Source organism: Amycolatopsis xylanica (genome assembly GCF_900107045.1).
GTDB lineage: Bacteria > Actinomycetota > Actinomycetes > Mycobacteriales > Pseudonocardiaceae > Amycolatopsis > Amycolatopsis xylanica.
On sequence record NZ_FNON01000004.1, the window covers coordinates 572,714 to 685,042 of the forward strand.

At 68.3% G+C, this 112,329-nt stretch carries 117 protein-coding genes and 1 tRNA gene (2 of these 118 only partly in view); 47 read left to right on the top strand and 71 right to left on the bottom strand.

The features are described 5' to 3' along the window. Both BLV57_RS21505 and BLV57_RS21510 read right to left on the bottom strand, forming a co-directional pair. Window positions 1-750, bottom strand: partial view of a DmpA family aminopeptidase gene (locus tag BLV57_RS21505; RefSeq protein WP_091291422.1) — the 5' portion only. The gene continues 348 nt to the left of window position 1, outside the view; only the first 750 of its 1,098 coding nucleotides appear in the window; the start codon lies at window positions 748-750; its stop codon lies off the left edge, out of view. After that, window positions 747-1,349, bottom strand: a complete 603-nt coding sequence (locus BLV57_RS21510; RefSeq protein WP_091291980.1) for a TetR/AcrR family transcriptional regulator — start codon at window positions 1,347-1,349, stop codon at window positions 747-749. Before BLV57_RS21510 ends, BLV57_RS21505 begins: the two co-directional genes overlap by 4 nt. Window positions 1,350-1,457: 108 nt before the next feature. Between BLV57_RS21510 and BLV57_RS21515 the strand changes: the two genes are divergently transcribed. Beyond that, window positions 1,458-2,819 carry an APC family permease gene (locus tag BLV57_RS21515; protein WP_091291424.1) on the top strand — a complete coding sequence of 454 codons (1,362 nt, stop codon included), beginning with the start codon at window positions 1,458-1,460 and terminating at the stop codon, window positions 2,817-2,819. Between the two features lie 414 nt (window positions 2,820-3,233). Here BLV57_RS21515 and BLV57_RS21520 read toward each other — a convergent pair whose 3' ends face one another. After that, window positions 3,234-3,650 carry a hypothetical protein gene (locus BLV57_RS21520; RefSeq protein WP_143047112.1) on the bottom strand — a complete coding sequence of 139 codons (417 nt, stop codon included), beginning with the start codon at window positions 3,648-3,650 and terminating at the stop codon, window positions 3,234-3,236. A 5-nt stretch (window positions 3,651-3,655) separates the two neighbouring features. Beyond that, the gene (locus BLV57_RS21525) at window positions 3,656-8,083 is read right to left on the bottom strand and encodes a DUF6531 domain-containing protein (RefSeq protein WP_245757443.1); all 4,428 of its coding nucleotides are present in this window, start codon (window positions 8,081-8,083) and stop codon (window positions 3,656-3,658) included. A gap of 112 nt (window positions 8,084-8,195) precedes the next feature. Here BLV57_RS21525 and BLV57_RS21530 point away from each other — a divergent pair, with 112 nt between their 5' ends. From BLV57_RS21530 to BLV57_RS21550, 5 genes are all read left to right on the top strand, one after another. Beyond that, window positions 8,196-9,200, top strand: coding sequence for a magnesium transporter CorA family protein (locus BLV57_RS21530; RefSeq protein WP_245757444.1), 1,005 nt, complete (start codon window positions 8,196-8,198; stop codon window positions 9,198-9,200). A gap of 83 nt (window positions 9,201-9,283) precedes the next feature. Next, on the top strand, window positions 9,284-9,643 hold the full coding sequence (locus BLV57_RS21535; protein WP_176968738.1) for an STAS domain-containing protein: 360 nt from the start codon (window positions 9,284-9,286) through the stop codon (window positions 9,641-9,643). 1 nt (window position 9,644) lies between these two features. Then, window positions 9,645-10,535, top strand: a complete 891-nt coding sequence (locus BLV57_RS21540) for an alpha/beta fold hydrolase (protein WP_091291433.1) — start codon at window positions 9,645-9,647, stop codon at window positions 10,533-10,535. 64 nt (window positions 10,536-10,599) lie between these two features. Then, window positions 10,600-11,334, top strand: coding sequence for a DUF72 domain-containing protein (locus BLV57_RS21545; protein ID WP_218134866.1), 735 nt, complete (start codon window positions 10,600-10,602; stop codon window positions 11,332-11,334). A gap of 57 nt (window positions 11,335-11,391) precedes the next feature. Further along, window positions 11,392-11,898 (top strand): DUF4383 domain-containing protein, encoded by a 507-nt coding sequence (locus BLV57_RS21550; RefSeq protein WP_091291436.1) that lies wholly within the window; start codon window positions 11,392-11,394, stop codon window positions 11,896-11,898. Between the two features lie 164 nt (window positions 11,899-12,062). On the opposite strand, the gene BLV57_RS21555 is transcribed toward BLV57_RS21550, so the two are convergent. Beyond that, window positions 12,063-14,234: a TerD family protein gene (locus BLV57_RS21555; protein ID WP_091291439.1), complete on the bottom strand. Its 2,172-nt coding sequence runs from the start codon at window positions 14,232-14,234 to the stop codon at window positions 12,063-12,065. A gap of 104 nt (window positions 14,235-14,338) precedes the next feature. Here BLV57_RS21555 and BLV57_RS21560 point away from each other — a divergent pair, with 104 nt between their 5' ends. The 3 genes from BLV57_RS21560 (at window position 14,339) to BLV57_RS21570 (ending at window position 16,420) form a co-directional block, all read left to right on the top strand. Further along, complete coding sequence (locus BLV57_RS21560; protein WP_091291441.1) at window positions 14,339-15,283, top strand: MarR family transcriptional regulator; 945 nt, start codon at window positions 14,339-14,341, stop codon at window positions 15,281-15,283. Between the two features lie 99 nt (window positions 15,284-15,382). Continuing rightward, window positions 15,383-15,589, top strand: coding sequence for a hypothetical protein (locus tag BLV57_RS21565; RefSeq protein WP_091291443.1), 207 nt, complete (start codon window positions 15,383-15,385; stop codon window positions 15,587-15,589). 6 nt (window positions 15,590-15,595) lie between these two features. Then, window positions 15,596-16,420 carry a hypothetical protein gene (locus BLV57_RS21570; RefSeq protein ID WP_143047113.1) on the top strand — a complete coding sequence of 275 codons (825 nt, stop codon included), beginning with the start codon at window positions 15,596-15,598 and terminating at the stop codon, window positions 16,418-16,420. Window positions 16,421-16,440: 20 nt separating this feature from the next. On the opposite strand, the gene BLV57_RS21575 is transcribed toward BLV57_RS21570, so the two are convergent. Further along, window positions 16,441-16,815: an ArsR/SmtB family transcription factor gene (locus BLV57_RS21575; protein WP_091291984.1), complete on the bottom strand. Its 375-nt coding sequence runs from the start codon at window positions 16,813-16,815 to the stop codon at window positions 16,441-16,443. A gap of 179 nt (window positions 16,816-16,994) precedes the next feature. Between BLV57_RS21575 and BLV57_RS21580 the strand changes: the two genes are divergently transcribed. Continuing rightward, complete coding sequence (locus BLV57_RS21580; RefSeq protein ID WP_091291447.1) at window positions 16,995-17,660, top strand: CBS domain-containing protein; 666 nt, start codon at window positions 16,995-16,997, stop codon at window positions 17,658-17,660. 23 nt (window positions 17,661-17,683) lie between these two features. Then, entirely contained in the window at window positions 17,684-18,016 is a 333-nt protein-coding gene (locus BLV57_RS21585) for a hypothetical protein (RefSeq protein WP_091291449.1), read from the top strand. A 69-nt stretch (window positions 18,017-18,085) separates the two neighbouring features. Here the strand turns inward: BLV57_RS21585 and BLV57_RS21590 are convergent. Further along, window positions 18,086-18,158, bottom strand: a tRNA-Asn gene (locus tag BLV57_RS21590). Between the two features lie 128 nt (window positions 18,159-18,286). Between BLV57_RS21590 and BLV57_RS21595 the strand changes: the two genes are divergently transcribed. Then, window positions 18,287-18,478, top strand: a complete 192-nt coding sequence (locus BLV57_RS21595) for a hypothetical protein (RefSeq protein WP_091291452.1) — start codon at window positions 18,287-18,289, stop codon at window positions 18,476-18,478. Window positions 18,479-18,514: 36 nt separating this feature from the next. On the opposite strand, the gene BLV57_RS21600 is transcribed toward BLV57_RS21595, so the two are convergent. The 3 genes from BLV57_RS21600 to dnaG are packed head-to-tail and all read right to left on the bottom strand — an operon-like array spanning window position 18,515 to window position 21,718. Then, window positions 18,515-19,264 (bottom strand): trans-aconitate 2-methyltransferase, encoded by a 750-nt coding sequence (locus tag BLV57_RS21600; RefSeq protein ID WP_091291454.1) that lies wholly within the window; start codon window positions 19,262-19,264, stop codon window positions 18,515-18,517. Window positions 19,265-19,310: 46 nt separating this feature from the next. Then, window positions 19,311-19,823, bottom strand: a complete 513-nt coding sequence (locus tag BLV57_RS21605) for a hypothetical protein (RefSeq protein ID WP_091291456.1) — start codon at window positions 19,821-19,823, stop codon at window positions 19,311-19,313. A gap of 2 nt (window positions 19,824-19,825) precedes the next feature. Then, on the bottom strand, window positions 19,826-21,718 hold the full coding sequence (gene dnaG / locus BLV57_RS21610; protein ID WP_091291458.1) for a DNA primase: 1,893 nt from the start codon (window positions 21,716-21,718) through the stop codon (window positions 19,826-19,828). Between the two features lie 50 nt (window positions 21,719-21,768). Between dnaG and BLV57_RS21615 the strand changes: the two genes are divergently transcribed. Then, window positions 21,769-22,704, top strand: coding sequence for a sigma-70 family RNA polymerase sigma factor (locus BLV57_RS21615; RefSeq protein ID WP_091291459.1), 936 nt, complete (start codon window positions 21,769-21,771; stop codon window positions 22,702-22,704). Here BLV57_RS21615 and BLV57_RS21620 read toward each other — a convergent pair. Beyond that, window positions 22,676-23,449: a hypothetical protein gene (locus BLV57_RS21620; RefSeq protein WP_091291461.1), complete on the bottom strand. Its 774-nt coding sequence runs from the start codon at window positions 23,447-23,449 to the stop codon at window positions 22,676-22,678. The two genes, BLV57_RS21615 and BLV57_RS21620, sit on opposite strands and share 29 nt — an antisense overlap. Window positions 23,450-23,530: 81 nt before the next feature. Then, complete coding sequence (locus BLV57_RS21625) at window positions 23,531-24,097, bottom strand: carboxymuconolactone decarboxylase family protein (RefSeq protein ID WP_091291462.1); 567 nt, start codon at window positions 24,095-24,097, stop codon at window positions 23,531-23,533. Window positions 24,098-24,165: 68 nt separating this feature from the next. On the opposite strand from BLV57_RS21625, the gene BLV57_RS21630 reads away from it, so the two are divergent. Next, window positions 24,166-25,035, top strand: coding sequence for a hypothetical protein (locus BLV57_RS21630; protein WP_091291464.1), 870 nt, complete (start codon window positions 24,166-24,168; stop codon window positions 25,033-25,035). Window positions 25,036-25,105: 70 nt separating this feature from the next. Here the strand turns inward: BLV57_RS21630 and BLV57_RS21635 are convergent, their stop codons facing one another. The 12 genes from BLV57_RS21635 to BLV57_RS21690 all read right to left on the bottom strand — a co-directional run bounded on the left by BLV57_RS21635 (window position 25,106) and on the right by BLV57_RS21690 (window position 37,860). Beyond that, window positions 25,106-26,797: a glycosyl transferase gene (locus BLV57_RS21635; protein WP_245757468.1), complete on the bottom strand. Its 1,692-nt coding sequence runs from the start codon at window positions 26,795-26,797 to the stop codon at window positions 25,106-25,108. 157 nt (window positions 26,798-26,954) lie between these two features. Next, window positions 26,955-28,019, bottom strand: a complete 1,065-nt coding sequence (locus BLV57_RS21640) for a serpin family protein (RefSeq protein WP_091291465.1) — start codon at window positions 28,017-28,019, stop codon at window positions 26,955-26,957. Between the two features lie 10 nt (window positions 28,020-28,029). Then, window positions 28,030-29,289 carry a deoxyguanosinetriphosphate triphosphohydrolase gene (locus BLV57_RS21645; RefSeq protein ID WP_091291467.1) on the bottom strand — a complete coding sequence of 420 codons (1,260 nt, stop codon included), beginning with the start codon at window positions 29,287-29,289 and terminating at the stop codon, window positions 28,030-28,032. Between the two features lie 18 nt (window positions 29,290-29,307). Next, window positions 29,308-29,949: a YdcF family protein gene (locus tag BLV57_RS21650; RefSeq protein ID WP_091291469.1), complete on the bottom strand. Its 642-nt coding sequence runs from the start codon at window positions 29,947-29,949 to the stop codon at window positions 29,308-29,310. A 30-nt stretch (window positions 29,950-29,979) separates the two neighbouring features. Continuing rightward, window positions 29,980-30,585: a response regulator transcription factor gene (locus BLV57_RS21655; protein WP_091291470.1), complete on the bottom strand. Its 606-nt coding sequence runs from the start codon at window positions 30,583-30,585 to the stop codon at window positions 29,980-29,982. Further along, the gene (locus BLV57_RS21660) at window positions 30,582-31,733 is read right to left on the bottom strand and encodes a sensor histidine kinase (RefSeq protein ID WP_245757445.1); all 1,152 of its coding nucleotides are present in this window, start codon (window positions 31,731-31,733) and stop codon (window positions 30,582-30,584) included. Before BLV57_RS21660 ends, BLV57_RS21655 begins: the two co-directional genes overlap by 4 nt. Window positions 31,734-31,746: 13 nt before the next feature. Continuing rightward, complete coding sequence (locus tag BLV57_RS21665; protein ID WP_091291472.1) at window positions 31,747-32,484, bottom strand: ABC transporter permease; 738 nt, start codon at window positions 32,482-32,484, stop codon at window positions 31,747-31,749. Next, window positions 32,481-33,416, bottom strand: coding sequence for an ABC transporter ATP-binding protein (locus BLV57_RS21670; RefSeq protein ID WP_176968739.1), 936 nt, complete (start codon window positions 33,414-33,416; stop codon window positions 32,481-32,483). The genes BLV57_RS21665 and BLV57_RS21670 overlap by 4 nt, the downstream gene beginning before the upstream one ends. A 129-nt stretch (window positions 33,417-33,545) precedes the next feature. Beyond that, entirely contained in the window at window positions 33,546-34,934 is a 1,389-nt protein-coding gene (locus BLV57_RS21675; protein ID WP_091291475.1) for a glycine--tRNA ligase, read from the bottom strand. Window positions 34,935-35,003: 69 nt separating this feature from the next. Then, entirely contained in the window at window positions 35,004-35,585 is a 582-nt protein-coding gene (locus tag BLV57_RS21680) for a class F sortase (RefSeq protein WP_245757446.1), read from the bottom strand. Window positions 35,586-36,088: 503 nt separating this feature from the next. Next, window positions 36,089-36,769, bottom strand: a complete 681-nt coding sequence (locus tag BLV57_RS21685; protein WP_091291479.1) for a class F sortase — start codon at window positions 36,767-36,769, stop codon at window positions 36,089-36,091. Next, window positions 36,769-37,860 (bottom strand): LPXTG cell wall anchor domain-containing protein, encoded by a 1,092-nt coding sequence (locus tag BLV57_RS21690; protein ID WP_091291481.1) that lies wholly within the window; start codon window positions 37,858-37,860, stop codon window positions 36,769-36,771. Before BLV57_RS21690 ends, BLV57_RS21685 begins: the two co-directional genes overlap by 1 nt. Before the next feature lie 234 nt (window positions 37,861-38,094). On the opposite strand from BLV57_RS21690, the gene BLV57_RS21695 reads away from it, so the two are divergent. Beyond that, a complete protein-coding gene (locus BLV57_RS21695; RefSeq protein ID WP_091291482.1) occupies window positions 38,095-38,478 on the top strand; it encodes an ArsR/SmtB family transcription factor in 384 nt (127 codons plus the stop codon). A gap of 2 nt (window positions 38,479-38,480) precedes the next feature. After that, window positions 38,481-38,894, top strand: a complete 414-nt coding sequence (locus BLV57_RS21700) for a Fur family transcriptional regulator (protein ID WP_091291484.1) — start codon at window positions 38,481-38,483, stop codon at window positions 38,892-38,894. A 58-nt stretch (window positions 38,895-38,952) separates the two neighbouring features. On the opposite strand, the gene BLV57_RS21705 is transcribed toward BLV57_RS21700, so the two are convergent. Genes BLV57_RS21705 through BLV57_RS21715 form a run of 3 tightly spaced genes read right to left on the bottom strand, consistent with a single transcriptional unit; the run spans window position 38,953 to window position 40,958 of the window. Next, window positions 38,953-39,657, bottom strand: a complete 705-nt coding sequence (locus tag BLV57_RS21705) for a TIGR03943 family putative permease subunit (RefSeq protein WP_091291485.1) — start codon at window positions 39,655-39,657, stop codon at window positions 38,953-38,955. Further along, window positions 39,654-40,676 carry a permease gene (locus BLV57_RS21710; protein WP_091291487.1) on the bottom strand — a complete coding sequence of 341 codons (1,023 nt, stop codon included), beginning with the start codon at window positions 40,674-40,676 and terminating at the stop codon, window positions 39,654-39,656. The genes BLV57_RS21705 and BLV57_RS21710 overlap by 4 nt, the downstream gene beginning before the upstream one ends. A 39-nt stretch (window positions 40,677-40,715) precedes the next feature. Continuing rightward, on the bottom strand, window positions 40,716-40,958 hold the full coding sequence (locus tag BLV57_RS21715; protein ID WP_143047114.1) for a hypothetical protein: 243 nt from the start codon (window positions 40,956-40,958) through the stop codon (window positions 40,716-40,718). 61 nt (window positions 40,959-41,019) lie between these two features. On the opposite strand from BLV57_RS21715, the gene BLV57_RS21720 reads away from it, so the two are divergent. Continuing rightward, entirely contained in the window at window positions 41,020-41,601 is a 582-nt protein-coding gene (locus tag BLV57_RS21720) for a TetR/AcrR family transcriptional regulator (RefSeq protein ID WP_091291490.1), read from the top strand. A 4-nt stretch (window positions 41,602-41,605) separates the two neighbouring features. Here BLV57_RS21720 and BLV57_RS21725 read toward each other — a convergent pair whose 3' ends face one another. The 23 genes from BLV57_RS21725 to BLV57_RS21835 form a co-directional block, all read right to left on the bottom strand. Next, window positions 41,606-42,022 carry a hypothetical protein gene (locus BLV57_RS21725; protein ID WP_091291491.1) on the bottom strand — a complete coding sequence of 139 codons (417 nt, stop codon included), beginning with the start codon at window positions 42,020-42,022 and terminating at the stop codon, window positions 41,606-41,608. Further along, window positions 42,019-42,846 carry an isoprenyl transferase gene (locus BLV57_RS21730; protein WP_091291494.1) on the bottom strand — a complete coding sequence of 276 codons (828 nt, stop codon included), beginning with the start codon at window positions 42,844-42,846 and terminating at the stop codon, window positions 42,019-42,021. Before BLV57_RS21730 ends, BLV57_RS21725 begins: the two co-directional genes overlap by 4 nt. Window positions 42,847-42,887: 41 nt before the next feature. Further along, window positions 42,888-43,637, bottom strand: coding sequence for a DNA repair protein RecO (recO, locus tag BLV57_RS21735; protein WP_091291495.1), 750 nt, complete (start codon window positions 43,635-43,637; stop codon window positions 42,888-42,890). Window positions 43,638-43,668: 31 nt separating this feature from the next. Next, window positions 43,669-44,025: a CD225/dispanin family protein gene (locus tag BLV57_RS21740; RefSeq protein ID WP_091291497.1), complete on the bottom strand. Its 357-nt coding sequence runs from the start codon at window positions 44,023-44,025 to the stop codon at window positions 43,669-43,671. Window positions 44,026-44,028: 3 nt separating this feature from the next. Beyond that, window positions 44,029-44,493, bottom strand: coding sequence for a CD225/dispanin family protein (locus BLV57_RS21745; protein WP_091291498.1), 465 nt, complete (start codon window positions 44,491-44,493; stop codon window positions 44,029-44,031). A gap of 95 nt (window positions 44,494-44,588) precedes the next feature. Then, the gene (locus BLV57_RS21750; RefSeq protein WP_091291500.1) at window positions 44,589-45,038 is read right to left on the bottom strand and encodes a DUF2752 domain-containing protein; all 450 of its coding nucleotides are present in this window, start codon (window positions 45,036-45,038) and stop codon (window positions 44,589-44,591) included. Next, entirely contained in the window at window positions 45,035-45,343 is a 309-nt protein-coding gene (locus BLV57_RS21755) for a CD225/dispanin family protein (protein ID WP_091291501.1), read from the bottom strand. The genes BLV57_RS21750 and BLV57_RS21755 overlap by 4 nt, the downstream gene beginning before the upstream one ends. Before the next feature lie 2 nt (window positions 45,344-45,345). Continuing rightward, window positions 45,346-46,242 (bottom strand): GTPase Era, encoded by an 897-nt coding sequence (gene era, locus BLV57_RS21760; protein ID WP_091291503.1) that lies wholly within the window; start codon window positions 46,240-46,242, stop codon window positions 45,346-45,348. Continuing rightward, the gene (locus BLV57_RS21765) at window positions 46,242-46,568 is read right to left on the bottom strand and encodes a cytidine deaminase (protein ID WP_091291505.1); all 327 of its coding nucleotides are present in this window, start codon (window positions 46,566-46,568) and stop codon (window positions 46,242-46,244) included. The genes era and BLV57_RS21765 overlap by 1 nt, the downstream gene beginning before the upstream one ends. Continuing rightward, window positions 46,561-47,874: a hemolysin family protein gene (locus BLV57_RS21770; RefSeq protein WP_091291507.1), complete on the bottom strand. Its 1,314-nt coding sequence runs from the start codon at window positions 47,872-47,874 to the stop codon at window positions 46,561-46,563. The genes BLV57_RS21765 and BLV57_RS21770 overlap by 8 nt, the downstream gene beginning before the upstream one ends. A gap of 2 nt (window positions 47,875-47,876) precedes the next feature. Next, window positions 47,877-48,434 carry an rRNA maturation RNase YbeY gene (gene ybeY, locus BLV57_RS21775; protein ID WP_091291509.1) on the bottom strand — a complete coding sequence of 186 codons (558 nt, stop codon included), beginning with the start codon at window positions 48,432-48,434 and terminating at the stop codon, window positions 47,877-47,879. Then, complete coding sequence (locus BLV57_RS21780; RefSeq protein ID WP_091291511.1) at window positions 48,431-49,480, bottom strand: PhoH family protein; 1,050 nt, start codon at window positions 49,478-49,480, stop codon at window positions 48,431-48,433. Before BLV57_RS21780 ends, ybeY begins: the two co-directional genes overlap by 4 nt. Before the next feature lie 103 nt (window positions 49,481-49,583). Then, window positions 49,584-49,934, bottom strand: coding sequence for a histidine triad nucleotide-binding protein (locus tag BLV57_RS21785; RefSeq protein ID WP_176968740.1), 351 nt, complete (start codon window positions 49,932-49,934; stop codon window positions 49,584-49,586). A gap of 626 nt (window positions 49,935-50,560) precedes the next feature. Beyond that, on the bottom strand, window positions 50,561-51,313 hold the full coding sequence (locus BLV57_RS21790) for a 16S rRNA (uracil(1498)-N(3))-methyltransferase (RefSeq protein WP_091291515.1): 753 nt from the start codon (window positions 51,311-51,313) through the stop codon (window positions 50,561-50,563). Next, entirely contained in the window at window positions 51,313-52,479 is a 1,167-nt protein-coding gene (gene dnaJ / locus BLV57_RS21795; RefSeq protein WP_091291517.1) for a molecular chaperone DnaJ, read from the bottom strand. Before dnaJ ends, BLV57_RS21790 begins: the two co-directional genes overlap by 1 nt. Before the next feature lie 26 nt (window positions 52,480-52,505). Next, entirely contained in the window at window positions 52,506-53,531 is a 1,026-nt protein-coding gene (gene hrcA / locus BLV57_RS21800) for a heat-inducible transcriptional repressor HrcA (RefSeq protein ID WP_091291519.1), read from the bottom strand. 124 nt (window positions 53,532-53,655) lie between these two features. Next, the gene (locus BLV57_RS21805; RefSeq protein WP_218134854.1) at window positions 53,656-56,526 is read right to left on the bottom strand and encodes a glycoside hydrolase family 2 TIM barrel-domain containing protein; all 2,871 of its coding nucleotides are present in this window, start codon (window positions 56,524-56,526) and stop codon (window positions 53,656-53,658) included. Between the two features lie 255 nt (window positions 56,527-56,781). Next, window positions 56,782-58,518: a DUF8189 domain-containing protein gene (locus BLV57_RS21810; RefSeq protein ID WP_091291521.1), complete on the bottom strand. Its 1,737-nt coding sequence runs from the start codon at window positions 58,516-58,518 to the stop codon at window positions 56,782-56,784. A 14-nt stretch (window positions 58,519-58,532) separates the two neighbouring features. Next, window positions 58,533-58,715, bottom strand: a complete 183-nt coding sequence (locus BLV57_RS21815) for a ferredoxin (RefSeq protein WP_091291523.1) — start codon at window positions 58,713-58,715, stop codon at window positions 58,533-58,535. Beyond that, the gene (locus tag BLV57_RS21820) at window positions 58,712-59,920 is read right to left on the bottom strand and encodes a cytochrome P450 (protein ID WP_091291524.1); all 1,209 of its coding nucleotides are present in this window, start codon (window positions 59,918-59,920) and stop codon (window positions 58,712-58,714) included. Before BLV57_RS21820 ends, BLV57_RS21815 begins: the two co-directional genes overlap by 4 nt. Window positions 59,921-60,150: 230 nt before the next feature. Continuing rightward, window positions 60,151-61,350: a cytochrome P450 gene (locus BLV57_RS21825; RefSeq protein ID WP_091291526.1), complete on the bottom strand. Its 1,200-nt coding sequence runs from the start codon at window positions 61,348-61,350 to the stop codon at window positions 60,151-60,153. A gap of 120 nt (window positions 61,351-61,470) precedes the next feature. Continuing rightward, window positions 61,471-62,967, bottom strand: coding sequence for a CoA-acylating methylmalonate-semialdehyde dehydrogenase (locus BLV57_RS21830; RefSeq protein WP_091291527.1), 1,497 nt, complete (start codon window positions 62,965-62,967; stop codon window positions 61,471-61,473). Beyond that, window positions 62,964-64,262, bottom strand: coding sequence for an aspartate aminotransferase family protein (locus BLV57_RS21835; protein WP_091291529.1), 1,299 nt, complete (start codon window positions 64,260-64,262; stop codon window positions 62,964-62,966). Before BLV57_RS21835 ends, BLV57_RS21830 begins: the two co-directional genes overlap by 4 nt. Before the next feature lie 83 nt (window positions 64,263-64,345). Between BLV57_RS21835 and BLV57_RS21840 the strand changes: the two genes are divergently transcribed. Both BLV57_RS21840 and BLV57_RS21845 read left to right on the top strand, forming a co-directional pair. After that, window positions 64,346-65,953: a PucR family transcriptional regulator gene (locus BLV57_RS21840; RefSeq protein WP_091291530.1), complete on the top strand. Its 1,608-nt coding sequence runs from the start codon at window positions 64,346-64,348 to the stop codon at window positions 65,951-65,953. Window positions 65,954-66,010: 57 nt separating this feature from the next. Then, on the top strand, window positions 66,011-66,388 hold the full coding sequence (locus BLV57_RS21845) for an SSI family serine proteinase inhibitor (RefSeq protein WP_091291532.1): 378 nt from the start codon (window positions 66,011-66,013) through the stop codon (window positions 66,386-66,388). Between the two features lie 51 nt (window positions 66,389-66,439). Here the strand turns inward: BLV57_RS21845 and BLV57_RS21850 are convergent, their stop codons facing one another. The 4 genes from BLV57_RS21850 to BLV57_RS21860 form a co-directional block, all read right to left on the bottom strand. Further along, window positions 66,440-67,630 carry a DUF4153 domain-containing protein gene (locus BLV57_RS21850; protein ID WP_091291992.1) on the bottom strand — a complete coding sequence of 397 codons (1,191 nt, stop codon included), beginning with the start codon at window positions 67,628-67,630 and terminating at the stop codon, window positions 66,440-66,442. Next, window positions 67,591-67,986, bottom strand: coding sequence for a hypothetical protein (locus tag BLV57_RS43365; protein WP_176968698.1), 396 nt, complete (start codon window positions 67,984-67,986; stop codon window positions 67,591-67,593). Before BLV57_RS43365 ends, BLV57_RS21850 begins: the two co-directional genes overlap by 40 nt. Before the next feature lie 462 nt (window positions 67,987-68,448). Continuing rightward, the gene (locus BLV57_RS21855; protein ID WP_091291533.1) at window positions 68,449-69,456 is read right to left on the bottom strand and encodes a HAMP domain-containing sensor histidine kinase; all 1,008 of its coding nucleotides are present in this window, start codon (window positions 69,454-69,456) and stop codon (window positions 68,449-68,451) included. Continuing rightward, a complete protein-coding gene (locus BLV57_RS21860) occupies window positions 69,453-70,112 on the bottom strand; it encodes a response regulator (RefSeq protein ID WP_425426023.1) in 660 nt (219 codons plus the stop codon). The genes BLV57_RS21855 and BLV57_RS21860 overlap by 4 nt, the downstream gene beginning before the upstream one ends. A 172-nt stretch (window positions 70,113-70,284) precedes the next feature. Here BLV57_RS21860 and BLV57_RS21865 point away from each other — a divergent pair, with 172 nt between their 5' ends. Then, window positions 70,285-71,244 (top strand): alpha/beta fold hydrolase, encoded by a 960-nt coding sequence (locus BLV57_RS21865; RefSeq protein ID WP_091291537.1) that lies wholly within the window; start codon window positions 70,285-70,287, stop codon window positions 71,242-71,244. A gap of 48 nt (window positions 71,245-71,292) precedes the next feature. On the opposite strand, the gene BLV57_RS43370 is transcribed toward BLV57_RS21865, so the two are convergent. Further along, entirely contained in the window at window positions 71,293-71,430 is a 138-nt protein-coding gene (locus BLV57_RS43370; RefSeq protein WP_176968741.1) for a hypothetical protein, read from the bottom strand. Window positions 71,431-71,646: 216 nt separating this feature from the next. Next, entirely contained in the window at window positions 71,647-71,868 is a 222-nt protein-coding gene (locus BLV57_RS21870) for a hypothetical protein (RefSeq protein ID WP_143047115.1), read from the bottom strand. Between the two features lie 143 nt (window positions 71,869-72,011). On the opposite strand from BLV57_RS21870, the gene BLV57_RS21875 reads away from it, so the two are divergent. The 7 genes from BLV57_RS21875 (at window position 72,012) to BLV57_RS21905 (ending at window position 78,483) form a co-directional block, all read left to right on the top strand. Then, on the top strand, window positions 72,012-72,239 hold the full coding sequence (locus BLV57_RS21875) for a hypothetical protein (RefSeq protein WP_091291541.1): 228 nt from the start codon (window positions 72,012-72,014) through the stop codon (window positions 72,237-72,239). Beyond that, window positions 72,224-72,748 (top strand): DUF6879 family protein, encoded by a 525-nt coding sequence (locus tag BLV57_RS21880; protein WP_091291543.1) that lies wholly within the window; start codon window positions 72,224-72,226, stop codon window positions 72,746-72,748. Before BLV57_RS21875 ends, BLV57_RS21880 begins: the two co-directional genes overlap by 16 nt. Continuing rightward, a complete protein-coding gene (locus tag BLV57_RS21885; RefSeq protein WP_091291546.1) occupies window positions 72,745-73,572 on the top strand; it encodes a helix-turn-helix domain-containing protein in 828 nt (275 codons plus the stop codon). Before BLV57_RS21880 ends, BLV57_RS21885 begins: the two co-directional genes overlap by 4 nt. A 178-nt stretch (window positions 73,573-73,750) precedes the next feature. Then, window positions 73,751-75,295 carry an NCS1 family nucleobase:cation symporter-1 gene (locus tag BLV57_RS21890; RefSeq protein ID WP_091291548.1) on the top strand — a complete coding sequence of 515 codons (1,545 nt, stop codon included), beginning with the start codon at window positions 73,751-73,753 and terminating at the stop codon, window positions 75,293-75,295. Further along, the gene (locus BLV57_RS21895; RefSeq protein ID WP_091291550.1) at window positions 75,246-76,088 is read left to right on the top strand and encodes a nitrilase-related carbon-nitrogen hydrolase; all 843 of its coding nucleotides are present in this window, start codon (window positions 75,246-75,248) and stop codon (window positions 76,086-76,088) included. The genes BLV57_RS21890 and BLV57_RS21895 overlap by 50 nt, the downstream gene beginning before the upstream one ends. A 3-nt stretch (window positions 76,089-76,091) precedes the next feature. Next, window positions 76,092-77,477, top strand: coding sequence for a dihydropyrimidinase (gene hydA, locus BLV57_RS21900; protein ID WP_091291552.1), 1,386 nt, complete (start codon window positions 76,092-76,094; stop codon window positions 77,475-77,477). Window positions 77,478-77,487: 10 nt separating this feature from the next. Then, window positions 77,488-78,483 (top strand): TIGR03842 family LLM class F420-dependent oxidoreductase, encoded by a 996-nt coding sequence (locus BLV57_RS21905; protein WP_091291554.1) that lies wholly within the window; start codon window positions 77,488-77,490, stop codon window positions 78,481-78,483. A gap of 59 nt (window positions 78,484-78,542) precedes the next feature. On the opposite strand, the gene BLV57_RS21910 is transcribed toward BLV57_RS21905, so the two are convergent. After that, window positions 78,543-79,685 carry an ROK family transcriptional regulator gene (locus BLV57_RS21910; RefSeq protein WP_091291556.1) on the bottom strand — a complete coding sequence of 381 codons (1,143 nt, stop codon included), beginning with the start codon at window positions 79,683-79,685 and terminating at the stop codon, window positions 78,543-78,545. Window positions 79,686-79,830: 145 nt separating this feature from the next. Between BLV57_RS21910 and BLV57_RS21915 the strand changes: the two genes are divergently transcribed. Continuing rightward, complete coding sequence (locus BLV57_RS21915; RefSeq protein WP_091291558.1) at window positions 79,831-80,652, top strand: glycoside hydrolase family 16 protein; 822 nt, start codon at window positions 79,831-79,833, stop codon at window positions 80,650-80,652. Window positions 80,653-80,694: 42 nt separating this feature from the next. Here BLV57_RS21915 and BLV57_RS21920 read toward each other — a convergent pair whose 3' ends face one another. Then, window positions 80,695-83,592 (bottom strand): AfsR/SARP family transcriptional regulator, encoded by a 2,898-nt coding sequence (locus BLV57_RS21920; protein WP_176968742.1) that lies wholly within the window; start codon window positions 83,590-83,592, stop codon window positions 80,695-80,697. A gap of 89 nt (window positions 83,593-83,681) precedes the next feature. Here BLV57_RS21920 and BLV57_RS21925 point away from each other — a divergent pair, with 89 nt between their 5' ends. Genes BLV57_RS21925 through BLV57_RS21945 form a run of 5 tightly spaced genes read left to right on the top strand, consistent with a single transcriptional unit; the run spans window position 83,682 to window position 91,652 of the window. Then, window positions 83,682-84,044: a hypothetical protein gene (locus BLV57_RS21925; protein ID WP_091291562.1), complete on the top strand. Its 363-nt coding sequence runs from the start codon at window positions 83,682-83,684 to the stop codon at window positions 84,042-84,044. A gap of 3 nt (window positions 84,045-84,047) precedes the next feature. After that, window positions 84,048-84,407, top strand: a complete 360-nt coding sequence (locus tag BLV57_RS21930; RefSeq protein WP_091291564.1) for a hypothetical protein — start codon at window positions 84,048-84,050, stop codon at window positions 84,405-84,407. Window positions 84,408-84,410: 3 nt separating this feature from the next. After that, window positions 84,411-84,911 (top strand): DUF2690 domain-containing protein, encoded by a 501-nt coding sequence (locus tag BLV57_RS21935; RefSeq protein WP_091291566.1) that lies wholly within the window; start codon window positions 84,411-84,413, stop codon window positions 84,909-84,911. Window positions 84,912-84,928: 17 nt separating this feature from the next. Continuing rightward, window positions 84,929-87,853, top strand: coding sequence for a carbohydrate-binding protein (locus BLV57_RS21940; RefSeq protein WP_091291568.1), 2,925 nt, complete (start codon window positions 84,929-84,931; stop codon window positions 87,851-87,853). Window positions 87,854-87,881: 28 nt separating this feature from the next. Beyond that, window positions 87,882-91,652 carry an SGNH/GDSL hydrolase family protein gene (locus BLV57_RS21945; protein ID WP_176968743.1) on the top strand — a complete coding sequence of 1,257 codons (3,771 nt, stop codon included), beginning with the start codon at window positions 87,882-87,884 and terminating at the stop codon, window positions 91,650-91,652. Between the two features lie 61 nt (window positions 91,653-91,713). Here the strand turns inward: BLV57_RS21945 and BLV57_RS21950 are convergent, their stop codons facing one another. From BLV57_RS21950 to BLV57_RS21965, 4 genes are read right to left on the bottom strand one after another with little or no spacing between them, the layout of a single operon-like run. Further along, complete coding sequence (locus BLV57_RS21950) at window positions 91,714-92,943, bottom strand: serine hydrolase domain-containing protein (RefSeq protein WP_091291572.1); 1,230 nt, start codon at window positions 92,941-92,943, stop codon at window positions 91,714-91,716. Between the two features lie 10 nt (window positions 92,944-92,953). Then, window positions 92,954-93,760, bottom strand: a complete 807-nt coding sequence (locus BLV57_RS21955; RefSeq protein WP_091291573.1) for a siderophore-interacting protein — start codon at window positions 93,758-93,760, stop codon at window positions 92,954-92,956. Window positions 93,761-93,795: 35 nt separating this feature from the next. Further along, window positions 93,796-94,128, bottom strand: a complete 333-nt coding sequence (locus BLV57_RS21960; protein ID WP_176968744.1) for a hypothetical protein — start codon at window positions 94,126-94,128, stop codon at window positions 93,796-93,798. Further along, on the bottom strand, window positions 94,125-94,523 hold the full coding sequence (locus BLV57_RS21965; RefSeq protein ID WP_091291575.1) for an SgcJ/EcaC family oxidoreductase: 399 nt from the start codon (window positions 94,521-94,523) through the stop codon (window positions 94,125-94,127). The genes BLV57_RS21960 and BLV57_RS21965 overlap by 4 nt, the downstream gene beginning before the upstream one ends. A 118-nt stretch (window positions 94,524-94,641) precedes the next feature. Here BLV57_RS21965 and BLV57_RS21970 point away from each other — a divergent pair, with 118 nt between their 5' ends. Next, the gene (locus tag BLV57_RS21970; protein ID WP_245757449.1) at window positions 94,642-95,349 is read left to right on the top strand and encodes a TetR/AcrR family transcriptional regulator; all 708 of its coding nucleotides are present in this window, start codon (window positions 94,642-94,644) and stop codon (window positions 95,347-95,349) included. Here BLV57_RS21970 and hemW read toward each other — a convergent pair. The 3 genes from hemW to BLV57_RS21985 form a co-directional block, all read right to left on the bottom strand. Continuing rightward, window positions 95,311-96,525 (bottom strand): radical SAM family heme chaperone HemW, encoded by a 1,215-nt coding sequence (gene hemW / locus BLV57_RS21975; protein WP_091291578.1) that lies wholly within the window; start codon window positions 96,523-96,525, stop codon window positions 95,311-95,313. The two genes, BLV57_RS21970 and hemW, sit on opposite strands and share 39 nt — an antisense overlap. Before the next feature lie 390 nt (window positions 96,526-96,915). Continuing rightward, a complete protein-coding gene (locus BLV57_RS21980; RefSeq protein WP_091291580.1) occupies window positions 96,916-97,272 on the bottom strand; it encodes a hypothetical protein in 357 nt (118 codons plus the stop codon). Window positions 97,273-97,347: 75 nt separating this feature from the next. After that, entirely contained in the window at window positions 97,348-97,761 is a 414-nt protein-coding gene (locus BLV57_RS21985) for a VOC family protein (RefSeq protein ID WP_091291581.1), read from the bottom strand. A gap of 94 nt (window positions 97,762-97,855) precedes the next feature. Here BLV57_RS21985 and BLV57_RS21990 point away from each other — a divergent pair, with 94 nt between their 5' ends. Next, a complete protein-coding gene (locus BLV57_RS21990) occupies window positions 97,856-98,410 on the top strand; it encodes a TetR/AcrR family transcriptional regulator (protein ID WP_091291583.1) in 555 nt (184 codons plus the stop codon). Here the strand turns inward: BLV57_RS21990 and BLV57_RS21995 are convergent. After that, window positions 98,407-99,207: an alpha/beta fold hydrolase gene (locus BLV57_RS21995; RefSeq protein WP_091291585.1), complete on the bottom strand. Its 801-nt coding sequence runs from the start codon at window positions 99,205-99,207 to the stop codon at window positions 98,407-98,409. The genes BLV57_RS21990 and BLV57_RS21995 overlap by 4 nt on opposite strands. A gap of 170 nt (window positions 99,208-99,377) precedes the next feature. Between BLV57_RS21995 and BLV57_RS22000 the strand changes: the two genes are divergently transcribed. The 9 genes from BLV57_RS22000 to BLV57_RS22035 all read left to right on the top strand — a co-directional run bounded on the left by BLV57_RS22000 (window position 99,378) and on the right by BLV57_RS22035 (window position 107,357). Next, window positions 99,378-99,686, top strand: a complete 309-nt coding sequence (locus tag BLV57_RS22000; protein WP_091291586.1) for a hypothetical protein — start codon at window positions 99,378-99,380, stop codon at window positions 99,684-99,686. Window positions 99,687-99,736: 50 nt separating this feature from the next. Next, window positions 99,737-101,551 (top strand): tetratricopeptide repeat protein, encoded by a 1,815-nt coding sequence (locus BLV57_RS22005; RefSeq protein WP_342741214.1) that lies wholly within the window; start codon window positions 99,737-99,739, stop codon window positions 101,549-101,551. 127 nt (window positions 101,552-101,678) lie between these two features. Next, entirely contained in the window at window positions 101,679-101,813 is a 135-nt protein-coding gene (locus BLV57_RS44410) for a putative leader peptide (RefSeq protein ID WP_425426016.1), read from the top strand. An 86-nt stretch (window positions 101,814-101,899) separates the two neighbouring features. Further along, entirely contained in the window at window positions 101,900-103,582 is a 1,683-nt protein-coding gene (locus BLV57_RS22010) for a nitrite/sulfite reductase (protein WP_091291590.1), read from the top strand. After that, the gene (locus BLV57_RS43985) at window positions 103,579-103,728 is read left to right on the top strand and encodes an Insertion element protein (RefSeq protein WP_091291592.1); all 150 of its coding nucleotides are present in this window, start codon (window positions 103,579-103,581) and stop codon (window positions 103,726-103,728) included. The genes BLV57_RS22010 and BLV57_RS43985 overlap by 4 nt, the downstream gene beginning before the upstream one ends. Next, complete coding sequence (locus BLV57_RS22020; protein WP_091291594.1) at window positions 103,725-104,420, top strand: phosphoadenylyl-sulfate reductase; 696 nt, start codon at window positions 103,725-103,727, stop codon at window positions 104,418-104,420. The genes BLV57_RS43985 and BLV57_RS22020 overlap by 4 nt, the downstream gene beginning before the upstream one ends. An 11-nt stretch (window positions 104,421-104,431) precedes the next feature. After that, a complete protein-coding gene (gene cysD / locus BLV57_RS22025) occupies window positions 104,432-105,352 on the top strand; it encodes a sulfate adenylyltransferase subunit CysD (protein WP_091291596.1) in 921 nt (306 codons plus the stop codon). After that, window positions 105,352-106,614, top strand: coding sequence for a sulfate adenylyltransferase subunit 1 (locus BLV57_RS22030; protein ID WP_091291598.1), 1,263 nt, complete (start codon window positions 105,352-105,354; stop codon window positions 106,612-106,614). The genes cysD and BLV57_RS22030 overlap by 1 nt, the downstream gene beginning before the upstream one ends. Then, window positions 106,611-107,357 (top strand): sirohydrochlorin chelatase, encoded by a 747-nt coding sequence (locus BLV57_RS22035; protein WP_091291600.1) that lies wholly within the window; start codon window positions 106,611-106,613, stop codon window positions 107,355-107,357. Before BLV57_RS22030 ends, BLV57_RS22035 begins: the two co-directional genes overlap by 4 nt. On the opposite strand, the gene BLV57_RS22040 is transcribed toward BLV57_RS22035, so the two are convergent. Both BLV57_RS22040 and BLV57_RS22045 read right to left on the bottom strand, forming a co-directional pair. Continuing rightward, window positions 107,290-108,600 carry an alpha/beta hydrolase family protein gene (locus tag BLV57_RS22040; RefSeq protein ID WP_091291602.1) on the bottom strand — a complete coding sequence of 437 codons (1,311 nt, stop codon included), beginning with the start codon at window positions 108,598-108,600 and terminating at the stop codon, window positions 107,290-107,292. The two genes, BLV57_RS22035 and BLV57_RS22040, sit on opposite strands and share 68 nt — an antisense overlap. Before the next feature lie 114 nt (window positions 108,601-108,714). Beyond that, window positions 108,715-109,272, bottom strand: a complete 558-nt coding sequence (locus BLV57_RS22045; protein ID WP_091291604.1) for a winged helix-turn-helix domain-containing protein — start codon at window positions 109,270-109,272, stop codon at window positions 108,715-108,717. A gap of 241 nt (window positions 109,273-109,513) precedes the next feature. Between BLV57_RS22045 and BLV57_RS22050 the strand changes: the two genes are divergently transcribed. Next, a complete protein-coding gene (locus BLV57_RS22050) occupies window positions 109,514-110,140 on the top strand; it encodes a cyclase (protein ID WP_091291606.1) in 627 nt (208 codons plus the stop codon). A gap of 75 nt (window positions 110,141-110,215) precedes the next feature. After that, on the top strand, window positions 110,216-110,989 hold the full coding sequence (locus tag BLV57_RS22055) for an enoyl-CoA hydratase family protein (RefSeq protein WP_091291607.1): 774 nt from the start codon (window positions 110,216-110,218) through the stop codon (window positions 110,987-110,989). A 230-nt stretch (window positions 110,990-111,219) separates the two neighbouring features. Here BLV57_RS22055 and BLV57_RS22060 read toward each other — a convergent pair whose 3' ends face one another. Genes BLV57_RS22060 through BLV57_RS22070 form a run of 3 tightly spaced genes read right to left on the bottom strand, consistent with a single transcriptional unit; the run spans window position 111,220 to window position 112,225 of the window. Continuing rightward, window positions 111,220-111,579, bottom strand: a complete 360-nt coding sequence (locus BLV57_RS22060) for a barstar family protein (RefSeq protein WP_091291609.1) — start codon at window positions 111,577-111,579, stop codon at window positions 111,220-111,222. Beyond that, entirely contained in the window at window positions 111,576-112,025 is a 450-nt protein-coding gene (locus tag BLV57_RS22065) for a guanyl-specific ribonuclease (protein ID WP_091291611.1), read from the bottom strand. The genes BLV57_RS22060 and BLV57_RS22065 overlap by 4 nt, the downstream gene beginning before the upstream one ends. A gap of 11 nt (window positions 112,026-112,036) precedes the next feature. Further along, window positions 112,037-112,225: a hypothetical protein gene (locus BLV57_RS22070; RefSeq protein ID WP_091291612.1), complete on the bottom strand. Its 189-nt coding sequence runs from the start codon at window positions 112,223-112,225 to the stop codon at window positions 112,037-112,039. A 57-nt stretch (window positions 112,226-112,282) separates the two neighbouring features. Between BLV57_RS22070 and BLV57_RS22075 the strand changes: the two genes are divergently transcribed. Continuing rightward, window positions 112,283-112,329 carry the beginning of a zinc-binding dehydrogenase gene (locus tag BLV57_RS22075; protein WP_091291614.1) on the top strand. 919 nt of this gene lie beyond the right edge of the window, so the window shows 47 of its 966 coding nt (coding positions 1-47); the start codon lies at window positions 112,283-112,285; the stop codon falls past the right edge of the window.

Below are 112,329 nucleotides of genomic sequence, written 5' to 3' on the forward strand. Positions count from 1 at the left end.
GGTGGCCAGCACCACGATCACGGAACCGGCACCCGCCTGCGCCACGGCCCACTCCTCGAGCGGGTTGTCGTCGGCCAGCAACGCTCCGACGGGGCTTCCCGCGATGGTCAGCTCACGCCGTGACCCGAAGTTGGCCTGGACGAACGCGCCGACCGTGTACTCCTGCGGGCCGTGGGACACCAGCCGTGACGCGGTGCCGCTGCCGCCTTTGAAGCCGTAGCAGTTCATTCCCGTGCCGCCGCCGACCGAGCCCTCCTCGATGGCGCCGGTGGCGGCCGCCTCGATCGCGGCCATCGCGTGCGCCGGCTGGACTGTCGGGGCGTTGATGTCGTTGAGATATCCGTCCCAGGTCTCCGCGATCACCGGCAGCAGCCATTCGTGCGCACCATCCGGTTTGTTCGCCGCGACCCAGTCGATCACGCCGCGGTGGCACGGGCCGACCGCGTGCGTGTTGGTGATCAGCACCGGCAGGCTCAGCGCACCGGTCTCGGTGAGCCAGGTCGTTCCGGTCATCTCGCCGTTGCCGTTCAACGAGTACCAGCCCGCCGCGCACGGGTGCGCCACCGTCTCATGTGGACGGGGCAGGATCGCGGTCACGCCGGTGCGGACGGACTCGCCGGAGACGAGCGTGGTGTAGCCGACCGCGACACCGGGCACGTCGGTGATCGCGTTGAGCGGCCCCGGCCTGCCGGGCAGATCCACGCCGAGCGAACGGAAGCGCGGCTTGCCCGCGGGGGTCTTCAGCGTCATGGGAGCTCACATCCGGTCACGGCCGTCGCGTAGGCGATGATCTGCCGTTTCGCTTCGGCGGGTTCGTAGGTGGACACGGCCATCGTCATGTACAGGCCGTATCCGTCTTCCAGCGTCACGAGGTTGCGGGCGATGGTGAGCGCGTCGCCGGCGAGGCGAAACGCCCCCGTTGCCGCGCCGGCCTCGAGGATGCCGACGTAGATGGCCACCTGCCGTTGGTAGAGCTCGATGTACCTCGCCGCGTAGGCGGGGTCCTTGCGGGCGAACGCGCCCAGTTCGTAGAGCAGGAAGGCCAGCTCGTCGCCGGGGCCGTCCGGCAAGCCGCTGTCGATCATCGCGAGCAGCCTCCGGCGCGGGTCCGGCTCGTCGCTGACCGCTTCCTCACGCGCCGTGCAGAACCGGCCGATCGCTTCCCGCTGCACCTCCTGCAGCAGGGCGGGCAGCGTGGGGAAGTAGTAGAGCACCGAGCCGGAGGACAGCCCCGCGCGCTCGGCGACGTCGCCGAGCCGCAGGTCCACCAGGCCGCGCTCGACCACCGCGCGCCGCGCTGCCTCCACCAGTTGCGTGCGGCGAGCCTCTTGCCGCTTGGGACGTGCCATGGTCACGATTCTGTCGAACGATCTTCGAAAAACCAAATCAACTCTTGACTGGGCTTCGATGTAGTTCTTTGATACATCTTCAAAGAATGCTAGCACCGGAGGTGTGCTATGACCGAGCCAGCCACCGTCGCCGCGCCCCGCTTGCGGCGCGGCCTGAAAGTCCTCGGCGCCCTGCTCATCACGCTGTCGGCGATCAGCCCGGCGTCCTCGGTCTTCATCATCGCGCCAGGGGTGGTCGCACAGGCCGGGACCGGCGCGATCTGGAGTTTCCTCGCCGCGGGCGTGGTCGGCGTGTTCATGGCGTTCGTCTACGCCGAACTGGCCTCGGCCTACCCGGTGGCCGGTGGTGAGTACGCGATCGTCGGCCGGGTACTCGGCAGGCTGCCGGGTTTCCTGGTGATGGGCCTGATCCTGGTCACCCAGGTGATCATCGTCGCGGTGATCGCGCTCGGCGTGGGCATCTACCTGTCGGCGGTGTTCCCCGGACTGAACGGCCCGGTGGTGGCCGCGGTGACCGTCGTGGTGGCGGCGGCGTTCGGCGTGCTGGACATCAAGCTCAACGCCTGGGTGACCGGTGTCTTCCTGGCGATCGAGATCCTCGCGCTGCTGATCGTGGCCGCACTCGGTTTCCTGAACGTGGAACGGCCGTTGTTCGCCGAACCCGTCGCGGGCAGCCCACCGGCGGCGGTGGGCATCGGCGTGATCGGCGCGGCCATCGCGATCGCGATCTTCGCCTACAACGGCTACGGATCCGCGGTCGTGCTCGGCGAGGAGACCGCGGACGCCTCACGCGGGATCGCCCGCGCGATCCTGTGGGCACTGGTGATCACGGTCGTCGCCGAGATCGTCCCGGTGGCCGCCGTCCTGCTCGGCGCGCCCTCGCTGGACGGCCTGTTCAGCGCGCCGAACATGATGGAGTACTTCATCACCGAACGCGCGGGCTCCGCACTGAACACGGTGATCAGTCTCGTGGTGGCGCTGGCGATCATCAACGCGGTCCTCGCGATCCTGTTGCTGACCGCGCGCCTGTTCTTCAGCACCGCACGGGATTCCGTATGGCCCAAGCCCATCAGCCGCGCACTCGGCACGATCCACCCGAAGTTCCACACGCCGTGGGTGGCCACACTGGTGGTCGGCGCGCTGTCGGCCGTCGTGTGCTTTGTGGACTTGAACCTGCTGCTGGTGGTGACCGGTTCGTCGTTGATCGTCGTCTACGCGGCGCTGTGCGTGGCCGCGCTCGCCGGCCGTCGCAACGGGACCACGACGCACGCGCAGTACCGGATGCCGTGGTTCCCGGTGGCCCCGGTGCTCGCGCTGGTGGCGTTGGCGTTCGTCACGGTCCAGACCGCGCGGGATCCGGCCGTGGGGCGGCCGAGCCTCTACGTGACACTCGGCATCCTGGTGGTCTCCGCGGTCGGCTACGTCCAGCGCCGCAAACACTGGGTGCTGCGTGGCCCGGAGGACGAGTAGCGACTGCCCGGGCGCCGGGGTCGTGAGTGTTGCGGCCGGTTCTGGCCGACCCGTATTTGGTCACCTACGGCGGAATCCGCGGAGCTGCCTGGTGCGAGGGGAAGGTTTGCTGCGTTAGATGCAGCAAACCTTCCCCTCGCACACCCGATCACACCTCACGAGCCGAAATACGTCCCACGATGCACCTTTTGCCGGTTTCGCTGGCGAAACAAGGGTGGCCCTTGTCACGCTGGAGGTGACAAGGGCCGCCCTTGTCACCTCCAGCACAAACTCCGGCAGCCTGGCCCTCGCCGTGCATGCTACGAACGGGACTTTTGTCACCGTGAGCGCTACAAAAGCCCCGTTCGTGCGGATCCCGACGAGCACGACCCGCGCAGATCACCAAATACGGCCGGTTCTAACCGGCGAAAACACTCACGACCCCCAGTCGGTGGACACGGTGATCGACACACCGGAACTCGACGTGAAGGTGGCCACGTCTCCGTTGACGGTGGTTTCCACGAATGGGTTGGACTCGGTCAGGAAAGCAACCCAGACGAGTTCCCGCTCGGCGTCAAGCCGCCCGAAAAAGCCCTCCGAGCCGTGCGAACCCTCACCGCGCACGAGAAACCCGCCGGGGATCGGGGTCTCGTTCGTGATGTCGACGTCCGACACCCAGCCGGGGTCGTCGGCGAGCATCTCCGCCAAGTCGAACTCGTCGCCGAGCTCGAATCCCCCCGGCGCCTCCGGGTTCACGTCCAGTTCGCGGGATACTCCGGAGGCATGGTGGATCGCGTCCTCGATCGGCAGCTTTCCCTCGCGCCACAACGCCACAATCGGCGAATTCGCCATGTCCGTCACCTTCTCCGTCGCCTCCTGCCGCCACCACACCCCGGCGCTTCCGGCGTCGGCCGTTCACTGAGCCCGTTGTCCGGCACGGGTACCCCGTCGAGCCGGTTCCGCGGGCTGCGCATGCGCTCCCGGAACTTGTCCGCCCACGTCTTCCCGGTCGTGGAGTCGGGGTGCACCGCGTTCGGATCGACCCGGGTGATCGCGACCGGGCGGCCGACCTCTCTCGCCGCGTCCAGCCTGCGGTTGTCGTAGCTCACGAGCTGCCCGTCCACCTCGATCACGTGCAGCGGTGACCGTTCCCAGTCCCAGCCGCCGTTGCGCATGATATCGGCGTACTCGTTCTGGGTGATCGTGCGCTGCGAGAAGTTGATGTCAGCCGGATCGGCCCATTCGATGTCACCGGACTCGGTCAGCCCGAGCGCGTCGGTCCAGCCGATCGGATTGTGCACATAGGCGTGTGGAGAGGGGCCACCGGGCAGTCCGAGCGGGTCGCCGCTGCTGTACCGACCCGCCGCCGGGTCGTAGTAGCGGTGGTAGTTGTAGTGGAGCCCGGTTTCCTGGTCGTGGTATTGGCCGGGGAATCGCAGCGGGGTATATGCCCGGTTGGTCAGTGCTCCGACGGCTTCGCCCCAGAGCGTGGCCTCCTGCCGCCAGGTCAGTTCCCCGCGAGCGTCGACCAGCTCGGTCGGTGTGCCGACGATGTCGGTCACGATGGCGTAGAACTGCCGGTCCACCCACTCCTGGTCGGCAGGCGCTCGCTCGACCTGGGTGAGCGGGCGGAAGCTCGCCGGATCGAATTCCCAGGTCGTGGCCTGACCGGACGAGTGCGTCTGCTCGGCAAGCACGGCACCGTCCCAGGCGAAATCGACCTGCTCGGCGACCGAGCCGTCCGGGGCGAAGCGCTGCTTGGCGATCCGCCTGCCCAGCGGGTCGTACCGATACCGCCACCTGGCCCGGTCGGGCGTGATCACCGCGACCAGCCGGTCGTCGGCATCCCACTCGTAGTGCCAGGTGTCCGGCTTGCGCGACAGTCTCTTCTTCTGCCGCACCACCATCCGGCCCTGTGCGTCGTGCTGATAGTGGATGTCCCCGGCCCGGCGGATCAGCGTGCCGCCGTACTCGAGGGAATCCTGGCCCGGCACCGACGGCCGCGTCGCTTGCGTGAGGTTGCCGGCGGCGTCGTAGGCATAGCGCTCCTGCCAGCCGCCGCCCTCGACGGCGAGCACCCGACCGGCCGGGTCGAGGTCGAAACGGCGGGTGCCACCGAGTTGGTCCTCGATCGCGGCCACGTGATCGTCGGCGCGGTAGTGATACCGCCGTTGCTGGATTTGACGGGCCTGTGCGGCAGAGTCACCGCTGACCGCGCTGACCGTTTGCGCGACGAGCCGGTGGTTCTCGTCCCATGCCTGCGCCAGCATCGTGCCGGTGTCGAGCAGCCGCTCGACCTCACGGCCCGCCGGGTCGTAGCCGAAGAACAGCGTGCGGCCGCCGGTTTCCAGGCTGGACGGCTTACCGTTGGCGGCATAGCCCCAGCGGCTCTCGGCCCCGGTGGGAGTGCGGCGCAGGACACGACGCCCCAGAGCGTCATAGGTGGAGGACACGGTTCGCCCGTTGACCGTTTCCGCCAGCACCTGCCCCAGCGCGTCCCGCTGATACCGCAGTTCGGCGTCGGCGTTACGAGCGTGAATCAACCGTCCCGCGGCGTCGTAGCCGATGGTGGTGACAGCGTCCCCGCATCGTCGTTCCACGATGGCGCCCATCACATCGCGGACGAACCGCGTGCTCTGTCCCGCTCCGTTGACCCGCTCGATCAACCGGCCGGCGGCGTCATAGGCGTAGGTGACTGCCCGGCCGTTGAAGTCGGTCTCCCGCACCAGGTTCCCGGCGTCGTCGTAGTCGTACTGCCAACGCAGGCCTTGGGCATTGGTCACCGAAACCAGCCGGAGGGTGGCGTCATAGCCGAATTCGAGTCGCGTACCGTCCGGGCCGGTCTCCGCCGAGGGCAGGTTGAAGTGCGTGGTTTCAGTTCGCGTGACCTGGCCGTGTGCGCCGATGTGTTCGACCCCGTTGCCTTCGGCGTCGTACCGCCACCGCTCCGCGCTCCCGTCCGGGCGGGTGCGGGAGACCAGCTTGCCCTCGACGGTCCAGGTGAACCGGGTAGTGCCGCCCAGCGGATCGGTGATCGCGGAGACCCGGCCGAACTGGTCACACTCATAGCGAGTGGTCGCGCCTGCCGCGTCGGTGATCGCGACGGGGATGCCCGCGTCGTTCGTCTCGATGCGCCGGACACCGCCCAGCGCGTCGGTCACCGCGACCCGGTGTCCACGGTCGTTGTAGCGGTACCGGGTGGTCGCACCCGCCGGATCGGTGGCCGCGACCAGATTGCCGCGATCGTCGAACTCCTGCCGCCACACCGCGCCGTTCGGGTCGATGAAGGTGGTCAACCGGCCGGAATCGTCGTATTCGGCGAGCACCTGAACACCGTCAGGACGGGTCGTGGTGACCAGGTTCCCGACTTCGTCGTACAGGAACCGCGTCGTCTGGCCGAGCGGATCGGTGCGCGAGAGCAGGCGGTCGTGCTCGTCCCATTCGCAGGTCGTGGTGTGGCCGAGCGCGTTGGTCTCAGCCACGATCTGACGCGCCGCATTAAGCTGGAATGTCGTGGTGTGGCCGAGTGCGTCGGTGAATCGGGTGGTCAGGTTCTCGTAGGTGAAAGTCCCGTTGAGGAAGCCGCCCGAGCCCAGGTTGGCCACACATCGGCCCTGCGCGTCGTAGAGATACCGGTACCACTCGCCGCCCCGGTCGGTCCACTGGGTGATCCGCCCAGCCAGGTCATAGGTGAACTTCAGCGACTGGCCCGACGAGTTGACCACCTCGGTCAACCGGTCCTCGTGGCCGTAGGTGTACTGGACGACAGTGACGGCGGCATCGCGCATCCGCAGTTCGGTGACGCGTCCGCCCGCGGTGTCGACCTCGAGGTGGTAACCACCGGAATGCCGCACGGCGGTGAGCATCCCCGCCTCGTCGTGGTCGAACTCGATGCTGTTCCCGTTGCGGTCCACGATCGCGGACAACGGGCTTTCGCTCGCACCGGTCACGAAATGCAGCGTGTGCCCGTTGTCCCGCCTCCGGATCGCAAAGCCGGTGTCAGTCCGCCACAGCGGCCACCGGGGCCCGGCCACAGGCATGACCTCGCCGCTGACCGGCGGATCGGGATAGACCAGCAGCATCCCGTCCTCAGCGACGAACACCACGCCCTGTTCGTCGAACTCGAGCCTTTGGTCCACGGTGGACGCCCACGAGCGGCCGAACAGCCTGCCGGCGCGGTACGAGGAAACGTGGGTTCGCCGCAGCACCAGCGGAAGCACACCGGGCAGTTCGATGTCGATGTGCCCGAGCACCATTTCGCCGGTGACCACGTCGATCGGGTCGTTCTCGCACCGGCGCTCGGTCTCGGGGGTCTTGGTGTCGTCGGGATCCTTCGGCCGGTTCGTCCCGGTCTTGTCCTTGGCCGACGAAGGTGACGTGTCGCCACTGTGCGTCGACGACGGCCCTGTCTCGTCCGGCGTATGCGAGGCCGACGGGCTCGTGTCCCCCTTGGGGACGTCCGGGCCGTCGGTCTTCTTCGCGGCCTTCGCCGCGCTGGGGCTAGTACCGCCGCCCTTGCCGAGCTTCTTGCCCAGCTTCGAAAGCTTCTCGATGATCTCACCGAGCTTGTCGATGATCTTCCTGAGCTTCGGAGCCACATTGCCGATCGTCTTGACCAGCTTGCGGATCAGATCAGAGACCTTACTGATCGCCTTCGTGATCGCTGTGGTCGCTTGAACCGCCACCAGCGGGGTCGCGAAGCCGAGAGTGCAGGCCTCTTCGAGCGCCCAGCTGATGAGCTTGCCGACCAGTTCGGCGACCAGGTCACGCACGGTCTCCCGCACCATGGCCACGACCTGGCCCATCACCATCACTCCGGTCGACACCCCGTCGGCCAGTGTGGCAGCGCCCTGTATCGCGTCAACCTGCTCCGCGACCTCGCCGCGGTAGGCGTCTCCTGCCTGCCCAGACCACCCCGCGGTGCCGTTCTTCGCCTCGTTGCCGAAGTCCCCGGCGATCGAATTGACCTCTTTGGCCACATTCGCCCAGGTATCCGAATACGACTGGATGACGGGAGGATCGCCGGCAAGCCAGTCCAGCGCCTCCTTGAGCGGCTGCACATGCTCGATCAGCCAAGAAACCCCATACTGCGCCAACGTCCCGATCGGGTCGATCGCCAGCGACAGCACCTCCAGGCCCATCCCCAGCGCGCCGAGCCCACCCTCGACCCACGAGCCGTCCTTGACCCCGCTCGCCAAATCGACCGCCGACTCGGCGATACCGATCCCGGTGACCGCCGTCGTCTGCGACTTGGCCTGTGCGACCAGTGGATTCCCATCCGGCACCCGCAACCCCCTTCGACCCCGATACGACGTCACCCGACCCTAAACGGTTCCGGCGGTGCTCCTGGATCGCTCTCAGCCGATCTAGCTGGACTATGTCGTGGCGAAGCCGTGCATGGGAACCGCGTCGGCGGGGAACCCGGACACCATGTCCCGTACCCGGCTCTACCGTGATGGCGTCCTGGAAGCCGAAGACTTCCCGGTCGACGAGGTCTCCAAGCGGCTCGACGATCCGGCGGCGGTGGTGTGGCTGGACCTGTGCGACCCCACCGAAGACGACTTCGCCACCATCGCCGACGAACTCAGCCTGCACCGGCTGGCGGTGGAAGACGCGCTGCACGCGCGGCAACGGCCCAAGCTCGACCGCTATGAAAAGCACTCCTTCCTCAACACCTACGCCGTCCGCTTCGACTCCGGGCCGGGCCAACTCGACGTCACGGAGATCTCGGCCTTCATCACCGAGAACGCGCTGGTGACCGTCCACAAGAGCGGGCAGTTCGACATCGACGCCCTGACGCGCCGCTGGGACGAAGCGGACAACCTGGCCAAGGCAGGCGTCGGCTTCCTCGTGCACGGCTTGCTGGACTACGTGGTGGACGGTCAGTTCGAGGCGGTTCAGGCGCTCGACGAACAGCTCGAGGAACTCGAGGACCTCGTGTTCGACGACAGCGCCGACCACGCCGAGGTGCAGCAACGGTCGTCCCGGCTGCGCAAGAGCCTGGTGGCGCTGCGGCGGGTCGTGCTGCCGATGCGGGAAGTGGTCGACACGCTCATGCGCCGCGGCCTCCGGATCGTCGACGACGAGCTGGCGCCGTACTTCGAGGATGTCCGCGACCACGTCCGGCACGCCTCGGAATGGACGGATTCGCTGCGGGAACTGGTCGCCACCATCCGCGAGACCCAGCTCAACATCCAGGGAAACCGGCTCAACATCATCATGAAGAAGGTCACCAGCTGGGCGGCGATCATCGCGGTCCCCACCGCGATAACGGGCTTCTACGGCCAGAACGTGCCGTATCCCGGCTTCGAGCAGTCCTGGGGTTTCTGGGTGTCGACAGTCGCCATCATCGCGGTGTCCGCAGGGCTCTACACGATCTTCAAGCGCCGCGACTGGCTTTGACACGGGCCGCCGATTGAGATCCGCGCATCGTGGGTAGCCGATGGCCAGACCACGACCGGAAAGGGACCGCCATGGACTTCACGATGACCAAGACCGAACAGGCCGGTATCGAGGTCCTCACCGTCATCGGTGACATCGACGCGCTCAGCGTCACCGAGTTCGCCGAGATCGTGTCCGCGGCGGTGGAGTCCACATGCGACCGTCCCGTGAAAGCTTTCGTACTGGACATGAACTCGGTGTCGTTCTGTTCCGTCGGCGGGCTGGACGTCCTCCTCACCGCTCAGCGCAAGGCACGATCGGCCGGCGTGCACATGGCCGTCACCGCGGGAACGCCGGTGATGGACCGGGTTCTCACGCTGGCCGACCCGGCACGCACAGTGGCCGCGTACTCCGACCGGGAGCACGCGGTACGCCAGTGCGCCTTGACGACCTCCATGGTCTGACATGTTCGACGGCTTCACACTCGACCGGGTGGACCTCGGCGACGTGACCTTGCGCGTACGACACGGCGGTTCCGGGCCGCCACTCCTGCTGCTGCACGGACATCCGCGCACGCACACCACCTGGCATCGCGTCGCGCCGCTGCTCGCGGACCGCTTCACCGTGATCTGCCCGGATACGCGCGGCTATGGCGAATCGACCAAACCACCGACCACCGCCGACCACACCCCGTACAGCAAACGCGTGATGGCCAACGACTGCGTCGAGCTGCTGCGGCGACTCGGCCACGAGCGCTTCTTCGCCGCAGGGCACGACCGCGGCGCCTGCGTCGCCACCCGCCTCGCGCTCGACCACCCGGACGCCGTCCAAGCCGTCGCGATCTTGGACTCCATCCCCATCGGCGAGACGCTCGCCCGCTGCGACGCGGAGTTCGCGCGCGCCTGGTACCACTGGTTTTTCTTCGCCCAGCCCGACAAACCGGAACGGGTGATCACCGCCGATCCGGACAGCTGGTACAACGTCGGCACCCGCAACACCCCGGAACGACTCGGCGAAGACAACTTCGCCGACTTCCACCGCGCGATCCACGATCCCGCCACCGTCAAGGCGATGCTCGAGGACTACCGCGCCGGCCTCGGCGTCGACCGTGCGCACGACGACGCCGACAAAGCCGCCGGACACCGGATCACCTGCCCGACCCTGGTGCTCTGGTCCAGCCGGGACGACCTCGAAGACCTCCACGGCGACGTGCTCGCCATCTGGCGGGACTGGGCCGTCGACCTGCGCGGGCACGCGATCGACTCCGGGCATCACATGGCCGAGGAGAACCCCGGGGCATTGGCCGCCGCGCTGGCGAAGTTCTTCGGGGAGGCGAAGGTCGCCGGGGCTGGGTGAGGAACCTCGATGTTTCCACGCCTGCCCGGCCGGTTACCCGGGGCAGGTGAGTCACGATGTCAGGATCGGCACGTCCGGCTGGGCGTACCCCGAATGGCGGGGCGGGTTCTATCCGAAAGGCCTTGCCCAGAAACGAGAACTCGAATACCTGGCCGGTCAGGTGAACTCCATCGAGCTCAACGGCACCTTCTACTCACTTCGGCGCCCGTCCGACTATCGCTCATGGCACTCCCGGACACCGGACGACTTCGTCTTCGCGGCGAAAGGCCCCATGCTCGTCACCCACCGCAAAAGACTGGTCGACACCGAATCCGCGTTGAAAACCTTCTTCGACTCCGGACCACTTGAGCTGGGAACGAAACTCGGGCCGATCTTATGGCAGCTGCCACCCTCCTTGCCGTTCGATCCCGGTGTGTTCGAAGCGTTCCTGTCAACGCTCACACAATGGCCGCACCGTAATGCCATCGAACCGAGGCACGCCAGCTTCCGGAACTCGGATTTCTTCGCGCTGCTGCGGAAATACGGCGTCGCTTCCGTGATCGCGGACACCGCCGGGCGGTTTCCGCGCTTCGACGAGCAGACCGCCGACTTCGCCTACGTGCGACTGCACGGCCACGAAGAGCTCTACGCGAGCGACTATTCCGACGAACTGCTGGACGTGTGGGCCCGGACGATCCGCGGTTGGAGCGGGGATGTCTACGTCTACTTCGACAACACCATGCGCGGCGCCGCACCACGCAACGCGCTGTCGCTGTCACGTCGGCTCGGGCTCAACGTCCCACTCCACCATGGCGTTTAGCACCGGCGCACCCGGGTAAGCCTGGTAATTCGCCCACCACCGTGAAAGGCGCCGATCATGGCCGAACCACACCATCCGCAAGCAGGACAGCAGCCTTCCGGTATCACGCCCGGTGGAGCCTCGCGGACCCCGGCTCAGTTGTCCGCCGGTGTCGTAGGCGTCGTGTTCCTGCTGGTCGGCATCGGCGGATTCATCCCGGGTCTCACCACCGACTACGACCAGCTCAGCTTCGCCGGGCACGACTCGATGGCGATGCTGCTCGGGCTGTTCATGGTCTCGGTGCTGCACAACATCGTGCATCTGCTGTTCGGGATCATCGGGCTCGCGCTGGCACGAACTCCGCGCTCCGCACGGAACTACCTGGTCGCCGGCGGGGTGATCTACCTGGTGTTGTGGATCTACGGCCTGGTCGTCGACCACGACTCGGCGGCGAACTTCGTGCCGGTCAACACCGCCGACAACTGGCTGCACCTGGGCCTGGGGGTCGCGATGATCGCACTCGGCGTGGCCACCGCGGGCACCACCCGAAAGCTGGGGCCCGCGGCTCCGGACAGCCGCCGGTGACCACGACCGCGGACTCGCCACCGCACTGCCGAAGGTCCGGAAAACGCAGCGGCCCGCCGGATTTCCGGCGGGCCGCTGAGCGAGGAGAGGGAGGGAACTAGTATCCGGTACAAGGTTCAGAAGGAAGTGCCCTCATTGCCTCGCGTCGCAGAATACCGAGATGATCACCGCGGGATCAACTGGTTTAGCCGGTCCAGCGTGATCGCGGTCGAGCCGGCGGGCAGCCCGTCCGGCCGGTCGAGTCCCAGGTAGGTCACCGGCTCGGCGAGCTCCTCCCCCGGCTGCCACGGCGTCACCGCGGCGGCCTTGGCACGCGAGAGGTCGACCAGATAGGCCACCGTCAGGTAGCGGCGCTGCAGGATCGACCGCGCCAGCAGGCCCGCGCTCACCTGGTTGTACTCGACCCGGTTGAATCTCGGTGTGCCCGACAGGTACAGGTGCAGCCAGGTCGCCGACCATACGCCCGCCTCGTCACGCAGGAACGCGACCGGCAGCGCGACGCGACCGCTCCCCCGCATCTCGGAGCGGGTGCGGACCGTGCGCGGCTCGAACGGCGCGCCTCGCTGGGCCCGGCCGCGGATCATCCACCCGAACATCGACTCCGCCACGTCGTTGAAGCCCTCCCCCGAGTAGACGTTGACCTGCGGCACGACGCATCGCGCGCGGATCTTCCGCAGCGACACGTCGATGAACTCGGTCGCGCCGTCGGCGGCCTCGGTGATGTCACCGGAGTAGACGACGCCGTCGAAGTGGTGGTTCGTCCACGACACGTGCCCGTCGTACTCGAAGTTTTCGTCGAGCAGCAGCGTCGACAGGTCGAAGTCGGTGCGTTCGGCACGCTGACGCCAGTACGTGAAGAACCGCAGCACGTCGTCGTTCCCGAGGTCGAGGCGGACACGCGAGCCACGAGGGAGCACAGCGAAACCGTCCTCGGAAGCCTTACCCGACAAGGGAAGCGCCACGTCGAGCACGGCCGGGTCGACGACAAGCCGCCCGTAGGCAGGCATCCGCGCGGTCAGTTCGGTGTCGATGATCTCGTTGACCCGCTCGACGACGTCCCCGGTCACCGGCATGCGCGCGTCCACCGCGACCCAGGCGCGACGGGCACGGTTGGTGAACACGCGTGCTGGGTCCACAGTGGACCGGTTCAGCAAGTGCTCACGTACCGAGCACAGCACCCGGCCGGAAACCGAACCGATGACGGACTCCAGCGCGTCGAGCACAGTGTCCACTTCGGACGGTGTGGCCGTGCGCAGCAACCGGTCCAGCGAGCGCACCAGCAGGCCCGGTGCGTCGGTGAGGATCCTGGCGGTCTTGCCGACGTCACCCGAGCGCATCGCCTCCTCGGCACGCCCCGCGAGTGTCCGCACGGTCCGCTCTCCGCGCGCGACGGCGAACACGTCGGCCGCGTGCGGGAACCGCGGGTACTCGTGCGGGTGCAGTCCCTCGCCGAGACGCTTCCACGCGCCCGCGAACCGCGCGACGTCACCGAGCTTGGCGCGGTGGCCGTCGACGACCTGGTCGAGCGCGCCGAGCAGCGCACGCCGCTCGCGGCGGGTGAAACTGCGGAACCTGGTCGGCGTCGCCAGCGTGACGTCACCGCCGGAAAGCCGGCAGGCCAGGCGAAGCACGTCGGTCACGGTGTCCACCGGGATCAGCGCGCGGGCCTCGGCCAGCCGGACGCTGTTGACCACGGCGCGGTTCTCCCGCACCGGGATCTGCTCCGGCTGCGCTTCGTCGACGCACGCCAGCGCGAGCTCGGCGAGCAGTTCGAGGTCCGCCTCGCCGAGCGGCGTCGGGCTGGCGGCGAGTTCACGGTAGAGCGCGCTCGTCTCCTCGGCGAGGGTCGCACCCAGGTGCAGGACGGTGACCCGGTCCTTCACCGAGCCGATCAGCTCGTCGTGGGCGGCCAGCAATTCGGCGTATGTGTGCTGGTAGCGGCCATACGCGGGCAGGTCGAGCAGGTTCAGCCACCCGCCGGTCAGCGCCGGAAGCCGCACCTTACGGCCGCGCCGAGGCGCGACGAGTGCCTCGTGCAGGCAGCGTGCCCAGAACTCGACGGTGTCCGGGACGCCTTCGGGGAAACGCAGGAAGTACGAGTTGTGGGTGACGTCGTCGCCGACCATGGCCCGCGCCGCGCCGACGACCCGCTCGGCCACCGCCATGGCCGCGCCAGGCTCCAGGCCGGACAAGTGTTCCAGCAGCTCGCGACTCGCCTTGAACCCGGCGCCGACGAGCACGGCGTCCATCTGCCGCGCGACGGGAGCACCGTCGCCCGGCGCGGCCTCGGCGCGCGGGACCCGCGCGGTCCTGCGAATGATCGTCTGGTGGAGCACGAGACCATCCTGTCGTCGACTGTGGACTGTGGGCAACCGCGTTTTCACGCCCACTAAGGGAAAGCCCTGATGATCTCGGGCGCGGATTCACTTACCGTGCTGGCATGATCCGACGCCTTTTGCTCACCGCGCTCGGCGCGGCCGCGCTGCTGCTGGTGCCGTGGACGGTCTACCTGGCCCGCACGCTGCCCGCGGGCCATGACACCGGGCAGTGGCGGTCGGCCTGGGTGGGCTTCGACATCGCATTGCTCTGCTGCTTCACCGTCGCGGCCTGGTTGGGCCTGCGACGGCGGCGCGCCGCCGTTCCGATGCTGGCCGCCACGGCCGCGCTGCTCTGCTGCGACGCCTGGTTCGACGTGGTGCTCGACTGGTCCGCACCGGACCGCATGGTCAGCGTCGCCATGGCGGTGCTCGTCGAGATTCCGCTCGCGATCGTGCTCGCCTGGCGAGCCAGGCAGCTGCTCACCGGAGGAATGCCGAGCCGGGGGATGACCGTGCGGGACATCGAGCTGCACAACGACCCCTCCTACCAGCGGCTCACGCGCGAATTGGGCACACTCGGCACCGCCACGCCCGGCACGCTGGCGACCGCGCTCGGGCACTCACGCGACGAGGTGAACGCGCGGCTGCGGCGCCTCGCCGAAGGTGGCTACGTACGGCAGGGCTCGGACGGTCAGTGGCGGACCGTGGGCCAATCGCTCCGCCTGCCCGTGCTCGCCGAGGTCGACGAGCCGGACCGGCCGGCGGTCGCGGCCTACTTGGCGGCGAAGTACGAAGGCGAACTGCGGCTGCTCGGCTGGGCCGCCGAGCACCGTGACGAATTCGGGCCGTGGGGTCAGGGTGAACGCGCGGTCACCCATCTCACCGCCGCGGAGCTGGCGGGCTTCACCGCCGAGTACAACGAACTGCTCACCCGCTACTGCCTGCTGCGCGACCGGCCATCGGCGAACACGCGGGAAATCGCGATCCGGTTCTACGCCTTCCCGTTCCCCGCGAACATGTCGGCTCGAGCCGATCGTTCACTCTCCTACGCCGGCGACGACCGGTAAAACCTCGCCCGGATGTGCGCATCCTCGCATACCTAAAGACTTGCAAACTTCTTTAACTGCGGAGACTATAGAGAGGTCACCCTGGGAGAGGCGAGGACGATGAGCGAGTTCGTGACGGCGCTGCAAGGCCGCATCCAAGGGGCGCAGGAGAAGCTGGCCGCCGCGCGGGAAGCCGAGCACGACTACGAGATCTACCTGCACATCGCCCGGATCAAGGACCTGCTCGACACGGCCGAGCGAGTGGGCGTCGACACCTCGGGCTGGATCGACCCGGCGGAGCTGGCCACCGCGGAAAGCCGGGGATAGCGGGCGATGCCGATGCCACCCTCACCCGCGGGCGCCGGTGCACCGCGGGTGGCGATCGTGTCCGACGGCAGCGCGGTGCCCACCGGGACGGACCTGAACGAGGCGCTGCGTGACCAAGCCGAGTTGCTCAATGACCTCACGCGGGTACGCGCCGAGCCCGTCGTCCTCCACGCCGACAACACCACCGCTCTGGCCGCCAGCATCCGGGCGCTGCCCGCGAACGTCGGCGCGGTCATGCTCACCCACATGGACTCGACGCGAGCCCGCGAGGTCGCGGCGGAGTCACGCGAGCGGGGTGCGCGTCCGCTGCTGACCGAGGACGACGTCACCGCCATCTCCCTCGCCGGGGTCACGCTGAGCACGCTGGCGAAGGCCGGGCGCCGAGCCCGCGGCCACCGCGTGGTCCTCGCGGGCGCGCGCGAGCTGCCGGGCCTGATCGCGCTGCTCATGGCTGGCGGGGTCGACGACATCACGACCTGGAATTCCCCGGACGCCGCCACCTTTCCCTTGGCCACCATCGCCGCGGGCGCCGACCTTGTGATCGACCTCGCCGGGGCGCTGCCCTCCCGCCCTGGCGGGAGCCTCGACGGGATGACGGTGATCACCCGCGACGACGTGGACGAGGCACCTCACGTGGCGGCCGGGCTCCTCGTGGCCGCGGCGAGCACACCCGGGCTGACCTTGGACGTCGAGATCTTCCATGCCTGCGCCCAAGTCCTGCGGGCCACCTCCCCTTCCGAGCGGCACACGCGGCCGCTCAGCGGCGCTGAGCTGACCCGGCGCATCGCCGACGCCGCGACCTACGCCTTTCACACCCGGCTCTCCCGGTGACCAGCCTGCTCGACGGCTGATCACTCGTGCCGCGTGGAACCCCGATCACCGCGAGCCGGAGCCGACGCGGCGGGTGTGCGCAGATCCTCGAGCAGCTCCACCTGCCCGGACAGCACCCCGGTCAAGATCCGGCGTGCCACCGCCAGCAGCTCCGCCACCTCGGGACTGGTCAGCGCGTAGAACACGTTCGAGCCCTCTTTGCGGGTGGTCACCAGCCCCGCCCGGCGCAGCACGGCGAGCTGCTGGGACAGGTTCGCCGCCTCGATCCCGACCTCCGGCAGCATCTCCCCGACCGCGTGCTCGCGCTGACTGAGCAGCTCCAGCACCCGGATCCGCGCGGGATGACCCAGCGTTTTGAAGAACTCCGCCTTCAGCTGGTACAGCGGCCTGCTCACCGGCACCCACCTCCCCGTGCGTGCCCCTGGACCGTCATCGTCATACCAGCGATCCTCCCCTACTCCCGCGGAACAAGCTCGCGAGACACGTAGTCGCAAGGTTCGGCAGTTGCTAAGCTTAGCAACTGCCGAACCTTGCGACACCCTGCCGTGGACCTGCAGCGCCGTGGGAGGTACCGATGGACGAGCCGACCGTCGCCGAGCTCACGGACCCACGCGTGATCACGCTCGAGCTCGAAACACCCTTCAAACATGTCGTCGGCCTGATGATCGCCCACGACCGCGGCGCGCTGCCCGTCATCGACCCGGCGGGCCATCCACTCGGCGTCGTCACCGAAACCGACGTGCTCCCCAAGCTCGAGTTCCACGCCGGCGCCGAGCACCCACCCCTGCTCTCGGGCTCGCACTACCGCGCGCGCTGGCACAAAGCACGGGCACTCACCGCGGGCGATGTCATGACCAAGCCCGCGATCACGACCACTCCCGACACCCCGCTCAGCACCGCGGTCGCCATCCTGAGCACCAGGCAGGTCAGCCAGCTCTGTGTCCTCGACTACCGCGGCACGCTCATCGGCCTGCTGAACCGCCAGGACACGCTCCGCCAGCTACTCCGCCACGACGAAACCATCCGCACCGACGTCGAGCACATCCTGGCCACCACGATCCCGGGCGCGCACGCCGTCACCATCGGCGTCACCGACGGAATCGTCACCCTCGAGGGAACATTCCCCTTGCGCAGCAACGCCGACCACGCCGTCCACCTCGCACACCACATCCCCGGCGTCGTCGCCGTTCGCGACCACCTCCGCTACGACGCCGACGACCTCATGATCACCGGCTTCTGAGACGCGCCCCAACCGGGATTCGCGTGACGAATTCAAGGACGAACGACTACCTGGCCGAGGCCAGGCTCCAGCACCAGAAGGCCGTAGAGGAGCACGCCCGCATAGCGGCGCTGCTCCGGCGCCAGGTCACCGCGTTGGAACGACAGCGAGCGACACTGCGCGAACAAGCTGTCCGGCTGGGACTGGACGTCACGCGGTTCACCAGCACGCCGCTCGACACCGGCACCAGTGCGCATCGCCTCGCGGCCTGCGGCGAGTGGACATGCGAGATGCTGAGCGAGAGCGCATACCTTCGCGGCCAACGACAACTCTTCGACGACCCAGCGCGAACACCGCGCCACTGGCAGCCCGAATGAGACATGGGCACCCACGCCCCTGAAAACGAAGAAGCCCAGGCCGATGACCTGGGCTTTCGCTTACGATTGCTCCCCCGCTTGGACTCGAACCAAGAACCCTCCGGTTAACAGCCGAATGCTCTGCCAGTTGAGCTACAGGGGATCGCTCGACCGGTCGGATCTCTCCGACCAACGAGAGAAACCTTAGCGCACAGCCCCGGGCTCAAAAACAGCACCCCCCCGGAAGGCGACGACATGGTGGCGGGGATTAGTGGACACTGGAGAGCGCTGGTGGCGATCGAGCGTGAGGGCGTGGCGTGGATGAAGAGGTTCCTGCTGGGTGTGGCCGCGGGGTACGTGCTGGGAGCCAAGGCCGGGCGGGGGCGGTACGACCAGATCATGCGGAGCTACCGCAAGGTCGTCGACCATCCGCTGGTGCAGGGCGCCGCCGGGGTCATCCGCGCGAAGCTGGGTGAGCGCTAGACACGCGGCTGTTAACCGGAGGGTTCTTGGTTCGAGTCACGACCCAGAGGTGCGGGCGACCGCGAAGATGCGGCGGAACTCGAACCAGGTCGTGCCGTCGGAACGGGGCGGGTAGGCGAGGTTCAAGCGCTGGGCGAGGTCGGCGCGGAAGGTCGCCCACTCGTCCGCGGACAGTGCCGCCTTGACCGGCCTCAACGCCGTGCCGGTGATCCACTCCAGCACCGCGTCGGGGCCGGTCAGGCGCTGGATGTACGTGGTCTCCCAGGCGTCGACCGCGCAGCCCTCGGCCGCCAGCAGCTCGGCGTAGTCCTGGGCGGTGTCCACGGCGGACTCGTCGCGCAGCTCCAGCTGCCAGGTGGCGGCCACCTCGCGGGCGAGTACGTGGGAGGGGGCGTTGAAGTTGCCGGGGACCTGGAAGGCGAGCCAGGCGCCCGCCGGGAGCTCGTCGGTCCAGCGGCGCAGGAGCGAGCGGTGTTCGGGGACCCACTGGAGCACCGCGTTGGAGATGACCACGTCCGTGTCGGGCTCCGGCGCCCAGTCCTGGACCGGCAGTTCGCGGGCGTCGATGCCGGCCTCGCGGGCCGCCTTCACCATTTCGGGTGAGTTGTCGGAGGCTTCGAGGGTGGCGTTGGGCCAGCGCTCGGCCAGTGACGCGGTGAGGTTGCCGGGGCCGCAGCCCAGGTCGACCACTCGGCGGGGGTCCTCGGCGCCGATGCGGGCCACGAGATCGTGGAACGGGCGGGCGCGCAGGTCGGCGTAGTCGAGGTATTTGGCCGGGTCCCACATGAGCGCCTCCCGTAGCAGTACGACTGTACTGAGTACGAGCGTACTGCTAGGCGCCCGGGTTGGCCAGCTTTCCGGCGGCTTCAGCCGCGATGTCCGCGACCAGCGCGGGGTCGGTGCCGGGGTCCGGCCGCACCTGGAGCACGACGCCGTCCTGGCCGGGGAGCTTGCGCTGGACGAACCAGGCGCCGCCACCAGGCAATTCCTGGCGGTGCCGGGCCCGGATGGAGCCGGTGACGCGCTGGTGCACCATGCGCGGGACCGAACCGGGCGACGACAGCTTGAACGTCACGGGCTTGAGGTCGGCCAGCACGACCGCTGCGCCCGCCTTGCCGGTCTCTTCGGCCTCGGTCAGCGTGAACACGCCGTCGGCCCACGCGGCCTTGGCGATCATGTGCCAGCCGACGCGACGGGGGCCGGGTATCCACAGGCCCAGTGGCGTGACCAGGAGGAAGCCGCCGCTGTCGACCTTGGCGCTGTCGAGCACGTGCTCGCCGGGGGCCAGCTCGCCGTCGAACCCGTCGGGCACCCGGTTCCCCAGCAGGAACTTCAGCCAGCGCATCGCTAGTCCAATCCGCCGATCGCCTGCGACTTCAGCGCCTTGCGATATTGCTCCAGCGCCACCAGGTCGCCGAAGAGCGCGCGGTAGTCGTCCGGGGCCTCGACCGGCGAGAGCCTCGTCAGCTTCGACTTGATCTCGGCGATCTGGCGCCCGACCAGGTTCTCCTGGACGGCCGCGAGCACGCCGCTGATGTAGCGGGTGTCGGCCTCGCCCTTGGCGCGCAACGGCTCGACCGCGAGCGCGCTCATCAGGGTGCGGACCTTCCCTTGTGGACAGTGGGCGGCCGCCGCGTCGATCAGCGCCGGGCCCGCGAGGCCGGACGAGACGCCGCCCGCGGCCAGCACCGCCTTGTGCACCAGCACGTACGCGGGGTGCGTGAACGCGTCTTCCGGCAGCGCGTCGTACTCGGGGCCGGCGATCGCGGGCTCCTGCAGCGCGGCCTTCAGCGCCTCGCGCTGCGCGACCAGCCGGGGGTCGCCGGGTGCGGGCAACGGGATGTCGCCCGCTTCGCCGTTGCCGTTGGACGACGGGGCCGCGACGCGGCGGGCGGCCTGCTTGTCGGTCGCGCCCGCGCTGCCGCGCACACGGCTGACCACCTGAGCGGGGTCCGGCCAGCCGACCCACCAGGAGAGCTTCGTCGCGTAACCGTCACGCGCGGCGCGGTCCTTGATCCTGGCGACCAGCGGGACGGTCTTCTGCAGCGCCGCGACCTGGCCGTCGACCGAGTCGAGGTCGAAGGTCTTGAGCATGCTCTTGATCGCGAACTCGAACAGCGGGATCCGGCGCGCGACCAGATCGCGGACCGCCGCCTCGCCCTTGGCAAGGCGCAGATCGCAGGGGTCCATGCCGTCGGGGGCCACGGCGACGTAGGTCTGCCCGGCGAACGTCTGGTCGCCCTCGAACGCCTTCAGCGCGGCCTTCTGGCCCGCCTCGTCGCCGTCGAACGTGAAAATGATCTCACCGCGGAAGGCGTCGTCGTCCATCAGCAGGCGCCGCAGCACCTTCATGTGGTCCTCGCCGAACGCGGTGCCCGACGACGCGACGGCCGTCGGCACGCCGGAGACGTGCATGGCCATCACGTCGGTGTAGCCCTCCACCACGACCACCTGGTGGCGCTTGGAGATCTCGCGCTTGGCCAGGTCCAGCCCGAACAGCACCTGCGACTTCTTGTAGATCGGGCTCTCGCTGGTGTTGAGGTACTTCGCCTCGATGCGGTCGTCGTCGAACAGCCGCCGCGCGCCGAAGCCGACCACGTCGTTGCCGACGTCGCGGATCGGCCAGACCAGCCTGCGGTGGAACCGGTCGATCGGCCCCCGCTGGCCCTCCTTGGCCAGCCCTGCCGTGAGCAGCTCCTTGACCTCGAAACCCTTGTTCAGCAGGTGTTTCGTCAGCTTGTCCCAGCCGGACGGCGCGAACCCGCAGCCGAACGTCTGCGCCGCCGCCCCGTCGAAACCACGCTGCGTGAGGAACTCGCGCGCGGTCTGCGCCTCGGGCGTCTGCAGCTGCGCGGCGTAGAACTCCTGCGCGTGCTTGTGCGCCTCGACCATGCGGGTGCGGGTGCCGCGGTCACGCTGGACCGACCCGCCGCCGCCCTCGTAGGTCAGCCGCAGGCCGACGCGGTCCGCGAGCCGCTCCACCGACTCGACGAACGACGTGTGCTCCATCTGCATGATGAACTTGATGACGTCGCCGCCCTCACCACAGCCGAAGCAGTGGAAGGTGCCGTGAGTGGGACGCACGTTGAACGACGGGGTCTTCTCGTCGTGGAACGGGCACAGTCCCTTGAGGCTGCCGCCACCCGCTCGACGCAGGAGCAGGTACTCCCCCACCACCTCGTCGATCCGGTTGCGGTCGCGCACCTCGGCGATATCGCTTTCCCGAATCCGTCCTGCCACGCCCCCACTCTAGTTCGGACGGCTCGGGAGCCTTGCGGCACACTCGGCCTATGAGCGCGCTGGACGTACTGGCCGAGGAATTCGCCACCCACCGGTCCCATCTGGTGGCGGTGGCCTACCGGCTCACGGGCACGGTCAGCGACGCCGAGGACGCGGTCCAGGAGTCGTGGCTGCGCATCGCGGGCCTGTCGGCCGCCCAGCGTGACGCCATCCTCGACCGCCGCGCCTGGCTGACCACGGTGGTCGGCCGGATCTGCCTCGACCGGCTCCGCTCGGCGGCCGTGCGCCGTGAGCAATACATCGGGCAGTGGCTGCCGGAGCCGATCGTCACCCCGATCGGCAACGCGCCCTCGCCCGATCCGCTGGAGGCCGCGGTGCTCGACGACGGCATCCGGCTGGCGGCGATGGTCGTGCTCGACAAGCTCACCCCCGAGCAGCGCGTCGCGTTCGTGCTGCACGACGCGTTCTCGGTGCCGTTCGGCGAGATCGGCGAGATCCTCGGCTGCAGTGCCGCGGCGGCGCGCCAGCACGGGTCACGCGGGCGCCGCGCGCTCGCCGACGCCGACCCGCCGCCCCGCGTCACGCTCCCCGAGCAGCAGGCGATCCTCGAGAAGTTCACGGTCGCGCTGCTCAGCGGCGACATCCGCGCGGTGGCCGAGGTGCTGCACCCGGACGTGGTGCTCATCGGCGACTCGAACGGCAAGGCCCGCACCACCCGCCAGATCATGGTCGGCGCCGACAAGGTCGTGCGGTTCTTCCTGGGCCTGCTGCGGAAGTACCAGCCCGGCGCGTTCGACGGGAGCGCGCCGGTGCTGGTCAACGGCGACCTGGGCTTCTACATCCCGGCGGTGCCCGAACCCCAGGACGGGTTCCCGCCGGTCGACGCGCACGTCGACGCCGTCAGCATCCGCGACGGCAAGATCGTCGCGATCTACGACATCGCCAACCCGGACAAGCTCACCCGTCTGACGAATCCCGTTTCTTAGCCGACCGGACCGCCAGCGCGAGCAGGACGAGCGCGCACCCGGCGAAGTAGGCGAGCGCGGCGGGCTGGCTGAGCGGCGAGTCCGACAGCACCTGGGCGTTGCCGCCGTTGCGGCCCGCGCTGGCGCCGCCGTCGCCGCTGAGGAACTTCTTGGCGACGTTGAACGGCAGCCAGCGGTGGATGCCGATGCCGGCCTCCGGGATGGCCGCGACGGCGTCCTCGGCGATGAGCACGTACACGATCAGCAGCGCGACCCCGGCGCTGTGCTGCAGGAACAGCCCGCCAGCCACCCCGATGACGGCGGCGAACGCGAACACCGGGCCGGTGCCCGCGACCATGAGCCAGTCGGCGGAGCTGTCGAGCGCGAGCCCGTCCGGCGCGACGACGTAGCCCGCGCCCCACGCCCCGAACGCCGCGAGTTCGCCGACGCAGAACGCGAACGCGGCCACGACCAGCGTCTTCGCCAGCAGGATCGGCGTGCGGCGCGGCACCGCGAGGTAGGACGTGTAGAGCGTGCCGACGCGGAACTCGGTGGTCACCGAGAGCGCGGAAAGCACCATGATGACGGCCAGCGCGAACGGATAGCCGAACTGCGTGCTCGCGACGGTCGGCACGAACGTGCCTTCGACGTGGTTGCCGACGATGAGCATGCCGAAGCCGATCATGACGGCCAGCACGAGCGCGGCGCACGACCACGCCGAGCGGGTGCTGAAGAGTTTGACGCGTTCGGCGGCGATGAGTGCCATGGATTCCCCTCCTTGTGGTGAGGGGAATCCTTCGCGGTTCCGGCGCCGCGCACGTCAGCCTGAGGCTCGAAAACCGGTCTCCTACCTGAGGGGGACCTCGCAGGCAGCGCCCGAGGTGAAGCCCTGGTCGGTGATCTCCAGCGCGCTGTTCATCCGCCCGCGCGAGTTCTCGAGCGAGATCAGGTAGGTCAGCTCGATGACGCCCTTGCGGCCGAATTCGGCCTCCAGCTCGGCGACCTGCTCGTCGGTCACGGTCACCGGGGTGGCGGTCATGGCGTCGGCGTACGCGATCGCGAGGCGCTCGGCGTGGCTGAACGCGGGCGAGGTGGCGTAGTCGTCGATCTTCTTGAGCCGCTCGATGTCGAGACCGTCGTGCAGCTGCAGCATCGTCCCGAAGTCGACGCACCACGAGCACCCGAGCTGGGTCGCGGTCCGGTAAACGGCGAGTTCACGCACGCTCAGCGGTAACGTCTTCGCCGATTTTTCGACCATCATCTCGTGCATCGCCGAAGTCCGCAGCAGACCCGGGTGGTGCGCGGTGAGCGTGAGCGGCTCCGGCACGGCGCCGAAGCGCTTGCGTGCGTAGCGGTAGACGAGTTTGAGCAACGGTCCGGCATCGGCGTACTTGATCGCGGTCAGGCGGGGCATATTTCTCCTCCTTGGCTCGTTCGAAATCCAGACGAGACAGCGCCTTGGTGTGTGACGGGGAGGTCGGCATGGATCCGATACTGGTCGGCGCGCTGATCTGGCTGCTCGACCGGCTCGCGGGCCGCGGCGTCGACTGGCTCTTCGACAACGCCGTCGGCCGGGGCCGCAACGCGCTGGCCGCGCCGCAGGTCAAGCGGCACGACCTCACCGCGCCGGGCGCGCAGGCCACCAGCGACGTCGACTTCACCGTGCGGCATCACCTGGCGCAGACGAGGTCGCCGGTGATCCTCACGTTCCAGAAGTTCAGCGACAAGTCCACCGGCATCACCCTGCCGATGGTGCTCGGCGACACCGCGCACGTGACGCTGCCGCGCAACCACTACTTCGTCACCGCGCTGATCATCGACCTGCCCAAGAACTCGGGCGACCTGCCGACGCTGCGCGGGCTCGGCTGGGCTCAGCCGTTCGTGGCCGACAACCACACGGCCAAGATCACCATCGCCACCCAGCAGCCGACGGACGCGCTGATCACGAAGATCGGCTTGAAGCAGGCGGACGGCAGCGTCCCGTTCCGCCTGCCCACCGTGTCCGCGGAGCAGGCCCTGCAGAATTGGCTCGCCAAATCGGATATCAAGAAGCGCTATCCGCTGCTCGGTCAGAAGCCCACCGTCGACCCCAAGTTCAAGAAGTTCTTCGAGAGTCTCGACATACAACCGCAGCCGTCCAAGCCGCTCTTCCCGCGCGTGCCGCCGTCGAAGGCCACCCCGGTGGACTGGAAGAAGATCAAGCTGAACATGTGCCGCGCGCAGGCCTGGGTGGGCACCGGGCGCTGCGGGTTCCTGGCGCACAAGGACAACCTCTGCAAGATCCACCGCGACCAGATCCGGAACGGCGCCACCGTCCTCGACCATGCGACCGGCAAACGCATCGTCCTCTGACAAGAACGGGATAAAGCGGGCTTTATATCGGGGAAAAGCGTCCCGATATAAAGCCCGCTTTATCCCGTTCTCAGGGGGTGAGGTCGCGGGTGTCCCAGATCCAGACGCCGTTCACGAACTGACCCTGCCGGTTCAGCAGCAAGTCCACAGTGGACCGGAAGGCGAACTCGTTCTGCCGCGGGATCAACACCAGCACGTCGGCGTTCCAGTACTTCAGGTCGTCGACGGCCTGCGCCCGCATGGTGTCGTCGATCGGCGGCGCGGACCCGGTCTGCTTGATCTGGTCGAGCAGGATCGACGTCGGCCGCTGGATCGCGCCGTAGCGGCCGCGTTTGTCGTCCGGGCCGTTCGGGCCGACGAAGTAGCCCTCCGGCATGGCGAACCCGAGTTTGGCGTCCATCTGCCAGTGCAGCGGCTCCGACTCGCCGCCGCTCGGCAGCGGGACCGTGACGACCGTTCCGCCCGACACATAGGACTTCCAGGTCCCGTCGGCGAAGAACTGCGGCGTCGGCGGCCGGTCCTTCACGATCAGTTTCGTCGGGGCGATCGGCAGCAGGACCGCGAGGATCGCGCCGATCCAGAGCAGCCGCAACGGCACCTCCCGGGTGCCGGGGCCGAGTGCGAACACGCGGTGCGTCGCGACCGCGAGCAGGGCGCCGATCAGGGGCACGCAGCCCATGGCGAACCGGGATTCCAGCACCGATTCCAGCAGCGGCAGCTCGTTGAACCACTTCCACGGGCCTGCGATGCCGGTCTCCTCGTGCGCCACGATGATCTGCACACCCATGGAAAGCCAGGCCATCGCGTACATCGCGATCGCCATCGAGCGGGCGAAGCGGTCGCGCCAGAGCCAAATGGTCAAGACCACCATGAACACGATCAGCGGCCAGCCGAAGAAGGCGTTCTCCTCGGTGCGGTTCATCGAGACGTCGGCGGCGGCCTTCGCGTCGCCCGCGATCGACTGGGTCGCGAAGCGGGTGAACGCCGCCGTGTCGTTGCCGACTGGGCCGTGCTCGATGGCCTGGTAGCTCTCGGGCCCGAAGAACTGCCACCACAGCGGGAAAGCGGTGATCACCAGCGCCACCGCCGCGCCGACGCCGCAGCCGGTCGCGAACGGGCGGATCATCACCAGGATCTCGCGCGGCTTGGACAGCGCGTACGCGAGGCCGAAGATCAGGAACGTCACGCCCGTGATGAGCAGCGGCTCTTCGCCGAGGAAGATCTGGTACGCCGTCAGGAGACCGAGCACCACGCCGTTGCGCACCGGCCGGAGCCCCTGCGCGAGCTGGATCAGCTTCAGCACGATGAACGGCAGCAGGAACCACGCGACGAAGTTCGGGTGCGCGTTGCCGTGCGAGACCATCGAAGGCGCGAAGCCGCAGAACGCGCCGCCGATCGCCGCCGCGGCCCGCAAGGGCACCAGGTGCCGCGAGAACACCCAGTACCAGGCCGCCGCGGAGCCGGCGAGCCCGCCGGTCAGCGCGATCGCCCAGGTCACCGTCGGGCCGAAGAGCAGCGTGATCGGCGTCAGCGGGATGCCGAGGCCGAGCATGGCCGTGTTGGCCATCATGTTCACGCTGAGCGGGTAGTTCTGCAGGTTCGACGACAACGGGTTGTCGAGGTTCACCACATTGCGCGCGGTGACGTCGAAGAACCACTCCCACAGGTTCTGGTCGGACGCGCTGTTCCAGAGGTAGCCGCTGGTGAAGTTCAGCCACTGGCCGCTGTAGAGGATGAACGCGAACAGCAGGTAGCCCAGCATGATCGCGACGTCCGCGCGCCGCCATTTCCGGCCGGGTGCTTCGGCGACCTCGATGACCTCGGGCTCCTCGTCGAAGTCGAAGGGCTCGGCCGGGTCCAGGCTGATGTCCGAGAAGCTGTGACGGTCACCGGTTGGGGTGTCACCCACTTGGACTTCCTCAGGGCTCGACGACGCGGGTGAAAAAGTAGACCACACCCGTTTCGGCGTGCCGCACCAGCAGCAGGAAAGGCCGGTCGACCACGACCTCCACCGGATCGTCGGTGATCATCGCGGTCAGCCGCATGGTGGCCGCGGTCGCCGCCGCGCCCTCGAGCCCCTGCTCGTCGATCCGCAGCACCGACTGATGCAGCACCTCGGCGACGTGCAAATCCTTGCTGGGACTCAACGGGGTGAAATCCGCGCTGGGCGTGAACACGGTCCGCACACCGAGCGCTTTCAGCGTCGCGGTCAGCGGGCTGCGGACGTCGATCGCGAACTTGGGCAGCGACAGGCGCACCATCTTGGACTCGGCCGCGGCCAGCAGCCTGCCGAGCCGGGTCCCGTCGAGGTCGCATTCGGCCTCGCCGAGGTCGCCGTCGGGCAGCAGGACGACCGCCTCGACACCGCCGCCCGCCGGCAGCGTGACGATCTGCCAGCCGTCGCGAGAGCCGTAGCCGAGCGTCTCCTCCTGCCAGAGCGTCGGCACCTCGCGGGTCTCGTCGTGCACGTGGAACGGCGCGAGCGCGGTGTTGCGGTCGACGAACGGCTTCTGCCAGGCCGTCTTGAGATACAGGGCGTTGACCAGCGCGGCGACCGTGTCCGGCGCGATCGTGCCCTGCTGCAGCAGCTCGGGGATCAGGCCGCGTGTCGTCTTCGCGACGTCGGCGTTGATGACCTCCCGCGCGCCTTCGGGGTCGCTCACGAACGGCGCCGACGCGACCCGCCCGCCCGGCCAGTCCGCCAGCGAGAAGTCCTCGTTCAGCGGTAGCTGGTCCCAAGCCCAGAGCGTGTTCGACACGGCGATCTCCGCGGCGCGCAGGTCGGTCGCCTTGTGCAACAGGTCCGGCTCGGAGCCGATGGTCAGCGTGTCCAGCTCGTCCGCCGCGCGCCCCCGCACCGACTGCCTGAGCAGGCCCAGCGCGCTCGCGATCGAGAACGGCGAAAAGCAGGCGTTGCCGCCCGACGGCGCGAGCGCCCGGTGCAGCGTCCAGCAGAAGCGCAAATGCTCGTCCGAGGAAGCCATGCCCTCGAACCTACCCGTGACGGCCGGTGTGCCACGAGTACCAAGCCTGGGCCTGGGCGTCCGTCAGCGACGCGACCTGGTCGATGACCACCCGCAGCCGCGCGTTGTCGTCGGGCGCGGCCTCCCAGGCGGGCTCGAAGATCGGGTCGAGTGCCTCGGGCGCGCGGCTGGTCAGCAGCGTGACCAGCTCGATGACCATCTGCCGCTGCCCGTCCTGCATCGCCAGCCGCCGCTTGTCACTCATCACGTACCGCAGCGCGAGCGCCTTGAGCAGCGCGACCTCGGCCGCGACCTGCTCCGGCACCGCGAGGTCCGCCGCGTACCTGGCCAGCGGGCCGTCGCCGTGCTTCGCGCGCGTCCCGGTCACCGCGGCCGACGCGAACCGCCCGACGAGCTCACTGGTCAGCCGCTTCAGCGCGAGCTGCCCGGCGAGCGAGCCGTGCCGCTCCGACGCGAACGCCGCGACCACGGGCAGGTCGAGCAGCTCACGCGCCGCGCTCTCCAAAGTGGACACCGACTGGCTCGAGAAATGCCTGGCCGCGGCCTCCGCGATCGCCGAGCGCTCCTCCTTGTCGGCGAGCACGCGCAGCGAGATCCGCCCGGCGAGCACACCGTCCTCGACGTCGTGCACCGAGTACGCGACGTCGTCCGCCCAGTCCATGATCTGCGCCTCGAGGCTCCGCGCCCGGTCCGGCGCGCCCTCGCGCAGCCAGGTGAACGCCGCCAGATCGTCGGCGTAGACGCCGTACTTCGGGTTGCCCGGCTCCTTGGGCCACGGATATTTCGTGGTCGCGTCCAGGCAGGCGCGGGTGAGGTTGAGCCCGGCGGCGCCGACCTTGGGCTCCAGCCTGGTCAGGATGCGCAACGTCTGCGCGTTGCCCTCGAACCCGCCGCACGGCCGCCCGACCTCGTTCAGCGCGCGCTCGCCGTTGTGCCCGAACGGCGGGTGCCCGATGTCGTGCGCGAGGCCGGCGGTGTCGACCAGATCGGGGTCGGCGCCCAGCTCCTCGGCGATGCCACGGCCGATCTGCGCGACCTCCAGCGAGTGCGTCAGCCGGGTGCGCGGCACGCCGCTGACCTCGGCGCCCTCCCCCGGCCCGACCACCTGGGTCTTGCCGGCCAGCCGCCGCAGCGCGGCCGAATGCAGCACGCGCGCGCGGTCACGGGAGAACGGGCTGCGCCCATCGGAGCGCGAGCCGGGCAGCGCGGAGCCCTTCGGGGCCTCATCCAGCCATCTGGCCCGGTCGTGCGCGGTGTAGACGTCTTCCACAACGCCAGCCTAAGTCACTCAGCCGACGTCAGTTCCTCCGAAATCCGTCGCGGGCGTCTTGGTCAGCCGGTAGAACAGCAGCGCGCGCGTCTCACGCCAGATGTAGCGGAACTGGATCTCGCGGGTCTGCACGATCGGCCCGGAGTGCACGGGCGAGGTCCACGCCTCCAGCCCGGCGTCCTCGGCCATGGCCCGCGCGCGCAGGCCGTGCCACGGGTCGCTGACCAGCACCGCGGTCTTGAGGCCGAGCCGGTGCACCTCGTTGGCGACCGCTTGGAGGCTGCGCAGGGTGTCGCTGCCTTCGCCGACGGCGAGCATCGCGTTCGCCGGGACGCCGTTGCGCTTCAGCCACAGCGCGCCCGCGTCGGCCTCGGTGAAGTTGTCGCCGGACTTCTTGCCGCCGGTGGTCACGATGGTCGTCGCGACGCCCTCTTCGTAAAGCCGCTTGGCCTTCGCGAGCCTGGCCTCGAAGATCGCCGACGGCTTGCCGTTGTACTGGGCGGCGCCGAGCACGACGATCACGTCGGCCCGCGTCCGGTCGTCCACCCGCGCGACCTGCCACACCCGGACCACGGTCCCGCCGAGCACCAGCAACGCGATGAGCACCGATCCGAACAGCGCGCGGCGCACCCAGGCACCTCGCGTCACACCCGTACTCACCCGCTCAGTCTCCCAGAGCGATTCTCCGGGCTATAACCACCCACGGTCCTCGGCGAGCCGCACCGCCTCGGCCCGCGTGCGCGCGCCCGTCTTGCCGATCGCCGAAGACAGGTGATTGCGCACTGTCCCTTCGGAAAGGTGCAGCGCCTTGGCGACATCCGAGACCGTGCTGCCGTCCTTGACGATGCGCAGGACGTCGTGCTCGCGCGCGGTCAGCGGGCTCGCGCCGGTCGCCAGCGATTCGGCCGCGAGCGCCGGGTCGACCACCCGGAGTCCACTGTGGACACGACGGACGGCGTCGACCAACTGCTCCGGCGGCGAGTCCTTGACGACGAACCCCGCGGCGCCCGCGGCCATCGCCCGTGCGAGATACCCGGGCCTGCCGAAGGTGGTGCAGATGATGATCCGGCAGCCGGGCACCAGCTTGTGCAGCTCGGCGGCGGCCTCGAGACCGTCCTTTCCGGGCATCTGGACGTCCAGCAGCGCGACGTCCGGGGCTTGCTCGCGCGCCGAGGTCACCGCGTCGTCGCCGGTGCCGACCTGGGCCACCACCTCGATGTCCGGCTCCAGGTCCAGCACGGTCGCCAGCGCGCCGCGCACCATCGCCTGGTCGTCGGCCAGCAGCACCCTGATCACGACGGCACCTCGGCCCGTACCACGAATCCTCCTCCGGGACGGCTGCCCGCCCGTACCGTGCCGCCGACCTGCGCCAGCCGCTCCTCCAGGCCCCGAAGCCCGTTGCCCGGTGCGATGTCCTGCGCGTGCGCGCCGTCGTCGGCGATCTCCAGCCAGGTCCGGCCGAGCCGCACGGTCACGTGCCGCGCCCCGGAGTGACGCACCACGTTGGTCACCGCCTCCCGCAGAACGTAGCCGAACGTCCGCTGCAGGTCCGGCTGGACGTCGTCGACGGCGTGCGGCAGGTCGGCGTCGATTTCGGCGGCACGCAGCGCGACGCGGGCGCCCGCCAGCTCGGCCGAGAGCGAAACCTCGCGATAGTCCGAGACGGTCAGCCTGACGTCCGAAAGCGCGCTGCGGGCGAGCCCTTCGACCTCGTGGATCTCGGTGATCGCCTTGGCCGGATCGGCGGAACTCTCGAGTATCCGCCGGGCCAGCCCCGCCTTGACGGTGATCGTGGTGAGGCTGTGCCCGAGGATGTCGTGCAGGTCGCGGGCGACCCGCTCGCGTTCGTTCGCGACCGCGAGGTCGGCGATGTCCTCGTTCGCCTTGCGCAGGCTCCGGATCGCGCGGATCAGGCGGCCGAACATGAACATCGCGCCGGTCACCGAGGCGACGGTGGTCAGATCACCGAGCTTGTCGTAGTTCTTGCCGACAAGGATCACGGCGAGCGCCGCTAGCAGGCTGCCGACGTCGAGGATGAGCGCCGGGCCGATCGGCAGCGCGAACCCGACGATCCCCAGCGCGTAGATCAGCTGGTAGATCGCGTCGATCCCCCACATCCAGATCAGGCACCAGCCGAGCGCCACCATCCCCGTGCAGAAGAAGATCCTGGCTGGCAGGCCGAACCTGATCATGAACAGCGGGAAGCTCAGGTAGCACGCGCTGTAGACGAACAGCACGGCGAACATGAGCGCCTTCACCCACACAGGTGCATCGGCGGCCGAGATGTTCCGGACGCCGGGGATCACCATCGGCAGCACGAAGGCCGTGCCCAAGATCAGCCAGCGGACGGGGAACCGCTCCGGACGGCTCGGCCCGGCGGACCTGGAGAGGTCGTCGCGCCACCAGAACCCCTTCGCCCAAACCGAGTCTTCGACTTCCGCCACGACTGCCTCTCCCCTAAACCCGTGCTCCGTCTTTACGGTATCGCCTGATCACGAGCGCCCCGAGCACCACGGTCCACGCGCCGATCATCAGCAGCGCGCCGCCCACCGAACCGTCGGCCCCCGCGCCCGCGGCGTGATAGCCCAGCTGGACCGCGCCGTAGCTCGGCAGGAACTGCGCGATGTCGTGCAGCCACGAGACGGTCTGCACCGGGATCCACAGGCCGCCGAGGAAGCCCATGCCCATCGTGATCAGCATGTTGACCGGCTGCATCGAGTCCACGGTGCCGAACTGGCCGAGCAGCAGCCCGAGGAAGACGAACGGGATCATCGTCGCCCACGCCACCGCGATCAGCGCTGCCCACTTCGCGAGGTCGAAGTCGACGTCCTGGTTCAGCCAGGCGACCACGGGCACGAGGATCATCGCGGGCAGGCCGACCAGCAACGCCGAGAGGGCCTTGCCGCTGAGGTAGCCGATACCCGAGAGCGGGGTCAGCCGGAGCTGGCGTTGCCAGCCGGTCGACCGTTCGTAGGCGAGCTTCGTCGCGTTGGACATCGCGGCGCCGAACCCGCCGAACACCATCATGTTGACCATCAGCACGATCACCACGGCGGCGTGGTCCTTGTTGTCCTTGCTGACGAAGACGTTGCTCTGCAACAGGAACATCAGGATCGGGAAGGCCACGGCGAAGAACACGAACCGCGGCGAGCGGAACATCCTGGTGATTTCGGAACGCAGGTAGGCGACGCTCATCGGTTGTCCTCTTCGGAAGTCAGGGAAAGGAAAGCGCCTTCGAGGCCGACCGCGGTGACCTCGATGTCGCGTGCGTCAGGGAAACGCGCGAGCAGCGCGCGCAGCGTGGCGTCGGAATCGTTGCTGGACAAGGAAACACGGTCCGCGCGGAGTTCGTAGCCGGTGATCGCGGGCAGCGCCGCGATCACCGGCTCGGTGGCGGAGGGCACGACCGCCCGGACCGTCCGACCCCCTTGCAGCGCACGGACCTCGGCGACCGAACCATCAGCCACGATCTTGCCGCCGCGCATCAAGACCACGCGGTCGGCGAACTCCTCCGCCTCTTCGAGATAGTGCGTCGCGAAGAGCACTGTGCGGCCGGAGTCGGTGTACGTGTACATGGACTTCCAGAACTCGCGTCTGGTTCCCACATCCATCGCCGCGGTCGGTTCGTCGAGCACGAGCAGGTCCGGATCACTGACGAGCGCGACCGCGTACCGGACACGCTGCTTCTGCCCGCCGGAAAGCTTGTTGGCCCGCCGACCTGCGATGTCTTCGATACCGGCGCTGCGCAGCGCGGCGTCGACCGGCATCGGCTTCCGGTGCAGCGATGCGATCATCGTCACGGTCTCGCGCACGGTCAGATCGTCCAGCAGCGCGCCGCCCTGCAGCATGGCGCCGATCGCGCCCTGCGCGACGGCCTCGTCCGGCGTCGCCCCGAACACGGTCACGCTGCCGCTGTCGGGCTTGGTGAGCCCGAGGATCATGTCCACTGTGGTCGACTTGCCAGCGCCGTTCGGCCCGAGCAGCGCGACGACCTCGCCGGGCGCGATGGTCAGGTCCACCCCGTCGACCGCGTGCACGTCGCCGTAGTGCTTACGCAGGCCGCGCAGGTGCACCGCGGCCCCCGCCGCCACCCCCGCGTCCCCATGCCTGGTCTGTGTTTTCTCCATGACCAGAACCTTGCCGCCCGGCGCGGCCCGGTTCCCGGATCACCTGTCACGACCTCCCCCTGACAGATGTCACGGGCATGAAAAAGCGGGCTTTATCCCGCTGTGGGATAAAGCCCGCTTTATCGCGTTCTAGCAGCCGATCAGGCGACTGGCCAGGTAGGACTCGAGCTTGTCGATCGCGACCCGCTCCTGAGCCATGGTGTCGCGCTCGCGCACGGTCACCGCGTGGTCGTCGAGCGAGTCGAAGTCCACGGTGACGCAGAACGGCGTGCCGATCTCTTCCTGACGGCGGTACCGCTTGCCGATCGAGCCCGCGTCGTCGAAGTCGACGGCCCAGTGCTTGCGCAGCATGGCCGAGACGTCCTTCGCCTTGGGCGAGAGGTCGGCGTTGCGGGACAACGGCAGCACGGCCACCTTGTACGGCGCGAGCCGGTAGTCGAGCTTCAGCACGACGCGCTTGTCGACGCCGCCCTTGGCGTTGGGCACCTCGTCCTCGTGGTACGCGTCGACCAGGAACGCCATCATCGAGCGGCCGACACCGGCGGCGGGCTCGATCACGAACGGCCGGTAGCGCTGGCCGCTCGCCTGGTCGAAGTACGACAGGTCCACACCCGAGTGGTTCGAGTGCGTGGTCAGGTCGAAGTCGGTGCGGTTGGCGATGCCTTCCAGCTCGCCCCACTCCTGGCCAGCGTTGAACGCGAACCGGTACTCGATGTCGACGGTCCGCTTCGCGTAGTGCGAGAGCTTTTCCTTCGGGTGCTCGAAGTGGCGCAGGTTCTCGGGCTTGATGCCCAGCTCCTTGTACCACTCGGTCCGAGTGTCGATCCAGTACTGGTGCCAGGTCTCGTCCTCGCCCGGCTCGACGAAGAACTCCATCTCCATCTGCTCGAACTCACGCGTGCGGAAGATGAAGTTGCCCGGCGTGATCTCGTTCCGGAACGACTTGCCGATCTGGCCGATGCCGAACGGCGGCTTCTTGCGCGAAGTCGTCTGCACGTTCAGGAAGTTGATGAAGATGCCCTGCGCGGTCTCCGGCCGGAGGTAGTGCAGGCCTTCCTCGGTCTCGACCGGGCCCAGGTGCGTCTTCAGCATCATGTTGAAGTCACGCGGCGCGGTGTACTGGCCACGGGTGCCACAGTTCGGGCACGGCACCTCGGACAGGTCGTCCTCCAGCACCTCCTTGCCCGTGCGCGCGGCGTAGTCCTCGGCCAGCTGGTCGGCGCGGAAGCGCTTGTGGCACGAAAGGCACTCAATCAGCGGGTCGGTGAAGACGTTCACGTGGCCGGACGCGACCCACACCTGGCGCGGCAGGATGACCGACGAGTCCAGGCCGACGACGTCGTCGCGGCCCTGCACCATCGTCTTCCACCACTGGCGCTTGATGTTGTCCTTGAGCTCGACCCCGAGTGGTCCGTAGTCCCACGCCGACCGGGTGCCGCCGTAGATCTCTCCGCACGGGAAGACGAAGCCACGGCGCTTGCACAGGCTGACAACGGTCTCAATGGTATTGGCGGGCACTCCACGCTCCGAAGCATGCGGGGACGGTTAGAAGGTACAAGCGTACAGACCCGTAGCCAGCGACTTATGTCAAGGGCGGCCAACCAGCGAAGCCGTCACGATCCGGTTGTCCTCGTACCCGGTGCTCCCCCCGACGTATTCGCCCCCACAGGTCACCAGCACCAGCCGATGCGGCCCATCCGGCGAGAAGAACTCCTCCGCACGCTGGGCCAGCTTGTCCTTGTGCACGGTCTCGACGGCATCGATCTTGTACGTCCACTTGCCCCCGGCGTCATCCGAGACGCTGACGTCCTGCCCGGCCTTGATCCGCCACAGCTCGTCGAACGGGCCCTTCTTGCCCTTCCAGTTCACGTGCCCGGAGAAGAGCGCGGCCCCCTTGCCTGCCCCGACCTTCGCGCCCCACCAAGCGGCCTCGTCCAGGCCCTCGGGAATCGGCAGCGTGCCATCGTCCTTGAGCTCCTGGTGCACGAGCTTGGCGACACCCCCGCCGGGCAGCATCACGACGCCGGGATCCTTCCCGACATCCACGGGCTGGTCGGCTTGCCCTTGCCCGGCCTGGCTGGCCGGCGCCGCCTTTTGCTCGGGCGCGCTGCTCCCGCACCCGCTGACCAGCACCGCGACGGCCGCGACGGCGACCAAGAACCCCTTCAAGTGTTGCTCCCTAGCTCGACATCCGTTCTCGCCGGATGTCACCGCTTGAGAGCAGCGTTCGGTTGCATCGGATTTCCAAGAGGGTCGTGTGCCGACCTTGGACGCGCGGTGAAGTGAGGGGGCCGCTGGGTGCGTTGTAAGCACTCGGGGGCACCCTCGCTGCGCGATCAGGCTCAGCCGAGCCATGGGAGACCCGTGGTCGTGAGTGTTGCGGGCGGTTCTAGCGGACCGGTACTTGGCTACCTGTCGCCCGAGTGCCGGTGCGAGTGGAAGGTTTGCTCCGTTGGGTGCAGAAATTCTTCCACTCGCGTGGCTCGTCCACCGTGGCACGTGACAAGGGGCGCCCTTGTCACGCTCTGGGTGACAAGGGCCGCCCTTGTCACCCAGACCGCGGCCGGGTGAGCGGGAAACGCCCCGTCCGTGCGCGCCAGCCAAGGCCACGTCACGGGTAGGTCGTCGAATACCGGTTCGCTCTAATCGCCCGCAACGCTCACGACCCAGCGCTAGGGCCGGGAGACGAGTTCCGCGGTCACGACCCGGTTGTCCCGGTACCCCTGAGTCCCGCCGACATAGTCCCCACCGCAGGTGACGAGCACGAGCCGATGCGGCCCCGTCTGCCCGAAGAGAGCACGGGCCTGCTTCGGGAGATCGTTCTTGTGCAGCGTGACCACGCTGGTCACCCGGTAGACCCACTTCCCGCCCGCGGTGTCCATGACAGTCACGTCCTGCCCGTTCGACATGCCCCAGAGCACGTCGAACGGCCCCTTCTTGCCTGCCCAGTTCACATGCCCGGAGAGGAGAGCGGCGCCCTTGTCGGCCCCGAGCTTCGCGCCCCACCAGGCGGCCTCGTCGAGCCCCTGCGGAATCGGCAGCACGGCCTTCTTGGTCACCTCGACCCGCACCAGCTTCGCGGTCCCGCCGCCGGGCAGCATGACCGTGCCCGGCTTCTGCCCGGGCGCGGCATCGACACTCGCCGCGACCTTGGAGGCCACGGTCGGATCAGGCGTCGGGACCGGCTCCGCCGACGGCTCGATGGACGCGATCGGCTCGCTCGCCTTGGGCGCGGCTTCGGGCTGAAGCACGAGCACACCGGTGGTGAGCACACCCACGGCGAGCAGGCCGAGCCCCGCCGCCAGCCACTTCTTACGCGGCTGGGGCGCGGTCTCGTCGTGCGGTTCGTTCATCAGTGATCGTGACGGCGGCGGCGCACCACGAGCGCGGCGCCACCGGCGAGCAGCGCACCGGCGCCGAGCAGGGTGAAGCCGAGCGGCGAGGTGCCGCTGTCCCCGGGCGCGGCCGGAGCGGCGTACCCGGCGGGAACGGCGGTCGGCACGACCTCGGGCTCGAAGTCGCTGGGCAGGGAGCAGCTCACGCCACCGAGCACGTACCGGGTCGTGAAGTCCCTGATCTTCGTCTGGTCGGTCTTGACGAAGTGCGTCACGATCTTGACTTCCCAGCCGGCCGCGGCGTTGATGTCGCCCCCAAGCCACTTCGGCTGTTTGATGAGGTCCTCGAACTTGGTCAGCTTCGAGATCGTGATGTCCGACGTGGTCAGCTTCGAATCGACATCGGCGTCCTGCACGTCCTTCGACGCGCCGAAGCTCAGCCCCTTCACTTCCAGCGGCTTGTCCGTCGGCATGAGCTGAGACTTCAGCTCGCCGTCCTCACGAATCAGGATCTTGTCCGCGGTGGTCGAGCCGGTCTGCTTGTCCTTGCTCTCACACTCGACACTGCTCTTCGCGCCCTGGATGACGAGAACGGTGTTGTCGACCGTTTTCTTGCCCTGGATGGCGAAATCGCTCAGCGCGAAGTTGCCCTCGGTCGAAGCGAGCGGAACTTGGGTGTCCTTCAACTCGGTCGTGCCCGAGTACTTGGTGCTCGCGATGTCAGCCGGGAAGGGGCTGTTCGCGGCGCTGTCGAAGGTGCCGAGGTTGAGCTGGTAGTTGGTACCCAGCTTCTTGTCCATCTCTTCTTTGGTCTTGAAGACGTGGTTTTCGTCGTTCCCTACGTCCAAGGACTCCTGCGGCAGCGTCTGCCGATCCGTGCCGAGGTTGTTCGTGCCCGCCTCGGTCGGCGACAGCGCCACCTCGCCCGCGTAGGCGATGGCGTCCGACTCAGCGGGTGGCACGGCCGAGGTGTCCGTCTGGATGCCGGCGATGTTCGCGTACGACACCGGCCCGGTGGCCTTCTCGGTCTCCTGCGCGCTGGCGATGGGCGCGGCGACCAAGAGCGAGCAAGCCGTCACCGTGGCGAGTTTCGTGGCGAAACGAGTCATGTCTTCCCTCTGTCCGAGCGGCCCCAAGGCACAGCGATCCGCAACTACTTTGCACTGTCTGCGATCACCTAGGCAGTGTTACACCAAAATGGTGGTCAACTCACTCGATCGGAGTAGTACGAAGGTCGGCGCACTGCCGAGTAACCGCCCCCTGACCGAGGGAACACTAGGATGGGGAACGCGGTTGTTGACTATGACTGCGAAAATCATGTCTAACAAGGCTGGAGTGACGACATGGGCACGGTGAGTTCGGGCGCGGCCCCGGCGGGACTGCCCGGCGAGGCTGAAGTGCATTCCCCCGCACGTCAGACGTCGTCACAGGGCCCCACGACCTCGGCGAAGACGCTGTCGGACGCGGGTGATTTGCTGCGCGCGCTGGCCGCGCCGGTGCGGATCGCGATCGTTCTGCAGCTGCGTGACGAGGACCGGTGTGTCCACGAGCTGGTCGACGCGCTCGACGTCGCGCAGCCGCTGATCAGCCAGCACCTGCGCGTGCTCAAGACGGCGGGCGTGGTCGAGGGTGAGCGCCGCGGCCGCGAGGTCGTCTACCGGCTGGTGGATGATCACCTCGCGCACATCGTGGTCGACGCGGTCGCGCACGTCCAGGAGGGTAAGTGACCATGAGCTCCGCCGCCGCCCGCAGCGCGGCACCGGTCCCCGGCCGCCGTTCCACCAAGCAGCGCGCGGCCGTCGTCGAGCTGCTCAACGAGATCGACGACTTCCGCTCCGCCCAGGAGCTGCACGACGAACTCCGCAAGCGCGGCGACGGCATCGGCCTGACCACGGTCTACCGCACCCTGCAGTCACTGTCCGAGGCCGGCGAGATCGACGTGCTCCGCACCGACTCGGGTGAGGCCATCTACCGCCGCTGCTCCTCGCACCATCACCACCACCTCGTGTGCCGCGTCTGCGGGCACACGGTGGAGGTCGAAGGCCCCGCTGTCGAGCGCTGGGCCGAGAAGATCGCCTCGACGCACGGCTTCTCCGAAATCAGCCACACCGTCGAGATCGTCGGCACCTGCGACAAGCACTGAGCCCAAAGGGGTCGTGAGTGTTTAGGCCGGTTAGAACCGGCCGGAACACTCACGACCTTTAGTACTCGTAAGGGTCTTTGGGGGTGTCGATGCGGTGGATGGTCGCGACCGTGAAGTCCGGCGTGTAGCTGTTGTCCTTCTTGGCCGTGCCCGGGACGGCCTGGCCCGTGACCTCGACCCACGAGTCGCTCGCCAGGCCGGAGACGTCGCCGAGCAGGCGGGTGGTGACCGGGTACGCGTCGGCCGCGCAGCAGCTGATCACCATGCGGGCGAGCATCGTGCCCTCGGCCGAGTGGACGATGAAGCCGGACAGGGAGATCGTGCGGCCGTTCAGGGTTCCGTTGCCGTCCCAGCCCGCTCGGCTCACGAACGCCGACATGCTCAGCGGGACGACGTCGCCCGCGGGCAATGGGGGGAAGGCGGCCGCGTCCTGGGTGGCGGCGGACTGGGGTGCGCGGGCTTCGGTGCGGGTGACCGAGTCGGCGCCCAATGCCGGCGGGGCGACCAGGAAAACCGCGAGGACGGGAACCATGAGGAGCCAGGCCGAGCGGGCCGGGTGGTGGTGTCCGTCGTGCTCCGAGACCTTCTCTCTGAGGTCGCGCAGGATCGCCAGCACGCCGAGAAGAACCATGACCGCGCCGCCCGCGATGATCCAGGGTTGCTGGGATGGCTTGACGTAGCGCAGGTAGTCGCCGTTGATGGCGATCTTGAGCAGGGCGCCGCCGAGCAGGACCAAGAGGATGTTCTGGGTTTCGCGTTTCACAGGAACACAACTCCCGCTCCGACTGCGCACAGGATGGCGACGAGGAACGTCACCGGGGCGAACCGGGACGCGAAGGATTTGCCGAAAGTGCCTGCCTGCAAGGCGAACAGCTTCACGTCGACCGCGGGGCCGACGACCAGGAACACCAGCTTGGGCAGCAACGGCAGCGCCGAGAACGAGGCCGCGACGAACGCGTCCGCCTCGCTGCACAGCGCGAGCACGACCGCGAGGACCGCCATCACCAGGATGCCCAAGACGATCTGCTCGCTGAGGACGCCGAACCACTGGTGCGGCACGAGCACACCCATGGCCGACGAGATGAGCGCGCCTAGCACCAGAAACCCGCCCGCTTCCACGAGGTCGGTGCGTGCGGTCTCGATGAAGGTCTTCCAGCGTGAGCCGGGCTCGACGTCGGGCAGGCGGCGCAGTGCGCGCTCGGTGATCCACTCGAGTTTGCCCCAGCGGGCCCACAGCCAGCCCATGACCATCGCGGTGAACAGGGAGCCGACGAAACGGGCGGCGACCATCTCGGGTTTGCCGGGGAACGCGACCGCGGTGGCGACCATGACGACCGGGTTCACCGCAGGCGCCGCCAAGAGGAACGTCAACGCCGCCGCGGGTGCCACGCCCTGGCCCATCAGCCTGCGCGCGACCGGGACGGACGCGCATTCGCAGCCGGGCAACGCGACGCCGGCCAGGCCCGCGACGCCGACCGCCGCGCCTTGCTTGCGCGGGAGCACCTTCTCCAAAACCCTGGCGGGGACGAAGGCCGCGATCGCGCCGCTGATGAGCACGCCGAGCACCAGGAATGGGAGCGCCTGGACGCAGACGGCGACGAAGACCGTCGAGCCGGTGCGCAGCGCGGGGACGTCTAGGACCCCTTGGAGCTGGGTTTGGGCGAGGATCGCGATCAGCAGGATGGCGCAGAGGACCTCGATGGACGAGATCCTGAACTTCGGCTTCTTTGCGGGAGCCGGGCTCTCGGGGGCGCTGGTCACCGGACCGATAATGCCACCCATTGTCAAAACGATGTAGCTACCCCGGTCGTAAGTGGACGGTCACGCCCGTTTGATGCCGAGATCGGAAGGTGGGTCGCCCGGCGACGGCGTCTCGGGGCTGCGCTGGGCCTCGATCTGGATCTCGATGTTCGTCTTGTGGGCGATCGGATCCCAGATCTCCTCGAACGGCCCCATCAGCGACTGCCCGCTGCCCGCGCGACGGGCGCGCATGGCGTACCAGGCGAACGCCGCCAGGAAGAGGGGCAGGCTGAGAAACGTGGCCACGGGTGCCCAGAACTCCATGCGTCCGACCATACAGTAACATCGTGTATCCAGAAACGTTGTGTTACTGACGAGGCGGGCGATGACCAGGCTGACACGGGCCGAACAGCAGCAGCGGACCCACGAGCACCTGCTCGACGCCGGGCGCCAGGTCTTCCTGCGCCGCGGCTTCCTCGCGGCGACGGTCGAGGAGATCGCGGCCGACGCCGGGTACACGCGCGGGGCCGTCTACAAGCATTTCGGCGGCAAGGAAGGCCTCTGGCTGGCGATCATCGAGGCGGGCGCGGACGGCCATCTCCAAGCGCTGCGGCAAGCACTCGCCGCCGCCACCAGCCGCGATGACGTGCTCGCGGCGCTGTCACTGCCCCTGGACGAGGACGCGACGAAGTGGAGCGCGGCGGCCGCCGAAGTGCTCGCCGCGACGGCTCAGCAACCCGAGACCGCCGTTTTGATCGCCGACATCCAGCGGCGTCACGACGACGCGGTCGTCGCGCTGCTCGCCGAGCATTCCGGACGCCTGGGCCTCATTCCCGTGCTGCCGTTGCACCAGGCGGTCGTCATGCTGGGCGCGCTGGGCATCGGCCTCGCGCTGCGGCAGACGGTCGCCCCGGCGGGCGATCCCGCCGCCATCCACGCCCACGTGCTGGGCACGGTGTTCACGTAGCGGGTCAGTCCGCGGAAGCCAGCAGGTCGGTGCGCAGCTGCGAGGCCGTCGAGATCACCAGCATCAGCAGGGTGCCCAGCGGCGCCGGGTCCATGCCCTCGGCCGGGAACGCGTACCGCAGGGTCACGTCGACGCCGCGCTCGGTGTGGACGACACCCAAGGTGCCGAACAGGCCCTGGCCCGCCCGCTCGGCGACCGAAGCCGCGAGCACCTGGTCGTCAGGCAGGTCCCACGCGACCACGCAGGTCAGGCTCAGGACCGTGAGCCCCTCGGCGAGCCGGGTCGCCTGGATGACGCACGGGACGTCCGCGTGCGCGAAGGTCAGCGCGCCGTCGTCGTCGACGCGGACCTCCAGGTAGCGCTCCAGTGCCTCGCGGGCGAGCGTCAGCAACGAGGCCGTCGAGGCCGCTTCCGTGGTCACGACTTGCCTTCCGAAGCGGCGGCCGCGTCGACGGCCGCGCCGAAGCGGCGGTCGCGCTTCGCGAACTCGAGGCAGGCCTTCCACAGGTGCGTGCGGTCGAAATCCGGGAAGAGCGTGTCCTGGAAAACCATCTCGGCGTACGCGGACTGCCAGAGCATGAAGTTGGACGTCCGCAGCTCGCCGGAGGGCCGCAGGAACAGGTCCACGTCCGGCATTTCCGGCTGGTACAGGTACTTCGCGATGGTGCGCTCGTCGACCTTGTCCGGGTTGATCTTGCCCTCGGCGACGCCCTGCGCGATCTTGCGGACCGCGTCGCCGATCTCCGCGCGGCCGCCGTAGTTGACGCACATGGTCATGTTCAGCGCCGTGTTGTGCTTGGTCTTCTCTTCGGCGATCTGCAGTTCCTTGATCACGCTCGCCCACAGCCGCGGCCTGCGCCCGGCCCAGCGGATGCGCACGCCGATCGAGCCCAGGTAGTCGACCTGGCGGCGGATGGTGTCGCGGTTGAAGCCCATCAGGAACTTCACCTCTTCGGGGCTGCGCTTCCAGTTCTCCGTCGAGAACGCGTACACCGAAAGCCACTTCACGCCCAGCTCGACCGCGCCGCTGGCGACGTCGATCATCACCGCCTCGCCGCGCTTGTGCCCCTCGATGCGCGGCAGGCCGCGCTGGTTGGCCCAGCGGCCGTTGCCGTCCATCACCAGCGCCACGTGGTTCGGCACCAGCTCGCGCGGGATCTGCGGCGGCTTGGCGCCGGACTCGTGCGGCTCCGGCGCCCGCAGTTCGAACTGTGACGCCTTGTTCTCGCGTCCCCTGCGCAGCACGGCCGCCTCCTCAAGCCTCGAAAATCACACCGGCACTGACCCTACTTGCCGGTCACCGCACGCCTCTCGACAAGGGGTAGCGACCGCAGCTGGCGCTCCAGATGCCACTGCAGATGCGCCGCGACCAGGCCGCTCGCGTCGCGGCGGCAGCCGGGCAGCGAGGCCTCGGCCACCGGCCATTCGCCGTGCAGCAACGCGCTGAGCAGCACGAGCACCTCGGGCGCCGGGTGCACGGCGCCGGGAACGCGGCAGTTCGGGCACATCGAGCCGCCACCCTGCACGCTGAACGCCTTGTGCGGACCGGGCAGGCCGCAGCGCGCGCACTCGGTGATCGCGGGCTCCCAGCCCGCGTAAGCCATGGCGCGCAAGAAGAACGCGTCCAGGATGAGTGAAGAATCACGCTCGCCACCGGCCAGCGCCCGCAACGCGCCGACGGCCAGCAGGTACAGCTTGAGCGACGGCTCGCCCTCTTCGGCGGCGAGCCGGTCGGTGGTTTCGGCGATCGCGCTGGCCGCCGTGTAGCGCTGGTAGTCCGCGACGATCGGCAGGTGGAACGCGTCGACCGTCTCGACCTGGGTGATCACGTCCAGCGTCCGGCCGGTGTAGAACTGCACGTCCACATGCCCGAACGGCTCCAGCCGCGCGCCGAAGCGCGAGGACGTGCGCCGCACGCCCTTCGCGACGGCGCGGACCTTGCCGTGCCGCCGCGTGAGGAGCGTGACGATGCGATCGGCCTCGCCCAGCTTGTGCGTACGCAACACCACTCCGGTGTCGCGGTACAGGTTCACCACGGATACATCGTCCCACTAGGGTCCGACAGTTTCAGCAGTACGCCCCGGCGCACACCGCGGTGGCCGCGATGATGACCACCACGAAGACCGCGATGATCGCGAGACAGCTGAGCCCGCCGACGATGGTCGCGATCAGGCAGAGCGTCTTGGTCGCCTTCGACGCCTCGAGCGCCATCGAGTAGTTGCCCTGCAGCTTGTAAGTGCCGACCTCGTTGGACTTCATCAGCGCGAAGATCCCGACGATCAGGAACAGGAAGATGCTCCCGATCGCCCAGCCCTTGTAGTCGGGGATCGCGTTGATGTCGGCGCCTGGGGGCGGCGGCCCGCCGTACGCCGGCTGGCCGAACGGCGCGGGCGGCCCGTACGGCTGGCCGTAGGGATCGGTCATGACCTAGTAGGAGGCCATACCGGCGATGAAGATGATGAGACCGGCCAGGCAGCCGAGTCCACCCAGGACGTTGCCGATGATGCACAGCGTCTTGGTCGTGCGCGAGGCCTGCTCGGCCGCCGCGTAGTTGCCCTGCATCTTGTACTGGCCGACCTCATTGGACTTGAAGATCGCGATGATGCCGAAGATGCCGCCGAAGAAGATCGAGATGATCGCCCAGGTCTTGTAGTCGGGGATGTCGCCGCCCATGCCGGGGCCGCCGAAGCCGGGCTGACCATAGGGCTGGCCGTACGGGGCGGGCTGGCCATAGGGCGCGGGCTGACCGTAAGGGGCCGGGACCGCACCGGACGGCGGGCCGTAGCCGGGCGCCGGCATGCCACCCGAGGGAGGACCGTAGCCAGGCTGTTGCGGCTGCTGCTGCCCATAAGGCTGCTGGCCGAAGGGCTGCTGGCCGTACGGATTGGTCATCGGGTGTTCCCCCTAGCTGTGGTCAAACCGGACCCGGCACAAGCCGGTGCGCGGGAGCGTACCTGTTCGACGGCGGCCCTCGCGTCCTGGTTCCCTCAAACGCGTAACGCGGCGAACGGCGCGAACGGCAGATTCCGCACGACGAACCACAAAGCGAACGCGACACCGAAAGCCAGCGGCGTCCAGCGCCAGTGCAGCCAGCTGTTCACCCAGCGCCCGCGCAACCGGCCGGCCGCCCACGCCGCGGTGCTCCACACGAACAGCAGCCCCATGAGGAAGGTCAGCGCGTTGTAGTGCAGCGCGGCCGGGATGTCACCGTGCAGCAGGCTGTAGAGCATCCGCATCCCGCCGCAGCCAGGGCAGGTGATGCCCAGCAACGCCTTCGTCGGGCACACCGGCAACGGGCCGCCGGGCGTGGTCGGATCACCGGCGAGCACGACCGCGCAGCACACCCCGCCCGCCGCGACCACGGCGAGCGGCGGGGCCAGCGCGCGAGCCTTCGCGCGCCAGCCCTGTGCCGGATGTCCGGTGTAGACGGTCGTCATTGGTTCGGCAGATCGCTGAACGACAACCCGAGTATCACGAAGAAGACGACCACGGCGATGACGGAGAGCACCGTGATCACCCCGGCGACGATCGCGGACCAGATGGCCCACTTCTTCGCCTCGTCGGCGGCCTGCTGCGCCGCCGCGTGCTGGCCCGAGAACCACAGGCCTTGCACCTGGTTCGCCTTGATGATCGACACGATGCCGAGCGGCAGGCAGCACATGAGCGTCGAGAGGATCGCCCAGACCATGTTGTTGTCCGGCGGCGGCGCGTACATCGGCGGCGGGTAGCCCTGCTCGCTCATCGCTAGAAACCCAGTCTGCGCAACTGCTTCGGGTCGCGCTGCCAGTCCTTGGCGACCTTGATGTGCAGGTCGAGGTAGACCTTCATGCCGAGCAGCGCCTCGATGTGCGCCCGCGCGCTCGCGCCGACCTGCTTGAGCCGCTCGCCCTTGTGCCCGAGGATGATCCCCTTCTGGCTGGGACGTTCGACGTACAGCAGCGCGTGGATGTCGACGAGGTCGTCGCGGCCCTCGCGCGGCAGCATCTCCTCGACGGTGACCGCGATGGAGTGCGGCAGTTCGTCGCGGACGCCTTCGAGCGCCGCCTCGCGGATGAGCTCGGCGACCAGCGTCTGCTCCGGCTCATCGGTCAGCTCGCCGCCGGGATAGAGCTGCGGGCCTTCCGGCAGCTTCTGCACCAGCAGGTCCGCCAGCGCGCCGACCTGGAAACCGTCCACTGCGGACACCGGGATCAGATCGGCGAACTCCATCACGTCCTGCAGCGCGAGCAGCTGCTCGGCGACCTGCTGCGGCTGCACGAGGTCGGTCTTCGTGACGACGCCGACCACCGGGGTCCGCTTGGCGATCTTGACCAGCTCGGCGGCGATGAACCGGTCGCCGGGGCCGATCTTCTCGTTGGCGGGCACGCAGAAGCCGACAACGTCCACTTCGGACCAGGTCGAGTGCACGATGTCGTTGAGCCGCTCGCCGAGCAGCGTGCGCGGGCGGTGCAGGCCCGGCGTGTCGATGAGCACGAGCTGCGCGTCGTCGCGGTGCACGATGCCGCGGATGGCGTGCCGGGTGGTCTGCGGCTTGCTGGAGGTGATCGCGACCTTGCTGCCGACCAGCGCGTTGGTCAGCGTCGACTTGCCCGCGTTGGGCCGCCCGACGAAGCAGGCGAAGCCGGAACGATGCTCGGCCATCAGCTGATCACCGTGCCGGACGGGTCGGCCAGGTAGACCGGCGCGTGCTTGGACAGGTCACGCACGGCGTGCACCGAAGCCTCTTTGAGCAGGCCCTCGCCGCTGACGACGACCGCGGCTTCGATGCCTTCCGCGCCACTCGACACGGCGGCGGCGACGGCGGCTTGCAACGCGGTCAGCTTGAACGACGGCAGGTCGACGGTGGCCGCGGCGTAGGTACGGCCGTCGGTGTCGCGCACGGCGGCGCCTTCGGCTGCCTGGATCCTGGCCCTCGACGAACGGGCCAGCGTCACCAGCTTCTGGTCCTCGGGGTCCAGCTCAGGCATGTTCAACGCTCCTGTCATCAGGTTTCGGCACGCGGGTGCGCTTGCGCTCGACGGAGGTGTCGGCCGGATAGACGACCACCGAGGTGATCCGCATCCGCCCGCGCCGGTCCTTGCCGCCCTCGGCGTACAGCCGCAGTCCCGCGACCTCGGCCTCCGCACCCGGTAGCGGGACCCTACCCAGCCGCTCGGCGAGCAGCCCGCCGACGGTCTCCACGTCGTGGTCTTCTTCGAGATCGAGGCCGAACAGCTCGCCGAGGTCGTCGATGCCGAGCCGCGACGACACGCGCAGCGCGCCGTTCTCCAGCTCCTCGACGTCGGGGCGCTCGTCGGTGTCGGATTCGTCGGTGATCTCGCCGACGATCTCCTCGAGGACGTCCTCGATGGTCAGCAGGCCCGCGGTGCCGCCGTATTCGTCGATCGCGATGGCCATGTGGTTGTGCGAGAGCTGCATTTCCTTGAGCAGCTCGTCGAGCCGCTTCGAGTCGGGGACGTAGCTCGCCGGGTTCATCAGCTCACCGACCAGCCGCTGCGGCCCGTTCTCGGCCATGTAGGCGGGCATCAGGTCCTTGATGTTGGCGACGCCGACGATCTCGTCGACCGACTCGCCGATCACCGGCACCCGGGTGAACCCGGTGCGCAACGCCAGCGCAAGCGCTTGCCTCACGGTCTTCGTCTGCTCGATCCAAACGATCTCGGTGCGCGGCACCATCACCTCGCGCGCGACCGTGTCGCCCAGCTCGAAGACCGAGTGGATCATCTCGCGCTCGGAGTCCTCGACGACGCCGCGTTCCTGCGCGAGGTCGACCAGCTCACGCAGCTCGACTTCCGAGGTGAACGGGCCCTCGCGGAAGCCCTTGCCAGGGGTGATCGCGTTACCGATGACGATGAGCAGCCTGCTCAGTGGCCCCATCAGCGTGCCGAGCACGCGGACCGGGCCTGCCAGCAGCGTGCCGACGCGGTACGGATGCTGGCGGCCGATGGTGCGCGGGCCGACGCCGATCAGCACGTAGCTCACGATCACCATGACCACGGCCGCGACCAGCACGGCCAGCGCCAGCGGGTGGATCAGCTGCGCGAAGGCGACCGTGACCAGCACGGTCGCGGTGAGCTCGCAGCCGAGCCGCAGCAGCAACAGCAGGTTGATGTGCCTGCGGCGTTCCGCGACGACCGCGGCGAGCTGGCGGGCGCCGACCCGGCCGATGCGGACGAGACCGTCGACCCTGGCGGGCGAGACCGTGCTGACCGCGGCGTCCGCTGCCGCGAACACACCGGCGAACAGCACCAGCGCGATCGCGAAGATCAGCATGGCTACGGGGTTTCCGGCTGGTCGCCCGACGGCGCGTCGAGTCCGGCGATGCCGAGCACGCGGTCGTCGGCGCTGCGCTGCGCGTCCTGGCGCCGCGCGGCCGAGACGGCGTCCTGGAACTCGCCGAGGATCCGCTTCTGCAGCCCGAACATCTCGCGCTCTTCGGCGGGCTCGGCGTGGTCGTAGCCCAGCAGGTGCAGCACGCCGTGCACGGTCAGCAGGTGCAGCTCGTCGAGCAGCCCGTGACCGGCGGTCTTGGCCTGGTCCTTGGCGAACGCCGGGCACAGCACGATGTCACCGAGCAGCGCGGGCGACGGGTCGGCCGCGTCGGGACGGCGTGACTGCTCCAGCTCGTCCATCGGGAAGGCCATCACGTCGGTGGGGCCGGGCAGGTCCATCCAGCGGACGTGCAGGTCCTCCATCACGTCGAGCGTGACGAGCAGCACGGACAGCTCGGCGAGCGGGCTGACCTCCATCTTGTCCAGCGCGAAGCGGGCGGCGGAGACGATCGACGTCTCGTCGACCGCCACTCCCGACTCGTTGGCGATCTCGATGCTCACCGGCGACCCTTCCAGCCATTCCCGGGCGCCTGCTCGTCCTGCACGGCCTGCCACTTCTCGTACGCGTCGACGATGTCGCCGACCAGTTTGTGCCGCACCACGTCCTGGCTGGTCAGCTGGGCGAAGTGCAGGTCGTCGACCCCTTCGAGGATGTCCTTGACCACCCGCAGGCCGCTCTTCTGCCCGGACGGCAGGTCGACCTGGGTGACGTCACCGGTGACCACGATCTTGGAGCCGAAGCCGAGGCGGGTCAGGAACATCTTCATCTGCTCGGGCGTGGTGTTCTGCGCCTCGTCGAGGATGATGAACGCGTCATTAAGGGTTCTTCCGCGCATATAAGCCAGCGGCGCGATCTCGATGGTCCCGGCGGCCATGAGCTTGGGGATCGAGTCGGGCTCGACCATGTCGTGCAGCGCGTCGTAGAGCGGGCGCAGGTACGGGTCGATCTTCTCGTTGAGCGTGCCGGGCAGGTAGCCGAGCCGCTCGCCCGCCTCGACGGCCGGGCGGGTCAGCACGATGCGGGTGACCTGCTTGGCCTGCAGTGCCTGGACGGCCTTGGCCATCGCGAGGTACGTCTTGCCGGTACCGGCGGGGCCGATGCCGAACACGATCGTGTGCTTGTCGATGGCGTCGACGTACTTCTTCTGGTTGAGCGTCTTGGGCCGGATGGTCTTCCCGCGGCGCGAGATGATGTCCATGCTCAGCACTTCGGCCGGTGACTCGCCGGAGTCGCTGGAGAGCATGCCGACGGTGCGGCGGACGGTGCTCGGGTCCACCTGCTGCCCGCGTCCGGCGAGCGTGACCAGTTCGGCGAACACCCGCTCGGCGAACGCGACGTCCGCCGGCGCGCCGGTGAGTGTCACCTCGTTGCCTCGGACGTGCACGTCCGCTTCGAGAAGTTCTTCGACTACCCGGAGATTCTCGTCCCGTGATCCCAGCAGGGCCAGCGCGGCCGCGTCGGGGATCGGGAACCGGGACTGCGCCGCGGACTCGACGTTCTTGCCGACGTCCGGTCGAGCGGCCCCACCCTCTGCCGTACCTGCCACGTGCCCTCGGGCCCACTTTCTGCGCTAACGCCGTTCCACTTCCGACCCCACGATGCTAGCCGCACGCCGCACACGGACGCAGTCCGGTTTCCCTCAGTGTCGCTCAGGCCCCGAACCTGCTCAGCGGCTCCCCGCCCAGCACATGGGCATGCACGTGGAAAACGGTCTGCCCGGCATCACCGTCCGTGTTGAACACGACCCGGTACCCCGACTCCTTGATCCCCTCCAGCTCAGCCACCTTCTCAGCCGAAGCGACGACATCCGCCAACAGCTGGGGATCAGCGGCCGCCAACGCGGCCAAGTTCCGGTACCGGGTCTTGGGCACGACCAGCACATGCACCTTCGCCTGAGGCCCAATGTCCCTGAACGCCAAGGTCGTCTCGGTCTCATACACGATCTCAGCCGGAATCTCCCGAGCAATGATCTGCTCGAACAAAGTCTCACTCATCCCCAAACCCTACTAACCCACCCCACCCCACCCCGAGGGTCGTGAGTGTTTAGACCGGTTAGAACCGGCCGTACCACTCACGACCCCACCCCGCACCCCACAACCCCCATTTTTCCAAATACCTGGAATCCACCCCATTGATTCGTTTCAAAACCCAGAACCCATTCACCCCCATGAATAAGGCACCAAAAACGATAAGGATCGAGGGCCGCCAGGCCCGACGATCCGGCCCGCGCACTAAACGGGACCACGCTGGGTCAGGACATACCGCACCGTGGGGGGTTTGGGGGGCTCGGCCCCCCAAAATAATTGCGAAACCCGCAAAGGCGAAGTTGGAGGCGCAGCTCGAGCGCCGTAAGGTGCGAGAAGCGAAGCCCAACGAAGACGCCGCGGCGCGGTGGAGCCTGGGGGTCGCTCCACCGCCGCCGCGGCTCCGCCGGACCGAGGGGGGAGGTGCCCGGCGGGGATCTGCGATGTGCGGGCTTGTGCCTTGCACATCGAAAACCGTGTGTTGTGCTTCGGTTAACGAGAGTAACGGGTGTTGGCTTGGTCGCGCCAGGACTGGGCGCAAAATGTGTCTATATTTTTCCCAGGTTTCGAAGACGCTCGGTAGCCGAAGTGACTGGGCGTGCTCAGTTCCAGCGGGTTGTGAGCGCTCCGAGTGCACCGAGAGCGACTGTTGCAGCAGTGGATGTGCGAAGGACGGTGGGTCCGAGACGCACCGTGTGCGCGCCCGCGTCCGAAAGGGTGGTCAGTTCCTCGTCCGTGATTCCCCCTTCTGGCCCGACCACAAGGAGCAATTCTCCGGTTGCGGGGAGTGTGAGGTCTGTGAGTCGTTCGGTGATGCCGGATTCGAGGACGAGTGCGATGTCGGCGGTCTCGATGAGGGTGGTGAGTTCGCGGGTGGTGACGGGGTCGAGTACTCGCGGGACGTAGGCGCGGCGGGCTTGCTTGGCGGCGGCGCGGGCGGTGTTTCGCCAGCGGGCCAAGGCTTTCTCGCCGCGTGCGCCTTCTTCCCATTTGGCGACGCTGCGGGAGGCGCGCCACGGGATGATGGTGTCGACCCCTGCCTCGGTGGCGAGTTCGACGGCGAGTTCGCCGCGGTCGCCTTTGGCCAGTGCCTGGACGACGGTCACGCGCAGCGCGGGTGGTGGTTCGACCCAGCGCTCCTCGATCTGCAGTCCCAGCGCGGGATCCCGGCCTCCCTGCACACCATCGATCACGCACCGGACGAGCCCGCCTTCGCCGTCGGAGAGCAGGATCCGCTCCCCCACGCGTATCCGGCGGACGGTCACGGCGTGCCGGGCCTCCTCGCCGTCGAACACCACCGAATCGACCGGTGGCAGCCTGTCGACGAGGAAGACCGGCAACGTCGTTTCGGGCATCAGCGGTTCTTGGCGCGCAGCTTGGAGAACAGGCCGCCGTGCTTGGTGCCGTTGTTCGCGAGCGTCGGCACTTCCTCGCCGCGCTGGCGGGCGAGGTCGTGCAGCAGTTCGCGCTGCGCGTCGTCGAGCTTCGTGGGCACCACGACGTCGATGTGGACGTGCAGGTCGCCGCGGCCGTCGACGCGGCCGGACGAGCGCAGCCGCGGCATGCCCTTGCCGGTGAGCACGAGTTCGGTGGCCGGCTGGGTGCCCGGCTCGATCTCGAGGTCGTAGTCGCCGTCGATGAGTGTCTCGATCGGGACGCTCGCGCCGAGTGCGGCCGTGGTCATCGGGACGCGGAAGTTGCAGTGCAAATCGTTGCCCTGCCTGACGAACACCTCGTGCGGCGCCTCGTCGATCTCGACGTAGAGGTCGCCTGCCGGGCCGCCGCCCGCGCCGACCTCGCCCTGGCCGGACAGCCGGATGCGCATGCCGTCGCCGACGCCGGGCGGGATCTTCGCGGTGACCGAGCGGCGCGAGCGGACCCGGCCGTCGCCGCCGCACTTCTGGCACGGGTCGGTGATGACCTCGCCGAAGCCGCGGCACACCGGGCACGGCCGCGCGGTGACGACCTGGCCGAGGAAGGACCGCTGCACGGACTGGATCTCGCCCATGCCGCCACAGGTGTCACACGTGTGCACCGAGCCGCCCTCGGCGGTGCCCGCGCCACGGCAGAGGTCGCACAGGATCGCGGTGTCGACGGCGATCTCCTTGTCGACACCGGTCGCGCACTCTTCGAGCGTGAGGCCGATGCGGATCAGCGCGTCGGATCCGGGCTGCACGCGGCTGCGCGGCCCCCGGCCCCGCCCGCCGCCGCCACCGGCCCCGCCGAAGAAGGCGTCCATGATGTCGCCGAGCCCGCCGAAGCCGGCGAACGGGTCGCCGCCCCCGGCGCCACGCCCGGCGCCGTTGTCCATCGGGTCGCCGCCGAGGTCGACGATCTTGCGCTTCTGCGGGTCCGACAGGACCTCGTAGGCCGTGGTGACCTCACCGAACCGGTGTTGCGCGTCCTCCGACGGGTTCACGTCCGGATGCAGCTCGCGGGCCAGCTTGCGGTACGCGCGCTTGATCTCCTGATCGGTCGCGTTCTTGGCCACGCCGAGAGTGCCGTAGTAGTCCCTCGCCACCGGTTTTCCTTGCTCCCTCTATTGTTTCAGCGACCGGACAGGATCTGGCCGACGTAGTTGGCCACCGCGCGGACCGCGGCGATCGTGCCCGGGTAGTCCATCCTGGTCGGTCCGACCACCCCCATGCCCCCGAGCAGCATGTCTTCCCGGCCGTAGCCGATCGACACCACGGAGGTACTGCGCATCTGCTCGTCCTCATTTTCCTCGCCGATGCGCACGCTGATCGCACCGGGGTTGCGTGCGGCGGCCAGCAGCTTCAGCACGACGACCTGCTCCTCCAGCGCCTCGAGCACCTGGCGCAGCGAGCCGGGGAAGTCCGCGACGTTGCGGGTGAGGTTGGCCGTGCCACCGAGGACGAGCCGTTCCTCCGGGTGGTCGACCAGCGACTCCACCAGCACGGTACAGACCCGCACCAGCACGTCGCGCAGCTCTTGGGGCGACTGCTCGGGCAGCTCGGCGACCCGTACGGCCGCGTCGTTGACCTTCCGGCCGGTCAGCGCGGAGTTCAGCACCGTGCGCAGCCGGGCCACGTTGTCGACGGTGATGACGTCACCGAGGTCGACGGTCCGCTGGTCGACGCGGCCGGAGTCGGTGATCAGCACCAGCATCAGCCTGGCGGGGGTGAGCGGCACCACTTCGAGGCTGTGCACGGTCGAGTTGGTCATCATCGGGTACTGCACGACGGCGACCTGCCTGGTCAGCTGCGCCAGCAGCCGGACGGACCGCTTGAGCACGTCCTCCATGTCGGTGCCACTGTCGAGGAAGCTGGTGATCGCGCGCCGCTCGGCCGAGCTCAGCGGCTTGATCTCGGCGAGCTTGTCGACGAAGAGGCGGTAGCCCTTGTCCGTGGGGATGCGGCCCGCGCTGGTGTGCGGCTGGGCGATGTAGCCCTCTTCCTCCAGCGCGGCCATGTCGTTACGGACCGTGGCACTGGAAACACCCAGGTTGTGCCGGTCGACGATCGCCTTGGACCCGACGGGCTCCTGATTGGAGACGTAGTCGGCGACGATCGCGCGCAGCACTTCGAACCGGCGCTCTTCCGCGTTGGCCACCCTGTCACCTCCGTACCCTCGCCACTCCCAACGAGTTTACGGACCCCTGAGTGCCCGGCGCTCAACCCCGGGCCTCGTGCGCGTTGCGGGCGGTTAGAACCGCCCGCAACGCGCACGAGCCCTTCTACACCGCGCGCAACTCCCCGATCCGGAAGAACCCCTGGTCAGACCCCGGCGCCGGGCTGATCATCTTCAGCCGCACCCTGGTCGTCGGCACCTTGTCGAAGGTGATCGTGCTGAGCCCGCCCGACTCCGCCGCCCAGACCACCTTCAGCCCGGTGACCGGCACGTACTCCCGGCCGTTCCAGTACCCGACCTCGATCGACTTCGGCAGCGCCAGCTTGCCGCCGGTGACGAACCGCGCGTTCAGGCCGCTCGCCTCCTTCGCGACGTTCAGCGTCACCCACTCCGCCGGATGGGACACGCTGACGGCGGCGAACTGCGGCGTCGCGCCCTTCGTGTAGAGGTTCGACCAGCCGGTGTTCACGTCGCCGTCCAGCATCGCGGCCGGGAGCGTGTCCTTGGCTCCGGAGAAGCTCGCGTCGGCGGCAGGCGGGGTGACGGACTGGCCGAGTTTCGCGCGGACGGTCGCACCCGCGGTGACGATCGCCACGAGCTTGCCGTGGTACGCGTGCCGGACGGCGGAGGTGAAGTTCTCGGTGTCCTCCTCGCGCCCGTTGTCGGTGCCGACGAGCCGTCCGCCGCTGACCTCGAAAGTCACCTGGTTGTCCGCGTCGGGGACCACCACGCCGTCACGGTCGACGATCTCCGCGTACACATAGGACAGTGACTGACCCGGCTCGGTCTTCAGCCGCACCGAAGCCGGCTCGCCCGCGGTCTTGACCGTGTCGCGGGCGACGACATTGCCGCCGGAGTACGCGACGGCCGTCAGCTCACCCGGCGCGAACGGGACCGACCAGGCCAGGCGCAGCCGCCCGGTGCCGCCGTTCGGGCTGGTGTAACTGCCCGACGGGAACGAGCGGTCGTCCTTGGGCTGCTCGGTGGTTTCCAGATAAGCCTTGCCGTACGCCGTTTTCTTGTGGTCGAACGAACGCGTGCCGAGCGACTTGCCGTTGAGGAACAGCTCGACCTTCTCGACATTGCTGTACGCCCAGACCTCGACCGGCGCGCCCGGTTCGTGGCCGGTCCAGGTCATCGGGACCAGATGGACCATCGGCTTGGCCGTCCATTGGCTCTGGAACAGGTAGAACTGGTCCTTCTCGAACCCCGCGGTGTCGACCGCGCCGAAGAACGACGACCGCACCGGGAAGATCCCGTTGTACGGCGTCGGCTCGCCGATGTAGTCCTGGCCGGACCAGATGAACTGCCCGGCGAGGAACTTGCGGTCGCGGTCCTTCTTCAGCCCGTGCTCGCCACTGAACGCCCAGCCGGGCATCGTGTTGTCGTAGGACGACGAGGCCTGTTTGCCGGGCGTGTAGTTCGGCGCGGCGTTCTGGATCGACGGGTCCTGGTAGACGCCGCGGCCGGAGACCTCGGACGAGGATTCGGACTCGAAGAAGAACTTGTCGCGGTACTTGGCGTGCAGGCCGTCGAGCGACTTGGCCGAGTTGTAGTTGACGCCGAGGCCGTCGAGCAGGCGCAGGATCTGGTCCTGCGCGGTGCCGTCGGCGGGCACGCTCGTGTAGTGGTGCGAGCCGAGCACCACCGGCCGGGTGCGGTCGATCGACTTGATGTCGGCGATCAGCCGCTTCGCGATCGGCACGCCGACCTCGATCGAGGCGCCGTCGGGGATCTCGTTGCCGATCGACCACAGGATGACCGAGGGCGAGTTCTTCGCGGCGTTCACCATTTCCTTGATATCAGCGGAACTGTGCTCGTCGAAGAACCGCGAGTAGTCGTAGTCGCGCTTCTTCGTCTTCCACGAGTCGAACGCCTCGATCATCAGCAGCAGGCCGAGTTCCTCGCACACCGCGACGAACTCGGGCGACGGCGGGTTGTGCGACGTGCGGACGGCGTTCACGCCCATGCTCTTCATCTTGGTGAGCTGCTGGACTATCGCGTCCCGGTTGACCGCGGCGCCCAGCGCGCCGAGCGTCGAGTGCAGGTTGACGCCCTGCAGCTTCTGCGCCTTGCCGTTGAGCGAGAAACCGTTGTCCGGGGAGAAGGCGAACCAGCGGATGCCGAACCTCGTCCGCACCGTGTCGGTCACGCGCCCGTCCACGGACACCTTGGTCACCAGCGTGTAGAGGTAAGGCTTGTCGGTCGTCCACAGGATCGGCCGGTCGACGCGCAAATCTGCACCCTTCGCGACCACGCGCCCGGTCGCGTCCTGGACCTCGTTGGTGACCTTGCCCGCGCCCTTGACCTCGGTTTCGGCATGCACGGTGGCGTATCCCTTCGGATACGTGGTGGCGAGGTCCGGGGTCGTCACGAAAACGCCGTGCCTGGCCACGCGCACCGGATCGGTGACAACCAGGTGCACCGGCCGGTAGATGCCGCTGCCCGCGTACCAGCGGCTGCTCGGCGACTTGTGCACCACCTTGACCGCGACGACGTTGGAGCCGGTGGTCACCAAATCCGTCATGTCGACGGCGAAACCGGTGTAGCCGTTGGGATGCTCGGCGGCGAGCTTGCCGTTCACGTAGACGTGCGAGTCCATGTAGACGCCGTCGAACTCGAGCGAAAGCCGCTTGCCCTTGGCCGACGCCGGCACGGTGAAGGTCTTGCGATACCAGCCGAGCCCGGCCCGATAGAAGCCTTCGCCGGACTGACCGGTCGCGACCGGATCCAGCTCGATGCTCCAGTCGTGCGGAACGTCGAGCCGCCGCCATTTCGAGTCGTCGAACGCCGGCTTCGCCGCGTCCGCGTAGGCGCCGGTCGGGTCGGTGGCGTCGGCGGAATTGACCAGCGCGAACTTCCAGTCCTTGCTGAAGTCCGTGGTGCCGTCGGCGAGCCGGGGCATCGGGTCGGCTTGCGCGGGCGCGACACCCACGACGAGCAGGAGCACCAGCAGAAGATGTTTGAGGCGACTCATCGGATCACCCGCACATTCATCGGACGATCGCCTGGTCTTTTCGCGGTCATCCCTTTCAGCGGGAATCCCGAAGTTCGCAGGTCAGAGGCTACGACAGGGACGACTCTGAATTTAGCCATACATCAGATGTCTAGACCTGTGCACGCAATGGTGTCAACATGCCCACCGGACAAAACGCCGGACACACGCCCAGGGGTCGTGAGTGTTCTGACCGGTTCTAACCGGCCGGAACACTCACGACCCCCGAGCAGGGACTCAGCCGACTACCTGGGTGAGGCGGCCGTCGACGCCGAGAGCCACCACGCCGCCCTCGACGACGGCGGGCGAGCTTTCGGTGTAGCCGCCGACCGGGTGCCAGCCCGACGCGTCGCGGGCGCTGATGCCGTGCGCGGCATTGCGGGCGTAGACCTCGCCGGTGGCGGTGGCCGCGACTTCGCCTGGCCCGCCTGGGTTTCCGAGGTCGGTCACCATGCCGTCGACGGCCATCAGCACGGCGGCCGTCTCGGTCGCGCGGAAGTAGACGTGCGCCTTGCCGTCGGTGCCGGCCACGGCCGTCGGCGCGGTCGCCGCCGCTCCCGGCACGACCGCGCTGTCCCACTCGAACCCGTCCGACCCTTGCGCCAGCCGCGCGATCGAACACGTCGCCGTGACGTACAGCCTCGCCGAGCACTGCGTCGCGAAGACCTGCAACCGGCCGTCGACCGACACGACCGAAAGCCCGTCCTGCACGCCCCAGCCGTGCATGTCCTGCCAGTCCCCGAAAGTCCCGTCCGCGTTCTGCTGCCGCGCGCTCACTCCCCCGCCGCCATTGCGCACGAAGAACCACAGGCGCCCCTGCGCATCGGCCGCCGCCGCGGGCAACCCGGTCTGCGTACCGCCAGGCCCATTGGGGTTACCCAGGGACGTCCAAGCAGAGTAACCGTCACCCTCCTGCACCGCGGTGACAACGTCGAAAGTGTTGCGGTTCAACGAGAACAGCCGCAACCGGCCATCAGCCTGCCGAGCCAAGGTCACCGCGGGCGCGAAGCCACCGCCACCGAGACCGACCGGTTTTCCCCACTCTCCCCGTGCATTCCGGCGCCAGCGTTTCACTTCGTCGCCGAGAACCGCATACGCCTCGCCGGAACCGTCGGTCCACGAGACCCCGGACGGCCACCGGTTCAGCATCGTCTGGCGCCAGCCGAGATAGGACGCCGGGTCGTCGAACAGTGTCGCGACGTTCGTGTCGACGTCGGCGTAGGCGCGGAACGCCTTGGTCCGCTCGGCGCGCAGCGCCGGGTCCAGGCCGGTCGGGAGCTGGGCGTCGTCATAGCCGCGGTAGTTGCGCACCTGCGCCTTGCCTCGGTACGACTCGGCCGCGAGGTTGGTGAAGCGCGCGACCGCCGTGTGGTCGGGATTGTCGGGGTCGGGGGCGTAGAAACCGCTCAGTGGCGCGGGATTCTGGGTACGGATCACCGTGGGACGGAAGCGGTCCATCAGCCACGTCAACGTCTTGGTGAGCTTGTCCCTGGTGTAGACGTCCTCGGCCTGCGCCGGGCTCCAGGTCGGCCGCACCGTGCCGCCGGCGGCCACTTCGCCGGTCCACAGCCCATGCAGATCCGACCAGTCGTGCAGCCGCAGGAAGACCAGCTTGATCGACGGCCGCGCGCGCAGGGTGGCGAGCTCGGCCGTGGTGCCGGTGCCGGTCCGCAGCGCGACGCGATCCCAGCGGTTCGCGACGCCCGCCATGGTCGCGTACGCGTTCCGCTCGCCCGCCTGCCGCATCTCCGCGTAGTCCTCGGGCGTCATCGACTCGGGATGGCTTCCCTCGCCGGCGGTGACGTACACCGTCACGGAAGCCTTGAGAGTCTGCGACAGGTCGGGCGTGAGGAACAACAGGTCGTCGTCCTGATGCGCGACCACGTTCAGGAAGACCGCGGACGGCGGGCGGGCGGCCGCCGTCTGTCCCGGAACCAGGAGCAGAGCCGCCAGTACGAGCGCAACGAAACGCATGGAAGCAAAATCAACTATTCGGCGGCCAAACGCAATGCCTGGCTTGGGCACAGATCGATGGCATCGCGGACCCTGCCGGACTCCTCGTCCGAGAGCACCACCACGAGCCCGCCGTCGTCCTGGTCGAAGACGGCGGGCTCGGTCAGCACGCACAGCGCCGAGCCGACGCAGCGGTCACGGTCCGCGTGGACCTTCACCAGCTGACCATCAGCTCGTGCAGGCCGTACACCTCCGAATCGTCCTTGAACGGCATCTCGTCGAGCGAGCCTTCCAAGTGCAGGCAAGGGATCCGCCGGAACAGCGTGTCGAACACGATCTGCAGCTGCATCCGCGCGAGGTTCGCGCCGAGGCACTGGTGGATGCCGTAGCCGAACGCGATGTGGTTCTTGGCGCCGCGCTCGATGTCGAAGGTGTCGGGGTTCTGGAACGCTTCGGGGTCCCGGTCACCGAGACTGGACAACGGGATCACGCCCTCACCCTTGCGGATCAGCACCCCGCCGAGCTCGACGTCGGCGGTCGCGACCCGCGCGCCCGCCGCCTCCGCGACGGTGAAGTAGCGCGCGATCTCCTCGACCGCGTCCATCGTCTTGCGGGGATCGGCGACGATCTTCTCCAGCTGCTCCGGGTGCTCGAGCAGCGCGACCACGCCGAGCGAGATCATGCTCGCCGTCGTCTCGTGGCCGGCGCTGAGCAGCAGGAACCCGAGTTCGACGATCTCGCGGTGCCGGACGCCGCCCTCGGCGCGCTGCTTCGCGATCAGCCTGCCGATCAGGTCGTCGGCCGGGTTCTTCTCCTTCTCGGTGACCAGCTCGTCGAAGTAGTCGAGCAGCTCGTCGAACGCCTGGCGGCGCTGGTCGTGGCTGAAGGTCCGGCTGATCATCGCCTGGGTGCGGGTCTGGAAGTACTCCTGGTCGCGCACGGGCACGCCGAGCAGCTCGCAGATCACCAGCGACGGCACGGGCAGCGCGAGCGTCGACACGAGGTCGACCGGGAGGCCGCTGCTCAGCACGATGTCGATCTGGTCGTCCACGATCTGCTGGATCCGCGGCCGCAGCGTCTGGATCCGCTTGAGGGTGAACTCGCCGAGCACCTCCCGGCGCTTCGGGCCGTGTTCGGGCGCGTCCATCTCGTTGAGCGAGGCACGGAAACCCGAGATCGCCTCGACCCCTTCCGCGATGAGCGGGAAGCCGGGCTGGTGGCGGTCGGAGCTGAACCGGGGATCGGTCAGCATCGTGCGGATGTCCTTGAGCTTCGAGATGGCCCAGACCTGCATGCCGGACGGCAGCCTGACCCGGGAGATGGGCGCCTCCTCACGCAGTGCCTTGTACTCCGACGGCGGTGAGAACGGGCAGGCCCGCTTCAACGGCCACGAGAGGACCTGCGGCTGGGCGACTTCGGTCATGTCATATCCCCGTCCGGACAAACGGCGTGCTTTTCGGGCGGCGAATTCTGGTGTCAGAGTCGCCTTTTCCGGTTTACCGTCCGGCGCGCGGCGTCGTCCAACCCGCCGGAGACGACCTCGTCAGGTCCGTACCACTTAAGGGTGACCCCTATGATTCACCCGATCATGCCCGCTTTCCGGCCACCGAAAGTGCATTGACCGAGAGCGCTTTCACGAATCGATGCAACGCACTACCAGGTGACCGGAAGCTCGTGCATGCCATAGATTTCGGAGTCGGCCTTGAACGCCATCTCCGCCACCGGGATCGCCGGGCGCAGTCCGGGAATACGCCGGAAGAGTGACTCGAACACGACCTGCAGCTGCACCCTGGCCAGATTCGCGCCGAGGCATTGATGCATGCCGTGGCCGAACGCCACATGGCTGCGCGCGCCGCGGTCGATGTCGAAGGTGTCGGGGTTCTCGAACGCGCCGAGGTCCCGGTCGGCGAGATTGCTGAGCGGGATCACGCCCTCGCCCTTGCGGATCAGCACCCCGCCGAGTTCGACGTCCTCGAGCGCGACGCGCGCGCCCGCCGCCTCCGCGATGGTGAAGAACCGTTGCAGCTCCTCGACCGCGTCGAACATCTTTTCGGGGCTGGACAAGGCTTTTTCCAGCTGCTCCGGGTATTTCAGGAACGCCACGACACCCAGCGAGATCGACGCCGCCGTCGTCTCGTGACCCGCGCCGAGCAGCAGGAAGGCCAGCTCGACGATCTCGCGATGCCGGATGCCGCCGTTCTCACGCTGCTTGAGAACCAGCCTGCCGAGCAGGTCGTCGGTCGGCTCGGCGACCTTGGCCGTGACCAGCTCGTCGAGGAACTTCAGCAGTTCCTTGGTCGCGAGATGCCGCTGTTCGGGCGTGTACGAGCGGCTGATCATCGCCTGCGTGCGGGTCTGGAAAAAGTCGTGATCGGTGTACGGCACGCCGAGCAGCTCGCAGATGACGAGCGACGGCACCGGCAGGCTGAGCGTCGACACGAGGTCGACGGGCTTGGGTCCGCGCAGGATGAGGTCGAGCTGCGCGTCGACGATCTCCTTGATCCTCGGGCTCAGCGCCTTCATTCGCCGCACGGTGAACTCCGCCAGCACCTCACGGCGTTTCGGGCCGTGCTCCGGCGCGTCCATCTCGTTGAGCGACGCGCGGAAGTCCGGCATGGCGACGAGTCCCTCGGCGATCTTCGGGAACCCGGGGTTGTGGCGGTCGGAGCTGAACCGAGGGTCGGTCAGCATCGAGCGGATGTCCTGGAGCCCGGAAATCACCCAGGCGTCGAACCCCGACGGCAGCCGGACGCGCAGCACGGGTGAGCGCTCGCGCAACTTCTCGTATTCGGCGGGCAGCGAGAACGGGCAGGTTCGCTGGACCGGCCAGTGGGTCAGTTCGCTTTCCGGCATGTTCGTCCCTCGGGAGGCGCGGATATGACAGTGCGGCGGAAAAGGGGCACCTTTCTGGAGTACCGCCTCGTCCGCCGCACCGTCCACCCACCGTGGAGAGAACAGTCAGGTCCGATTCACCTAGTCATTACGCGGAAAACCGAGATTGACGCCGCCGTGCGACGGGTCGAGCCAGCGCGAGGTGACCACTTTCGTCCTGGTGAAGAAATGGAATCCCTCCGGCCCGTAGGCGTGGGAATCCCCGAACAGCGAATCCTTCCAGCCGCCGAACGAGTAATACGCGACCGGCACCGGGATCGGCACGTTGAGGCCGACCATGCCGACCTCGACCTCGTTCTGGAACCGCCGCGCGGCGCCGCCGTCGTTGGTGAAGATCGCCACGCCGTTGCCGTACGGGTTGGCGTGGATGAGATCGAGCGCCTCGGCGTACCCGTCGGCGCGCGCGACCGACAGCACCGGCCCGAAGATCTCGTCGGTGTAGATGGACATCTCCGGCCGCACATGGTCGAACAGCGTCGGCCCCAGCCAGAATCCATCGGCCGCCCCGTCGGCGTCCACTGTCCGTCCATCGACCACCAGCGCGGCGCCCGACTCGACTCCGGCGTCCACATAGGACTGGACGCGCTCGCGGTGCGCGGCGGTGACCAGCGGGCCCATCTCCGAACTGGGCCGCCTGCCGTCGCCGACCCGCAGTCCCTTGATCCGCTCGGCGATCTTCGCGACCAGCTCGTCGCCGATCGGGTCGACGGCCACGACCACCGAGACGGCCATGCACCGCTCACCCGCCGAGCCGAAGCCCGCGGACACGGCCGCGTCGGCCGCGAGATCCAGATCCGCGTCCGGGAGCACGACCATGTGGTTCTTCGCGCCCCCGAGCGCCTGCACGCGCTTGCCGTTGCGGGTGCCGGTCTCGTAGACGTACTTCGCGATCGGGGTCGAGCCGACGAACGAGATCGCCTTGACGTCCGGGTGCTCCAGCAGGCCGTCGACCGCGACCTTGTCGCCGTGCAGCACGTTCAGCACCCCGGCGGGCAGCCCGGCCTCGGCGAACAGCTCGGCGATGAAGTTGGCGGCCGACGGGTCCTTTTCGGACGGTTTGAGCACGACCGTGTTGCCGCAGGCGATCGCGTTGGGCGCGAACCACAACGGCACCATCGCCGGGAAGTTGAACGGCGAAATGACGCCGACCACGCCCAAAGGCTGCGCGATCGAATAGACGTCGACACCGGTGGACGCGTTCTCGCTGAATCCACCCTTGAGTAATTGCGGCGCGCCGCAGGCGAATTCGACGTTCTCGATCGCGCGCGCGATTTCGCCCGCCGCGTCCGATTCGACCTTGCCGTGCTCGGCCGTGACGATCTTGGCCAGTTCGTCCTTGCGCGCCACGAGCAGCTCGCGGAAGGCGAACAGCACCCGGCTGCGGGCCGCGAGCGAAGTCGCACGCCAGCCCGGCAACGCGCGCTTGGCCGCGGCGACCGCCTCGGCGACGTCGGCCTCGGAAGCGAAGTCGACCTGGGCCTGGACCTCGCCGGTCGCCGGGTCGTAGACGTCGCCGGTGCGCTCGGCGACGGCCGAGTAGGGCTTGCCGTCGATCCAGTGGCTGATGCGAGCGGTCACTTGACGGCCTCCTGCGCGCGTGCGACGGATTCGCCGAGGATCTCGAGTGCCTCGGCGGCTTCGGTCTCGGTCAGTGTCATCGGCGGGGCGAGCCGGACGACGTTGTTGTGCAGCCCGCCCTTGCCGACCAGCAGGCCACGCTCGCGGGTCTCCTCCAGCACGATGCCCGCGGCCTCGGGGCTCGGCGTGGTGCCCGGCGAGACGAACTCCATGCCGATCATCAGGCCCTTGCCACGCACGTCGCCGAGCACGTCGTACTTGTCGCCGAGGTCGCGCAGCCCGCGCAGCAGGTAGTCGCCGAGCTTGCGCGCGTTGCCCTGCAGGTCCTTGTCGAGCAGGTAGTCCAGCGTCGCCTTGGCGCCCGCGGTCGAGATCGGGTTGCCGCCGAAGGTCGAGATCGAGTTGGCGGTGAGGCAGTCCATCAGGTCGCCGCGGGCGACCACACCGCCGATCGCGAGGCCGTTGCCGAGGCCCTTCGCGAACGTCAGCGCGTCCGGCGTGATGCCGTGCGCCTGGAACCCCCAGAAGTGCTCGCCGGTGCGGCCCCAGCCGGTCTGCACCTCATCGGAGATGAACAGGATGCCGTGCTCGTCGAGCACCTCCTTCATGGCGCCGAGCAGGCCGTCCGGCGGCACGTTGAACCCGCCGACACCCTGGATCGGCTCGGCGATCAGGGCGGCGACGTCGCCCGAGGTGGTCGTCTGCAGCACGTCACGCAGGTCGTCGACGCAGGCGGCGATGTAGTCCTTGTCGGACAGACCTGCGAACGGCCCGCGGTAGCGGTAACCGCCGTGCACGTAGCTGACCTTGACCGGCGAGAGCGAGCTCGCGGACCAGCCGCGGTTGCCGGTGATGCCGATCGTGGCGAACGCGCGGCCGTGATACGAGTTGCGCAGCGCCAGTATCTGGTTGCTGCGCCGCTGCTGCGTCGCGAGCATGAGCGCGGTCTCGTTGGCCTCGGTGCCGGAGTTGGTGAAGAACACCTTCGCGTCGGGGATGCCGGACAGCTCGGCGATCTGCTCGGCGAGCTCCACCTGCTTGCGGATCAGGTACAGCGTCGACGTGTGGAGCACGCCGGTGTCGAGCTGCGCGCGGATCGCGTCGGAGATCTCCTTGACGCCGTAGCCGATGGCGTTGGTCAGGATCCCGGCGAAGAAGTCGAGGTAGGTGTTGCCGTTCGAGTCGGTGACGCGCCTGCCTTCGGCACGGACGATCTCGATGGGCTCCTTGTAATACAGGGCCAGCCACTGCGGGAGGACTGCCCGGTGCCGGTTCACCAACGTCTCTTCGCTCATGGTTCCCGAGTCTCGGTGCGGGCGGCACGCTGGCACTACCGGCAACGTGTACCGACTAGCGCCACCGCCCGTACAGTCTGTGTATGTATCCGACCGTGGCCGAAGTGCTCGCCTTGCCGGTTCTGCGGCATGGGCGGCCGCACGTCGTCGCGGGCGCGATCGGCCTCGGCGCGTACGTGCGCTGGGTGCACGTCGCCGAGGTCACCGACATCGCGCACCTGCTCAAGGGCGGCGAGCTGGTGCTCACCACGGGCGTCGCGCTGCCCGACGACGAGGCCACGCTCACCCGGTACATCGACGAGCTGGCGGCCGTCGGCGTGTCCGGGGTGATCATCGAGCTGGTCCGGCACTGGAACGACGAGCTGCCCGGCGCGCTCGTCCGCGCCGCCGACAAGCACGGGATCCCGCTGGTCACGCTGTCACGCGAGACGCGCTACGTCACCGTCACCGAGTCGGTCAACGGGCTGATCGTGGACGCCCAGGTCGCCGAGCTCAAGGCGGCCGAGCGCGTGCACGAGGTGTTCACCGCGCTGACCGTGTCCGGCGCGGAGCCCGAGGCCGTGCTGCGCGAGGTCGCGCGGATGACCGAGCAGCCGGTGGTGCTGGAGACGCTGTCGCACGAGGTGCTCGCGTACGACGCGGCGGGCATGGACCCCGGTGACCTGCTCACGGGCTGGCTGACGCGGTCGCGCACGATCCAGCTCGGCGAACGCACCGGGTATCACTCGGGCGCCGGCTGGCTGGTGACGATCGTCGGCGCGCGCGGGCACGACTGGGGGCGGCTGGTGCTCGTCTGCCCGGACACGCCCCCGCATCGCCACCGGGTGGTCGCCGAGCGCGCGGCGTCCGCGCTGGCCGTGCATCGCCTGGTCGCGAAGGACACCGACAGCCTCGAACGCCAGGCCCACCGTGCGGTGCTGTGCGAGCTGCTCGGCTCGCCGGTGCCGTCCGCGGAACTGCTCGCGCGCGCGTCCGCGCTGGCCGTGCCGCTGACCGGCGGCCAGCTGGTCGGCGTCGCCATCCGGCCGCGGCCGGCCTCGACCGGCCTGCCCGCGGTGTCCACCGGCCCGATGCTGCGCGAACTCGCCGAAGCGACCGCGCTGGCGGCGCGCCGGGCGCGGGTGCGCGCGCTGGTCGCGACGGTCGACGAGACGAGTGTGCGAGCACTGATCTCGTTGTCACCGGAGGCGAACCCGGACACCGTGCTGCACCGGCTGGCCACCGACGTCCACGAGACGCGCGCGCCGAGCGTCGTCGCCGTCGGGACCACTGTGGACGGACCGGCCGAGGCACGCCGCACGCTCGTCGAGGCCGCGCACGTGGCCGCGGCCGCGTTGCGCACCGACGTGAAGCGGGTGTTCCACCGGCTCGACGACGTCCGCCTGCGCGGGCTCCTGCAGCTGCTGGCGACCGACGAGCGGCTGGAAGCCTTCGCGGCGCGGGAGCTCGGGCCGCTGCTCTCGCGGGACGCGGCGACGGGAAGCCGTCTGATGCAAGCACTGCGGCACTACTGCGAACACGGCGGCAACAAGTCGGCGGCGGCCGCGGCCGCGCACACCTCGCGGACCGCGTACTACCAGCAGCTGGCCCGGATCGAGCAGGTGCTCGGCGTCCAGCTGGAGGATCCGGAGTCGATGCTCTCGCTCTACGTGGCGCTGCTGGCGCACGACACATTGACCACCCATTCGTGAGAGTTGACCACTCTTCCGAGTGGCCTTTTGTCGCGGGCAACTGCCGATAGATCTTGTATGGCAATTTTCGAAACGATCACCGCCGTCGCCTTGGCCGCAGCTTCGCTGGCGGGCCCCGCGTCCCCCGAGAACGCTTCGTACGCCTTACGTCTCAGCCAGACCGACAGCAGCGGCGGCTACGCCCGCGCCACCCTCACTTGCAAAGAACCCGCCGGCTCGGTCAAGGATCCGGCCAAAGCCTGCGCGGTGCTCGAAGCCGCGGGCGGCAAGTTCTCCGCGATCGAAGAGGCCTCGACGGCCTGCCCGCTGAACTTCGCCCCGGTCACCGTCGCGGTCACCGGACGCTGGAACGGCGAGGCCGTCGACTACAAGAACGAGTTCCCCAACGCCTGCAACGCGTCCAACGCGACGCAGGGCATTTTCCCGCTCAAGTGAGACCAGGTGTGGTGAGCACCCTCCCCCTCGAACGGTGCTCACCACACCCACCTACCGGCCCGCCATCCTGGAGAAGTTGAACTCCTGCCAGGAATCGGCCTTGATACCAGCCCGAACCGGTCCGCGAACCGCCGCCCGGACCGGCTCGGGCAACCTCTCCACCGCGGGCAGCACATCGGCGGAAAGCGTGCTCAGATAAGCGGAATCGATGCCATGCCCATCGGCCATCCGATCGATGTTGCGGTCGGCGATGAACCGCTCCGGGTTCAGCACGGCCAGCGCCAGCAGCGCGGCCATCGCGGTCCCGATCGCCGCCCTCGACAGCCACGCCTGGTCCAGCTTCCAGATCGCGGCGATCATCAGCAGATAGACGGCGCCGAGCCAGAGTTCACAGGTCTCGACGAGGAGTCGCAGCACGGTGAACCCGTACGCCTGCTGATATGTCCACATGCGACTCAACGCGGACGCCACGATCACCAGCGTCAGCAGGCTCAGCGCGGTGAGCACGCCCCGCAGCCACCAGCGGTCTTGCGTGGTTTCCTTGCTGCCCCACCGCAACGCGATCACGATGACCCCCAGTGTCAGCACCGTGATCGCGGACAGCTGCCAGAACCCTCCCCTGGCGTACTCGGCGTAGGTAAGCCCTGACGTGCGCAGGACGTAAGCGTCGCCCCCGAACAACGCGACAAGCTGAGCGAACACGAACCCGGCGAACAGGAGCGTCAGCACGCCGACCGGCAGCGCCCATTCGATCCGGTGCAGCACCTTGTTTTGAGTGGCTTCCCCGGCTGGGCGCGGCGGCGCGGCGAGCACGAACAGCGCGCCCGCGGTGGCGGCCCCGACCAGTCCGAACACGAAGATCCACTGGACGGCGTAGGCCCCGTCGATCTCCGGCATCGCGGCGCTGAGCACCCCGGCGAAGGTGGCGTCGGCCGAACTCAGGAGGGGGACGAAGACCGCGAGCAGCGCGAGCGTCACGAAGACGGCCGAGGCCGTGCGTTTGGTCGCGCCGCTGGGCTTGCGATGGGTCTTCTTGCGGCCTCGGCCGAGCCAGGCGAGTCCGCCGAAGGCCTCGATCGGGACGGCGAGGATGTCGTACAGGAGTCCTTTGACGGACCTCGGTCCCACGACGGCCAGCGATCCGGCCGTCGCCGCCGCGAGCGCGCAGAAGACGAAGAGCCACTCGGCCGCGCGGATCGTTCCTACGGCGAGGAGAGCCAGAGCCAGTGCGGCCCAGAGGATCCTTGCGCGGCTTGGGTTTCTTGGGGTTGGCTGGGTTTGGTGAGGGCCTCCCTCACTCGGCCTGCCTGGGTGAGGGCCTCCTTTACCCGGCCCAGCTTGGTCGGGGCCTCCCTCGCCCGCCCCCTCTGGATGAAGGCTCCCTTCATCCGCCTCCACTGGATGAAGGCTCCCTTCATCCGCCTCCACTGGATGAAGGCTCCCCTCATCCACCCCCTCTGGATGAAGGCTCCCCTCATCCACCCCCTCTGGATGAAGGCTCCCCTCATCCACCTCCACTGGATGAAGGCTCCCCTCATCCAGGTCGAACTCGTGAGGGCCTCCCTCACCCGCTTCCGCTTGGCGAGGGCCTCCTTCACTCACCCTGGCTTGGGCAGGGCCTCCCTCACCAAGCCCAGCCTGGTCAGGGCCTCCCTCACCACCTGGATGAAGGCTCCCTTCATCCGCCCCCGCCGACCGACCACCCCAGTCCCGAGCCCGCCGATCCGCGACCACCACAGCCACCACACAAACGATCCCCGCCACCAGCCACCCGACCCCCGGCCGGTCCAGCGGAATCACGATCGCCCCCACCACAGCCGCCGCCACCACGGCGGGCAATACCGACGGCGGCAGAGCCACCCGCGCCGACTTGGGCACATAAGCGGGCCGGGCGAGCACCGGAACCGGCGGCACCGGACGCGCCTCCGGTGGTGGTGGCATCGGGGCGACAGTCGCCACCGGGGTCGCGTGAGCAGGCCGATCGGCCATGGGAATCCTCCAGAGGGTGTGCTTGATCGCCCCGTGTCCCGCAAGCGGTCCGGGGTGATTTCAGGGAAAGGTCAGCGCGGCAGGGTCACGCGGATCCGGGAACCGGGGCCCGCGACCCCGATCGAGCCGCCGTGCAGGTCGACGACCCAGCGTGCGATGTTCAGGCCGAGGCCCGTGCCACCGCCGCCTGCCCGTTCGCCCCGGGTGAAGCGCTCGAAGACGCGGGCGTGGTCCTCGGGGCGGATGCCGGGGCCCTCGTCCCGGACTTCGATGACCACGTGGTCGCCGAGCACCCGGGCTTCGACGCCCACCTCGCCGCCCGCCGGTCCGTGGCGGGCGGCGTTGTCGAGCAGGTTGAGCAGGACCTGGTGCAGGCGCGCGCGGTCGGCGGACACGACGATGCGGGGTTCCAGGTCGACCGTGAAGCGGACGCCGCGGCCGAGTGCGGCGGCCATCACCTCGGCCTCGGCGATGACCTCGTCGACCAGTGGCGCTAGTTCGACGTCCTCCACGTCCAGTGGGAAGGCGCCCGCGTCGATGCGGGAGAGGTCGAGCAGTTCGGAGACGAGCGCGCTGAGCCGCTCGGTCTGGGTGAGCGCGGTGCGCAGCGTCCGGGGATCGGGGTGCTCGACGCCGTCGACGAGGTTTTCGAGCACGCCGTTGAGCGCGGTGATCGGGGTCCGCAGTTCGTGGGAGACGTTGGCGATGAGGTCGCGGCGCTGCTGGTCGGCGGCGGCGAGGTCGGCGGCCATCCGGTTGAACGCGTCGGCGAGCCTGCCGACCTCGTCGCGTGAGGTCGCGCGGACCCGGCGGGTGTAGTCGCCCTTGGCCATCCGGCCCGCGGCGGCCGTCATCTCCCGCAGCGGCCTGGTCATACCGTGCGCCAGAATCTGCGACGTGACCAGCGCCAAGACCACGGCCGTGATCGTGGTCCGCGGTGGCAGCCAGCCGATCTGCCAGCGGAAGAAGCCGAGCGCGATGCCGCCGGAGCCGACGATCAGCAACGCCAGCTTGATCTTGATCGACCGCACCGGGTCGAGTGGTCTCGGCAGGAAGTCGACAAGGGTCTGGAGTTTCACGAGTTGACGTCCAGCGCGTAGCCGACGCCGTGCACGGTCCGGATGAGATCCGCGCCGAGCTTGCGTCGCAGTGCCTTGATGTGGCTGTCGACGGCGCGGGTGCCGGACGCGTCCGCCCAGTCCCAGACCTCGCTGAGCAGGCGTTCCCGCGCCAGCACCGCCCGCGGCCGCTTCGCGAGATGCACCAGGAGCTCGAACTCCAGCGGCGTCAGCTGCGCTTCGGAGTCGCCACGGGACACGCGGCGCTCGTCGATGTCGATCTCGAGGTCGCCCAGCACGATCTTGGAACTGCGCGGCACGGCGCGGTCGACCCGCCGGAGCAGCGCCTGCACCCTGGCCGCGAGCACGCGCATCGAAAACGGCTTGGTCAGGTAGTCGTCCGCGCCGACGCCGAGCCCGATGAGCAGGTCGGTCTCGTCGGCGCGCGCGGTCAGCATGAGCACCGGCACCGGGCGGCGCGCCTGGATCCGGCGGCAGACCTCGAGCCCGTCGAACCCCGGCAGCATCACGTCGAGCACCACCAGGTCGGGTTCGGCGCTCTCGGCCCTGGCGACGGCGGCGGGCCCGTCGTGCGCGAGCTCGATCGCGTGCCCCTCCGCACGCAGCCTGGCCGCGATCGACTCGGCGATCGTGAGGTCGTCCTCGACGACGAGAATCCGCCGCGCTCCCAGTTCCATGGCTCTGACCTTAAGCAATGCGCGTGGAGACGATCCGTGCGGTTTGTGAAGATCGTGTGGAGGCCCAGCCTTTCAAGCGTGCTTGAAAGGCCTTGCCAACGTCTGAACCGCCCACAATGCTCTCCGCACTTAACGCTGGAGGGAAGCCGATATGCAGTTCTCAAGACGTAAGATGCTCGCCGCCGGAGCCGGCGTGGCCGCGACCGCGGCGACCGGCGGAGTCGCCTCGGCTTCGGTAGACCACTCGGTTTCCGACACCGCGCTGGCCCGCTCACTGGGCTTCACCAGCGCTCACGCCGACGTGAACGGCACCAGCCTGCATTACGTGACCGGCGGCCAGGGAGCCCCGCTGGTCCTGCTGCCCGGCTGGCCCGAGACCTGGTGGCAGTTCCGCAAGATCATGCCGGCGCTGGCCCGCCGCTACCGCGTGATCGCCGTCGACCTGCGCGGCATGGGCGGCTCGGCCAAGCCCGCGGGCGGCTACGACAAGAAGACGATGGCGCGCGACATCTTCGAGCTGACCCGCCGTCTCGGCCACACCCAGGTCAACATCGCGGGCCACGACATCGGCGCCATGGTCGCCCACAGCTTCGCCATCAACCACAGCGACGCGACCACCAAGGTCGCCCTGCTCGACGTGGCCCACCCCGACGAGAGCCTCTACCAGCTGCCGCTGCTGCCCAAGCCGGGCGAGTTCCACCTGTGGTGGTTCGCCTTCAACCAGGTCCGCGCGCTCCCCGAGCAGCTCATCACCGGCCGTTCCCGCTTCCTGATCGACTACTTCTGCGACCTCCTGCTGGTCAACCCCGCCGCGATCAGCGACGCCACCCGCGCGATCTACGCGCAGGCCTACGCCAAGCCGGACGCGATCCGCGCGGGCAACGCCTGGTACCAGGCCTTCAACCAGGACATCGAAGACCAGAAGACCTACCCCAAGGTCACCAAGCCACTGCTCGGCCTGGCCGCCGAGGCGAGCTTCGAGTTCTTCCAGTACGTCTTGTCCACCAAGGGAACCGACGTCCGGGTGAGCAAAGTGGAGCGTTCCGGCCACTTCCTCGCCGAGGAGCAGCCGGACACCGTCATCCGCGCCCTCACCGAGTTCTTCGCCTGAGCCCCGGGGGTCGTGAGTGTTGCGGCCGGTTCTAACCGGCCTAAACACTCACGACTCCTGACGTCGGGTCAGGCGATCGAGGTACTTGATCAGCCTGCGTTCGCTGCGGTACACCCAGTCGCGGACGTCGGGATCGAGGTCGGCGAACGGATCTTCCAGGACTTTGTCGCGAGGGACATGCACCATCGCGCCCACCCAAGTCCGGCAGTCGGAACACCACGCGAGACCGATGCACCGCTCGTAGGACGAAGACGCCGGTGGGTGGTACCGGTAAGCGAAGGATCGAATCGTCCCAGTGCATGCGACCGGCTTGCCGTACTCGGCGGCGTCCGGCGCATGCAGCCTTGAGACTTTCCTTCAATTGTATTGAGTCCAGTGATCTTCCATGGGCCCTCCCAACGCTCAGCAGCCTTCATGGTGATGTTCGCAGACGTAGGCCGCTCCGCTCCACGCTTTATAGGCGGTCTGGCAGTACATGCACGTGTTGACCGCGCGCTGCCACGCGGTCCAGGTCGCCTGTTCCTCCTCCGTCGCCCTGCGATGGACCAGCGACGCGGGCACGGTCACGTTCACGACCGACAGCCGCCCGCCGACCGAGGACGCGGCCGTCATCTGCCTCTTCACGCGAAAAGCGTCGCCCCGGCGCGGGCGCAGCTCGAAGCAAACTCATAGAATCTGCGAAACTGTCACCCAATAAGACGACGAATGGCCCTCACCAGCACCAACAACAGTGCGCTATTCTACAAATTCTACAAGCGGAGGCGATCATGCGACTGACCCATCTTGGTTCGACTTCGAAGAACGGCGGCTGCCCCGAGCTCTACGCCACCGACCGAGGCACCTACCTTGTGCAGGGCGCCAAGATCACCGATCCGGAGGCGCTCGCGATCCTGCGGCAGCGTGGCTTGCCTGAACACGAGACGGCCGTCGAGGTCCCCGCCGCCTTGTTCGAGTTCCTGCCCCGGCGTCGGGATCCCGAGTGCGCCGATCGCTGAACGCGGGCACCGACTTCAGCGCTTTGCTCAAGTCGGTGCGGCGGTCTTCTTGGCGCTGGGAATGCCAGCGGGAGTACGCCGTCGACCTGCCCGAGGTCGAACGCTGGCGTAAAGGCCTTTCCGTGCTGGAAACCGAAGAGGACCGTGCCTGGCTGGCACATCTCGGCGTCCTCAAAGCGGCGGGCATCCCGTTCGAGCGTGTCCGGATGCTGACCGAACCGCTCACCGACTACCTTGCGTGGATGCTCCAGGCGATCGGCCCCAATGTGGCCGCAGGCGAGGACGTGCGGTGGCTCAAGGAAAGCACCGCCCGCGAACTGGGTATGCCGCACCACGACTTCTATCTGCTCGACGAGACGAGCGTGGCCGAACTCCGGTTCACTGAAGAAAACGTCCTCACGGCTGTCGTCGTCGACGACGACACGGCCGTCGTCGCCGAGCATCAGCGCTGGCGCCGGGCCGCGTGGTCCGCCGCGATTCCGCACGCCGAGCTGCGGATCGGCCGGTGACCTTCGAAAAGCGGCAGCTCGAACTCGGCAACAGCCTGCGCGAGCTGAGGACGGCAGCCGGTTTCGTCACCGGCAAGGACTTCGCCGAGCGGATCGGCTGGCTGGCTTCCAAGGTCAGCCGGATCGAGAACGGGCGCACATTGCTGTCGGACGCCGATCTCACCACCTGGTGTCTCGCGGTCGCAGCGCCCGCGAAAGTCACCGCGGAGCTACGCGACAGCCTGCTCGGCGTCCGGCTCGAACGGGACCGCTGGAAACGGCAACTCCGCCAGGGCCACACAGCCAGGCAACGAGCCGAGGCGGTCAGTGAACAAGCCGCCTCGCACATCACGATGGTCGAGTTCTTCGTCGTGCCAGGTCTCGTCCAGACGCCGGACTACGCCCGCGCGGTCTTCGACCTGGCGGCAGAGTTGCACGAATCGCCGTCCGATACCGGCGATGCCGTCCGGGCGAGGATCCGCCGCCAAGAGGTTCTCTACGACACGGGCAAGACCATCGAGATCCTGGTCGGCGAATCCGCCTTGCGTTATCCGATCTGCCCACAGCCGGTACTGCGCGCGCAGCTCGACCGGCTGACGAACCTGGCAGGCCTCCCGCATCTGCGGTTCGGGGTGGTACCACTCGACGTTCCACTCCCGACCGTCACCATGCACGGCTACGGCATCCTCGACGACACGGTGACCGTCGAGATCAACCACACCGAGATCACGGTGAGCGATCCCGAGGACGTCGACCTCTACCACCGGATCACCGAACGACTCTGGGACACGGCGGTCGAAGGCGCCGCCGCGACCGCACTGGTGCGCGGCCTGCTCAACGGCTGACCTTTGATCCGCCCGATCGTGTGTTTCACCCGCGTGACCTGCATGCTAAGCGCGGGTATGTGACGCGGGTCATGCATCGCGGAGCGGTCGAGCGCAATCGACAGTGTGCGCGCGGCCATGGCCAACGCTGAACACTCTGCCAGTGCCACCGCTCCGCCGGGCGGCGCAGGATGCCGCAATGGAGCCGACGACACGCGCGCACAGCGACGGCCGGGTCGAACTCACCGACGTCACGTCCCTGGAGGGCAGCCGGTTCTTCAACAGTGAACTGGCGCCGGTCCCGGTCGAAAAGCGGACCTGGACCACTTACAACTATTTCGCGCTCTGGATGGGGATGGCGCACAACATCCCCAGTTACGCGCTGGCCGCGTCGCTCATCGCACTCGGGATGAACTGGGTGCAGGCGTTGCTGACGATCACCATCGGCAACCTCATCGTGCTCGCGCCGATGCTGCTCAACAGCCACGCGGGCACCAAGTACGGCATTCCCTTCCCGGTGTTCGCGCGTGCCTTCTACGGGGTGCGCGGGGCGAACCTCGCCGCTCTCCTCAGAGCGTTCATCGCGTGTGGATGGTTCGGGATCCAGACGTGGGTCGGCGGTGAGGCGCTCTACATCATCGTCGGGCGGCTGGCGGGCTCCGGCTGGAAAGACTCCGCCGTCGTGCTCGGTCAACATTGGACGCTGTGGCTTTCGTTCGGTGTCTTCTGGGTGATCCAGATGCTGATCATCTGGCGTGGCATGGAGGCCATCCGCCGGTTCGAGAACTGGACGGCGCCACTGGTGTCCGTCGGCTTCCTGATCATGCTCGCCTACGTGCTCATCCAGGCTGGCGGCTTCGGGCCGATCCTTTCCGAGCCGGGGAAACTGGGCTGGGGACCGGACTTCTGGAAGGTGTTCGCGCCGACGCTGATGGCGATGATCGCGTTCTGGTCGACGCTTTCGCTCAACATGCCGGACTTCACCCGCTTCGGCGGCAGCCAGGGCAAGCAGGTGAAGGGCCAGATCCTCGGCCTGCCGACCACGATGACCTTCATCGCGATCGTGGCGATCCTGACCACCTCGGGCGGCAGTGTCCTTTATGGCGAGCAGATCTGGGACCCGGCGAAACTCGCGGACAAGTTCGCCAGCCCGCTGGTCGTCGTGGTCGCGCTGATCGCGCTGGTGCTCGCGACCATCTCGGCGAACCTGGCCGCGAACGTGGTCAGCCCGTCGTACGACTTCTCGAATGCCTTCCCGCGCAGGATCACCTTCGCGGTCGGCGGCCTGATCACCGGCGTGATCGGCATCCTGATCCAGCCGTGGCGGCTGTACTCGGACCCGAACATCTACATCTTCGCGTGGCTCGGCTTCTACGGTGGGCTGCTCGGCGCCGTCGCCGGTGTGCTGGTCGCCGGTTACTGGGTGGTCAGCCGCACCGAACTGAAGCTGCGCGACCTCTACACCGAGGGTGGCGCGTACTGGTTCAGCGGCGGCTGGAACTGGCGCGCGCTGGCCGCGACCGTCGTCGGCGCGGTGCTCGCCGTCGGCGGCGCGTATGGCGGCCCCTTCCCCGCGGACGGGCTGATCCCGTTCCTCAAGCCTCTCTATGACTACAACTGGGTGGTCGGCCTGATAGGCGCGTTCCTGGTTTATCTGGCCTTGGCCTTGCCCGCTACCAACAAGGAGGAAATCAGTGAGCGACGTAGTGCGCGCCGGGTTGATCCAGCAGCGGTGGACGGGTGACAAGGAGTCGATGATCGCCAACGCCGTCGAAGCGATCGGCAAGGCGGCGTCACAAGGCGCACAGGTCGTCTGTCTCCAGGAATTGTTCTACGGCCCGTATTTCTGCCAGGTGCAGGACACGGACTACTACTCCTACACCGAGCAGATCCCGGACGGCCCGACGACCAAGCTCATGCAGGAGGTCGCCGAGCGGCACGGGGTCGTGCTCGTGGTGCCGATGTACGAGGTCGAGCAGCCGGGGGTGTACTACAACACCGCCGCGGTGATCGACGCCGACGGCACCTACCTCGGCAAGCACCGGAAGAACCACATCCCGCAGGTCAAGGGCTTCTGGGAGAAGTTCTACTTCCGTCCCGGGAACATGGGCTACCCGGTGTTCGACACCGCGGTCGGCCGCATCGGCGTCTACATCTGCTACGAACGTCACTTCCCCGAGGGCTGGCGGGCGCTGGGCCTGGCGGGCGCGAAGATCGTGTTCAACCCGTCGGCGACGAGCCGGGGGCTGTCCGAATACCTGTGGCGCGTCGAGCAGCCCGCCGCCGCGGTGGCGAACGAGTACTTCGTCGGCACGATCAACCGCGTCGGCGTGGAACCGCTGGGCGAGAACGACTTCTACGGTCAATCGTACTTTGTGGACCCGCGCGCGCAGATCGTCGGCGGCGCGGCTTCGGACACCGAGGAGGAGATCGTCGTCCGTGATCTGGACATGGGCTTGCTCGCCGAGGTCCGCGACCAGTGGGCCTTCTACCGCGACCGCCGCCCGGACAGCTACGGACCGCTGACGGAGGCCTAAGCCATGACAACGCTGATCAAGGGCGGGCAAGTACTCTCGACCACTGGCGCTTCACTCGCGGATGTGCTGGTAGACGGCGAAAAGATCATCGCCGTGACCGCGCCGGGCGTGTTCACCGAGGCCGACGAGGTCATCGACGCGACCGGGAAGTACGTGCTCCCAGGCGGTATCGACGCGCACACTCACATGGAGATGCCGTTCGGCGGCACGCATTCGGTCGACACCTTCGGCACCGGCACCACGGCCGCCGCCTGGGGCGGCACGACCACGATCATCGACTTCGCCGTGCAGGCGAAGGGCACCTCCGTGTTGTCCACTTTGGACAAGTGGCACGAGAAGGCCGACGGCAACTGCGCCATCGACTACGGCTTCCACATGATCATCTCCGACGTGAACGACACGTCACTGAAGGAGATGGAAGCCTGCATCGACGGCGGAGTCACCAGCTTCAAGATGTTCATGGCCTATCCCGGCGTCTTCTACTCGACCGACGGCGAGATCCTGCTGGCCATGCAGAAGGCCCGCGAGACCGGCTCGACGATCATGATGCACGCCGAGAACGGCATCGCGATCGACCAGCTGGCCGCGCAGGCCTACGCGGCAGGCCGGATCGAGCCGGTGCACCACAGCCTCACCCGCCCGCCGGAGCTCGAGGGCGAGGCGACCTCGCGCGCGATCACACTGGCCAAGGTGACGGGCTCGCCGCTGTACATCGTGCACTTGTCGGCCGCACAGGCACTGGCAGCCGTCGCGGAGGCTCGCAACGAAGGCCAGAACGTCTTCGCGGAGACGTGCCCGCAGTACCTCTATCTGTCTATTGAGGACATGGCGAAGCCGGACTTCGAGGGCGCGAAGTACGTCGCGTCGCCGCCGTTGCGGGAGAAGTCGCATCAGACGGACCTGTGGAAAGGCTTGCGCACCAACGACCTTTCGGTGGTGTCGACCGACCACTGCCCGTTCTGCTTCAAGGACCAGAAGGAGCTGGGCCGCGGCGACTTCCGTGCGATCCCGAACGGGATGCCCGGTGTCGAGCACCGGATGGACCTGCTGCACCAAGGCGTGGTCGCGGGCGAGATCTCGCTCGGACGCTGGGTCGAGACCTGCTCGACGACACCCGCCCGGATGTTCGGGCTGTACCCGCAAAAGGGTGTCATCGCACCGGGTTCCGACGCCGACATCGTGATCTACGACCCGGCGGCACGCCAGACCCTCTCGGCCGAGACGCACCACATGAACGTGGACTACTCGGCGTACGAGGGCCTGGAGATCACCGGCAAGGTCGAGACCGTGCTCTCGCGCGGGCGGGTCGTGGTGTCGCCGTCGGGCTTCAGCGGCAGCACCACGCACGGCAAGTTCCTCAGCCGCGGGCTGAACCAGTACCTGATTTAGGGGGAGAGTCGTGGATTTCGGAATCGTCCTGCAGACCGACCCGCCCGCCCGCGAGGTCGTGCGGCTGATGAAGGCCGCCGAGGACCAGGGTTTCCGCTATGGGTGGACGTTCGACTCCTGCGTGCTGTGGCAGGAGCCGTTCGTCATCTACTCGCAGATACTGGCGGCGACGTCCTCGATGATCGTCGGCCCGATGGTCACCAGCCCCGGCACCAGGGACTGGTCGGTGATGGCGTCGACCTTCGCCACGCTGAACGACATGTACGGCAACCGGACGATCTGCGGCATCGGCCGCGGCGACTCCGCGCACCGCGTTGTCGGCAAGCCACCGTCCACTTTGGCCACCGTGCGGGACTGCATGCACACGGTCAAGGAACTCGCCGAGGGCCGCGAGGTCGTCATGAACGACAAGGCCGTCCGCATCCCGTGGATCCGCGACGGCAGGCTCGAGATGTGGATGGCCGGTTACGGGCCCAAGGCGCTGAAGATGGTCGGCGAGCACGCCGACGGCTTCATCCTCCAGTGCGCGGATCCGGCCATCGCCCGCTGGACGATCGGCTCGGTCCGCGAGGCGGCGCGGGCGGCGGGCCGCGACCCGCGCGGCATCACCATCTGCCTCGCCGCGCCCGCGTACGTCGGCGAAGACCTGCCGCACCAGCGTGAACAGCTGCGCTGGTTCGGCGGGATGGTCGGCAACCACGTGGCGGACCTGGTCGCGCGCTACGGCGACTCGGGCCCGGTCCCGCACGAACTGACCGACTACATCCGCGAGCGCCAGGGCTACGACTACGCGCACCACGGCAAGGCGGGCAACCCGTCGACCGACTTCGTGCCCGACGAGATCGTCGACCGTTTCTGCCTGCTCGGCCCGGCCTCCGCGCACGTGGACCGGCTGGAGGAGCTCAAGGAGCTGGGCGTGGACCAGTTCTCGCTCTACCTCATGCACGACGACCGCGAGCAAACGCTTGCGGCGTACGGCGAGCAGGTCGTTTCCAAGCTCGGCTAGCGGGATAAAGCGGGCTTTATCCCGGGTGCTTTCCCCGGGATAAAGCCCGCTTTATCCCGCTAGCCCCTGGTGAAGATGTCCGCCCGCGCAGCCTGCAAGGCCAAAGCCACCGCGCCCGCTCGGACGACGTTGCCCGGCACCGAACTCAGCGTGAGCCGGGGCTGCGCGATGGCCAGCTCACCCAGCTCCTCGTGGATCCGCGCGAGCAGCGCCTCACCGCCCGCGTGCGGGATCTCGCCGCTGAACACCACCAGGCCAGGGTCCACCACGGAGATGATCGACGCGAGCCCGGTGGCCAGCCGGGTCGCCAGCTCGGCCAGGAACGCGTCGCTCCCCTGAGCGACCGCCTCCGCCGCGGTCTCGCCCGCGATCCCGTGCGCCCGCGCGAGATCCAGCACGGCCGCGGCGCCGGACGAAAGCTGGAAGCCGCCGTGACCGCCGCGGCCGATCTCCCGGCTCAGCGGGACTCCGGCCACCGGCATGTAACTGACCTCGCCCGCACCGCCGGTGGCGCCGCGGCGGACCCGGCCGTTGAGCACCAGCGCCATGCCGAGGCCTTCGCCGGCCCACAGCAGGACGAAATCCTCGACGTCTTTCGCTTGTCCCGCCCGCATTTCCGCCAGGGCGGCCAGATTGACGTCGTTCTCGACCACGACGCGAGTGCCGAGCGCGGTGGTCAGCGCTCCGTCCAGCTCGGGCAGATCCCAGCCGGGGAGGTGCGGCGCATAGCCCAGCCGTCCGGTACGCGGATCGAGGGCACCCGGTGTGCCGAGCACGACTTGACGCAACTCCCCCACCTTCAGGCCGACCTGCGCGGTGGCGGCCTCCACAATGGACCGCAACCGCTCGGCCGGGCGTCGAGGCGTCGCGCAGTCGTGCTCGGCGACGATAGTGCCGGTGATGTCCGCGATCGCGACCGAAAGGCGGTGCGGCGTCACATCGACCCCGGCGACGTACGCGGCACGGGCGTTGGCGGCGTAGAGCTTGGCGCTGGGGCCGCGGCCGCCCTCGTCGATTCCGGCGGGCACCACCAGCCCACCCGTCTCGAGGCGGGCGAGCAGCTGGGTGACCGTCGGGTGCGCCAGCCCGGTGAGGATCGACAGACGGGTGCGGGACAACGGCCCGTGTTCGAGCAGCAGCTCGAAGGCGGCCTTGTCGTTGATCGCCCGCAGGAGCCCCGGCCGGCCGGGCGAGACACTCACACGCGCTCCTCAATTGGAAGGTTTCCTTCAAACTGTAGACGACCAGGCCTCGGCGCGTCTACCTGCTTGACAGCCAGTTCGCCACCCTCTTACCTTCGATTCCCAATATGAAGGTTTGCTTCATATTGGATCCGGAGGAGCATCCATGAAGAGCTTCCACCGCTGGAGCGGCCTGCTGCTGGCCGCCGCACTGACCATCACCGCGGCACCCGCCTCCGCCACCCCGAAGGCGTGGGCGCTGACCTGGTCGGACGAGTTCTCCGGCAGCGCGGGCACCGGCCCTGACCCCGGCAAGTGGACCAACGACGTCGGCGGCGACGGCTGGGGCAACAACGAGCTGCAGTACTACACCGGCGGTCGCCGCAACGCCTCGCTCGACGGCGCGGGTAACCTGAAGATCACCGCGCGCAAGGAGAACCCCGGCGGCTCATGCTGGTACGGCACGTGCCGGTACAGCTCGGCCCGGCTAATCACCCAGGGCAAGTTCGACCAGGCGAACGGCCGCTTCGAAGCACGCATGAAACTGCCCAAGGGGCAAGGACTGTGGCCCGCGTTCTGGATGCTCGGCGCGGACTACGACACCGCGGGCTGGCCGGACTGCGGCGAGATCGACATCATGGAGAACGTCGGCAACGAGCCGAACACGGTGTACGGAACCTTGCACGGCCCCGGATACCACAGCGAAAACGGCCCCGGCGGCTCGACGAACGCCTCGCGACCGCTGTCGGAGGACTTCCACGTCTACGCGGTCGAATGGACCGGCCGCAAGATCACCTGGTTCCTCGACGGCGCCGCCTACCTCACGCTGACCCCGGACAACCTGCCGTCGGGCAAGCGCTGGGTGTTCGACCACCCGTTCTTCCTGCTGCTCAACGTCGCCGTCGGGGGTGACTGGCCGGGCGACCCGGATGCGACCACGAGTTTTCCGCAAGCACTCACGGTCGACTACGTCCGCGTGTACAGCTAGGGAGTCGTGAGTGTTCCGGCCGGTTAGAACCGGCCGGAACACTCACGACCCTTGGAGCAAGCCGTCGGCTTCGGAGGCGTCGGGTGAGCCGATCGCCGCGAGCAGTTCCCTGGCCTGCGCCCAGCATCCGGCCGCCGCGTGGTCGTCGCCGCGGGCGGCGTGGACGCGGCCGATGTCGAGCAGCGTGCGGCCGTGCCACAGCGGCAGCGCCATCTCCACCCAGATCTCGCGTGACCGGTCCAGCTCCGCGAGCGCGCGGTCGTACTCGCCGCGCGCCCGGTGCAACCTGCCCAGGGTGCGCAGTGCCAGCGCCAGTCCGAACGGCTCGTGGTGCTCGGCGTAGATGTCGAGACAGGAGCGCAGCAACGCGTCCGCCTTCGCGAAGTCACCACCGCTCAGCCAGATGTCGGCGAGCGAGTGCGCCGCGTTGGCCTCGTCGTACGGGTCGGCCAGCTCGCGCGCGATCGACAGTGCCCTGGTGGTGAACCGGACCGCCTCATCACCCCGGCCGATCAGCATGCTCAGCCTGCCGAGTCCGCGTGACGACTGCGCCTCGCCGCGCAGGAAACCGTCGCGTTCGGACAGTGCGAGCGCGGCGCGGTAGCTCAGCTCGGCCGCGGCGAGGTCGCCCAGCTCCATGTCGATCACCGCAATGCCATGGCGCGCATAGGCTTCCGTGCGCGGATGGCCGAGTTCGACGGCCAGCTCGGCCGCGCGCTCGAAGTGCCGTCTGGCGGCGGCGTACCGGCCGCTCACCCGATGGATGTGACCGAGCCCGCCGTCGCAGACCGCCTCGCCCGCCAGGTCGCCCAGCTCCGCGAACAACGCCGACGCCTGCTCGAAGCAGCAGATCGACTCCGGGTACTCGTCGAGATTCGTGTGCAGCTCGGCGAGCCCGCGCAGCGCGAGCGCCTGGCCACGCTTGTCACCCGCCCGCCTGGCCGCTTCGAACGCCGTGTCGTGCGTGCGCCGCCAGTCGTGGTGATGTGCCCTGAGCTCGAAGAACGCGACCAAGCAGCTCGCGAGTTCCCAGCTGAGCGCGCCATCGGCCTCGGTGACCACCGCGGTCAGGCAATGCCGCTCGGCCTCCAGCCAGCCCATCGGATCGGCCAGCAGCTCGGCGACCAGGTCCGGCTCCGGCAGCCAGCGCGTGAACCGGCTGTGCGCCCGGTGGAAGTAGCCGTGCGGCAGCCGCTGATCGGCCAGCTCGGCCAGCGCCAGCCAGCCGCCCCATGCCCGCTCGACCGCGGCCGAAGCGTCCGCTGTGGACAGTTCGGCGGCCGCGATCTCGGCCGCCATCAACCGGACCAGGTCATGGCATCGATACCGGTCGGCGCCTTCGACGTCCACCAGCTGCGCGTCGAGCAGTTCTTCGAGCACCTCTTCGGCCTCGGCGGAGCAGACGTCGAGCAACGCCGCCGCGACCCAGCCCGGGAAGTCCGGCACGGTCAGCAGCCCGAGCCGCGCGAACAGGCCGCGCGCCGCGGCGCTGAGCCCCTGATAGCTCAGGTTGAGGCTGGCGCGCACTTCGAGGTCGCCATACCGCAGCTCGTTCAGCCGCTGCCGCTCGTCGAACAGCCGCCCGGCGAGTTTGCCCAGCCCCCAATGCGGTTTCGCGGCCAGCCGCGCGCCGACGATCCGCAGCGCCAGCGGCAATCCCCCGCACAGCCGGACCAGCTGCGCCGCTGACTCCGGCTCACGGTCGATCCGCGCCCCGACCAGCGTGCGCAGCAGCCGGTGCGAAGCGCCGTCCGAAAGCACCTCAAGTTCGAGCAGCTTCGCGCCAGGCAGCCCGGTCAGCCTGCGGCGGCTGGTGACCAGCACCGCACAGGTCGCGGAACCCGGGATCAACGGCCGCAGCTGCCGCTCGCTCGCGGCATTGTCCAGCACCACCAGGACTTTCCGCCCCGCAAGCAGGCTGCGGTACTGCGCGGACGGATCGTCCTCAATGGACGCCGCGCCGAGCGCGCGCAGGAACCGCACCAGCACGTCCGACGAGTCCGCGACCCGGGCGCCACCCCCGAGATCGGCGAACAGCTGGCCGTCGGGGAACCGGGACGCGAGCGCGTGCGCGAGCCGGACCGCCAGCGTCGTCTTCCCGATCCCGCCCTTCCCGGCGATGACGGCGATCGGTGGCAGCCCGTCGAGCAGTCCCCCGAATTCCGCGTCGCGGCCGGTGAAATCGGCCGTGTCCGCGGGCAGCTGCCGCGGCACCGCCTGCTGTACCGGCTCATCCCGCAGGATCATCTGCTCCAGCTGCCGCAGTGCGCCCGACGGCTCCAACCCCAGCTCCCGCACGGAAAGCTCGCGTCCACGCCGGTACGTTTCGAGCGCCTCCGCGCGCAGCCCGGCACGGTACTGCGCGAGCATCAAGGCACCACGCAGCCGGTCACGCAACGGGTACCTGGCCACCAGCCCGGCGACCTCGTCCAGCGAGACGACCCCGAGCCGCGCCTCGGCCTCGATCCGCTCCTCGACGGCGGCGAGCCTGGCGTCCTCCAGCCCCTGGCACAGCCGGGCCCGCGTGTCGTCGTCGATGGTCCCCGCCGCGACCGGCCCGCGCCACAACGCGAGCGCCTCGCGCAGCAGCGCGACCCGTTCCTCGTCCCCCGCGGCCGCCGCCGCGCCGGCGACCAGCGCGCGGAACCGTCCCAAGTCGACCTGCTCCGGCCTGACGACCAGGCGATACCCGTCGCCTTCGGAACGCAGCTCGACCCCGGCCAGCACCTTCCGCAACCGGCTGACCGCGACCTGGATCGCGTTCAGCGCGGTCGCGGGCGGGTTCTCTGGCCAGAGCAGGTCGATCAGCCGCCGCGCCGGGACCGGCCGGTCCGCTTCGAGCAGCAGCACGGTCAGCACGAAGCGCTGCTTGCGCGGTCCCAGCTCCAGCGCCGCGCCGTCGACGGTCGCCTGAACGGCACCGAGCAGCCCGAACTCCACCCCAGCCCCCAGTAAGTCGGCGATAAGCGAACAGTAAGCCACCGCTGGTCTGCTGTGCGCCTCAGTTTCCGATTCGACCGGAGCGTGCGATGAATCTGCGAAGAGCCCTGCTGACCGGCGCCGCCGCCACACTGGCCATGACCTCCCTGCCCGCCGTCGCGAGCGCGACCACGACCGGCGACGTCCTCTGCACCTATGTCGTGGTCTCGGACGGTGGCCTGAACTTCCGGGACACCTACGCGACCAGCGGCCGTCTCGTCCGGCACCTGAACAAGGGCGAACGCTTCGACGCGTACCGCGACCGCTGGGTCGACCGGGCGCCCTACCGCTGGCGGCTCATCGAGAAACACCCCGAATGGCCGTGGTCGTACGGCGTTTACGCGGCCACCGGTGATGAGAGCGGCGCCTACATGGCACGCGATCCCCGCTACTCCTGCTACGACGAGGGCTGATCGATGCGACGAGCACTGCAACTGGGCCTGACGATCGTGCTGGCCATGGTGGCCGCACCGGCGGTGGCCTCGGCGAGCATCCCCGATCCGCACGGCGACATGATGTGCACCTACGTGGTCACGAGCGCGAACGGACTGAACTTCCGCAAGGGCTACGGCACCGGGTTCGAACTCGCCTATCACCTGAACAAGGGTGAGCGCTTCGACGCGTACCGCGACGACATCGTCTACCGCGACTACGACTGGCGCCTGGTCGAGTCCCACCTGGATTGGTACTCCTACGGCATCTACGCGGCGACCGGTGACAGCTCCGGCGCCTGGATGGTCCGTGACACCCACTATCCCTGCTACCCCTCGGACTGACCGATGCGCCTGAAACTCGCCGTGCTCCTTTCCGCGCTCTCCGCCACCTTCGGGCTCACCTCGGCCGTCGCCGCGCCCGCCGCCCCGTCCGCGCCCGCCGCGAGCCCGGTCTTCTGTTCCGGCACTTCCTGTGACGGCCGCGACGCGACCGAGATGGGCTGTGTCGCCGACGCGATCCCGCTCACCGGCTTCGTCGTCAAGGACGACCACGTGACCCAGCAACCCAAGGGCGACCTCAACTACTCACCCGCCTGCCGTGCCGTCTGGGGCGAATACAACACGGTCAACGCCGACGACATCCACCATGTCGTGCTCTTCGTCCAGCCCGAGTACGGGGGCGTGGAGCGGTCGGTCGCCAAGGTCGTCACCGGTGCGGGCCACTGGGAAACGAAAATGGCCGCCTGGAACAACTCCGTGAAGTTCTGCGCCACTCATTCCGGGTACGACCCCGACGCCACCGATACCGGCTACGGCGGGCTGAACGTCTGCACCCGGTGGCGTTGATGCGAAAGAGAACTCCCATGAGAAGACTTCCGGCCGTCGTACTGGCGGCCACGATCGGGCTGACGCTGGCTTCTCCCTCGGGGCAGGCCGCCGCGGCCCCGCCCGCGCAGGGCGCGCTCGCCGCTCCCGACGCCGCGCTGGACAAGGACTGGCGTGCGTCCGGCGACGTGCTGGTCACCGGCGCCGGCGACACCGACGGGTTCCATCTCTATGTGGCACGCGAAAAAGAGGCCTTCGCGTGGAAGAAGCTGGCCACGCTGAAGGCGTCCGCGCTGCCGGGCGGCTCGTGGTTCGGCCACGTCTGCCTCACCGGCTCTGGTAAGCACGCGGTCGCGGTGTTCGCGCCCGCGATGGCCGCGAACAAGCCGAAACTGGTGCAGGCCGGCGCCATCGCGGCGGTCGTCGACGTCGAGACCGGCAAGGCACGCGAGATCGCCACCGGCCTTTCCACCGCCTACTTCAACCCCGCGTGCGGCCCTGGCGACCGGGTGCTGCTGACCCGCGGCATCGGTGACGACGGGCAGCAGACCGACCTGCTCGCCGTGGACGCCGCCTCGGCCAAGGTGCTCAGCACCCGCCGGATCGGCTCCCAGTTCACCACCCCGGCCGCCGCGCCGGACGGCGACTACGGCATGGCGCTCGGCAACCTGGTCAAGGTCGGCGACGACGGCACGCTGACACCCGTCGCCAGGCCGCAAGGGCGGGTCTTCGCGGTCAACGCGACCGCGAAGCACGGCATCGACATCGCGTCGGTCAACGCCGACAAGGCCTACGTCCAGCGGCTGAGCCGCGACGGGCTGTCCCAGCTCGCCTCCGGGCCATGGGACAAGCTCCAGATCTTCGGCCTGACCGGTGGCCGCACCGCGGTCGTCGGCGACACCCGCGCCGTCGCCACGTCGGCGCCGGGCCTGGTCGCGCTGGCCAGCGACCGCCAGGTGCGCGGGACCTCCGCCGAAGGGCACCTGCTCGCGACAGAGGTGCTGACCCGGCAGACCGAGCGCAAGGGCGCCTCCCCGCTGGCCGCGCCCGACCGGGCCGACGCGGGCTCGCTCCGCGTCGCCGTGCGCGCGACCAAGACCGGCAAGGACTCGACGGGCACGGTCACCGCCACCCCGGCGCCGACGCTCGACGCCATCGCCGCCAAGACCGCCGACGGTCCGAACCTGACCAACCCGACCTGCGCGGTCGGCCGCAACGACCCGCGGATCCAGGCGTTCCAGCCGAGCGAAGACATGGTCGAGTGGGCCGTCGACCAGGCGGTCCACGGCACGCTGAACGTGCAGCGGCCTGCCAACTACCTCAAGGCGGGCCAGGGCGCGTACACCCCGCAGGGCATGTTCCCGCTCAGGAGCCTGGCCGGTGGCGGCACGGTTCCCGCGCAGCTGATGCTCGGCATCCTCGCGCAGGAGACCAACCTCGCGCAGGGCTCGTGGCACGTGGTGCCGGGCGACACCGGCAACCCGCTGGTGGCCGACTACTACGGCAACCACGGTGACGGGCAGTCCATCGACTACGGCGGCGAAGGCGAAGCGCAGAAGACCGACTGCGGCTACGGCATCGGCCAGGTGACCACCGGCATGCGGGTGGCCGACGGCGACTCCGTCTACAACAGGGCGCAACAGCTCGCGATCGCCACCGACTACGCGGCGAACATCGCGGCAGGGCTGAACATCCTGATCGAGAAGTGGAACCAGCTCTACAACGACCCGGCGGGACGCAGCTACGTCAACAACGGCGACCCGACCTGGATCGAGGACTGGTGGCTGGCGGTGTGGGCGTACAACAGCGGCTACTACCCCAGCACCAAGGCTTCGCAGAACGGCGGCTACTACGGGGTCGGCTACCTGAACAACCCGGCCAACCCGCAGTACCCGGCGAACCGTGCCCCGTTCCTCCGGCTGACCTACGCCGACGCCGAACGGCCGAGCGAATGGTCCTACCCGGAGCGGGTGATGGGCTGGGTGGAGTCCCCGCAGCTGAAGGGCACCCCGTCGCATCTCGCCTACTCGAAGCCGGTCTTCGGTGAGAGCAAGACGAAGGAAGAACTGACCGTCGCCACGCCGAAAACCTTCTGCGACAGCAGGAACAATTGTGACCCGGCCGTGGTGGACCAGAACAAGCCATTGCCGAAGAACCAGCAGACGAGCCCCTGTGCGGCGTTCAACAGCTCGTGCTGGTGGCACGGTCAGGTCAGTTTTGCGGGCTGCATTCTCGGCGAGTGCGCGAAAGAGAAGGTCACCTTCGGCGCGGGCACGCCGGAACCGGGTGTGAAACGCATTTATCCGCGCGACTGCTCGACTTTCCCGGAACTGTCCAAACCTCGTGCGAAGATCGTGTTCGATCTGAACGACACCTCTCAGTACGCACTGGGATGCAGTGTGCCCGCGTCCAACGGCAAATTCACCCTGCGCACGGGCGATCCGTCCGGCAACCATCCGGAAGCCCTGTACGCGCAGGTCGACCTGCACCAGGCGGGCGCGGGTTACAACGGGCACATGTGGTTCACCCACACCTATCGGCCGGATTATCTGAACGGGACGAGTGCCAAGCACAAGATCACCGGAACCTGGACACCCGATCTGGACATCACCCAGGGATCCGTGGCGCTGTACGACATCTGGGTGCATCTGCCGAGCCACGGCGGGGAGACCGAGCACGCGGAATACGTGGTGATGAACGACGACTGGAATCAGGCGTTCCCGTCGGGTGGAGGCCAGAAGGCCTGCACGATCGATCAGGACACCAGCCCGATCGGCAGCATGCTCGGCTCGGACCAATGGAAATCGCTCGGCACGTACGCGTTGCAGCCGGGCGCCAGGGTGATGCTGAACAACATGGAATCGGACTACGCGATTCCCAGCGCCACCGTGGACATCGCCTTCGACGCGATGGCGTTCGTGCCTGCTTCCGCCACCGCGCATCCGTGCGGGCAAACCTACTGAGGGGCGGGAACGGCCAATGAGAACGAGCATGAGAAAGCTGCTGCACGCGGCCACCGGCATCGCCATGGTCGCCGCGTCGATGATCACCGTCACGCCCGCGCACGCGGATCCACCCCAGCCCCCACCGGAGAAATCCTCGCGGGTGCTGGATCCCGATAGGACACTGCCGAAGGACTGGCGGCGTTCCGAAGATCGGGTGCTCACCACCGAAAGCGACGACCGCGGCCTGCACCTGCTGGTCGCCGACGCCAAGCAGGCGTACCAGTGGCGGGTCGTGGCGTCGCTTTCGGAACCGGGATACGACACCAACCTGTGGACCGGTCAGGCCTGCCTGACCGGCTCCGGGCAGCGCGCGGCCGTGGTCTACGCGCCGCGTCAGTTCTCGAACCGGGAAGACAAGATGAACCGCGGCGCCTTCGCCGCGATCGTCGACCTGACCGACGGCAAGGTCACCAAGCTCGCCGAGCGGGTGACGCTCGCCTACTTCAATCCAGGCTGCGGCACGGGCGAGGAGGTGCTGTTCTCCCGGCAGGAGGACAGCACCACCCGATTCCTCCGGGTCGACGCACGCACCGGTGCCGTGCAACGGAATCTGACAAGCAAGGGGCAGCTCACCTCGGCCGTCCCGGTCGGCGACAAGATCGTCGCCGCCGGGGCGAACCGGTTGGTGGAACTGGATTCCGCGGGCAAGGCCACCACCGTGCAAGCCACCGGAGGCGTGCCGTTCCGGCTGCAGGCGAGCGCGGCGGAGGTCGGCTACCAGGTCGTGCGCGGCGATCGCGTGGACGTGTTCCGGTACGCGAACGGCACGAGCACGAAGGTCGCCGAGGGGCGCAAAGGCGCGCTCGCGCTCAAGGGAAGCGGCGGCAACCTCTTTCTGACCGGTCCGGACGCCAAAGGCCTGCCCGCGCCCGCCGGGTGGCGCGCGCTCGACGCCCCCGCCGATGCCGACGTGTCCTCTCGGGGTGGACTCGTCGTCACGGGCACCGTGTCGGCGCCCGGCCGCAAGGTCACAATCACCGCGCGATCGACGGAAACCGCCAAGCCGCTGGAATTCGCGGTCGACACCGAGTCCACGTCATCGGGCGCCGCGCCCGCTTCCACCGCAGGTGTCACGGAGGACGAATCGACCGTGCCGTGGGATGTGGACCGGGCGTGCGCGGTGCCGCGCAACGACCATCGTCTGCAGACCTACCAGCCGACCCCAGAGCAGGTCGAGTGGGCGGCGAACCTTGCCGTGCAAGGAAAACTCACCTTCCAGCGGCCCGCGAACTGGGCCAACAACGGCCTGCCTGCCTACTCGCCGCAAGATCTGTTCAAACCGGATCCCGCCATCAGGGTGCCCGCCCAGGTGCTGCTCGCGGTGCTGGCTCAGGAATCCAACATGTGGCAGGCGAGCTCGCGGATCACCGACGGCTCGTCCGGCAACTTCCTGCAGGGCGGGTTCTACGGGAACCTGATGGGCGGGGAGGTGAACTTCGACGCGGCCGACTGCGGCTACGGCGCCGGGCAGGTCACCACCGGGATGTACAAAAAGGACACCGGCGAGGCGATGAGCGACCTGCAGCAGAAGGCGGTCGCGCTGGACTACACCGCGAACATCGCGGCCGCGCTGCTGATCCTGCAGGACAAATGGCGCGTCACCAAGGCGAACGGGCTGATCGCCAACAACGGCGACCCGAAGTTCATCGAGAACTGGTGGCTGGCGATCTGGGCGTACAACACCGGTTTCCATCTCCGCGACGGTGACCGGCCGTGGGGACTCGGCTGGCTGAACAACCCGGCCAACCCGATCTATCTCCCCGACCGGCAGCCATTCCTCACCACGGCGGTGCAGGACTACCACGACCCGAACATCCCCGGGGACACGAATCCCTACGACAATGCCAAGCACCCCAACAAATGGTCGTATCCGGAGCGCGTGATGGGCTTCGCCGCCCGCTCGCTGGTCCGCTACAACTATCAGTACCAGCGATTCAACGACACTTACCTTGTCGGCAACTGGCCGAGTGGCATGAAGGACGGCCAGCCAGGCCTGAACACCTTTTGTGTCGCCGCGAGGAACCAGTGCGACCCGGCGGCGCCGCCACACCAGCAGCCGGGTCCCGATCCGGACCCGCCGGGCCCCTGCCAGCGTGACGACCTGATGTGCTGGTGGAGCACACCCGTGTCCTGGGTGGACTGCACCAAGTCCTGTGGCGTCGAGCGGCTGAAGTACACCACGGTCGAGCCGCGTCCGATGGCGACGAACATCCACGAGCCGCAGTGCGCGGTCGACGGCCTGCCCGCCGGCGCGACGATCGTCGACGACCTCAACGCGGACGGCCCGTTCGGCCCGGACGGCTGTGCGCGGAACTGGCCCCGTGGCGGGAACTTCGACCTGAAGTTCGCCTCGACGATCAACACCACCACGGGCAAGACGATCTATCCGGCCAAGCAGGACTTCCATCAGGCGGGCGCGGGCTTCGCCGGGCATTTCTGGTTCGCGCACACCTACGAACGCGACAACGCCGCGTCCAACAAGATGAAGGTCGAGGGCACTTGGCAGACCTACGCTCCGCTCAACGCCTGGACCCGGATCTACGTCCACATACCGGACGAGGGCGCGCACACCCGCCAGGCCGACTATCAGATCTATGACGCGCCCAGCGCTCAGCCAGGCGGAAAACCCAGCCACCGCTCGATTTCGACGATGTGGGAGAAGAACACCTGGGTGTCGATCGGCGTGTTCGACTTCACCGGCAACCTGCCGGGCAAGGTCACGCTGAACAACCTCACCGAGGACGGCCGCGGGGTCGAAGACATCGCCTTCGACGCGGTGGCCTTCGAGAAGCTGCCTGCCAAGCCTGCGCATTTCGTGGTGGCGATGGGCGATTCGTACTCGGCCGGTGAAGGCACGAACAACTTCTACCACTGGAGCAACGTCGACGAGGACGGTGTGCTCAAGAAGATGTCCTGCAGGCAGGGGCCGGACAACTGGTCGCGCAAGACGAAGATCCCCGGCGCGCCGGCGGACATCGGCTCGCTGGACACCAGCCACGATCCCCGGCTCGACTACCAGTCGGTGGCCTGCAGCGGTGCGCGAGCGCACAACCTGCTCAAGAAGAACACCCAGCAGGAAGGGTTCGGCAACAAACCGGAAGGCCAATCCGGGCAGCTGACCCAGATCGATCGTGGTTTCCTCGACAAGAACACGACCTTGGTGGAGCTGACCATCGGCGGCAACGACGCCCGGTTCACGCCCATCCTCAAGTCGTGCGCGCTCAACAATCCCCTCGGCGGTTGCGACGCGAGCGATTACAAGATGGACGACGACCCGGAACCGCTGGGCGTCTATCAGCGCAAGCTCGCGTCCACCAAGATCAAGCCCGCGGTGCAGCAGGTGCTGAGGCAGATCCACGAGACCGCGCCGAACGCGAAGATCATGATCATGTCGTACCCGCGGCTGTTCTCCGCCACCACGTGCTCGGTCGAACGGAACGGCTGGGAGGCCACGGCGTTCAGTGAAGGAGAACAGCGCTTCCTGAACGACTTCGCGGACTTCTTCTTCGCCGAGGTCTACTCCGGACTGGGTGCGCTGCCGAACGTGTCCGTGATCGAAGGCCAGCAGGCCATCGCGGGCCACGCGGTCTGCGACCCCGACCAATGGCTCAACGGGATCCTGCTCGGCGGCAGCGGTGGCGCCAACCCGCCCTGGAGTGTCATGGACGGCAACAGTTTTCACCCGAAGTCGAACGGCTACACCGCGTTCGGCGCACTGGCCAGCCAGAAGCTCACCAGCATCTACCCATCCTGGTAACGGAGGAAAGCAGTCGTGAGTGTTCCGGCCGGTTAGAACCGGCCGGAACACTCACGACCCCCTAGCCCACCAAGGCCTGGTAGACCAGCTGCCGCAGGTGCTGCCGCAGCGGGTACGTGCTCGAAGGCAGAAGTTGTGTGAAGAACATCGCCGTCAGGTCCTCGTCCGGATCGACCCAGAACGCCGTCGATGCCGCGCCGCCCCACGCGAATTCTCCGGCGCTGGCCAGGGTTTTCGCCTTGATCGGGTCTTCGAGCACCGAGAAGCCCAGCCCGAAACCGTGCCCGTCGAACGGCATCTCCGCGAACAGCGGCCGTCCGTAGGCCTCGAGGTCGACATGCCCCGGCAGGTGGTTCGACGCCATCAGCTCGACGGTCCGCGGGCCGAGCACGCGGACGCCGTCGAGTTCCCCGCCACGCAACAACATCTGCGTGAAGCGGTGGTAGTCGGCCGCGGTCGACACGAGGCCGCCGCCACCCGAGAGACAGTCCGGCCGCGCCGCGCCGACCGCGCCGAAAGCGTCGTTGCGGACGATTTTCCCGGTGCCGGGCGTCGGCACGTACATCGCGGCGAGGCGGTCCTTGTCCTCGGTCCAGAACGCCGTCTCCGTCATGCCGAGCGGCTCGAAGATGGCCGCCGAGAAGAACTCGTCGAGCGGTTTGCCCGAAACGACCTCGACCAGCCTGCCGAGCACGTCGGTGGCCACGGAGTAGTTCCACTCGCTGCCCGGCTGGAACACCAGCGGCAGCTTCGCCCACGCCTGGCTGCACGCGGCGAGGTCGAGCCCCGGCGGCGTGCCCCATTCGTAGCCCTGCGCGCGGTACAGCGCGTCGACCGGGCCCGCGTTGTGGAAGCCGTAGGTGAGCCCCGCGGTGTGCGTGAGCAGGTGCCAGACCCGGATCGGCTCGGTCGCCGGCTCGGTCACCGGGCGTAGCGAGGAGCCCTTGGTGAACACGCGCGGCTCGGCGAATTCGGGCAGCCAATGAGAAATGGGGTCCGTCAGCTGGAACAGGCCCTGTTCGTAGAGCATCATCGCGGCGACCGACGTGATGGGCTTGGTCATCGAGAAGATGCGCCATCGGGTGTCGGGTTCGACCGGTAGCCCGGCCTCGACATCGCGCAGGCCGGAGCTGCCGACATACGCGATCTTTCCTTGCCTGCTGATCACGGCCAGCCAGCCGGGAAGCAGTCCATTATCGACATATCGGGCGAAATGCGTGTCGATCCGCCCGAGTCGGTCAGCGTCGAAACCTAGGTCGGCCGGGTCGGAATCCACCTTGAGTTCGGTCACTGGCCCGACATTACGCGTTCTTTTCGGCCGCTTTCTGGATCCGCCACTCCTCGTCGGTCGCGCCGCGGCGCCAGTAACCGGAGATAGACAGCAGGTCCTTGCGCATGCCCCGCTCGCCGAGCAGGTACTTGCGAAGCTCGCGGACGAACCCGGCCTCACCGTGCACGAAGGCCTGCACGAGACCCTCCGGGAACTCCAGGTCGCGCACGGCCTTCTCCAGGTCGTCGCCGGAGGACCGGTGCAGCCAGACGATCCGCGAGTCGGCCGCGCGCGTGCTCAGCGGCAGTTCCTCGGTGTCGTCCTGGACCAGGATGAACGCCCGCACGACCGCGGCGGGCGACATGGCCTCCAGCGACGCACTGATCGCGGGCAACGCGCTCTCGTCGCCGGCCAGCAGGTGCCAGTCGGCCTCGTCGCCGGGCGCGTAGGCGCCGCCGGGACCGGAAATCAGCAGCTCATCGCCGGGTCGCGCGCGCATCGCCCACGGTCCGGCGAGCCCCTCGTCGCCGTGCACGACGAAGTCGAGGGTGAGCTCACCCTTGACCTCGTCGTAGCTCCGGACGGTGTACGAGCGCATCCGCGGCCAGTGCTCACGCGGCATGGTCGCCTTGATGACCTGCAGGTCGAAAGGCTCGGGATAGCTCACGCCGGGCACGGGCAGCAACACCTTGACGTAGGCGTCGGTGCAGCCGTTCGGCCTGAAGTCGGCGATCTGCGGGCCGCCCGCGACGATCCGGATCATGTGGGGGGTGAGCCGTTCGACACGCAGCACGGCCAGCCGCAGACACGGACGCGTCGCGCGTTGGGTGACTACCATCGCTCACTCCTTTCCTCTGGTGCTCTGAGCTAAGGCTAGCCTAAGTCATCGAGCAGCGCAGTGAACCCCGCCACAACTTTCGCACGGAACCCGATGAAAAGGCGATTCGCGAGCGGCACACTCCACCGGGCCCGCCTGGCCACATTGAACACTCTGTGTGTAACCAACGTACCCGCCGGGTGATCGTCCACAGTGTACTCTCCGCGATACCACCACCCGCCTTGAAGAGCGACCATGCGCCGTTCGCGGTCCACTTCCACCCGAGGGCGATAGGGACCGGTTTCCCCGGCGAAGCGCGCGTAAACCCGGTCCACCACCTCATCCGGCGGCGCGTGGACCACGCCGCTCACCTCGACCATCGGCTTCATCGGGCACCCGCCGGATCACTGACGCGGGTGTTCTGGAACGACGCGATCCGCCATTCGCCGTTGTCCCGCACCAGCACGTAAGTGACCGTCGACGCGCGAAAATCCGCCCCATCGAGGGAGGACCCGCCGCCTGCGACGACGATCGCGACGTCCGGGCGCACGAACCGGACTTTGACCTCACCGGTCCCGCCGCCGAGCTTCAACCCCTTCAACGGCCCTTCGAACAGCGCGCGATGACTGGCCTCGATCGCCTCACGACCAGGCATATTCATCCCGAAGAATGTCACGTAGTCGGCGTCTTCAGTGAACAGGCGGCCGTACGCGGCCGCATCTCCCTCGTTCCACGCTGCGACGAGCGCGGCCAGCACCTCAAGGACGGCTTTTTCCTCGGACATGAGAGCTCCTTCTTCGACTCGACGAACACCGTTCGTTCAACGAACACCGTTCTACCTACGAACAGTGTTCGTGTCAAGCGCGAGGTTCGCTAGAGTGACCGCCACAGGAGGTGGCCGAGTGGCTGTACCGAACTCGCCGTGGCACCGGGAACCGGCGCGGCGCGCGGCGAAACCCCAGCTTTCGCGCGAGCTGATCGTCAAGACCGCGCTCGAGATACTGGCCGCGGACGGCATCGACGCGGTCAGCATGCGCCGCGTCGCGCAGGCGCTCGAAACGGGACCGGCCTCGCTGTACGCCCATGTGTCCAATAAGGACGAACTCGACGAGCTGATGTTCGACCGGATACTCGGCGACGCCCCGATTCCGGCGCCCGACCCGAGCCGCTGGGCCGAGCAGGTCAAGGAGCTCCTGCGCGCCCAGCTGGCGGCGATGCTGAGCCACCCCGGCATCGCGAAGGTCGCCTGGAACACCATGGTCCCCATCGGCCCGAACGCGCTGCGCCACGGCGAGGCGATGATCGCGCTGCTGCGCGCGGGCGGTCTCCCGCTCCGTCAAGCGGTGTTCGCCGGCGACGCGCTCGCCACGTACACCAAGGCTTTCGCCTACGAGGGCAGTGTCTGGATGTCCGGTGACGTCGACCAGCAGGAGCTCGCGCAGCGCAGCGAATACCTGAAGTCGTTGCCCCCCAACGAATTCCCGAACCTGCTGCAGATGAACGGCTTGTTCAGCGGCGAAACCGCCCAGGAGCGCTTCGAGTACGCCCTCGACCTCTTCCTGGCCGGGATCTCAGGCGGCAAGGCGGCGCACGACACCGTCGGCGAGTAGCCGCCCGCGATCGGTCAGCACGGCCCGCCCACCGTCCAAAGCGGACGCGTCGAGCAAGCCTTCCGCGGCCGCCGCACGAGCCTCGGCGAGCCCGTCCGCGTCGAGCGCGTCGAGCGAAAGTCCTTCCGCCAGCCGGAGTTCGAGCATGATCCGCTCCAGATGCCGGTCCGCCTCGGTGAGCACTTCACGCCCGCCCGCGGGCGAAGAACCCTCGGCGAGCAGCGACGCGTACCGCGCCGGATGCTTGACGTTCCACCACCGCACCCCGCCGACATGGCTGTGCGCGCCGGGCCCGGCGCCCCACCAGTCGCCGCCCCGCCAGTACCCGAGGTTGTGGCGGCACCGCGCGGCATCGGACGACGCCCAGTTGGACACCTCGTACCAGCGGAGGCCCGCCTTCACGAGCATCTCGTCGATCAACTCGTAGTCGGCGGCCAGCACGTCGTCGTCCGGCGCGGGCAGCTCACCCCGCTTGACCTTCCTGGCGAGCGCGGTCCCTTCCTCGACGATCAGCGCGTACGCGCTCACGTGGTCCACCTCGGCGGCGAGCACCGCGTCGAGCGAGGCACGCAGATCCTCGACCCGCTCCCCCGGCGTCCCATAGATGACATCGAGGTTGACGTGCGCGAACCCCGCCTCACGCGCCTCTTTCGCGGCCGCGACGGGACGCCCGGGCGTGTGCGTGCGATCGAGGATCTTGAGCACATGCTGGGCCGCCGACTGCATCCCGAGCGAGATCCGGTTGAACCCGGCCGCGCGGATGCCGTCGAAGAACGCGGACGACGTCGACTCCGGGTTGGACTCGGTGGTCACCTCGGCGTCCTTCGCGAGACCGAACGCCCCGCGCACGGCGTCGAGCACATTCGCGAGCCCGTCCGCTCCGAGCAGCGAAGGCGTGCCCCCGCCGACGAACACGGTGTCCACGGCAGGCGCCTTCTTGAGCACCCGCGCGGCGAGGTCGAGTTCCCGCTTCAGCCCGTCCAGCCACGATTCGGGCGACGCCGCCGAGCCGAGCTCACCGGCGGTATAGGTGTTGAAGTCGCAGTACCCGCAGCGTGTGGCGCAGAACGGCACGTGCACGTAGACCCCGAACGGCCGCTCGCCGACCCCCTCGAGCGCGCTGGCGGGAAGGTCGGCTTCGACGGTGGTGGTCAGATCGAGAGGCAGTGCGGGCACACCCCAGTCTCCCCCAGCGAGCCGGAACTCCTGGCGAGGGGTCGTGAGTGTTGCGGCCGGTTAGAGCGAACCGGTATTCGACGACCTGCCCGTGACGTGGCCTTGGCTGGCGTGCACGGGCGGGGCTTGTGTCACGCTCAGCGGAACGAAAGTGACTTATGTGTGGTGGTGTGTGGGAAACGAGGCGTTCAACGCTCCGTTTCCCACACGCCGGGCCCCGGCCTGGGTGACAAGGGCGGCCCTTGTCACGTGCCCAGGGTGGACGAGCCCGAGCGAGTGGAAGAATTTCTGCATCTAACGGAGCAAACCTTCCACCCGCGCCGAGACTCGCGTGGCAGGTAGCCAGGTACCGGTCCGCTAGAACCGGCCGCAACACTCACGACCCCTGGCTTACGGCCTGGCGGCGATCGACACGTCGATCGAGTTCGTCCGCACGCCGTTGTCGAAGGTGACCCACATCGCCGTGCTCAAGCTGAGCGAGAAGTCGTCGACGCGGTACTGCATGTACCACTCGCCACGCCCGTTCGACTCGATGTCCTTGCTCAGCGGCATGTCCACGACCAGCCGCCAGGCGAGGTGCGCCTTGGCCCTGGCCGGGCAGCCGGTGGCGCGGAACTCGTAGACCTCGCCCTTGTAGAGCACGCCATTGGCGGTGGGTTTCGCCAGCGTGCAGATCGGGGCCGCCGAGGCCACGCCCGGCACCAGCATCGAAGCGAGCACCGCCGCGGCGACGAGCATCCTGCGCATTCCGTCCTCCGTCCTTTGTAGATCGGGGTCCGAAACTAGCCGGGAAACGATCTTGCCGCGGCGGAACTCACCCGATCAGGCAAACCCGTTCGCGGCAAGCCATTCCGGCGACGGCGGGATCAGCTCGATGATGTCGAGCAGCAGGCCGTTGCAGTCGAGCGCGTAGAAGTGCCGCTGGCCGTACTCCTCGTCCTTGAGTTCCTGGACGATCTTCACCCCTTCTTCCTTCAGCCGCGCCTGCTCGGCGGCGGCGTCTTCGACCATGAAGCCGAACATGAGCCCGGCCGGGTCCTGTGTGCGGTAGCCGTCGGGCACCGACTCGTGGCCGCGCCGCACGAAGCTGAGTTCGAACTGCTCCGGCCCGAGGTTGAAGCTGACGAACCAGTCGAGCTCGACGGTCACCTTGAGCCCCAGGTGACGCTGATACCACTGGCTGGTCGCGGCGATGTCGTCCACCAGCGCGCCCGGCCCGAAACCCTTGATCTTCAAACCCGCCTCCTTTGAACCACTCTGTTTGTAGCACTTTAGCCATAGTGGTTTGATGGATGCAAGTCACAGAACGTTCGTTCTCTAGACTGGTCTCATGACCGAGACACTCAGCCCCCGCGACCGCCTCCTCGAGACGGCATCCCGCCTCTTCTACAGCGAGGGCATCCACACCGTGGGCGTCGACAAGCTCGTCACGGCCGCGGGCGTCACGCGGGCCACGTTCTACCGCCACTTCCCCACCAAGGAAGACCTCGTGGTCGCCTACCTGCGCTCGCAGCACGACCAGATCCGCGCCGGCGTCGAAAGCGCCGCCCGCACCGAGCCGGACGGCGACGCCGCGCTCGCGGTGCTCGACTTCGTCGGCGACTCGACCTGCGGCGCCGGTTTCCGCGGGTGCCCGTTCATCAACGCCGCCGCCGAGTACTCCGACCCCGAGAACCCCGTCCGCGTGATGGTCAGCGAGCACCGCGCCTGGTTCCACGACGCACTGCTCGACCTGGTCACCAAGGCGGGCCATCCCGACCCCACATACGCGGCAGCCGCCCTGGTGCTACTCCGCGACGGAGCGCTCCAGGGCGGCGAACTCGACGATCCCGAGCAGGTCAAGGCGACGTTGCGCCGCGCCTGCCGTCAGGTGCTGGCTGCTTAGCGAACGCTCTTGGCGGCGTCCAGGACGATGTCGGCGACGGCATCCGGCCGCGAGACCGAGACGGCGTGCGAAGCCTTGACCTCGACGGTCTTGGCGTGCGCCCGCTGCGCCATGAAACGCTCGGCCGAGGCCGGGATCGCGTTGTCCTGCGACGCGACCAGCGCCCACGACGGGATCGTGTGCCACGCGCCGGCGCCCTCGAACTTGGTCCCCAGCGCGGACCCATCGATCGGCCGCTGCGTCGCGGCCATCGCCGCGGCCTGCGACGCGGACACATCGGCGGCGAAGACGTCACGGAACGCGGACGGCTTGATGTAAACGTCGGTCCCACCCGGGTACGCGACGGTGTTGATGGTGCCCGGCCCGAGCTTCCCGCCCTGGGACAGCTCCCCCGCGGTCTCGCCGGCATCCGGGAGGAAGGCGGCGATGTAGACGAGCGCCTTCACGTCCGGGTCGTCCTGCGCGGCCTTCGAGATGAGCACCCCGCCGTACGAGTGCCCGACCAGCACGATCGGCCCGTCGATGCTCTGCAGGACGCTCTTGAGGTACGCCGCGTCCGACGCGACCCCGCGCAGCGGGTTGGCGGGCGCGACCACCTGATATCCGCGCCGTTGCAGCTTCTTCGTGACATCCGTCCAGCTGGAGGCGTCCGCGAAGGCGCCGTGCACCAGGACCACTGTCGGCTTCGCCTTCTGGCTCGCCGTGTCCGCCGAGGCAGCGCTCCCCGAAACCGCGAAGGTCCCGACCAGAGCGGTGACAGCGGCGATCCCGGCCAGTGCGCGCTTGAGGTTCTTCATGAGATCCAGCCCTTCGGTTCGAAGTAGAAAGAACGTTCGTTCTTGTTGGTGAACAAGGTAGCCCGCGGATCCCGAACTCGTCAACTGTGTCGTGGAGCACGGTTGCCGTCGGGGCGCACGCTAGGTGTACCGGTCGTAACGTTCCGCCTTCACAGCCGACTACTTCCGGTATGAGGGGTCTCGAAGACGTCGTCGGCCTGCTGGCCGACCACGCCAAGCACGCTCTGGCCGGCGAAACCAGTACCCACCTCACACACCTGTACCAAGTCGTCGCCTCGAAACTCGGCAAAGATCCTTCGCTGAAGAAGCTCGAAGAAGAAGTCGGCGATTCCGGCGAGGTGAGCACTCGCACGCAGGCTCGCGTACGACTGGCGTTGGAGGACGCAGCGGAAGCCGACCCCCGATTCGCGGAGATGCTGCTCAGCGCGATCGGTGATGACACGCCAAACCCTCCGGAGCCGGACCGGACCCGAGCCTGACCGCGTCCGGCGACACTCTTGTTTCACCCCAAGCAGGCAGGCTCACCACGATCGTCGGCCGCGAGTCCGAACTCGCACAGCTGCACTCCGCCCGCGTCCCCGGCGAGCGCGTGGTCCGGGTATTGACCGGGATGGGCGGCGTCGGCAAAACCAGCCTGGCTCGTGCCTACGCTCAGCGCTACCAGCGTGAATACGGACTTGTCTGGTGGGTGCACGCTGAGGAGCACGGCACCATCGACCGCGATTTCCGGTCACTACTGGAACTTCTGGTCCCGTACCGGGCGGAACGAGTCAATGACCCGGTCGCCCGCGTCCACGAAGCATTGCTGAAAGAGCGAAAGCCCTGGTTGCTGATCCTCGACAATGTCACCGACCCCGCGGCAGCGTACGGATTGGTCCCTGCCACTGGCGATGGCCTGGTGCTGATCACCAGTCAGTCCGCGCATTGGCCTGGTGAACTGAGTGTCGGCGTCGGTCAGCTCGGCTTGGACAGCTCCATCGAGCTGCTGCTGTCGTTGTCACAGGATGACGACGAGCGCACCGCCGAAGCACTGGCAGAGGAGCTTGGCCGACTACCGCTCGCGCTGGTCCAAGCAGGGTCATTCGCCAGGGCCAACGCGGTCGAGCTGGCAACCTACCTGCGGCTCTACCGAACACATCGCGCCGAATTGCACCAAGTCAAACAGATTCACGACGATTACGCGCACACCATCGCCACCACTTGGCAAGTGGCGATCGACAGATTACCGCCCAGCGCCCGCACTGTTCTCAACTTGCTGTGCTGCTACGCATCGGACGCGATCCCTGTCGCGGCGCTCCTTTCGTCGGAGCCAGGGATCGCGCTACCGCAAGACCTTGCTCCCCGCGTCCGACCGCTGCTCAGAAACGAGCTGACCCGACATCGGGCCGTCGGCGAATTGCTGGCATACAGCTTGATCACCCCGACCGACGGGAAAACGGCGTCCTCGGTGAACGTCCATCGCCTTGTCCAAGCAGTCAACTACGATCGACTCGTCTCCGATGACACAATGACCGACTGGGTCACCGCCGCACACGACCTCATGCTGGCCATCAGCCCATGCGCACTGACCGATGCCGAGACCGTCGAGCGCTGGCGGGCAGTCCACCCGCATCTGCACGCGGTGGTCGAGCACCTCCCGGCTGAAGCTGCCGCGACACTGGACACTCGCGAACAGCTCGCCAATCTCACCGGTCAGGGAGGCAACGCCCGGCAAGCTCGCGACGAGCTCGCCACACTGCTTCCGCTACGGGAACGCGTTCATGGTTCGAATGATCACCGCACGCTGACCGCGCGCAACAATCTCGCGTTTTGGACCGGCGCCGCCGGGGAGCCCAGAAAAGCCTGCCTTCAATTGGTCACGCTGCTTTCGCTGCGCAGGCGGCTCTACGGAGCTGAAGACCCTCGCACCTTGACCGTTCGGCACAACTTCGCCTTCTGGATCGGCAAGGCGGGCAAGCACGCCAAGGCACGCGACCATTTCGCCAGGCTTCTGCCTGTGCGCGAACGCGTACTAGGCCATGAGCATCCGCATGCCCTGCTGACTCGCAGCAACCTGGCCCGCTGGACCGGCCACGCCGGCGATCCGGCAAGTGCCAGGGACATGTTCGCCGAGTTACTGGTGGTGAGTGAGCGAGTACTCGGCCCGGAACACCCGGACACGCTGGCCACCTGCGGCAATTACGCCTTCTGGACTGGCCGCGCGGGCAACGCGGCCGTCGCGGCGAACCTGTTCTTCGGGTTGGTCGCGCTGTGCGAGACCGTCCTTGGCCCGGAGCATCCGACCACGTTCACGATCCGAGCCAACTTCGATCACTGGAGCACTCGATCGAACAGCTCGGGCTAGCCGCGGATACCCCAGAGCCTACGACCTCGCCCATGAGAAAGGCCGCTGAGCAAGAACCGCCCTGCGATCCCCACCACACTTGACACAACATCATGGCCCTGACCAGGCAAAACGTGCCGATCTCAGCATGCGGTCGCCGCTAGACCACATTGTGGGCACATGGCACGCTGCAAGGGTGACTCGCGCCGGAATCCGCCTTGTGGCTCGTCGCCACATCGATCTCCGGCGCGTGGCGAGCGCACTCTGCGCTGCCGACCGCTGACTCCCTGCCACCACCGCATCACCAGAAGACGGACCAGGCAGCGGCCGCCGGTGCGGTCGTGCCTCGAACAAGCCCGGAGGACACTCATGGCGACCCCGACCGGCCGCGCTCCGCGTGTCAAGCAGAAGCGGGGCGAAGGCCAGTGGGCTTTGGGCTACCGCGAGCCGCTCAACCCCAATGAGCGGTCCAAAAAGGACGACAACCCGCTCAACGTGCGTGCCCGCATCGAGAACATCTACGCGCGCGGGGGCTTCGACTCGATCGACCCCGGTGACCTGCGGGGACGGTTCCGCTGGTTCGGGCTGTACACCCAGCGCAAGCCGGGGATCGACGGCGGGCGGACCGCCCTGCTGGAGCCGGAAGAGCTCGACGACCGCTACTTCATGCTGCGCGTCCGGATCGACGGCGGCGCGCTGACCACCGAGCAGCTCGCGGTGCTCGGTGAGATCTCGCAGACGCACGCGCGCGAGACCGCGGACATCACCGACCGGCAGAACATCCAATACCACTGGATCCAGATCGAGGATGTGCCGACGATCTGGCAGAAGCTCGAGGACGCGGGCATGACCACGATGGAGGCGTGCGGTGACAGCCCGCGCGTCATCCTCGGTTCGCCTGTCGCGGGGATCGCGGCCGACGAGATCATCGACGGCACGCCTGCCATCGACGAGATCAAGCGCCGGTACATCGGCGACCCTCGGTACTCCAACCTGCCGCGCAAGTTCAAGACCGCCGTCTCCGGGCAGGCCGATGTCGCGCACGAGATCCACGACATCGCGTTCGTCGGGGTGGTGCACCCCGAGCACGGGCCCGGCTTCGACCTCTGGGTCGGCGGCGGCCTGTCGACCAACCCGATGATCGGGCAGCGGCTCGGCGCCTGGGTGCCGCGCGACGAGGTGCCGGACGTCTGGGAAGGCGTCATCAGTGTGTTCCGCGACTACGGTTACCGCAGGCTGCGGGCCCGCGCGCGGATCAAGTTCCTGGTCAAGGACTGGGGAGCCGAGAAGTTCCGCCAGGTGCTCGAAGACGAATACCTCAAGCGCAAGCTGATCGACGGGCCCGCGCCCGAGGTGCCGGACAAGCCGCTCGACCACGTCGGCGTGCACCCGCAGACCGACGGCAAGTTCTACGTCGGCGCCGCGCCGATCGCCGGGCGGGTCGACGGAGCGACGCTGATCGCGGTCGCCAAGGCGGCCGAGCGCGCGGGGTCGAACCGGGTCCGCCTTACCCCGCAACAGAAACTCGTCGTGCTCGACATTCCCGAGACCGAGGTCAAGGCGCTGGTTTCGGAGCTTGCCGAGCTGGGACTGCAGGCGGAACCTTCGCCATGGCGGCGCGGGATCATGGCCTGCACCGGGCTGGAGTTCTGCAAGCTCGCGATCGTCGAGACCAAGGCACGCGCGCACAAACTGGTCGGGGAGCTGGAAAAGCGGCTCGCCGACATCCAGTCCGAAATAGACACTCCGGTCACCGTGCACCTCAACGGCTGCCCCAACTCCTGCGCCCGCGTGCAGACGGCGGACATCGGGCTCAAGGGCCAGATCGTCACCGACGACGAGGGCAATCAGGTCGAAGGCTTCCAGGTGCACCTCGGCGGCGGGCTCGGCCTCGACGCCGGGTTCGGCCGGAAACTGCGTGGCCACAAGGTGACCAGCGCCCAGCTGACCGAGTATGTCGAGCGCGTCGTGCGCGCGTACATCGCCGGACGTGAGCCCGGCGAACGCTTCGCGCAGTGGGTCACGCGTGCCGACGAGAGCGTGCTGCAGTGACCGAGCGCGCGACCCCTTTCTACTGCCCATATTGCGGCGATGAGGATCTAAGGCCGGAAGAAAACGGAGGCTGGCTTTGTTCGGCCTGCCGACGGGTCTTCTCGGTCAAGTTCATCGGCCTGTCCCTACCGGAGGCGAGTAGATGACCACCACAGCCGATTACAAAACGCTGGCGGAGCGGGCTTCCGCGGAACTCGCGAACGCCACCGCTGAAGAAGCACTGCGCTGGACCGCCGAAACCTTCGGCGACGACTTCATCGTGGCGTCCAACATGCAGGACGCCGTGCTGGTCGACCTGGTCACCAAGGTCAAGTCCGATGTGGACGTCCTGTTCCTCGAAACCGGCTACCACTTCGCGGAGACCATCGGCACCCGCGACGCGGTCGCCACCGTGTACCCGGACATCCGCATCGTCAACGCGCAGGCCGATCAGAGCGTCGCCGAGCAGGACGCCGAGTACGGCCCGAAGCTGCACGAACGCGACCCAGGCCTGTGCTGCAACCTGCGCAAGGTGGTGCCGCTGCGCAAGACGCTCGCGAACTACTCGGCGTGGGTGACCGGCGTCCGCCGGGTCGACGCGCCGACCCGCGCGAACACCCCGATCGTCACCTGGGACGACCGCAACGGGCTGGTGAAGATCAACCCGATCGCGCCGTGGACGGACGACGAGTTCAACGACTACATCGCCGAGCACGGGATCCTGCAGAACCCGTTGGTGTCCATCGGATATCTGTCGATCGGCTGCGCGCCGTGCACCGCGAAGGTCGAGCCGGGCCAGGACCCGCGCAGCGGCCGGTGGGCGGGCCAGTCCAAGACCGAGTGCGGTTTGCACGGCTGAGAAGGGGATTCATGACCACGCTCGAACCGGTGACCGACGCGGCACAGGACAACCTGGCCGCGCTGGAATCCGAGGCCATCCACATCTTCCGTGAGGTCGCGGGCGAGTTCGACCGCCCCGTGATCCTGTTCTCCGGCGGCAAGGACTCGACACTCCTGCTGCACCTCGCGATCAAGGCCTTCTGGCCGGCGCCGGTGCCGTTCCCGCTGTTGCATGTGGACACCGGGCACAACTTCGACGAGGTGATCGAGTTCCGCGATCGCGTCGTCGAGAAGCACGGGTTGCGCCTGGTCGTGGCGAAGGTCCAGGACTGGATCGACGACGGCAGGCTGGAAGAGCGTGCGGACGGCCTGCGCAACCCGCTGCAGACCACGCCCCTGCTCGAAACGATCGCCGAGAACAAGTTCGACGCCGTGTTCGGTGGCGGGCGGCGCGACGAAGAGCGCGCACGTGCGAAGGAGCGGATCTTCAGCCTGCGCAACGCTTTCGGGCAGTGGGAGCCGCGGCGCCAGCGGCCGGAACTGTGGAACCTCTACAACGGACGGCACCGCCCCGGCGAGCAGGTCCGCGTGTTCCCGCTGTCCAACTGGACCGAGGCGGACGTGTGGAACTACATCGCCCGCGAGAAGGTCGAGCTGCCGTCGATCTACTACGCGCACCGGCGCGAGGTGTACCAGCGTGACGGCATGTGGCTGGCCGAAGGTCCTTGGGGCGGCCCGAAACCGCACGAAGAGGTCAAGGAGCTGACCGTCCGCTACCGGACCGTCGGCGACGGCTCGTGCACCGGCGCGATCGAGTCGACGGCCGCGACCGTCGAAGAGGTCATCGCCGAGGTGTCGGCCAGCAGGCTCACCGAGCGCGGCGCGACCCGTGCCGACGACCGCATGTCCGAAGCAGCCATGGAAGACCGTAAGCGAGAGGGCTACTTCTGATGAGCAGCTTGTTGAGGCTGGCCACCGCGGGCAGCGTGGACGACGGAAAGTCCACGCTGGTCGGACGGTTGCTCTACGACACCAAGTCGGTGCTCGCCGACCAGCTCGACGCGGTCACCCGCGCGAGTGTCGACAAGGGACTGTCCACACCGGACTTGAGCCTGCTGGTCGACGGGCTGCGCTCGGAGCGCGAGCAGGGCATCACCATCGACGTGGCGTACCGGTACTTCGCCACGCCCAAGCGGAGTTTCGTGCTCGCGGACACCCCGGGCCACGTGCAGTACACGCGCAACACGGTGACCGGGGCGTCCACCGCGCAGCTCGCCGTGCTGCTGGTCGACGCGCGCAAGGGCGTCATCGAGCAGACCCGCCGTCACGCGGCCGTGCTGTCGCTGCTCGGCGTGCCGCAGCTGGTGCTGGCGGTCAACAAGATCGACCTGATCGACTACGACGAAGCCACCTTCGCCGTCATCGCCGACGAGTTCCACTCGCACGCCAAGTCGCTCGGCTACCAGGACGGCACGGTGCTGTCGATCCCGGTTTCCGCGCTGGAGGGTGACAACGTCGCCTCGAAGTCGGACCGGACGCCGTGGTACACCGGCCCGACCCTGCTGGAGCACCTGGAGAACGTGCCGGTCGCGCCGGACCCGCACGACGCGGCGTTCCGGTTCCCGGTGCAGTACGTGATCCGCCCGCGCACGCCCGAGTACCCGGACTACCGGGGTTACGCCGGGCAGATCGCGGCGGGCACCGTCCGCCCCGGTGACGCCGTCGTCGTTCTCCCCCAAGGACTGCACACGACGGTCGAGCGCATCGACACGCCAGGCGGCCCGCTCGAAGAGGCGGGCGCGGGCAGCTCGGTGACCATCCTGCTGGCCGACGATTTCGACATCGCCCGCGGTGAGCTGATCGCCTCGGCCGACCGCCAGCCCGCGGTCACCGACGAGATCTCCGCCGCGCTGTGCTGGCTGTCGAGCAAGCCACTGAAGCCGGGCGCGCAGGTGTGGGTCAAGCACGGTGCGAAGACGGTCAAGGCCATCGTCGAGGAGCTCAACGCGCGCTTCGACGAGCAGACACTGTCCACTGTGGGTGATCCGGAGTCGTTGCAGCTCAACGACATCGGCCAGGTCACCTTGCGCCTGTCCGAAGACCTGCCGGTCGACGACTACCGGCTCAGCCCGCGCACCGGCGCGTTCATCGTGATCGACCCGAAGGACGGCGACACACTCGCCGCCGGGCTGGTCGGCGAGCGGTTCGCATGACGGTGCCCTTGGTCGCGGTCGCGCACGGAAGCCGGGATCCCAGATCCGCGGCGACCGTGCGCGCGCTCGTCGAGGTCGTCCGCGCGCAGGCGCCCGAACTCGACGTGCGAGTGTCCTTTCTCGATTTGTCGACACCGCTCGTGACCGACGTGCTCAACGAGCTGCACCGCGAAGGCCATCGCGAAGCCGTGGTGGTGCCGTTGCTGCTGGGCAGCGCCTACCACGCGCGGGTCGATCTGCCCGCGCTGGTCGAGTCCGTCATCCGGCCCGGATTCGCGGTGCACGTCTCGGACGTGCTCGGCATCGACCCCGCGCTGGAGGCCGTCGCGCTGGACCGGTTGTCCGGCGCCGACCTGACCGACGCGGGCATCGTGGTCGCCGCGGTCGGTTCGTCGAACGCGGGCGCCAACGCGGCCGTCGCCGCGCTGGCCGCCCGCTGGAAGCGAAGGCTCGGCCTGCCGGTGACGCCGGCTTTCGCCAGCGCCACCCAGCCCGACATCCCGGCTGCCATCGCCGAACTGGGCACCAAGCGGACCGTGGTCGCGTCCTGGTTCCTCGCGCCCGGCCTGCTTCCCGACCGGATCGCGGCATTGGCGAGCGAGGCGGACTTCGTCGCCGAGCCGCTGGGACCGGATCCGCGCGTCGCCCAGGTCATCCTGGATCGCTACGAAGCCGTTATGGCACAAGCAATCCCCAGTACAGCGCCCACGGAACGAACACGAGCGAGCCGCCGAGCAGCGTGAACGTCCGCTTGCGCTGAGCAGGTGACCGGCGGTAGCGCACGGCCGTCCCGATCGCGGCCACCATGGTCGCGGCCGCGAGCAGCTGGAGCAGCAGCCACAGGATCGGCCTGCCGAGCACCACCGGGCCGATGTTCTTCATGCCGCCCATCTGCATGAAGGCGAAGAACGCCAAGAAACCCACGACCGTCGCCGTGCCGGAGACCGCGAGCAGACGCGCCGGACGAGCGCTACGGCGCAGAAACACGCAGCCGAGGAACGCTCCGAGCAGCGCCAGCAGCACGATTCCTTGTGCCCATGGGGATTCGTACCAGGCTAGCGGAGGCAGTGGCTCGGTCAGGCGTTCTTGTTTCGGCGGATTCTCGACGGTCACGCCGGTCCGGTGCCCGAGCCAGGCGTCCACCGCGGCGGGATAGCCGGGAGCGAGCGTCGGCAGCTTGTCGAACCCGCGATCCGTTGTCTCGTTGAGATCAGGGCCGCCACCGGGGACGAACCGGATCGCGTGATTCGGATTGGCGGCGAGCGCGTCCGCGAAGATCCGTGAGCTCTCCTCGGGCGGATGGTTGATGTCCAGGTCGCCCCACAGCGCCAGAATCGGCTGGCGCACCTGCTTCAGCACGGCGACCCCGTCGTATCCCGCCTGGGGGAAGAGCCCGGCGCCCACCGCGAACCGGGTGCCGGTGTACGGCAACGCGCGCAGCAGTGAGCCCGAAACCCCTTGGTGCCGCAATACATTTCCCCAGTACCAAGCCGTCTGACTGGCTCCCGGTATCGCCGACGCGCCGGCGGTGATGACGTACGCGATGTGCTCGGACTTCGTCGCGGCGAGCGGCGCGACCCAGGCGCCTTCGCTGACGCCCCAGACACCCACGTCGCCCGGATCGACGCCCGGCTGCGCGCGCAGAGCGTCGACGGCGCCGATCAGGTCGTCCGCGAGCAGCCCGTAATCCCGCTGAGTGGTCGAATACCCGACCGTGCGGCGGTCGTAGATGAGCGTGGTGACGCCCAGGTTCGCGAACATGTCGGCGTGCGCCCGCAGATCCGCGCGGACCCGCCAGTTCGAACCGCCTTGCAGCACGATCGCCGCTCGTGGCGGGACTTTGGGCCGGATCAGCGTGCCGTGCAACGTGACACCACCGCCGCCGGTGAACGGGAGGTCGTCCGGTGCGGCGGACGCCTGGCCCGGAGTCAGCAGTAGTAAGGACAAGACCGCGGCGGCGAGCCGCGATTTGCGTGAGGGCAGCATTCAGTGCTCTCCTTGCTTCGGAGTTTCGCGTGCTCGTGAAAGCACCCCGCGAGGGGTGGGTGGTGCGTGGTTCTTCACTCCTGGGTTGCCGAGTGGCAGCTCGGCAACCCAGGCTCAGTCCTCCTTCGGTCGTGGTGTCGGGAAAGCCAGGCAGCGCGTCTCGACACTGCGCGCGCCCGGCGGGGTCTCGGACTCTGGCCGCTGGTAGCGCCGGAGCAGCGCGAGGTACTCCTCGAAGAAGTCGCCCAGCTCGTCCAGGGTCACGCGGATCGAGCCGCGCGAGTACGGCACCGCGTCCGCCCACTCCCCCAGCGACGCGCGCTCGGACTGGAACCTGTCGTACAGGTCGGTGTCGCCCTGGAGCCACAGCCGGTGCAGATCGCGCATGGCGTCGGACGGATCGTGCTCGGCTGGCTTCGGCAGCCGGAGGTCGTGCTCGAGCACGCGCCACCAGCGCTCGCGGCCGTGGCCCTTGCCCTCGATCTCCTCGACGAACCCGTTTTCGGCGAGCACGCGCAGGTTGTAGCTGGTGCCGCCGCTGGTGACACCGAGCTGCGCGGCCAGCGTCGTCGACGTGGCCGGACCTGCCTTGAGTTGATCGAGTATGCGCTGACGTAACGGATTCGCGAGCGCTTTCAACGCGGCGAGATCAGCACGGCGTGGTTCGGCCATGCGCTCCAAGGTAGCAGTGCATGAAAACTCATGCACGAAACTTCGTGCACTACCTCGCGAACGGTGGCCGGGATTCGCCTGATCAGCCGAGCAAGTCGGCCATTACGTGAAACTTTTTCCCATTTGGCTTCACTCGCCGCTTATGGGAACGGTCAATCCTTGACGGCTTTCTTAACTTGCCGGTAACTATCTAAACGCCGCGCGGCTTCTCACCATCTCCCCCCTCCCCTTTGGAGCTTCGATGAAGTCAGCTCTGCGCCGAACCCTGACCGCGGCCGCTCTGGCGGCCATCCCCGCTCTCGCGCTCACCACACCCGCTTCCGCGGCCACGTCGATCAACTTCGACTGCCAGGCCAACGCGCCGATCGTCGGCCCGCAGAAGGCGAACTTCGCGCAGGACGCCACCGTCACCGCACCCGCGACGGTCGCGCCGGGCGCCAACCTCGACATCGTCATCGACCCGGCGCCCAACACGCTGCCGACCACGGTCGCCGGCTACAAGCTGAAGGAGGTCAAGACCTTCGCGTTCAAGTTCCCGATCCCGGCGAACTCGACCTTCGTGAAGGCGACGCTCTCCGGCGGCTCCGGCCTCGGCTCGACCCCGCCGACCATCGCGGTCTCGGGCGGCGTGGCGACGCTGAGCTTCCCCGGCCCGATCAAGGGCGGCGCGGCCTTCGAGCTGCCGACCGTCACCGCGACCTTGAAGGCGGGTGCGTCCGGCACCATCCAGACCAAGATCGCGGGCACCAGCTACACCGACCCCGGCCTGACCTTCACCGCCGTGGTCAGCTCGTTCATCGACGTCTCGGCGCCGACGGCCTGCTTCCCGAACCCGAGCCCGGTCTTCACCACCACGACCATCGGCTGACCCACCCGGGATAAAGCGGGCTTTACTCCGCGGCGGAGTAAAGCCCGCTTTATCCCGGAGCCTTAGGGTGTGGGCATGGCTGACGAACTGGTGCACTACGAGGTGGCGAGTGGCATCGCCACGATCACGCTGGACTCCCCGCACAACCGCAACGCGCTGTCCGCGCAGCTGCGCCGCGAGCTGAGCGAGAGCCTGGCCAAGGCCCGCGAGGACGACGCCGTGCGGGTGATCGTGCTGACCCACACCGGCCCGGTGTTCTGCGCGGGCATGGACCTCAAGGAGGCACGCGGGGCCGGCGCGGGCGACCAGGGCGTCAACGAGTTCCCGCAGATCCTCGACCAGCTCTGGACCAGCCCGAAGCCGGTCGTCGCCCGCCTCGCGGGCCCGGCGCGCGCGGGCGGCATCGGCATGATCGCCGCGACCGACATCGCGGTCGCGGTCAAGACGGCGACCTTCGCGTTCAGTGAGGTGCGCATCGGCGTGGTGCCCGCGATCATCTCGCTGACCGTGTTCCCCCGGCTGAACGCCCGCGCGGCACACGAGCTGTTCCTCACCGGCGACACCTTCGACGCCGAGCGCGCCGCCGCCATCGGCCTTATCAACTCGGCTGTCGACGCCGACGCGCTCGACGCCGAGGTCGAGCGCTACGTCAAGGCGCTCACCCTGGGCGGGCCGAAGGCTTTGGCAACCACCAAGGAGCTTCTGAGCAAGCCTCGCCCGGCGACGCCGTCGGAAGGCTTCGAAGAAATGCTCGCGCTGTCGACGCGCTTCTTCGCCAGCGAAGAGGGCCAGGAGGGCATCACGGCCTTCGCGCAGAAGCGCAAGCCCAACTGGGTTCCTCAGGACTGAAGGGTCGTGAGTGTTTTGGCCGGTTAGAACCGGCCATACCACTCACGACCCGCGCCTGGCATGGCTTTGGCTGGTGCGGCACGCGCGGTCACGCTCAGGTGACAAGGGCGGCCCTTGTCACCCAGAGCGTTGCAAGGGCGAGCCTTGTCACGTGCCAGAGGTGGCTGGGCGAGCGAGTGGAAGAACTTCCGCACCTGCAAGTGCCGGTCGGCTAGCGCCGTCCCCAACGCTCACGAGTCCGTGAGTACCACGGTCAGCCGCCGGTCGTCGGTCCGGTCGCCGCCGGGCGCGAGAGCCCGTTGGGCGTCCGAAAGGACACCGCGCACCGCGAGATACGCCTTCGGGTCGGTCTCCTTGAGACGGTCGGAGCCCGGCCAGATGAGCACGTGCTCCCCGGGCCGCAGCCACGACAGGTCGGTCAGCGAGTCGTAGAGCGCGTCGAGGTTGCGGCCGAAGTACTCCGGGAACGACAGCGCGGCCGCGATCGCGTCCATTGCCGAGAGCTTGTCGACGGCGCGCTCACCGTCGATGACGTGCGGGTGCGCGCCGCGGGCGCGGGCCTGGGCGACGGCCGTCTCGGTGGCGGTCATTTGGCCGGGTCCACGACGACGAAGGACGAGTAGTGGTCGCCCGTGTAGTAGAGCTCCTTCGACTGCCCGGTCACCAACCGCCTGGCGCCGCGGTCCGGGCTGCCAGGGGTCTTCACCGTGTACTCCTTGTAGTACCCGGAATCCTTGCGGGGCAGGATCTTCTCGCGGTTCTCGAACGGCACGCCGTCGTTGCGCGGGTACGGGAACGGGCCGTTGGCCTTGATGAGCTTCCAGGTGTCGCCCGCCTCGGACGGCAGCGTCGAGAGGCCCTTGACCGGCAGGCCGGAATCACTGCCCGGAAGCTTGCCCGAGGAAACGGCTTGAGAAGAGGACGGAGCGGGCTTCGCCGGCGCGTCATCGGAGATCTGGGTCTTGACCAGCCAGCCACCGAGCACCAGCACGATGAGGCCGATCAGCGCGGCGGTGATCCGCCTTCGGTTGAACATGGTGCGCCAGCTTAGGAGGAGCGGTCGCGGCCCGTGCCCAGCCACCCCGCCAGCGCGCCGACGGCCTTGTCGATCAGCCAGGCCACCAGGAGGCACAGCGGGACGAGCACGGCCAGCACGAAGACGAACTGCAGCAGGAACGGCAGCTGCGCGAGCCACAGCTCGACGCCGTCCCACCAATCAGCCAGGCCGTTAAACACAGCACAACGGTACCCGCGACGCTGCGCGGGCACTTGCCTGCCCGGTAGGTTGCAGGCATGTTCGCCGTGTACGCCTCCGCGCCCAACGCCGAAAAGCCGCTCGA

What these genes read in the sequence shown, in the direction of transcription:
- BLV57_RS21845 (WP_091291532.1), top strand. Translation starts at nt 66,011, where the DNA reads ATGGCAATTTTCGAAACGATCACCGCCGTCGCCTTGGCCGCAGCTTCG.
- BLV57_RS22050 (WP_091291606.1), top strand. Translation starts at nt 109,514, where the DNA reads ATGAAGTCAGCTCTGCGCCGAACCCTGACCGCGGCCGCTCTGGCGGCC.
- BLV57_RS21770 (WP_091291507.1), bottom strand. Translation starts at nt 47,874, where the DNA reads ATGCTGATCTTCGCGATCGCGCTGGTGCTGTTCGCCGGTGTGTTCGCG.
- BLV57_RS22010 (WP_091291590.1), top strand. Translation starts at nt 101,900, where the DNA reads ATGGCGACCCCGACCGGCCGCGCTCCGCGTGTCAAGCAGAAGCGGGGC.
- BLV57_RS21955 (WP_091291573.1), bottom strand. Translation starts at nt 93,760, where the DNA reads ATGGTAGTCACCCAACGCGCGACGCGTCCGTGTCTGCGGCTGGCCGTG.
- BLV57_RS21685 (WP_091291479.1), bottom strand. Translation starts at nt 36,769, where the DNA reads ATGAACGAACCGCACGACGAGACCGCGCCCCAGCCGCGTAAGAAGTGG.
- BLV57_RS21560 (WP_091291441.1), top strand. Translation starts at nt 14,339, where the DNA reads ATGATCCGACGCCTTTTGCTCACCGCGCTCGGCGCGGCCGCGCTGCTG.
- BLV57_RS21965 (WP_091291575.1), bottom strand. Translation starts at nt 94,523, where the DNA reads ATGTCCGAGGAAAAAGCCGTCCTTGAGGTGCTGGCCGCGCTCGTCGCA.
- BLV57_RS21755 (WP_091291501.1), bottom strand. Translation starts at nt 45,343, where the DNA reads ATGAGCGAGCAGGGCTACCCGCCGCCGATGTACGCGCCGCCGCCGGAC.
- BLV57_RS22030 (WP_091291598.1), top strand. Translation starts at nt 105,352, where the DNA reads ATGAGCAGCTTGTTGAGGCTGGCCACCGCGGGCAGCGTGGACGACGGA.
- BLV57_RS21540 (WP_091291433.1), top strand. Translation starts at nt 9,645, where the DNA reads ATGTTCGACGGCTTCACACTCGACCGGGTGGACCTCGGCGACGTGACC.
- BLV57_RS44410 (WP_425426016.1), top strand. Translation starts at nt 101,679, where the DNA reads ATGCGGTCGCCGCTAGACCACATTGTGGGCACATGGCACGCTGCAAGG.
- BLV57_RS21980 (WP_091291580.1), bottom strand. Translation starts at nt 97,272, where the DNA reads ATGCGCAGGATGCTCGTCGCCGCGGCGGTGCTCGCTTCGATGCTGGTG.
- BLV57_RS21805 (WP_218134854.1), bottom strand. Translation starts at nt 56,526, where the DNA reads ATGAGTCGCCTCAAACATCTTCTGCTGGTGCTCCTGCTCGTCGTGGGT.
- BLV57_RS21765 (WP_091291505.1), bottom strand. Translation starts at nt 46,568, where the DNA reads ATGCCTGAGCTGGACCCCGAGGACCAGAAGCTGGTGACGCTGGCCCGT.
- BLV57_RS21945 (WP_176968743.1), top strand. Translation starts at nt 87,882, where the DNA reads ATGAGAAAGCTGCTGCACGCGGCCACCGGCATCGCCATGGTCGCCGCG.
- BLV57_RS21550 (WP_091291436.1), top strand. Translation starts at nt 11,392, where the DNA reads ATGGCCGAACCACACCATCCGCAAGCAGGACAGCAGCCTTCCGGTATC.
- BLV57_RS21745 (WP_091291498.1), bottom strand. Translation starts at nt 44,493, where the DNA reads ATGACCAATCCGTACGGCCAGCAGCCCTTCGGCCAGCAGCCTTATGGG.
- BLV57_RS21935 (WP_091291566.1), top strand. Translation starts at nt 84,411, where the DNA reads ATGCGCCTGAAACTCGCCGTGCTCCTTTCCGCGCTCTCCGCCACCTTC.
- BLV57_RS21515 (WP_091291424.1), top strand. Translation starts at nt 1,458, where the DNA reads ATGACCGAGCCAGCCACCGTCGCCGCGCCCCGCTTGCGGCGCGGCCTG.
- BLV57_RS22060 (WP_091291609.1), bottom strand. Translation starts at nt 111,579, where the DNA reads ATGACCGCCACCGAGACGGCCGTCGCCCAGGCCCGCGCCCGCGGCGCG.
- BLV57_RS21630 (WP_091291464.1), top strand. Translation starts at nt 24,166, where the DNA reads ATGGATCCGATACTGGTCGGCGCGCTGATCTGGCTGCTCGACCGGCTC.
- BLV57_RS21565 (WP_091291443.1), top strand. Translation starts at nt 15,383, where the DNA reads ATGAGCGAGTTCGTGACGGCGCTGCAAGGCCGCATCCAAGGGGCGCAG.
- BLV57_RS21615 (WP_091291459.1), top strand. Translation starts at nt 21,769, where the DNA reads ATGAGCGCGCTGGACGTACTGGCCGAGGAATTCGCCACCCACCGGTCC.
- BLV57_RS21875 (WP_091291541.1), top strand. Translation starts at nt 72,012, where the DNA reads ATGCGACTGACCCATCTTGGTTCGACTTCGAAGAACGGCGGCTGCCCC.
- BLV57_RS21925 (WP_091291562.1), top strand. Translation starts at nt 83,682, where the DNA reads ATGAATCTGCGAAGAGCCCTGCTGACCGGCGCCGCCGCCACACTGGCC.
- BLV57_RS22000 (WP_091291586.1), top strand. Translation starts at nt 99,378, where the DNA reads ATGAGGGGTCTCGAAGACGTCGTCGGCCTGCTGGCCGACCACGCCAAG.
- BLV57_RS21930 (WP_091291564.1), top strand. Translation starts at nt 84,048, where the DNA reads ATGCGACGAGCACTGCAACTGGGCCTGACGATCGTGCTGGCCATGGTG.
- BLV57_RS22020 (WP_091291594.1), top strand. Translation starts at nt 103,725, where the DNA reads ATGACCACCACAGCCGATTACAAAACGCTGGCGGAGCGGGCTTCCGCG.
- BLV57_RS21960 (WP_176968744.1), bottom strand. Translation starts at nt 94,128, where the DNA reads ATGAAGCCGATGGTCGAGGTGAGCGGCGTGGTCCACGCGCCGCCGGAT.
- BLV57_RS21865 (WP_091291537.1), top strand. Translation starts at nt 70,285, where the DNA reads ATGCAGTTCTCAAGACGTAAGATGCTCGCCGCCGGAGCCGGCGTGGCC.
- BLV57_RS21990 (WP_091291583.1), top strand. Translation starts at nt 97,856, where the DNA reads ATGACCGAGACACTCAGCCCCCGCGACCGCCTCCTCGAGACGGCATCC.
- BLV57_RS21635 (WP_245757468.1), bottom strand. Translation starts at nt 26,797, where the DNA reads ATGCTGGGCTACCTGCTGTTCGCGTTCATCCTCTACAGCGGCCAGTGG.
- BLV57_RS21710 (WP_091291487.1), bottom strand. Translation starts at nt 40,676, where the DNA reads ATGGGTGGCATTATCGGTCCGGTGACCAGCGCCCCCGAGAGCCCGGCT.
- BLV57_RS22055 (WP_091291607.1), top strand. Translation starts at nt 110,216, where the DNA reads ATGGCTGACGAACTGGTGCACTACGAGGTGGCGAGTGGCATCGCCACG.
- BLV57_RS21570 (WP_143047113.1), top strand. Translation starts at nt 15,596, where the DNA reads ATGCCGATGCCACCCTCACCCGCGGGCGCCGGTGCACCGCGGGTGGCG.
- BLV57_RS21915 (WP_091291558.1), top strand. Translation starts at nt 79,831, where the DNA reads ATGAAGAGCTTCCACCGCTGGAGCGGCCTGCTGCTGGCCGCCGCACTG.
- BLV57_RS21835 (WP_091291529.1), bottom strand. Translation starts at nt 64,262, where the DNA reads ATGAGCGAAGAGACGTTGGTGAACCGGCACCGGGCAGTCCTCCCGCAG.
- hydA (WP_091291552.1), top strand. Translation starts at nt 76,092, where the DNA reads ATGACAACGCTGATCAAGGGCGGGCAAGTACTCTCGACCACTGGCGCT.
- BLV57_RS21720 (WP_091291490.1), top strand. Translation starts at nt 41,020, where the DNA reads ATGACCAGGCTGACACGGGCCGAACAGCAGCAGCGGACCCACGAGCAC.
- BLV57_RS21600 (WP_091291454.1), bottom strand. Translation starts at nt 19,264, where the DNA reads ATGTGGGACCCGGCCAAATACCTCGACTACGCCGACCTGCGCGCCCGC.
- BLV57_RS21640 (WP_091291465.1), bottom strand. Translation starts at nt 28,019, where the DNA reads ATGGCTTCCTCGGACGAGCATTTGCGCTTCTGCTGGACGCTGCACCGG.
- BLV57_RS21510 (WP_091291980.1), bottom strand. Translation starts at nt 1,349, where the DNA reads ATGGCACGTCCCAAGCGGCAAGAGGCTCGCCGCACGCAACTGGTGGAG.
- BLV57_RS21790 (WP_091291515.1), bottom strand. Translation starts at nt 51,313, where the DNA reads ATGCCCGAAACGACGTTGCCGGTCTTCCTCGTCGACAGGCTGCCACCG.
- BLV57_RS21820 (WP_091291524.1), bottom strand. Translation starts at nt 59,920, where the DNA reads ATGACCGAAGTCGCCCAGCCGCAGGTCCTCTCGTGGCCGTTGAAGCGG.
- BLV57_RS21700 (WP_091291484.1), top strand. Translation starts at nt 38,481, where the DNA reads ATGAGCTCCGCCGCCGCCCGCAGCGCGGCACCGGTCCCCGGCCGCCGT.
- BLV57_RS21940 (WP_091291568.1), top strand. Translation starts at nt 84,929, where the DNA reads ATGAGAAGACTTCCGGCCGTCGTACTGGCGGCCACGATCGGGCTGACG.
- BLV57_RS21535 (WP_176968738.1), top strand. Translation starts at nt 9,284, where the DNA reads ATGACCAAGACCGAACAGGCCGGTATCGAGGTCCTCACCGTCATCGGT.
- BLV57_RS21620 (WP_091291461.1), bottom strand. Translation starts at nt 23,449, where the DNA reads ATGGCACTCATCGCCGCCGAACGCGTCAAACTCTTCAGCACCCGCTCG.
- BLV57_RS21840 (WP_091291530.1), top strand. Translation starts at nt 64,346, where the DNA reads ATGTATCCGACCGTGGCCGAAGTGCTCGCCTTGCCGGTTCTGCGGCAT.
- BLV57_RS22040 (WP_091291602.1), bottom strand. Translation starts at nt 108,600, where the DNA reads ATGCTGCCCTCACGCAAATCGCGGCTCGCCGCCGCGGTCTTGTCCTTA.
- BLV57_RS21825 (WP_091291526.1), bottom strand. Translation starts at nt 61,350, where the DNA reads ATGCCGGAAAGCGAACTGACCCACTGGCCGGTCCAGCGAACCTGCCCG.
- BLV57_RS43370 (WP_176968741.1), bottom strand. Translation starts at nt 71,430, where the DNA reads ATGGTGCATGTCCCTCGCGACAAAGTCCTGGAAGATCCGTTCGCCGAC.
- BLV57_RS22035 (WP_091291600.1), top strand. Translation starts at nt 106,611, where the DNA reads ATGACGGTGCCCTTGGTCGCGGTCGCGCACGGAAGCCGGGATCCCAGA.
- BLV57_RS21605 (WP_091291456.1), bottom strand. Translation starts at nt 19,823, where the DNA reads ATGCGCTGGCTGAAGTTCCTGCTGGGGAACCGGGTGCCCGACGGGTTC.
- BLV57_RS21810 (WP_091291521.1), bottom strand. Translation starts at nt 58,518, where the DNA reads ATGCGTTTCGTTGCGCTCGTACTGGCGGCTCTGCTCCTGGTTCCGGGA.
- BLV57_RS21670 (WP_176968739.1), bottom strand. Translation starts at nt 33,416, where the DNA reads ATGGAGAAAACACAGACCAGGCATGGGGACGCGGGGGTGGCGGCGGGG.
- BLV57_RS21580 (WP_091291447.1), top strand. Translation starts at nt 16,995, where the DNA reads ATGGACGAGCCGACCGTCGCCGAGCTCACGGACCCACGCGTGATCACG.
- BLV57_RS21995 (WP_091291585.1), bottom strand. Translation starts at nt 99,207, where the DNA reads ATGAAGAACCTCAAGCGCGCACTGGCCGGGATCGCCGCTGTCACCGCT.
- BLV57_RS21530 (WP_245757444.1), top strand. Translation starts at nt 8,196, where the DNA reads ATGGGAACCGCGTCGGCGGGGAACCCGGACACCATGTCCCGTACCCGG.
- BLV57_RS21890 (WP_091291548.1), top strand. Translation starts at nt 73,751, where the DNA reads ATGGAGCCGACGACACGCGCGCACAGCGACGGCCGGGTCGAACTCACC.
- BLV57_RS21665 (WP_091291472.1), bottom strand. Translation starts at nt 32,484, where the DNA reads ATGAGCGTCGCCTACCTGCGTTCCGAAATCACCAGGATGTTCCGCTCG.
- BLV57_RS22065 (WP_091291611.1), bottom strand. Translation starts at nt 112,025, where the DNA reads ATGTTCAACCGAAGGCGGATCACCGCCGCGCTGATCGGCCTCATCGTG.
- BLV57_RS21695 (WP_091291482.1), top strand. Translation starts at nt 38,095, where the DNA reads ATGGGCACGGTGAGTTCGGGCGCGGCCCCGGCGGGACTGCCCGGCGAG.
- BLV57_RS21690 (WP_091291481.1), bottom strand. Translation starts at nt 37,860, where the DNA reads ATGACTCGTTTCGCCACGAAACTCGCCACGGTGACGGCTTGCTCGCTC.
- BLV57_RS21750 (WP_091291500.1), bottom strand. Translation starts at nt 45,038, where the DNA reads ATGACGACCGTCTACACCGGACATCCGGCACAGGGCTGGCGCGCGAAG.
- BLV57_RS21715 (WP_143047114.1), bottom strand. Translation starts at nt 40,958, where the DNA reads ATGGAGTTCTGGGCACCCGTGGCCACGTTTCTCAGCCTGCCCCTCTTC.
- BLV57_RS21520 (WP_143047112.1), bottom strand. Translation starts at nt 3,650, where the DNA reads ATGGCGAATTCGCCGATTGTGGCGTTGTGGCGCGAGGGAAAGCTGCCG.
- BLV57_RS21625 (WP_091291462.1), bottom strand. Translation starts at nt 24,097, where the DNA reads ATGCCCCGCCTGACCGCGATCAAGTACGCCGATGCCGGACCGTTGCTC.
- BLV57_RS21740 (WP_091291497.1), bottom strand. Translation starts at nt 44,025, where the DNA reads ATGACCGATCCCTACGGCCAGCCGTACGGGCCGCCCGCGCCGTTCGGC.
- era (WP_091291503.1), bottom strand. Translation starts at nt 46,242, where the DNA reads ATGGCCGAGCATCGTTCCGGCTTCGCCTGCTTCGTCGGGCGGCCCAAC.
- BLV57_RS22045 (WP_091291604.1), bottom strand. Translation starts at nt 109,272, where the DNA reads ATGGCCGAACCACGCCGTGCTGATCTCGCCGCGTTGAAAGCGCTCGCG.
- cysD (WP_091291596.1), top strand. Translation starts at nt 104,432, where the DNA reads ATGACCACGCTCGAACCGGTGACCGACGCGGCACAGGACAACCTGGCC.